Origin of the sequence: Streptomyces sp. NPDC018964, from assembly GCF_044390325.1 — a bacterium.
GTDB lineage: Bacteria > Actinomycetota > Actinomycetes > Streptomycetales > Streptomycetaceae > Streptomyces.
Genome location: NZ_JBIRYZ010000018.1, coordinates 1 through 112215, shown reverse-complemented (window position 1 = coordinate 112215; position 112215 = coordinate 1). Strand labels below are relative to the sequence as shown.

Below are 112215 nucleotides of genomic sequence, written 5' to 3'. Positions count from 1 at the left end.
TCCTTCGCCAGCCAGTTCAGGGCCCGCTCGTAGAGCGGCGTGAACAGCTCCGCCTCGGATTCGAGCAGGGGGGCCATCTCGGCCCAGTCGTGGCCGTGGTCGTGCCCCCCGTGCTTGTGCCCGTGGTCGTGCTGGTGGTCGTGATCGTGATCGTGATCGTGATCGTGCGCCATGGTGCTCAGCCTCTCCGCTCGGATGCCGCCAGGGTGCGACGACGCACCGGCGACGGGCAACCCACGTTGCCGGTCCGGCAAAAAGGGTGCGGCGGACGAGGCGCGGCGGTCCGCCGGGGCAGGACCCGGCAGGTCCTGCCCCGGCGGACCGGTGGTCAGCCCGTCACGACAGTGGCGGGTAGGCGTTCTTCATCAGCTCCTGGAACTGGGCGGAGAACCAGTGCCCGGAGATCGGGGCGTCGCCCAGCGCACCCGACATGTTGTTGTCGTTGCGCGGGTTGCCGGTGTACGTCGGGTCGCACATCCGGTCGAAGCCCTTGCCCTCGTCGTTCTCGATGTGCTCGCTCGCCCCGTCGGACTCACCCGGGGGCTTCATCCACACGTAGGCGTCGATCCCGGGCTCCGGGGAGGCCTGCGGCCGCTCGCCGAGGCCGGCTCCCGCCTGGTTGCACCAGTTGCCGGTGTTGAAGCGGCGGTCGTAGCGGCCGCCGTCGACGTAGGTGTCCACGCTGGTCGTGGCGCCGGGACCGGTGGGCCGGTTCGCGCCGCCCCAGCCGTTGCGGGAGGTGTCGATCAGCATGCCGATGCCGGAGTCGAAGCCGATCGAGACCAGCTTCTCGCGCAGCGCCTGGGCGTACGACAGCTCGTCGACGTAACGGTTCCAGCTGACCCACTTGGACTCGCGCACCGACTTGCCGGCCACGCTGTCGCTGATGGAGAAGTGGTCCTCCTTCAGCGCGCTGTAGTTGGCCGTGTTGGCGATGAAGCCGTGCACGTCGGCGACGGTCGCGCCCTCGGCGGTCGCGGCCTGCTTGAACATGTCGGCGGAGGCGCCGAAGTTGTCGTCCCAGCCCAGCCAGCCGTGGTGGCCGGCGTCCACGTAGTTGTAGACGTTGGGCACGTCGCCGAGCTTGTTCAGGGCGTAGCCGACGCCCTTGACGTAGTTGCCGTTGGCCTTCATCACGTCGCAGTTGGGCGTGACGGTGGGCCGCGGGGAGACGTTGGTGACCAGGTTCGGCAGGGAGTCGATCTCGACCGTGGTGACGATCCGCAGGTCGGCGTACTTCTCGTCGGCGAGGATGGCCTTGATCGGGTCGATGTACTGCGTCTTGTACTTGTCGATCTCCGTCGGGCCGAGTTCGCCGTTGGAGGCGAGGGCGGCGCAGTCACGGCCGGGCAGGTTGTAGATGACGAGCTGGACGACGAGCTCGCCGGAGCCCTTCTGCGTGAGCGCCTCGTCGAGGTGGTCGCGCAGGCCCATCTTGCCGTTGGCGCCCTCGATGGCGGCGATGCGGTCCAGCCAGACACCGGTCGGCTGGTTCGCGATGCGGCTGCCGCCCGGCTCGGCGGCCGCCTTCTCGGACCACTCGGGGTTCACGTACACCTTGGCGCCGTCGTAGGGGTTGTTCACCCGGCCGGTCGGGTCCGGCGGCGGGTCGGTGGGGCCGCCGCCGGAGTCGACGTTGCAGGTCACGCCGTCGAGGGTGAAGGTGGCGGGGACGGCGTTGCTGCCGCTGTAGGTGCCCTGGAAGCCGAAGGTGGCCGAACCCCCGGTGGCGAGGGTGCCGTTGTAGGACTCGTTGGCGGCGGTGACGTTCGCGCCGGACTGGCTCACCTTGGCGTTCCAGCCGCTGGTGACCTTCTGGTTGCCGGCGTAGGACCACTTCAGCGACCACGACGACTTGGCGGCGCTGTTGTTGGTGATCGTCACGGACGCGGTGAAGCCGGAGCCCCAGTCGTTCTGCACCTTGTAGTCCACGGTGCAGGGGACGGCGGCAGCCGCGCCGGCGGCGCCTGGGGCGGCGGCGATCGCCGTCCCGGTGGCGCCGGCGACCAACGCCATGGCGGCGAGAAGCGCGGTTCTGGTGCGACTCATCGTGCGGGTTTCCTATCCGTAGGGGGCTGTCCTTCTTGGGCGCGCGCGGACGATCGCACGGCCTGGTGCCTCACGGGTGGGGGTGCCGTTCAGACCTGATGGGGGCAGGCCCGCGGTGCCGGCCGGGGGGTTCCGGGCAGCACGGACGGCACATGGATCCCACGGAACGAGCGACCCCGCGTCAGGTGCTCCACACGTGCACGGGGGTGGCTAAAAGTACTGAACGCGGGGGGTGGCGCATCGAGCGACTCCTTGCAGCTCGGACGCGTCGTGACGGACGCGTCGACTGATGGAACCGCTCCCACTGGTGCACATGAAGCTAGCGCCAAGTGACGGTAAAGAACAGAGGGTGAACCGACTTTCACGCAAGTCGAACCGTCGAATGTTTTCGATTCGCCACAAGGCTTGACCACCCCCCACCCCGTCCCCACTATGGGAGCGCTCCCACTGGTTCAAGGCTTGACATGTACGAGTCGCAGGAGGAACCAGCATCATGCATCCCCCACCCAGGAGACGCGGAGGCTTACGGAGGTCGCTGACAGCCGTCGCCGCCGCTCTCGTGCTTCCGCTGACCATGCTCTCGACCGGCTCGACCCCCGCTCAGGCGGCCGCCGTCCAGTGCAGCGTCGACTACAAGACGAACGACTGGGGTTCCGGTTTCACCGTGGACCTCACCCTCACCAACCGCGGTACGGACGTCATCGACGGCTGGACCCTGACGTACGACTACACGGGCAACCAGAGACTCTCGAACGGCTGGAACGGCAGCTGGTCGCAGTCCGGCAGGACCATCACCGTGAAGGACGCCGGGTACAACGCCCGGATCGCCGCCGGCGCCGCCGTCACGACCGGCGGCCAGTTCACCTACAGCGGCAGCAACGCCGCTCCCACGTCGTTCGCCATCAACGGCACCCCCTGTGTCGGGGCCCACCAGCCGCCGGTCACCGTGCTGACCAGCCCCGAGGCCGGTGCCGTCTACACGCAGGGCGAGACGGTCCCGCTCGCCGCCACCGCGGCGGCGGCCGACCGGGCCACCGTCACCAAGGTGGAGTTCTACGACGACACCACGCTGCTGGGCACGGACACCAGCTCGCCCTTCACGCTCTCCGCCTCTGGTTTGACCGTGGGCAGTCATTCGCTGGTGGCGAAGGCGTACGACAGCATGGGCGCCTCCGCCTCCTCGACGCCGGTCGGCATCACGGTCGCCTCGGGTCCCGCCGTGGTGGCCACGCCGTCCCAACTCGGCGTCCAGCAGGGCGAGTCGGGCTCGTACGAGGTGAAGCTGTCCAAGCAGCCGGCCTCGAACGTGACCGTCACGACGGCCCGGGCGAGCGGCAACTCGGGACTGTCGGTCTCCGCCGGCGCCTCGCTCACCTTCACGCCGTCGAACTGGAACACCGCGCAGGAGGTGACGATCACCGCCGACTCCTCGGGCAGCGGCTCGGCGGTCTTCGAGTCCTCGGCACCGGGCCACGCCAAGGCGGCGGTCACGGTGACGCAGCTGGGCGCCGAGAAGACGTACGACGCGCGCTTCCTGGAGCTGTACGGGAAGATCACCGACCCGGCGAACGGCTACTTCTCGCCGGAGGGCATCCCGTACCACTCGGTGGAGACGCTGATCGTCGAGGCACCGGACCACGGCCACGAGACCACCTCGGAGGCGTACAGCTACCTGCTGTGGCTCCAGGCCATGTACGGCAAGGTGACCGGTGACTGGTCGAAGTTCAACGGGGCCTGGGAGATCATGGAGAAGTACATGATCCCGACCCACGCCGACCAGCCCACCAACTCCTTCTACAACGCCTCCAAGCCGGCGACGTACGCGCCCGAGCACGACACCCCGAACGAGTACCCGTCGCAGCTCGACTCCGGCGTCTCGGTCGGCCCCGACCCGATCGCGTCCGAGCTGAAGTCCGCCTACGGCACCGACGACGTCTACGGCATGCACTGGATCCAGGACGTCGACAACGTCTACGGCTACGGCAACTCGCCCGGCAAGTGCGAGGCGGGCCCCTCGGACACCGGACCGTCGTACATCAACACCTTCCAGCGCGGCCCGCAGGAGTCGGTGTGGGAGACCGTCACCCAGCCCACCTGCGACGCCTTCAAGTACGGCGGGAAGAACGGCTACCTGGACCTGTTCACCAAGGACGCCTCGTACGCCAAGCAGTGGAAGTTCACCAACGCCCCGGACGCCGACGCGCGCGCCGTGCAGGCCGCGTACTGGGCGGACCTGTGGGCCAAGGACCAGGGCAAGGGCTCCCAGGTCTCCGCGACCGTCGCCAAGGCCGCGAAGATGGGTGACTACCTGCGCTACGCCATGTACGACAAGTACTTCAAGAAGATCGGCAACTGCACCAGCCCGTCCTGCCCGGCCGGCACCGGCAAGGACGCCTCGCACTACCTGCTCTCCTGGTACTACGCCTGGGGCGGCGCCACCGACACCTCGGCCGGCTGGGCCTGGCGCATCGGCTCCAGCCACGCGCACGGCGGCTACCAGAACCCGCTGGCCGCGTACGCGCTGAGCCAGTACGCGCCGCTGAAGCCGAAGTCGGCGACGGGCGCGGACGACTGGGCCAAGTCGATGCAGCGCCAGCTGGAGTTCTACCGGTGGCTGCAGTCCGACGAGGGCGGCATCGCGGGCGGCGCGACCAACAGCTGGGCGGGCCGGTACACGGCCCCGCCGTCCGGCACGCCGACCTTCTACGGCATGCACTACGACGAGAAGCCGGTCTACCACGACCCGCCGTCCAACCAGTGGTTCGGCTTCCAGGCGTGGTCGATGGAGCGGGTCGCCGAGCTGTACCAGCAGACCGGCAACGCGCTCGCCAAGTCGGTCCTCGACAAGTGGGTCGACTGGGCGCTGTCGGAGACGACGGTCAACCCGGACGGTTCCTTCCGGATCCCGTCGACGCTGCAGTGGTCGGGCAAGCCCGACACCTGGAACGCGTCGTCGCCCGGCGCCAACAGCGGGCTGCACGTCACCGTCGCCGACTACACCAACGACGTCGGTGTGGCCGCGGCGTACGCCAAGACGCTGACGTACTACGCCGACCGCTCCGGTGACACCGAGGCGGCGGCCACCGCGAAGGCGCTCCTCGACGGCATGTGGGAGAACAACCAGGACGCGCTCGGCATCGCCGTCCCGGAGACCCGCGCCGACTACAACCGCTTCGACGACCCGGTCCACGTCCCGAGCGGCTGGACCGGCACCATGCCCAACGGTGACGTGATCAACTCGTCGTCGACGTTCGCGTCGATCCGTTCCTTCTACCAGGACGACCCGGCGTGGTCGAAGATCGAGTCCTATCTGGCGGGCGGCGCCGCGCCCACCTTCACGTACCACCGGTTCTGGGCCCAGGCCGACATCGCCCTGGCCATGGGCTCGTACGCGGAGCTTCTCGAATAGCCCCCGCCGACGCTCCGCGTACCGGCCCCGGCACCTGACGCCGGGGCCACACACGGCCGGGCGGTCCCACGCGCGCACGGTGGGGCCGCCCGGCCCTCGCACGCTCCCCACTCCCCCCTCCCCCCAAGAGGAAGGAACTCCCGTGCGAAGAACCCGTGTCCTCACGGCCGTGCTCGCGCTGGCGGCCGGTCTGCTCGCCGGCGGCCCGCCCGCCCTGGCCGCCGACACCCCACAACCGGCCGGCACGCTCGCCGCCGACACCTACACCTGGAAGAACGCGCGCATCGACGGCGGCGGCTTCGTGCCCGGCATCGTCTTCAACCGCGGTGAGAAGGACCTGGCCTACGCCCGCACCGACATCGGCGGCGCCTACCGCTGGCAGGAGTCCACGAAGACCTGGACCCCGCTGCTCGACTCGGTCGGCTGGGACGACTGGGGGCACACCGGTGTGGTGAGCCTCGCCTCCGACTCCGCCGACCCCGACCGGGTGTACGCGGCGGTCGGCACGTACACCAACGACTGGGACCCGACGAACGGCGCCGTCCTGCGCTCCACGGACCGGGGCGCGAGCTGGAAGAAGGCGGACCTGCCGTTCAAGCTCGGCGGGAACATGCCGGGGCGCGGCATGGGGGAACGGCTGGCGGTCGACCCCCACGACAACGACGTGCTGTACCTGGGCGCGCCCAGCGGCCACGGGCTGTGGCGGTCGACCGACGCGGGCGCCACCTGGTCGGAGGTGACGGCGTTCCCCAACCCCGGGGACTACGCGCAGGATCCGAGCGACACCTCCGGGTACGCGTCCGACAACCAGGGCATCACCTGGGTCACCTTCGACGAGTCGACGGGCGGCGACGGGTCGGCGACGGAGACGATCTACGTCGGGGTCGCCGACAAGGAGAACGCCGTCTACCGGTCGACGGACGCGGGCGCGACCTGGCAGCGGATCGCCGGGCAGCCGACGGGATACCTCGCGCACAAGGGCGTCCTCGACGCCGAGAACGGCTACCTGTACCTGGCGTACAGCGACACCGGCGGCCCGTACGACGGCGGCAAGGGGCGGCTGTACCGGTACGCGACGGCGACCGGCACCTGGACGGACATCAGTCCGGTGGCGGAGGCCGACACCTACTACGGCTTCAGCGGCCTCACCGTGGACCGGCAGAACCCGGGCACGGTGATGGCGACGGCGTACAGCTCCTGGTGGCCGGACACGCAGATCTTCCGCTCGACGGACAGCGGCGGCACCTGGACGCAGGCGTGGAGCTACACCTCGTACCCCAGCCGCGAGAACCGCTACACGATGGACGTCTCGTCCTCCCCCTGGCTGACCTGGGGCGCGAACCCGTCGCCGCCGGAGCAGACGCCGAAGCTGGGCTGGATGACGGAGGCACTGGAGATCGACCCGTTCGACTCCGACCGGATGATGTACGGGACGGGCGCGACGATCTACGGCACGGAGAACCTGGGGAACTGGGACTCCGGGTCGAAGTTCACCATCACCCCGATGGTGCGCGGCCTGGAGGAGACGGCCGTCAACGACCTGATCTCCCCGCCGTCGGGCGCCCCGCTGATCAGCGCGCTCGGTGACGTCGGCGGCTTCCGGCACACGGACCTGACCAAGGTCCCGCCGATGATGTTCACCCAGCCGAACTTCACCTCGACGACCAGCCTCGACTTCGCCGAGTCCGACCCGAACACGGTGGTCCGGGCCGGCAACCTGGACTCCGGGCCGCACATCGCGTTCTCGACCGACAACGGCGCCAACTGGTTCGCGGGCACCGACCCTTCGGGCGTGAGCGGCGGCGGGACGGTCGCGGCGGCGGCCGACGGCAGCCGGTTCGTGTGGAGCCCGCAGGGCGCGGGTGTGCACTACGCGACCGGGTTCGGCACGTCCTGGTCGGCGTCGAGCGGCATCCCGGCGGGGGCGGTCGTGGAATCCGACCGGGTGGACCCGAAGACGTTCTACGGCTTCAAGTCCGGGAAGTTCTACGTCAGTAAGGACGGCGGCGCGACGTTCACGGCCTCGTCCGCGACGGGGCTCCCGGCCGGTGACAGCGTGCGCTTCAAGGCACTCCCGGGTGCGAAGGGCGACGTGTGGCTGGCGGGCGGGGCGAGCGACGGGCCGTACGGCCTGTGGCACTCCACGGACTCGGGTGCGACGTTCACCAAGCTGTCGAACGTCGACGAGGCCGACACCGTGGGCTTCGGCAAGGCGGCGCCGGGCGCCTCGTACCAGACGCTCTTCACCAGCGCGGAGATCGACGGCGTACGCGGCATCTTCCGCTCCACGGACAAGGGCGCGACCTGGACCCGGGTCAACGACGACGCCCACCAGTGGGGCTGGACGGGCGCGGCCATCACCGGTGACCCGCGGGTCTACGGCCGGGTGTACGTGGCGACCAACGGCCGCGGTGTCGTCTACGGCGACACCTCGGACACCGGCACGGACCCGGAGGAACCGGAAGAGCCCGAGGAGCCGGAGGAGCCCGGTCCGTCGGGTGCCTGCGCGGTGACCTACAAGATCACCAACCAGTGGGGCGACGGCTTCCAGGCCGACGTCCAGCTCACCAACACGGGCTCGGCCACCTGGAACGGCTGGTCCCTGACCTGGTCCTTCGCGAACGGCCAGAAGATCTCCCAGCTCTGGAACGGGTCCCCCACCCAGTCCGGTCCGGCGGTGACGGTACGCAACACCGACTGGAACGGCACGGTGGCGGCGGGCTCGTCGGTCGCCTTCGGTTTCACGGCGACCCGCTCCGCGACGAACACGGCGCCGACCGCCTTCGAACTGGGCGGACGGGCCTGCGCGGTGCGCTGACCACGTGGAAAGCCCCCGGCCCGCCCGTACACCGGTACGGGCGGGCCGGGGTCGTGCTCTGCGGGTCCGCTCAGGGGGTGAAGACCGAGGGCCTGGGCGGGGTGGGCATGCCGGCGCCGATGAGGAAGCCGGTGTGCGGAGGCTGGTTGTAGGCGGTGTTCTGCCAGGCCAGGGACGTGCGGTAGAGGGTGTCGTGGAGGAGGGTGGTGATGCGGCGGTCCGTGTCGTGGGGGGTGGAGTAGATGCGCAGGTTCTTGTTGTCACTGGTGCGCCAGACGACCTCCTCGCGCCAGTCGCCCAGGATGTCACCGGACAGGACCGGGGTGGCCTTGGTGCCGTTGTTCGAGGAGACGCCCGAGCCGGTCAGCAGACGGGTGTCGGAGGACGTGCCGTACTTGTCGATGTGGGTGCCGTCGAGGAGTTCGCGGACCGGGTCGCCGTCCCACCAGGACAGGAAGTTGGTGGAGGAGGGCTTGCGGCCCTTGGTGGCGCCGCCCTCGTCTCGGATGCCGCCGTCGGAGGAGGACCACATCTCCGGGCCGGAGTTGCCCGACCAGATGTCCCCCGCGACTCCGCGGCCGTTGTCGCAGCAGGCGGAGAGCTTCCAGCGGACCGTGCCGTTCGCGGGATTGATGTACAGCGCGGCGGGCTGGCTCGTGGACTCGGAGACCTTGTAGTACTCCAGGCCGGACGTCGACGGGTCGAGGTCGCCGAGGTGCTGGGCGTCGCCGTGGCCGGTCTTCGTGGTCCACAGTCCGTTGCCGTTGTCGTCGACGGCCATCGAGCCGTAGACGATCTCGTCCCGGCCGTCGTTGTCGACGTCCCCGACGGAGAGGGCGTGGGAGCCCTGACCGTCGTAGCCCTTGCCGCTGTTGGTGGAGGAGTTGGTGTCGAAGGTCCAGCGGCGGGTGAACTGGCCGCCCCGCCAGTCCCAGGCCGCGATCACCGTGCGCGTGTAGTAGCCGCGCGCCATGATCAGGGAGGGGCGGGCGCCGTCCAGGTAGGCGGTGCCGGCGAGGAAGCGGTCGACGCGGTTTCCGTAGGAGTCGCCCCAGGAGGAGACGGTGCCGCGGGCCGGGACGTAGTCGACGGTGCCCATCGCCTTGCCGGTCTGCCCGTTGAACATGGTCAGGTACTCGGGGCCGGACAGGACGTATCCGCCGGAGTTGCGGTGGTCGGCGGAGGAGCTGCCGATGACCGCGCCGGTGCCGTCCTTGGTGCCGTCGGCGGTCTTCATGGCGACCTCGGCCCTGCCGTCGCCGTCGTAGTCGTACACCTGGAACTGCGTGTAGTGGGCGCCGGAGCGGATGTTGCGGCCCAGGTCGATGCGCCACAGCCGGGTGCCGTCCAGCTTGATGCCGTCGACGATCGTGTTGCCGGTGTAGCCGGACTGGGAGTTGTCCTTGGCGTTGGTGGGCTGCCACTTGAGCACGAGGTCGAGGGCGCCGTCGCCGTCGAGGTCGCCAACGGAGGCGTCGTTGGCCTCGTAGGTGTAGGAGACGCCGTCGGGGGTGGTGCCGCCGGACGGCGGGCTGATCGGCACGTCCTTGTAGCCGGCGCGGAACTGGATCGCGTGCACCGAGTCGCCCTGCTCGGTGCCGTTCACCACCGCGCGGACGGTGTAGTCGGCGTGGGAGGGCGCGCCGGAGTGGAAGAACGTCGTGGTGCCGGTGATCGGGCTGGAGTTGACCTTGGTGCCGGCCCGGTAGACGTTGAAGGCGACGCCGTCCGGGTCGGTGCCGAGCCAGCGCCAGCTGACCAGGTTCCCGCTGCCGGTGTACACGCTGACGACGCCGCGGTCCAGCTTCTCGACCTGCCGTGCGGTGGCGGCCTCGGCGGACGCCTGTGACAGCGCGGTCAGACCGGCGCCGGCCAGCGCCGCCGCGGCGAGTGCCGCGGGCAGGACGAGACGGCGTCCGCGGTGCCTGTGGGGGTGGGTCACGGGACGGACCTCCTGGGAGGACGGATGGGTTCCGCCCCTCAGTCGCCGCCGGGGCGCTCCGGGTTGCCGTCCTCCCGCTTCCGGTACGCCCGGAGGCGGAACACGGGGTCCGGGCGGGGCCGTTCCTGGTCCGGGAGTGCCGCCAGGCGGGCGGCGAACTCCTCGGCGATCGGCTCTCCGGGCGGCAGGGTGACGAACCAGCCGCGCCGCAGGTCCGCGATGGTGCGGCGAGGGCTGCGGCCCTGCCCGTGCCCCCGGAAGCGGGCCTCCCCCGCGGGCAGCAGACCGTGCGCGGCGGCGCAGGCGTCGACGGCGTCGGGGTCGTCGGGGACCGGGCTGCGCGGACGGGCCGCGAGGACCTCGTCGATGTCGCTGCCGACGTTGTGCGAGGCGCCCTTGTGGACGGTGGTGACGTACACCCCGCCGGGCCGCAGCACGCGGGCGCACTCGGCGACGGCCGCCCGTACGTCCCCGGGCCCCGACAACAGGTGCAGCAGCCACACGCTGACCACGGCGTCGAACCGGGCGTCCGCGAAGGGCAGCCGGCGGCTGTCCGCGCGGACCACCGCGCCCGGCAGACGGGTGACGGCCATCCGGGTCATCGCCGGGGAGAGGTCGGCGCCCGTCACCCGCAGACCGGCGCGGGCGGCGGCCAGCCGCCGGGTCACGATGCCGGTGCCGCACGCCACGTCCAGCAGTTCCCGCGCGCCGCCCGGTACGAGGCCCAGCACGGCGTCGGCGGCGGCCGCCGCCCGTGGTTCACCGCCGCGTGAGGCGTCGTACCGTTCCGCTTCCTCGTCGTAGTCCAGCACGCGCCTCAGTGTGCACCGTGTCCGGGGGCCAGGTCCTCCACCCTGCGGGCGAGCTCGAGGTCCTTCTCCGTGACGACGCCACCCGCGCTGTGGGTGTGCACGGACAGGGTCACCGTGTCGTAGCCGAGGGTGAGGTCGGAGTGGTGGTCGAGCTCCTCCTGCACCTGGGCGATGTGGACGACCATCGCGGTCGCCGCGACGTGCGAGCCGAGCCGGTAGGCGCGGGTGATCCGGTCACCCTCGAGCGACCAGCCCGGCAGCTCGGCCAGCCGCTCCTCGATCTCCTTCCGCGACAGCGGTCCGACGGGCATGGGCTGCGCTCCTTCACCGGTCCGGATCTCGCGATCCCGTGATGTCGTGCGGGACTCCCAGGCTGCCACAGAAGACCCCCCGGGACCCTGGCGGGAGCGGGCGCCTCCCCGGTACGGCTGTTCCTCGATTACCGTCCTGCCATGACCACTGTCACGTTCGGTACCGCTTCCCGCACCGGGGGCGTGGGCCCGCTGCTGCGCGCCTGGCGGGAGCAGCGGCGGGTCAGCCAGCTGGAGCTGGCCCTGCGCGCCGACTCCTCCGCCCGGCACATCAGCTTCATCGAGACCGGCCGCTCCCGGCCCAGCGAGGAGATGGTGCTGCGGCTGGCCGAGCACCTGGACGTCCCCGTGCGGGAGCGCAACGCGCTGCTGCTGGCGGCCGGTTACGCGCCGCACTACCCGCACACCCCGCTGGACGACCCCGCGCTGGACGTGGTGCGCGAGGGCGTCGAGCGGCTGATCACCGGCTTCGAGCCGTATCCGGCGCTGGTGGTGGACGCGGTGTACGACGTCGTGGCGGCCAACCGGGGGGTCGTGGCGCTGTTCGACGGCGTCCCGGAGTCCCTGCTGACGCCGCCGCTGAACGCGGTGCGGCTCACCCTGCACCCGCGGGGGCTGGCGCCGCGGATCCGGAACCTGCGGGAGTGGCGCGGGCACCTGCTGGAGCAGATGCGGCGGCAGATCGCCCTGCACCGCTCGGAGCGGCTGCGGGCGCTGTACGACGAGGTGGCGGCGTTCCCGGTGCCGGACACCGCCGGCCACCGGGAGGAACCGGCCGAGCCGGTGGCGTACTTCGCGCTGCCGATGCTGATCGAGCACGGGGGGCGGACGCTGTCGTTCGTGTCGTCGATCTCCACGTTCAACACGCCCATGGACGTGACCGTCGCCGAGCTGGCCGTGGAGACGCTGCTCCCGGCGGACCCGGCGACGGCCAAGTACCTTCAGTCCTGGCTGAGCTGACGCTCCTTCAGCGCCACGTGCTGGAGCAGGGCGAAGCCCGCCACGGTGAGCGCCTGGAGGACCGTCCACACGGCGCCCGCCGTGGTCGGGGTGAGCCACAGCGCGAGGGCGGCGATGCTCACCGCCGTCCAGGCGAGGTTGGCCTCGACGACGATCCGCACGCCGGGCGCCGGCGGGTGCGGCCGGGCGGCCAGCAGGCCCACGCCGGCCGCGTACACCGCGAGGAAGGCGCCGAGCCCGAGCAGCAGGCCCGGACCGGCCCCGAGGAACCGGCCGAGCGGTCCGGAAAGGGCGAGGTAGGCGACGGCGTTGGCACCGGTCACCACGGCGTCGAGGGCCAGGAAGCGGCGCAGCATCCGCTGCGGCTCCACGGTCCGGGCGAGCACGGCGAGCTGGGTCACGGACATGATGAATCACCCTCCGTCGGGATCGGTCGCCGGATCCCGGGCCGGAGTGCGCCGGCCCGGAACCCGGTGCGTCCACGATCCCGCGCGGGCGGAACCGGGTCGATTACCTCCCGGGTCATGCGGCGGGGACCGGAAGGCCGGTGAAACGGGGCGGTCGCCTGCGGCTCGTGAGAGGGCGTGAGAGGGTCGGGAGAACATGACAGACTGGCCCCGCAGGCCGGGGCTCGTCGGGGAGGCGTGGCGTGAGTGAGCGGCGGGCCGCACCCACCGTGGGCCAGGTGGTCCTGGGAAGGCGGCTGCAGGAACTGAGGGAGGCGGCGGGCCTCTCACGGGAGGAGGCAGCCCGCGTCCTGCGGGTGGCGCCCGCGACCGTCCGGCGGATGGAGACCGCCGAGGTCGCGTTGAAGATCCCGTACGTCCAGCTGCTGCTGAGCGCCTACGGGGTGCCCGAGGACGAGTCCGCCGCGTTCGTCGAGCTCGCCGAGGAGGCGAACCGGCCGGGCTGGTGGCAGCGGTACGGCGACGTGCTGCCCGAGTGGTTCAGCATGTACGTGAGCCTGGAGGGCGCCGCCCGCATCATCCGCTCCTACGAGCCGCACTTCGTGCCGGGGCTGCTGCAGACCGAGGGGTACGCGCGCGCCGTGCTGGAGGCCGGGACGGTCGGGAACATCGGGCCCGAGGCGGTCGAGCGGCACGTGGCGCTGCGCATGGAGCGCCAGCGGCTGCTGGAGCGCCCCGACCCGCCGCACCTGTGGGTGCTGATGGAGGAGACGGTGCTGCGGCGTCCGGTGAGCATCGACGGCCGGGTGATGCGCGACCAGCTCGACAAGCTCCTCGAGTACTCCGCGCGGGACCGGATCACGCTGCAGATCGCCGAGTTCGCGGACGGGCCGCACCCGGGGACGTACGCGCCGTTCTCGCTGTTCCGGTTCGCCGAGCCGGAGCTGCCGGACATGGTGTTCACCGAGTACCTGACCGGCGCCCTGTACCTGGACTCCCGCAAGGAGGTGTCGGCGCACCTGGAGGTCCTGGACCACATGACGGCGCGGGCGGCCTCGGCGCAGCGCACCGAGAAACTGCTGCGGGAGTGCCGCGAGCACTACTGAGCCGCGCGCCCGGGCAAGCCTTCGCATCCACGAAGTCCATGAAGTCCACGAAGTCCACGAGGAGAGCACGCCCATGACCGGATCCGGTACCGCGCCCGTCCACATCGACACCAGCCGGCCGCATCCGGCCCGGGTCTACGACTGGTGGCTCGGCGGCAAGGACAACTACCCGGTGGACGAGGATCTGGCGCGGAAGATCCTCGCGGCGGACGGCACGGTGTTACGCGGGGCGCGGGCCAACCGCCGGTTCATGCACCGGGCCGTGCGCACCGTCGCCGAGGCGGGGATACGCCAGTTCCTGGACATCGGCACGGGCATCCCCACGGAGCCCAATCTGCACCAGGTGGCGCAGGGCGTCGCCGCGGAGGCCCGGGTGGTGTACGCGGACAACGACCCGATCGTGCTGCGGCACGCCGAGGCGCTGCTGCACGGCACCGCCGAGGGCAGCACGCGGTACGTGCACGCCGACGTGCGGGACGCCGACACGCTGCTGCGCCGGGCCGCCGAGTCGCTGGACCTCGGCCGGCCGGTGGCGCTGTCGCTGGTGGCGCTGACCCACTACCTGGACGACGATCCGGACGGCGACGACGTGTACGGCCTGCTGGAGCGGTACACGGCCGCGCTGGCGCCGGGCAGTTACCTGATCCTCTCCCAGGTCACGCCCGATCTCAGCCCGGAGGCCGTGGAGCGGGCGGCAGCCCTGTTCGAGCGCGGCGGCACGCCCTTCCACCCGCGCTCGCTGGCCGCGTTCTCGCGCTTCTTCACCGGCCTCGAACTGCTGGGCCCGGGGGTGATCCCGGTGCACGGGTGGCGTCCGGAGGCGGAGGACGTGGCGGCGCAGGCGGAGGGCATCGTGCCGGTGTACGCGGGGGTCGCCCGCAAGCCCTGACCGGTGCGGCGTACGGCGGTCAGGCCGCGCCGTCCTCGCGCCGGCCGGTGTCCTTGTCGTCGTCGACGATCTCCGCGTCGACGACGCCGTCGTCGTCCTGTGGCGAGGTGTGCCGTGCGGTGCCCTCCGAGGGGGTCTGCTGGGCCTGCGCGTACATCGCCTGGCCCATCTTCTGGCTGACGGAGGCGAGTTTCTCGACGGCGGCGCGCAGTGCGGCCGTGTCGGAGGACTCCTGCTCCAGCAGCCGCTTCACCTCCGTGACGGCCGACTCGACCTCGGCCCTGGTCTCGCCGGGCACCTTGTCGCCGTTGTCCCGCAGGAACCGCTCGGTCTGGTAGACGAGTTGTTCGGCCTGGTTGCGGGTCTCGGCGGCCTCGCGGCGCCTGCGGTCCTCCTCGGCGTACTGCTCGGCGTCGCGCATCATGCGGTCGATGTCGTCCTTGGGGAGGGCCGAGCCGCCGGTGACGGTCATCTTCTGCTCGCGGCCGGTGGCGAGGTCCTTGGCGGAGACGTGCATGATCCCGTTGGCGTCGATGTCGAAGGCCACCTCGATCTGCGGGACGCCGCGCGGGGCCGGGGGCAGGCCGGTGAGGTCGAAGACGCCGAGCTTCTTGTTGTAGGCGGCGATCTCGCGTTCGCCCTGGTAGACCTGGATGCCGACCGAGGGCTGGTTGTCGGTGGCGGTGGTGAAGATCTCCGAACGCCGGGTGGGGATCGTGGTGTTGCGTTCGATCAGCCGGGTCATGATGCCGCCCTTGGTCTCGATGCCGAGGGACAGCGGGGTGACGTCGAGGAGGAGGACGTCCTTGACGTCGCCGCGCAGGACGCCCGCCTGGAGGGCGGCGCCGAGGGCCACGACCTCGTCGGGGTTGACGCCCTTGTGCGGCTCCTTGCCGGTGAGTTCGCGGACCAGGTCGGTGACGGCGGGCATCCGGGTGGAGCCGCCGACGAGGATGACGTGGTCGATGGCGGAGAGCCGCACGCCGGCGTCCTTGACGGCCTGGTGGAAGGGCTTCTTGCAGCGTTCCAGGAGGTCCTCGGTGAGTTCCTGGAACTGGGCGCGGGTGAGCTTCTCGTCGAGGTGCAGGGGGCCTTCGGCGGAGGCGGTGATGTAGGGCAGGTTGACGGTGGTCTCGGTCGACGAGGACAGCTCGATCTTCGCCTTCTCGGCGGCCTCCCGCAGCCGCTGCACGGCCATCTTGTCCTGCGTCAGGTCGACGCCGTACTGCCCCTTGAAGCGCTTGGCGAGGTACTCCACGACGCGCTGGTCCCAGTCGTCGCCGCCGAGGTGGGTGTCGCCGTTGGTGGCCTTCACCTCGATGACGCCCTCGCCCATGTCGAGCAGGGACACGTCGAAGGTGCCGCCGCCCAGGTCGAAGACGAGGACGGTCTGGTCGTTCTCCTTGTCCAGGCCGTACGCCAGGGCCGCCGCCGTCGGCTCGTTGATGATCCTGAGCACCTTCAGGCCGGCGATCTCCCCGGCCTCCTTGGTGGCCTGCCGCTGGGTGTCGTCGAAGTACGCCGGCACGGTGATGACCGCGTCGGTGACGTCCTCGCCGAGGTAGGACTCGGCGTCCCGGCGCAGCTTCTGCAGCACCCGGGCGGACAGTTCCTGCGCCGTGTAGCGGGTGCCGTCGACGGAGCCCTGCCCGGGGAAGCGCCAGTGCGCGTCGCCCATGTACCGCTTGACCGAGCGGGCGGTGCGTTCGACGTTCGTCACGGCCTGCCGTTTGGCGACCTCGCCGACCAGTACCTCGCTGTTCTTGGCGAAGGCCACCACCGAGGGGGTGGTCCGGGCGCCCTCCGCGTTGGCGATGACGGTGGGCTCACCGCCCTCCAGCACGGCCACCACCGAGTTCGTGGTTCCCAGGTCGATTCCGACCGCACGTCCCATCGCTGTCCCCTTCCGTCAGGGCACCTCTCCGGACTTCCAGCACAAAACTTGAGCGGCCTGTTGTCAATAGGTTGAGCGGGTGGTTGTCAATGAGCGGGGTCCGCGTCCCGCAGGGCCACGGCGCGGCGGGGCCGGTCGGTGATCAGCACGTCCACGCGCGGGTCGCCGAGGAAGCCGCGCAGCGCCGCGTCCTCGTTGACCGTCCACACCATGGTGAACAGTCCGCCCCGCGCCGCCTCGCGCAGTACACCGGCCCGGGCCAGACGCCAGTGCGCGGCGACGCCGTGGGCGCCGCAGGCGCGGACGCGGCGCAGGGGCAGCAGCTCGCCGATCCGGGTCCGCACCAGCCGGCCCCGGCGGATGTCCTTGCCGTCCCGGCCGAGGGACAGCACGGTGCGCACCCGTGGACGGGCGGCGGTGAGGGCGGCGACGGAACGGTCCTCGAGGGTGGTGGCGACGACTCCGTCCTCGCCCAGCAGGGCGACCGCGCGGTCGATCAGCTCCCGCTCGTGGCCGGTCTCCTTGAGGTCCAGATGGGCGACGAGTCTCCCGGCGACCAGCTCCATGACCTCGTCCACGACGGGCACGGGGTATCCGGCGCGCTCGTTCAGCTCGGCGTGGGTGAGCGCGGCCAGCGGCGGGCCGGTGTGCCCCGCCCGGGGATCGTGGTGGACGACGAAGACCCCGTCCGCGGTGCGCCGTACGTCGAGTTCGACGTACTCCGCGCCGGACGCGAGCGCGTCCTCGTACGCCTCCCAGGTCGCCGGGGCGGCGCGTTCGGATCCTCCCCGGTGGGCGGAGACGGCGGGACGTGGCGTCATGGTGGTCGGCTCCGGGAGGTGATGTGCCGCAGGCCGCCCCGGGAGGGGGCGGCCTGCGGTGGTGCGGTGCGGTGAGCGGGTCAGGCGAGCTTCGCCGTCAGGGTGATGTTCGTGCCCTTCAGGGCCTGGCTGACGGGGCAGTTCACCTTGGCGTCCTCGGCGGCGGCGACGAAACCGGCCTCGTCCAGGCCGGGGACGGTGCCCTCGACGGTGAGGTGGATGCCGGTGATGCCCTCACCGGGCACGAAGGTGACGTCGGCGGAGGTGGTCAGCTTGGTCGGCGGGGTGCCGGCCTTGTCGAGGCCGTTGGAGAGGGCCATCGAGAAGCAGCTGGAGTGGGCGGCGGCGATCAGCTCCTCCGGGCTGGTCTTCCCGTTCGCCTCCTCGGCCCGCGAGGCCCAGGTGACCGGCTGCTCGGCGATGCTGCCGGAGGAGTCGAAGGCGACGACCCCGCTGCCCTTGAAGAGACTGCCTTCCCAAACGGTGTGTGCGGAGCGCGTGGCTGCCATGACGCATCCTTTCGAAATGTCCGGCCGTGTGTCCGGCGGTGCTCGGTCCGGGCGCCCGGATCACCGGGTGCCCGCCCCCATCCGATCACATCACGGCTCAACTCACCCGGAAGACGGGCCCCCTCGCGGTGAACGGCAGCCGCGCGCCCCGCGGGATCAGAGTCGCCGATGCAGCGAGGCGTGGCGGTCAGGATCAGCGATTGAAGTGCTCTCCCGGCTGAGGCCGGGAGATTCCTGCTTGCCTCGCGGCAGCGGGCTTGACGCGCTTGGCGCGCCTGACGACTGCCCTCCCGGCAGCCGGGACGAGCGCGAGGCCCGTCCAGTACAGGTGCAAGACGTTGCGGGCCGCATTGTGGTCGGCGTTGCCCGACCAGCCGCAGTCCGGGTTCTTGCACACGAACACGGCCTGGGACTCCCGACTGCCGGGCATGGTGAGACCACAGGCGGAGCAGCGCCGGGAGGTGCCGGGAGCGGGGACCTTGACCAGGATACCGCCGAGCCGGGCGGTCTTGTACGTGAGCAGGGTGACCGTGCGGCCCCAGGCCTCACCGCTGATGGAGCGGTTCAGCCCGGACTTCTGGGCGACGTTCTTCCCCGGTGCCTCGATGGTTCCCCTGGCCGATGTGACCATGTTCGTGATGGTGAGTGCTTCGACCACGACGGTGCCGTAGGTGCGGGCGATGGTGGTGGTCGTGCGGTGCTGCCAGTCCAGGGCCCGGCGCTTGGCTTTCGCGCGCAGTCCTGCGATCCGATCGTAGGTGTGGTGCAGCCGGCGGCTGGTGTGTTCGCCGGGCTTGCGCTGCGCGGCGCGCTGCTCCAGGTGCAGGAGCTTGGCTTTTTCCCTCTGTGTCAGCCACTCACCGTGCTCGTAGGTTGTGCCGTCGGAGAGGGCGAGGGGCACGGTGACGCTCATGTCGATGCCGATGTCCGGGCCCTGGTGGGGTTCGGGCTTGTGCTGAAGGGTCTGGACGCGGAAGGCGATGTGCCAGCCGAGCGTGTCCTTGACCAGCCGGGCCCCTGTGATCCGGTTCTCCGCGCCCGCGCACTTGCCCACGGGCAGGTCCTTGGTCCACCGGAAACGGACCCGGCCCACCTTGGGAATGTTGACCATGCCCCAGCGGCGGTGCACGCGGGTGATGTGCAGGTCCCGGCCCTGCGGGATGTCCACGGACATCACCGTACGGAAGCGGCCCTTGAAGTTCGGGGCGTCGGCGCGATGCTCCCAGCAGTTCTTCCATGCCCGGAAGTACGTCTTGAGTACCGCTTGCGCGGCCTGGGCGGGCAGGGCGGCCAGGAAGTCGATCTCCTCGCGGGCCTGGCGGATCGCGGCGTCCGCGTTCGTGAGAGTCCGCTTCTCCTTCGGCATCATCTGCCACCATGTGTGGAGGAGATTCCACAGGGCTCGGCCGGCGTGCGCCTGGTCATCAATCTTCGACACCTCGGCAGACGACAGCGCGAGCCGGGCGCGGTGCCCGAACTGCCGCTTGGCCAACGCATCTTGACTCACAGCCCGGACCGTAGCATTGGTTTATGCCACCGCTCCGGGAACCGCATCCCGATGCCAGAACCGGTCGCCATGTTGTCCACACTCTGCACGTTCACTTGGTTTTCGTCACCAAGTACCGGCGAAATACGCTCACCGGCACCATGCTGACCCGCGCCGAGGAAGTCATATGGGAGGTCTGCCTCGGCTTCGAGACAGACCTCAAGCAGTTCGACGGTGAACAGGACCATGTCCACCTGCTCGTGCACTACCCGCCGAAAGTCCAACTCTCCGAATTGGTCAGCTCCCGCAGGCTCCGCCAGGAGTACGACAGTCATGTCCGCCGGCATCTGCGGGGCGGACACTTCTGGTCCGGCTCCTACTTCGCAGGATCATGCGGTAGAGCACCCCTGACCGTCGTCAAGCAATACATCGAGAACCTACAGCGCCCGGTCTGATCCTCACCACGGAGACGCAGAGTCCTCCAGCGCTCCGCGCCTTCGGCTCAAGGACAGCCTTCACCCGCCTTGAAGGGCGGACCACAGACAAGATTCAGAGTAGAAACACCTGCTGCGCGCGAAGTGACTGCGTTGAGCACACCCAGGAACGGCAGTGCAGCTCATCGCGCGATCGCGTCTGGCGGACAATGCACCGAGCAGCCGTCCCGGGTCTGCGGCACGCTGATCAAGTTCTCAGGGCAGGCTGGGTGCCCAGCAGACTCGCTCTGGTTACGGTGGCCACGCAAATTTCTGCCGACCACCCGCTTTTGAGAGTACGAACGTACAACGGCCCCGCGGCCCGGGTCAGGCCGCGCGTTCCCGGTCCGGCTCCGTCGGCAGGTCCGCCTCGTCCGACTCGGTCAGCCAGCGGCGCAGCACCCGGTGGACCTGTTCGGCGCCGGTGAGGTCCGCTCCGTCGGGGACGGGCGCGGACAGCGCGAGCGGGGAGAGCAGGAAGGGGCGGGACTGGGCGCCGCCGAGGCCGCCGTGGGAGCCGATCTGCTCCTCGAAGGCGAGGACCTCCCCGTCGGCGGGGTCGTGGAAGGAGTTGACCATGATGTCGGCGGTGTGCGGGAAGGTGTGGGTGCGGCGCACGGCGTCGGCGGCGCCGGGGCCGAACGCGGCCAGCGGGCCGGGGTTGTCGTCCAGCTCGTCCAGCGGTATCTCCGCGCCGTACGCGCCGAGGACGACCCCGCCGTGGCGTTCGCTGCGGACGAGGAGGAAGCCGATGCCGGGGTGGTTGGCGAGGGTCGCGAGGAGCGCGGGGTGGCGGGCGTCGATCTCCTCCTTGGTCATCCGGTGCGGCACGTCCGGGAAGGAGACCAGGCCCAGGTTGCCGGAGGCGAGCACGACCGGTTCGGAGCCGCGCGAGGGGCGGTACTGCCCGGTGCCCTCCTCGACGGGCCGACGCAGCGCCGCGCGGACGGCGGCGCGGGCCTCGGCACCGCTGTGGGTGCGCCCGGCGCGGCGCGGCACGGGCAAGCCGCAGCCGGCCCGCACCAGGTCGCCGAGGGTGAGGCCGTAGCGGGAGCGGAAGGTCTCGCCGGGGCTCTGTCCGTGGTCGGAGAGGACGACGATCCGGTAGGGGCGGGGGGCGTGCTCGGCGACGTTCTCGATCAGGGCGAGGGCGCGGTCGAGGCGCTGGAGGACCTTCTCGGTGTCCCGGCCGGTGGGACCGGAGTGGTGGGCGACCTCGTCGTAGGCGACCAGGTCGGCGTAGACGGCGGTGCGGCCGGCCAGCAGGTCGCCCGTCACGGCGGCCACCACGACGTCCCGTTCGACGACGGTCGCGAAGGCCCGGACGAACGGGTAGAGGCCGCCGCGCGAGACGCGCGGGCGCTGGTCCCGGAACCGGGCCCGGGTGGACTGGCCGATCTCCCGGCCCACCTCGGCGACGAAGGACAGCGCGGTGCGCACGGCGTTGGCGGGGTCGGAGAAGTAGGCGAAGTAGCCCGCGCGGGAGCGGGCCGCCGGGCCGCGGCGGCGGGTGGCGATGGAGAGCACCAGGGCCTGTTCGTCGGCGCCGCCGCTGAAGAGGTTGCCGCGGCTGGCTCCGTCGTGGGCCAGCAGTCCGGCGTGGCCGGAGTACTCGATGGCGCGGGCCTGGAGTTCGGCGGCGCTGGTGGGCCGGTTGCAGACCATGACCTCGCGGCGGGCCTTCTCGTACCAGCGGAAGGCGGGGACGTCGTGGTTGCTGCCGTGCAGGATGCCGAGCTGGCTGGCGCCGGTCTGGCTGGACCAGTCGGTGCGCCAGGGGGTGAGGCGGTGGGAGGGGCGGTCGCCGCCGCTGCCGGTGCCGAGCCAGCGGGCGACGGTGGGCATCAGTCCCTTGTCGACGGCGGCCAGCAGCACGTCGTGGCCGACGCCGTCGAGTTGCAGGAAGACGGTGCCGGGGGTGGTGGGGCAGGGCGGGGCGGAGCCCCGCCTGCGGTCGGCGAGGCGGTAGAGGCGGCGGCGGTAGGCGTCGTCGTCGCGCACGGCGAGGGCGGCGCCGGTGGCGGAGGCGACGGCGGACATCACCGCCGCGACCACCACGGCCGTCTCCGGGGCGGCGGCACCCCGCTCGACGGGGTTCAGGTGCAGGGCCAGCCAGAGCAGGGCGCCGTTGAGGAAGAACACCAGCAGGCCGAGGACGAGCGCCGGCACGAGCAGCAGCAGGCGCACCAGCAGCGGCCAGACCAGGGCGGAGAGCAGACCGAAGGCGCCGGCGCCGAGGGCGGCGGTGACCGCGATGTCCGTGGCGCTGTCGCCGTCGGCCGAGCGCAGCCGGAAGTCGGGCAGGAGACCGGCGAGCAGCAGCATGGTGAGCGTGGAGACCGCCCACACGGCGACACTCCGCCCGATCTGACTGGCGACCCGCCGCCACCGCTCGCCACCCACGCTCCGCACACCTCACGTCCCGGCCGACCTGGCCCGTCCTCACCCTGTCACAACGGCCGGACGAGGCGTTCCGTCCCCGTTCGCGCGGGCCGCCTGTGGCCCGGCGTCCGTCGTACCCGGCCGTCTCCCCGTGCGCCCCGTGCCGCGCGCACTCCTGAGCGTAGGCTTCGGGGAATCGTCGGGGAGTCGTACGAGGGAGGCGCAGAGGTGCCGGTGGAGGTCACGTGGTGGGGGCACGCCACCTGCACGGTCGAGGACTCGCACACGCGGGTGCTCACCGACCCCCTGTTCGCCCGCCGGCTCGCGCACCTGCGGCGCCGGCGCGGTGCGGTGCCGCCGGCCGAGGCGTGGCGCGCGGACCTGGCCCTGGTCTCCCACCTGCACGCCGACCATCTGCACGTGCCGTCGCTGGCCCGGCTCGCGCCGGGTACGCGCCTGCTGGTGCCCCGGGGCGCGCGACGTGCGGTGCCGGGGCTGCGCCGGCTCACGCACCTCGGCGTGAGCGAGGTGGCGCCCGGTGATGTGACGACGGTCGGCGGACTGGTCGTCCGGGCCGTGCCCGCGCGGCACGACGGGCGGCGGCTGCCGGTCGGGCCGCACCGCTCCCCCGCCCTCGGCTACGTCCTGGAGGGCGAGGCGCGGACGTACTTCGCCGGGGACACCGGCCTGTTCGACGAGATGGCCAAGGAGGTCGGGCCGGTCGACGTGGCGCTGCTCCCGGTGGGCGGCTGGGGGCCGTACCTGGGCGAGGGCCATCTGGACGCGGGGCGCGCGGCCGAGGCGCTGGCCCGGCTGGGGGCGTCCAGTGCGGTGCCGGTGCACTACGGAACGTACTGGCCGATCGGGATGGACGCCGTGCGCCCGCACGAGTTCCACGCGCCGGGGCACGAGTTCGAGCGGCAGGCCGCCCGGCACGCGCCCGGCGCGTCGGTGCACCGGCTGGGGCACGGGGAGCGCGTGCGCCTGGAGGTCGCGCGGTGATCCTTCCCGCCGCCCTGGGCCGGGCGGCCGGCGCGTCCCTGTCGTCGGTGGCCGCGTCCGCCTCCGTACCGTCCGTGGCGCCCGAGTTCACCCAGCAGGCCGTCGGCTACCCCTCGCTGTTCCTGCTGGTGCTGATCGGGGCGCTGGTGCCGGTGGTGCCGACGGGCGCGCTGGTCAGTTCGGCGGCCGTGGTCGCCTTCCACCGGGCTGCGCCGTTCTCGATGGCGCTGGTGTTCGTGACGGCGTCGCTGGCGGCGTTCCTCGGGGACGTGGCGCTGTACTGGCTGGGGCGGCGCGGGATGGCGTCGAGGAACGGCTCCCGCTGGCTGGAGGCGATCCGGGAACGCGCCCCGGAGGACCGGCTGGCGCAGGCGCAGCACAAGCTCGCCGACCACGGGGTGGCGGTGCTGGTGCTGTCCCGGCTGATCCCGGCCGGGCGGCTGCCGGTGATGCTGGCCTGCCTGGTCGCGAAGTGGCCGGTGCGGCGCTTCGTGCGGGGCAATCTGCCGGCCTGTCTGGCCTGGGCGGCGACGTACCAGCTGATCGGTGTCCTCGGCGGTTCGCTGTTCGACGAACCGTGGCAGGGCGTACTGGCGGCGATCGTACTGACGGTGCTGATCAGCGTGGCCCCGGGCCTGTGGCGGCGGGTACGGGGGACGGCGACGGGGTGAGACGCGGGGCGGCGGGCGGCCGGGAGACGTCGGCGAGACCGTCCAGGGTGGGCCCGGCCCTCGCGAGCGGAGGCAGCGGGGACGTCGGCCGGTCGTGGAAGGCGTTGGGCCACACCCGGTGTCCGGCGGGCGGGCGCGGCCAGGGGTGGGTACGGGGCGGCGGCGGCCGGATCGCCGGCCTCCCGGGGGGACGGACTCCTGGGTGGCCGTTCCCGTGGTCGGCTCGGGGCGCCGCGTCATCGGGGGGACTCCTGTCGCCGGGCCTCGTCACGGAGATCGCCGAAGACCGTCGTCAGCCGGGTCAGCGCGGTCCGTACCTGTGGCAGTTCCAGGGGCGCGGGTGAACTCAGGCCCTCCGCGCGCAGTTCGGCGGTGTCGCCCAGCAGGGGTGCGGTGGACAGCCGTACGCGCGGTGCCTCGAGATCGTCGCCGAAGCGGTGGCCGCCCGGTGCGGGCATGCCGAGCCGGGCGGTGAGGAAGTCTTCCAGTTCCTGGGCGTCACCGACGCCGTGCGCGCGGAGCGCGGGGGCCAGGGGGGTGAGGTCGACGTACAGGTGCCGGCCGCAGCCGGGGGGCCGGGCGAGGGCGCCCGCGGCGACGACGGCGTGGTGCGCGGCGGCGGCCACGCGCGCGTGCAGGCGTACGGCGCCGGCGACGCGCGCGGTGACCGGTCCGGGCTCGGACAGCGCGTACACCGCCGCGGCGGCGACGGGGGAGGCGACGCGCGCGTCGAGCGCGGTGAGCACGTCGAGCACGCGCGCGTGGAGCACGTTCCCGTCCTCTCCGGCCGGGAAGCGCGCCACCGCCGCCGGCCAGCCCGGCGGGAGCAGGGCCCCGGCCAGGTCGGTGACGACGGTGACCCGGTCGGGCAGCATCTCGGCGGGGCTGAGCAGCACGGTGCCGTGCGGGTCGTGCAGGGTGTCGCGCCAGGTCTCGTCGCTGACCAGCTGCAGTCCCTCGCCGACGGCGGCCTCCAGGGTCTCGTGCAGCAGTTCGGGCGGGGTGACGCCGGCGGTGGGGTCGTCGGCGACGGAGAGCACCAGCAGGCGCGGGTCGCCGCCCTCGGCCCGCAGCCGGCGCACGGTCTCCAGCAGGGCGTACGGGTCGGGGACGCCGCCGCTCTCGGCCGGGGTCGGCACGTGGAAGGCGGGGCGGCCGAGCAGGCGGGCGTAGGGGGCCCACCAGGCGGCGCAGGGCCGGGGCACCAGCACGTCGCCGCCGACGGCGGCGGTCAGCGCCACCAGCAGGGCGGGGGCGCCGGGGGCGACGGCCACCCGGTCGGGGGCGGCGGGCAGTCCGCGCCGGTCGCCGTAGCCGCAGGCCGCGTCCAGCAGGGCGGGGCCGCCGCCGACCGGTTCGGCCCCGGCGCGGGAGGCCGCGGCGGCGAGTACCGCGGACAGCTCGGGCAGGACGGGCAGCCCGTCCTCGGGGAGCGCCGGCCCGAACCGGACGGGGCCGTGACCTTCCGGATCCGTCCGCCGCATCCCTACCTCCGCGCAGTTCCCGGCGTCGTGACCGGCGCCGCCGACTCGTGCTCCAGGTCCTGTCGTCACCCTCCGCCGTCCGTCCGGAGGCGGGCCCTGCGGCGTGCGGGAACGTGACGACGGAACCTGAGCCAGTCAGTACCCAGCGTGCCGCCGGCCATGGGTGCCGAGGCGGGTGGCGCGCCGTTCACGGCGTGGGCGGCGGACGTCAGCCGTCCGCGTGGGTGGTCCGGTCCCGGTACACGCGGTGCGCGGCGGCGCCGAGGGCGCCCGCGATCAGCAGCCCGCCGACGGCCAGCGCGGGCACGGAGTCGGTGAAGGCGCCGCCCCCACCGGCGTGGACGCCCTGGCGCGCGGGGGTGTCGGCGCAGGGGGCGGCTTTCGACTCGGTGGGCCTGGGGCCCGGGGTCCTGGATGCGGTGGGCTCGGGCCCGTTGGACCTGGATTCGTCGGGCTCGGGCCTCGGGGCCTTCGGTTCGAAGGCTCCGGGCCCGGTGGGGACGCTTTCCCCGGGAGCGGGGATCTCCGCCTCGAGACCGGGTTCGGCGTCGAGGCCGGTGTCCGGGTCGGCGTCCGGGTCCGTGCCGAGTCCGGCGTCCGGGTCGGCCTCCAGATCCGCGTCGAATCCGGCCTCCGGGTCCGCGTCGAATCCGGTGTCCGGGTCGGCGTCCGGGTCGTCCAGGCCGTCCAGGGCCGTGCTCTTCGGTACGGCCGCCTGGGGCCCGGCGGGTCCGGGGGCATCCGGTTGCCACTCGTGTTCCCCGGGTTCCGGGCAGGGCGAGTGGGAGGCGGAGCCCCAGGAGGTCCCGTCGTCCGGAACGGTGCCCGCGAACGCGGCCGGTGCGAGCGCCGCGAGGGCGGCACCGGTGGCGGCGGCGAGGGACAGGGAACGGGCGGTGCGGCGCATGGTGCGGGCTCCTTCGAGCGACGGCGGGGGCACGGCGTGCGGTCACGCCCCACCGCCATCACAGCCCCGTCACCGCCGCGCCGCTCGCCGCCGGACACCATTGGCGGACCGGACTGGCCCGCACGGGTGAAGGGCCGCTACGTCTCGTCGGCGTCCCCCATGACCTGCTCCCGCACCCGGCCGCAGCAACGGCTGATCAGGCGGGAGACGTGCATCTGCGAGATGCCCAGCTCCTCGGCGATGCCGCGCTGCGTCATGTCGTCGAAGAACCGCATGTAGAGGATGGTCCGCTCCCGCTCGGGCAGCGCCGCCAGCCGTTCCTTGACGGCCTCGCGGTCGACCACGGTGTCCAGCGCCGGGTCGGGCGCCCCGAGCGCGTCGGCGAGCGAGTAGCCGTCGTCGCTGCCGGGCAGCTCGGCGTCCAGGGACAGTGCGGTGAAGCTCTCCAGCGCCTCCTGTCCGGTACGGACGTCCTCCTCGCTCAGACCGGCGTGTTCGGCGATCTCCGCCACGGTCGGCCGACGGCCCGGGACGGTCTGGGACAGGTCCTGGGAGGCGTACCGGACGCGGTTGCGCAGCTCCTGGACCCGGCGCGGTACGTGCAGGGTCCACAGGTGGTCGCGGAAGTGCCGTTTGATCTCGCCGGTGACGGTCGGCACCGCGTAGCTCTCGAACGCGTTGCCGAGTTCGGGGTCGTACCGGTCGACGGCCTTGACCAGGCCGAGTGCGGCGACCTGGCGCAGGTCGTCGAAGCTCTCGCCGCGGCTGCGGAAGCGTCCGGCGAGGCGGTCGGCCATGGGCAGCCAGGCCTCGACGATCCCGTCACGGAGTGCTTCGCGCTCCGGGCCGGGGGGCAGTGCGGCGAGCCTGCGGAAGGCGTCCGCGGTGTCGGGGGCGTCGTCGTGAGGGTGTTTCGCGGTCGCTCGGGTCGGCATGGTGCGTCGCAGCTCCCTCGGGGGGTGCTCGGGGACGGACGGTCACCGTGGCGAGCGCGCCGGTCGGGGAACGGGCGCGCCCGGAGCGGCGTGGCACCGCCTCCACGGACGTGCCTCCTGTCCGAAGCACTGGAGCTGCGCCTGCCCCCGCTTCACCGCCCCAAACCCTCCAGCCGGGCTTCGGCCGGGTCGGCCTCGGGCGGTGCGGGCGGCAGCAGGAACTCCTCGTAGCGGCCCAGCATCAGGATCACGCCGAGCATGAGGGGCGGGATGAGCACGGCGAGCACCGCCATGGCCTGTCCTTTCCGGGAGGCGCGTGGGGGGCGTGGGGGCGGGTCTCCCGCCCTCCGGCGGCCAAACCCCGGGCCGTGACGATCCGGAACCCGAACTCCCGTGTCGCCCTCCGCTCCTCGGGTACGCGGTGCGCACCCCGAAGGATCTGGAGGGAGACATGCAGCGAGGCAGCGACCGGCTCAGCGTCCACCGCGACGACGAGATGAAGCACGAACTGCAGGGTCTGCTGCGGTCCGGGCACCCCACCCGTACCGAGGAGTGGCACGACCCGGAGCCGTTCGCCGACGACGACCCCGAGGTCGCGCACGGCCCGGTGACGCCGGGCCGCGGCCCGACGTCACTGGAGTCGGTACGGCTGGAACTGGCCAGGATCCTGGGCCGCGGGGCGTTCCCCGCGGGCCCGCGCGAGCTGATGCGCGCCCTGGACCGGCGCTACGCGCCCGACACGCTCATCGAGGCGTTGGAGCGGCTGCCGCGCCAGGCCCGCTACAACAGCGTCCAGGAGCTGGCCGAGGCGCTGACCCGGTCCCGGGAGACGGAGACCGCGTGACCGGCCCGCCGGGGCACCGCGGACCGGCCGCGGTGCCCCGGCGGGCGGGATCGGCGGGGAGGGCCTCGGACATGGCCGAGTTCGTCAAGGACGTCATGACTCCGGGCGTGGTCGCCGTGCGCCCGGACGCCTCGATCGTCGAGGCGGCGCGGCTGATGCGCACCCGGCACATCGGCGACGTGGTGGTGGCCGACGGGCAGCGGGTCGTCGGCGTGCTCACCGACCGCGACATCACGGTCCGCGCGGTCGCCCGAGGCGCGGATCCGCTCGAGGTGAGCGTGGGGTCGGTGTGCACGCCGGACCCGTGGACGCTCGCCCCGGACGACCCGGTGTCCTCGGCCGTCGCCCTGATGCGGGAGCACGCGATACGCCGGATCCCGGTGGTCGAGGGCGGTCTGCCGGTGGGCCTCGTGAGTCTCGGCGATCCGGCCGAGGCGCGGGAGCCCGGCTCGGCGCCGGCCGGCATCAGGCGTGCGGAACCGGACGGAAAAAAGCTGAACGAACGGAACGAAGGGACGTAGTGCCATCATGCGAATCGCATTCCTGACCGCACCCGAGGGTGTCGAGCAGGTGGAGCTGACCGAGCCGTGGCAGGCGGCCGTGGACGCCGGTCACGAGGCGGTGCTCGTGTCGACGGGCCCCGGGAAGATCCAGGCGTTCAACCATCTCGACAAGGCGGACACCTTCCCCGTGCAGGAGGTCGTCGGCGAGACGTCGGCGGACTCCTTCGGCGGGCTGGTGCTGCCGGGCGGGGTGGCCAACCCGGACTTCCTGCGCATGGACGACAAGGCCGTCGCCTTCGTGCGGGACTTCTTCGAGCGGGGCCGGCCGGTCGCCGCGATCTGCCACGCCCCCTGGACCCTGATCGAGGCCGACGTCGTGCGGGGCCGGGTGCTGACCAGCTGGCCCAGCCTGCGGACCGACCTGCGCAACGCCGGCGCCACCTGGGTCGACGAGCAGGTGAAGGTCTGCGACCACGGGCCGAACAAACTGGTCACCAGCCGCAAGCCGGACGACCTCAAGGCGTTCTGCGAGACCTACCTCGAGGTGTTCGGGGCGGAGACGGCCCCGTAGGCCGCGGACGGGTCAGGTGCCCGGGGTGGTGGGTGTCGTGGTGTCCGCGGCGCCCCGCTCCCGGGCACCTTCGCGGGTGCGGCCCGCGGCCACCGGGCGGCGCGGGTTGCGGCGCAGGTACTCGCCCTCCAGCTGCGCCATCCGCTCGTTGTGGGCGCGCAGCGCGTCGTTGGAGCCGTACAGCAGTGTGTCGTGGCGCGTGCGGTGGATGGTCTCCAGCTCCTTCATGAGCTGCTGGTCGTCCAGGCGGTCCGGTTCGACTCCGGTCATCGTGGTGCCCCGCTCGTCGTGTGCGTTCATGCGGTCCGGGTACCCGCCCGACGGCACAAGCACTACCCCGAACGGCAACCGGGAGGGAGTCATGGAACTCGCTTTCCTGCATCCACTCTACGAACGTCCCGGCCCTTGGGCCTCCGTCTACGTCGACACCTCCCGGCACACGGAGCACACTCCTCAGGAACGGGAGCTGACGGCGCAGGCGATGGCCCGGGAGCTGGCCGGTCAGGGTGCGGACGAGGCGACCTGCCAGGCCGTGCGACGCGCGCTGGAGGAGCTGCGGCACTCCTCCGAACCGCACGGCCGCGCGCTGTTCGCCCGGGACGGCGAGGTGGTCCTCGACCCGCCGCTGGCCCGGTCCCCGGGGCGCGACTGGGCCCAGTGGGCGCCGCTGCCCCGGGTCGCGCCGCTGCTGGAGCTGGCCGGCGAGGACCCGGTGTGCGTCGTCGCCTACGTCGACCGCAGGGGCGCCGACTTCGAGTTGCGCAGCGCGCTCGGCCGGGACGACGCCGGCGGTGTCACCGGGCGGCAGTGGCCGCTGCACCGGACCGGTTCCGTGGACTGGTCGGAGCGCCACTTCCAGCTGCGGGTGGAGAACACTTGGGAGCACAACGCCGCGGAGATCGCCGACGCGCTCGCCGTCTGCCACGAGGAGACCGGCGCCGATCTGCTGGTCCTCGTCGGTGACGACCGGGAGCGGCACTCCGTGCGCGAGCGGCTGCCGCAGCGGCTGCACGGCCTGGTGGTCGAGGCCTCGCGCGGCGCCGGCAGCCGGCTGCTCGACGAGGACGTCGAGCGGCTCCGCACGGAGCACATCCATGACCGTGCCGCCGCCGAGCTGGAGCGGTTCCTCGCCGCCCGCAGCCCCGACGACGAGGGCCGCGCGGGTGCCGCGGAGGGTGTGCCGGCGCTGGTCGAGGCCGCGCGTGAGCACCGGATCGACGAGCTGCTGATCCGGCCTGACGGGCCGGACGCGCACCGTGAGGTGTGGATCGGTGAGGATCCGGACCAGTTGGCGGTGCGGCGTACGGACCTGAAGGTGCTCGGTGAGCAGAACTCCTGGTCGGCGCGGGCGGACGACGCGCTGATCCGCTCGGCGGTCGCGACGGACGCGCCCGCGCTGTCGGTGTCCCTGGCGCCGGACGCGCCGGACGACGCACCGGTGGGCGGACTGGGCGCGCTGCTGCGCTGGAAGTGATCCGCCGCTAGCGGACTCGTTCCACCCGGCGTTCGTCCCACACCGGTTCGGGGGTCTCCCTGACACGCCCGTCGCTGCCGAAGACCAGGAAGCGGTCGAAGGAGCGGGCGAACCAGCGGTCGTGGGTGACGGCGAGAACCGTGCCCTCGAAGCCCTCCAGGCCTTCCTGGAGGGCTTCGGCCGATTCCAGGTCGAGGTTGTCGGTCGGCTCGTCGAGGAGCAGGGCCGTGACGCCCTGGAGTTCCAGGAGCAGGATCTGGAAGCGGGCCTGCTGGCCGCCGGAGAGGCGGTCGAAGGTCTGCTCGGCCTGCTGGGTCAGCTCGTAGCGGCGCAGGCGCGACATGGCGGCGCCCCGGTCCTGGGAGTGTTCGGTCCACAGGATGTCCAGGAGGGTACGGCCCAGCAGTTCGGGGTGGGCGTGGGTCTGCGCGAAGTGTCCGGGCAGCACGCGCGCGCCGAGCTTCCAGTTCCCCGTGTGGGCCACGTCGTCGCCGGCGAGCAGCCGCAGGAAGTGGGACTTGCCGGAGCCGTTGGAGCCGAGCACGGCGACCCGCTCGCCGTAGAAGACCTCCAGGTCGAAGGGTTTCATCAGGCCGGTGAGTTCGAGCCCCTCGCAGGTGACGGCGCGTACTCCGGTACGGCCGCCCTTGAGGCGCATCCTGATGTCCTGCTCGCGCGGGGGCTCCGGCGGGGGTCCGGCCTCCTCGAACTTGCGCAGCCTGGTCTGGGCGGCGCGGTAGCGGGACGCCATGTCGGGGCTGTTCTCGGCGGCCTGGCGCAGCGTCAGGACCAGCTTCTTCAACTGGGCGTGCTTCTCGTCCCAGCGGCGGCGCAGTTCCTCGAAGCGGGCGAAGCGCTCCTGCCGGGCCTGGTGGAAGGTGGCGAAGCCGCCGCCGTGCACCCACGCGTCGGCGCCCGCGGGGCCCGGCTCCAGGGAGACGATCTTCTGGGCGGCGCGGGCGAGGAGTTCGCGGTCGTGGGAGACGAAGAGGACGGTCTTGCGGGTCTCGGCGAGCCGTTCCTCCAGCCAGCGCTTGCCGGGTACGTCGAGGTAGTTGTCCGGCTCGTCGAGCAGCAGCACCTCGTCGGTGCCGCGCAGCAGCGCCTCGAGGACCAGGCGCTTCTGTTCGCCTCCGGAGAGGGTGCGGACCTCGCGCCACTGCGCCTTCTCGTACGGCACGCCCAGCGCGGCGGTGGTGCAGATGTCCCACAGCGTCTCGGCCTCGTACCCGCGTGCCTCGGCCCAGTCGGAGAGGGCCTGCGCGTACGCCATCTGGGCGGCCTCGTCGTCCACCGTCATGATCGCGTGCTCGGCGGCGTCGACGGCGCGCGCGGCCTCGCGGATCCTGGGCTGTGCCACGGACACCAGCAGGTCGCGCACGGTCGTGTCGTCCCGTACGGAGCCGACGAACTGGCGCATGACGCCGAGGCCGCCGGTGACGGTGACGGATCCGCCGTGCGGCTTCAGCTCGCCGGCGAGGAGGCGCAGCAGGGTGGTCTTGCCCGCGCCGTTGGGTCCGACGAGGGCCACGACGGCCCCCTCCCCCACCCGGAAGGAGACGTCGCCCAGCAGCGCCCTCCCGTCGGGGAGGTAGTACTCGAGGTGCGCGGCTTCCAGATGACCCATGGTGGGGATTGTGCGGGGTCGTCGGCGCGGGGGGCAAACGGGTTTCGAGAGGAGCGATATCCATGATGTGAGACAGCTGTCTCATGATGCGGCTGGCGGGCGTAGCGTGAGGGTCCTCCTACGAGAGTGGAAGGGGTGGGTTCGTCATGCCGGAAGCGCGGGAGAGCACCGTCTACACGCACGGCCACCACGAGTCGGTGCTGCGGTCGCACACCTGGCGGACCGCCGAGAACTCGGCGGCGTACCTCCTCGGGGTGCTCGAGCCCCACATGCGGATCCTGGACATCGGGTGCGGGCCCGGCACCATCACCGCGGACCTGGCGGGGCTCGTCCCCGACGGGCACGTCACCGGTCTCGACCGGGAGCCGGGGATCCTGGAGCGGGCCCGGGCGGTGGCCGGCGAGCGGGGGCTGACGAACACCGACTTCACGGTGGGGGACGTGCACGCGCTGGACTTCCCGGACGACACGTTCTGCGTGGTCCACGCCCATCAGGTGCTCCAGCACGTGGGCGACCCGGTGGGGGCGCTGCGCGAGATGCGGCGGGTGACCCGGCCGGGCGGGTTCGTCGCCGTCCGGGACGCGGACTTCGCGGCGATGACCTGGTACCCCCTGTCGGCGGGCATGGACGACTGGCTGGACCTCTACCGGCGGGTGGCCCGGGCCAACGGGGGCGAGCCGGACGCCGGGCGGCGGCTGAAGTCCTGGGCGCTCGCCGCCGGCTTCACGGACGTCACCGCGACCTCCGGCACCTGGACCTTCTCGACCGCCGGGGAGCGGGCCTGGTGGAGCGGCCTGTGGGCGGACCGCACGGTGGCGTCGGCCTATGCCGAGCGGGCGGTCGACGGCGGCCACGCCACCCGGCAGCAGTTGCGGGACGCGGCCGGGGCGTGGCGGGAATGGGGCGAACGGGACGACGGCTGGTTCAGCGTGCTGCACGGCGAAATTCTCTGCCGCAAGGACGTCTGAACCGCGTTTTCCGGGACATCAGGATGTCAGGAGGTAGACATTATGGTTCCCATTCTTCTGGTTCTGCTGCTGGCGCTGATCCTTTTCGGTGCCGGATTCGCGGTAAAGGTTCTCTGGTGGATCGCCCTGGCGGTTCTGGTCGTGTGGCTCCTGGGGTTCTTCATGCGCGGCACGTCGGCGAGCGGGAGCAGGGGCCGCTGGTACCGGTGGTGAGGTGACGGGAAATCCCCGGGACACGGGTCCCGGGGACCAGCCCTCCGAAAATCAGCGAAAATCAGCACCGACTGTCGATGGAAATCACTACCGGTCGATGGAAATCGGTACCGGTCATTCCCGAAAATCGTTCCCGGGGCTGGTTCCCGGTCGCTCCCCGGAGTCGGTCCCGGGAGCGACCGGGAGTCAGTCCCGGGGAAGCAGCGGTCCGAGCGGCCCGAGGTCCAGGTTCAGGTCCTCGGGCCGCAGTCCGTAGCGGTCCCGCAGTTCCGCCATGCGGTCCTCGAGCAGCATGAGGGTGAGCCCGACCCGCTCCTCCTGCTCCTCGCTCAGGTCCCCCTCGTCGAACCGGCGCAGCGCCTGCCGCTCCATGAGCTGGCGCAGCAGCTCCACGACGGTGAGCACCAGCTTGATCAGGTCGCGTTCGACCGTGTCCGGCTCCAGGTCCAGGCTCCTGTGCCGGTCGTCGCGCGGTGCGACGTGCCGCTCGTCCGGGCCGGCCGTCACCGCCACTCCTCGAAGGGCGAGGGGACCCGCGCGTTCACGGAGCTGATGAGCGCGTTGAGGTCGATACGGACCAGGTCGACGTCCGCGATGCGCAGCGTGATGTCCCCCTTGATGACGACCCCGCCGGCCAGGAGCCGGTCGAGCAGGTCCACCAGGGCTATTTCGCGGCGTTCGACGACGGTCACAACCCCTCCTCGGTGATTTCCTCACCGGCGAACGAATAGGCCGCCCAGGGACCGGTGAGTTCGACCCGTATTCCGGGCTCACTGTCCTTCGTGCGGTCCACCTTTTCCACGAATTCCTCGGATTTCACACGGGGTACGAGATAGGCGGCATTGAGCACATTGCGCCCGGACGCTCCGGAGAGCGTGGGATTCTGCGGCGCGTGCAGCCGGGAGGCCTCGGCGGCCCCGGAAAGGGTCTCGTGCAGCCGGGTCGCGAACGTCTCGGCCCGCTGCCACAGATCGTCCTGCGACTTCGTCTGCATCCGCCGCTGTCGCAGATAGTCCCGGCCGGACGCCGGTTTCGGCGCGGGCGCGGCGGGGGTCTTCGGCGCCGGGTCCGACTCGACGTAGACCTTGACGCCCCACTCGACCCGGCCCTCCAGCCGGTCCAGGGTGCGCAGGAAGCTCTCCTCGCGCGCCTCCATCATGGTCCGTACGCCGCTGTCGTCGCGGAACACGGTACCGAGCCGCAGCGGCAGCGGGGTCGTGACGGTGGTGAGCGCGTCGATCACTCCCTGGTGGGCGCGGGCGACCGCGGTCAGCCAGTCGAGGTCCTCCAGGTGCGCGCGCAGCGGCTCCTCCGCGAAGTCCGCCTCGGGTACGTGGCTGACGACGGCCACCAGACCGTGGTGGGGCAGCAGCCGGGGCGGATCCCCTCCGACTCCGGTCAGCTGTGCCTGGAGCGGTGTGCCGTAGGGGCGGCAGACCGCGTAGACGTACCGCAGTCCGGTCACGGGCCCTCCTCCTGTGCGCGACGGGACTCCAGCCCCAGTTCCTCCAGCCGGGCCAGCCGCTCACGCAGTTCCGCGTTCTCCCTGGCCAGTTCGTCGCGCCGGGCGCGCGAGGACAGCGCCGGGTCGGACTCCCACCAGTCGATCCCCATCTCCTTCGCCTTGTCGACGGAGGCGACGACGAGCCGCAGCTTGATGGTGAGGAGCTCGATGTCCAACAGGTTGATGCGAATGTCACCCGCGATCACGACACCCTTGTCGAGCACCCTCTCCAGGATGTCGGCGAGATTGGCGCCGCTGCCCTGGCCGTACGGCTCGGGCAGCCGGCTGGGGGTCGTCATCGGCGGCTCCGGCTCGCGGGCCGCTCGTCCTCGTACTCGTCCTCGGACTCCGGCTCGTCCTCCTCCTCGGCCTCGTCCTCCGGGTACTCGTCCTCCTCATAGGCGCCGGCGGACTCCTCGGGCTCCTCGGCGGCCTCCGGTTCTTCTTCCTCCTCTTCCTCTTCGTCCTCGTACTCGCCCTCGGGTTCTTCCTCCTCCTCGGACTCCGGCTCGTACTCCTCCTCGGCCTCGTCCTCGTACTCGCCCTCGGGTTCTTCCTCCCGCTCGCCCTCGGGAGCCTCGTTCTCCTCCTCCTCGGCGAGGACGTCCTCGTGGCTGCGCACGACCTCTCCGTCGCGTATCTCGCCCCGCCAGCTGTCCTGGGCCTCGCCCTTGAGGGTGATGAAGCGGGCGAAGTGCTTCAGGTCGAGCCGGGCGCGGCGGCCCTGGGCGCGCCAGATGTTGCCCGTCTTCTCGAAGAGGCCCGAGGGGTAGTACTCGATGACCAGCAGGACCCGGGTGAGGTTGTCGGCGAGGCGGTGGAAGGAGACGACGCCCCTCGTCGTGCCCTTGGCGCCCTCCGAGGACCAGGCGATGCGGTCGTCGGGGACCTGCTCGGTGGTCTTCGCCTTCCAGCTGCGGTTGGACCACCAGATCTTGGCCTGCCAGTCCGACGTGGTGTCGTCGGACTTGTCGGCGCTCTTGACGCCCTTGGCGAAGGTGCTGAAGTCCTGGTACTGGGTCCACTGGTCGTACGCCGTGCGCAGCGGGACGCCGACGTCGATGTGTTCCATGATGACGGTGGGCTTCCGGCCGGCGGACTTCTTGCGCTTGCCCTTGCCGCCGCCGCCCAGGCCCTTGAGCGCGCCCATCACGTTGTCCTTGGCGCGTGAGGCACCGAGTTCGACGGCACTGCGCAGGGGGCTCTTGCCCTCGGCGAGCTTGCGGCCGCCGTCGAGGACGAGCTTGGCGAAGCCGGGGCTGTTGCCCTCGGCGATGTCGTTGAGCTTGTTCGTGGTCTCGCCGAGCTTGTGGCCGAGGCCGGTCAGCAGCCGGGTGGCCTGGGCCGCGAGGTAGTCCTGCAGTTCGGCCTTGAGCCGGTCGGCGGCCTCGCTGTGGGCCACGTCGGCGAGCGGGTTCTTCGTCGCCCCGGTCACACCGTCGCGTGCGGCGGAGCCGGCCCGTCCGAGGGTCTCGGTCATCACTCACCGCCTCCCTTCGACGTACGGGAGCGGACACCGCGGGACGCGGCCGCGGTCTTCTTGGCGGCCGCCTTCTTCGCGGGAGCCGTCTTCTTCGCCGCCGTCTTCTTGCCCGGTGCCTTCTTGGCAGCCGTCTTCCTGGCCGGCCGCTCGGGTGCCGGCTCGTCCCCCGACTCCCGGTCCTCCGCCTCCGCGTCCTCGGCGGGTTCCTCGTCGGCGTCGTCCTTCGGACCGCCGCCCGCCAGCCGGTCCCGCATGTCGGCGGTACGGCCGTGCAGCCGGTCGGCGAGGGAGTCGAGCCGCCGCTCGACCAGCGCGCCGGAGGCCGCCTTGCCGACGCCCCGCAGATCACCGCGCAGCTGGTCGCCGATCTCCTTGAACTGCGGGTTGTCCCGCAGTTGCCGCGACACCACGTCCGCGACCATGCGCGGGCTGAGGTTCAGCTTCTTGCCCGCCACCATGCCGCCGACGGCGAGTGCCATCTTCAGCTTCTTGGTCCGTCCGAGCAGATATCCGGCCCCGATCGCGAGGCCCAGTCCCGTTCGATTCACTGTCCTGCCGTCCCGTCCCCTGTACCCGCGCCGGTGCGCGTCGCCGTCTCCAACCGGTCGAGGAGTTCGTCCTCCTGCCGGTCGAACTCCTCCTCGGTGATCTCTCCGGCCTCCAGTTGCTCCTCCAGTCGCGCCAGTTCGGCCCGTATCGTGGCGGGGTCGTAGTAAATGCGCTCCGCTTCCCGGAGCACCTGCCTGATGGCCCAGCCGCTGCCGCGCACCGGGGCGAACGGCAGCAGCAGCACCTCGGAGATCAGGCCCATGTCGTCACCCCGCTCCGGTGTCCGTTCCGCCGGCCGCGGTGCCCGCCGGCTCGGCCGGGCCGGGCTCGACGAAGCTGTACGGCGGCAGCGGGCCGTTCAGACGCACCTCGAGGTGGGGCAGGTCCTTGCGGGCCTGTTCCACCGCTGCCAGGAACTCTTCCGCCGTCTCGCGCCGCACCAGGTACGACACGTTGGCGAGCCAGCCCGTGGACTCGGGGCCCACGCTCACCGCGTCGGCGACCGCCTCCAGGGCCCGCTCCAGCGCGACGGCGTCCTCGGCCTCCTTCTCCTTGACGGCGGCGGCGACCATCTCGCCGAGCTGGATCTTCTGCTCGTAGCTTCCGCCGCCGGACTTCCGGTTGGCCTCCGCGAGGGCACGGATCTCCGGGTTGCCGGCCATCACGTGGTGCAGGACGGCGTCCTCGACGTGGTTGGCCTTGACGTTGTACTCGACCCTGCCGTCCAGGGCCCGCAGCCGCTCCGCGTAGTGCTCGGCGCGCTCGGCGAGGACACCGGTGACGGCGTCGTCGTCCGGGGCGACGCTGCCGAAGCGCATGGGCAGCACACAGCCGGCCGCGCCGGCCTCGCTGAGCACGTTCTGGTGGGCGAGCAGTTCCCTGCGCTTGGGGCGCAGGCCTTCGGGGGCGTCACTGACCAGGGCCGCCAGTTCGCCCTCGCGCAGGACGCGCACCGGCAGCGACGGGTCGCCGACGCCGCCCATGCCCTCGGGGAGACCGGGGTGCGAGGCCGACGTGATGGCGTACACATACGTGCTCACTCCTGCTCCTCCTTACGGCGGGCCGCGGTGCTCTTGCGGGCACGCGGACGGGACTCCGTCTCGCGCTCGGTACCACCCTCACGCGCCTGCTTGAAGGCGTCGGAGATGGTCTCGGCGGCGCCGGACAGCGCCCCCTTGGACTTCCCACGGGCGCCGGACTCGGTGACCTCGCCCACGATCTCGGGCAGGCCCGGGCTCTTGCGGGGCCCGGCCTCCAGGTCGAGGCGGTTGCACGCCTCCGCGAAGCGGAGATAAGTGTCGACGCTGGCGACGACGACACGTACGTCGATCTTGAGGATCTCGATGCCGACCAGGGACACGCGCACGAACGCGTCGATGACCAGCCCCCTGTCCAGAACGAGTTCGAGCACGTCGTAGAGGCCGCTGCTGCCGCCTCCACCACCGGTCTGCTGTGCCGGTACAACTGTCATGCCGGCTGTCCCTCCTTGTCTGTGGGTGTGGGTCCGGCCGGGCGGCCTAGCGGCCGCCGGGCCTGTGTGAATCGGCCCGCCCTCGCTCGTAACGGCGGACGCGCCGGTACCCGGTGAGCTCTCCGTCGGGGTCCAGCTCGACTTGATAACTCGCCATCAGGCTCATCGTGTCGGGCACCCGCTCGAGTTCGAGGACCTCGACCTCGAGCGACCAGCCCTCCTCCGTCTGCTCGAAGGACGACACGGACTCGGCTTCCATCCCGGTGAGCTCCGCGAGCTGGCCGCGCGCCCGGCGCAGCAGTTCCATCGGGCTCGGCCGCTTGGTGGTCCTGTTGTCATCCGTTGATGTGCGGGATTCCTGTGAGTCCTGGGTTTCCTGTGAAACCTGCGACTCTTCGGTGTTCTTTGTGTTCGACATGGCCACCTCCCCCTCCGTATGGCCGCAAGTGTGTTCGCCAAACCTCCGTGCCTTCGGACGCTCCCCGTGGCCGGACGTCACGCCCGGCCGTGGGCGCGTCGGCGTCGTTCAGTCCCTCAGCGCGGCCAGCCGGCGGCGGGCGGGGCCCAGGGCGCGTCCCCGGCGCGGCAGGGCCGACCACGGATCGGTGCGGGCCTGCTCGAGGGCGTCGGCGATGGTCCAGCGGCGGGCGTGCAGCTCCGGATCGTCCAGCCGGTCCCGGGAGACGGGCACGGCGACGGGCGCGCCGGGCAGGGCGCGGACGGTGTACGGGGCGACCGCGGTCTGCGCGTAGGCGTTGCGCTGCACGTCGAGGTAGAGCCGGTCGCCGCGGTCCTTCTTTCGGGCGGCGGTGGTGAGCCGGTCGGGGTGGGCGGCGGCGAGGGTGTCGGCGACCTCGCGGGCGAAGGCGCGCACGTCGTCGAAGTGGTCGTCGCCGGTCAGCGGCACGATGACGTGCAGGCCCCGGGAGCCGGTGGTCATCAGCGCCGAGGGCAGCTCCAGCTCGTCCAGCAGCTCCCCCAGCAGCCGCGCGGCCTCCCGCACCGTCTCGAAGTCGTCGCCGGACGGGTCGAGGTCGAAGACCAGCCGGTCCGGACGGTCGATCCGGTCGGTCCGGGACAGCCAGCGGTGCAGGGTGATGCTCGCCTGGTCGACGAGGTAGAGGAGGGTGGCGGTGTCGTCGCACACGGTGTGCGTGACGGTGCCGTCCTCCTTGGCGACCTCGGCGCGGGTGATCCAGTCCGGGTAGCCGTCCGGGGTGTTCTTCTGCATGAACGCGGGGCCGTCGACGCCGTCCGGGCGCCGGTCCAGCATCAGCGGGCGGCCCCGCAGGTGCGGCAGCATGAACGGGGCGACGGCCCGGTGGTAGTCGACGAGGTCGCCCTTGGTGTACTCCTCGGCGTCCCCGCCGCCGGGGAAGAGCACCTTCCCCGGCCGGTGGACCTCCACCGTGCGGCGGCCGGCCCGTACGGTGCGCGCACCGTCGTCGCTCACGACACGATCGCCTCCCCCACCAGCAGCCGGCCGGCCGCCGCGATCGACTCGGCGTCGATGCCGGCGGCACGCAGCTGCTCCTCGGGGGAGGCCGATCCCGGCATGTCGCGCACGGCAAGGCGCACCAGGCGCGGTACGGGGCTCCCGTCGGCGAAGGCCTCCGCGACCGCGTCCCCGAGGCCGCCCTCCGGGTGGTGGTCCTCCACCGTCACCAGGCAGCCGGTCTCCTCGGCGGCCGTGCGCAGCGTCTCCCGGTCGACCGGCTTCACCGAGTACAGGTCGATCACCCGTACGGCGATGCCCTCCCCCTCCAGGGCCTCCGCGGCGGCCAGCGCCTCGGGCACGGTGACGCCCGCCGCGACGAGGGTGAGCCGGTCGCGGCCGGAGGAGCGCAGCACCTTGCTGCCGCCGACGGGGAACTCCTCGTCGGGGCCGTAGATCACCTCACTCGCGCCGCGCGAGGTGCGCAGGTAGCGAATACCGTCCAGGTCGGCCATCGCGGCGACCAGCCGCGCGGTCTGGTTGGCGTCGCACGGGTACAGCACGGTCGAGCCGTGCACCGCCCGCATCATCGCCAGGTCCTCCAGGCCCATCTGGCTGGGGCCGTCCTGGCCGATGGCGACGCCCGCGTGCGAGCCGACGAGGTTGATCCCGGAGCCGCTGACCGACGCCATGCGGATGAAGTCGTGGGCGCGGGTGAGGAAGGCCGCGAAGGTGGCGGCGTACGGCACCCGGCCGCGCGCGGCCATGCCGACCGCCGCGGCGACCATCTGCTGCTCGGCGATGTAGCACTCGAAGTAGCGCTCGGGGTGTTCCTTGGCGAAGGCCTCCGCGCGGGTGGAGTCGCCGACCTCCCCGTCGAGGGCGACGACGTCGTCGCGCGCGGTGCCGAGGGCGGTCAGGGCCTCGCCGAAGGCGTTGCGGGTGGCCACCTCCTCGCCCTCGTCCCAGCGGGGCAGGTCGGGCCGGCCGGTGTGCCCGGCGGGCGGGGCCCCGGCGGCGGGCGGGGCCTCCACCCGGATGCGCAGGTCGCGGGGGCCGCCGAGCTCGGCGATGGCCTCCTCGGCGTCGGGCAGCGGCTTGCCGTGCAGTCCCTCGCGGTCCTGGACCGCCTCGACGCCCTTGCCCTTGAGGGTGCGGGCGAGGATCGCGGTGGGCTGGCCCTGGGTGGACAGGGCCTCCCCGTAGGCGCGGTCGACGGCGTCCACGTCGTGGCCGTCCACTTCGACGGTGTGCCAGCCGAAGGCCTGGAAGCGGCGGGCGTAGGCGTCCAGGTCGTGGCCGTGCCGGGTGGGGCCGCGCTGCCCGAGCCGGTTGACGTCCACGATCAGCGTGAGGTTGTCCAGGTGTTCGTACGCGGCGTGCTCGGCGGCCTCCCAGACGGAGCCCTCGGCCAGTTCGCTGTCGCCGCACAGCACCCACACCCGGTAGTCGGCGTGGTCGAGCCGCTTCCCGGCCAGCGCGATGCCGACGCCGACGGGGAGCCCCTGGCCGAGCGAGCCGGTGGCCGTCTCGATCCAGGGCAGCCGCCGGGGGGTGGGGTGCCCTTCGAGGCGGCTGCCGTTCTTGCGGAAGGTGAGCAGTTCCTCGTCGTCGATGGCGCCGGCCGCCTTGTAGACGGCGTACATCAGGGGTGAGGCGTGGCCCTTGGAGAGGACGAAGCGGTCGTTGCCCGGGTGGTCGGGGTGCTCGAAGTCGTAGCGGAGGTGGCGGGCGAACAGCACGGCCGTCAGGTCCGCCGCGGACATCGAGGACGTGGGGTGCCCGGAGCCCGCGGCGGCCGCGGCGCGGACACTGTCCACCCGCAACTGCTGCCCGAGCTCGACGAGTTCACCGGTGTTCATGAGTCTCCTTCGTGGTGCGGTCGGTGCGCTTGACGGGGCCGGGCGCGACATCGGGGCCGGGCGGTGGCTGATCGGGGGGCGGGGTGACGGCAGGCCGGTCCTTCGCGGGCTCACCACCGGGCTGCTTCTTCGCCGGTTCACCACCGGGCTGGTCCTTCGCCGGTTCACCACCGGGCTGCTTCTTCGCGGGCTCGCCCCCGGACGGTTGTCCCCGTCCCGGCTCGCCCGGCATCCGCGCCAGTTCCGGTGACGCCGTGTCCAGCGGCACCGACCAGGACCGTACGAGCCCCAACTGGACGGCCTGGCGCGGCAGTACGGCGTCGAGGAGCCAGTCGGCGGCCACCCGGACCCGGTTGCCCGGCATCGCCGCGAGGTGGTAGCCGCGGGTGACCGCCCCCGCCGCCGGCCCGGACAGGTTCACGCCGAGCGGGTTGGCGGCGGCCTTGACGCCGCCCAGGTCCACCACGAACCCCATGTCCTTGTGCCGGTAGGCGCGCCGCTCGCCGTCGCCGAACGACGCGGCGACGTTGTGCGCGCACACCTTGCCCTGCCGCCAGGCGTGCTGCGCGGTCATCGGGGTGTACGAGCCGGGCTTCTCCAGGTCGGGCACCGCGGCGGCGTCGCCGCAGGCGAACACCTCGGGCCGGCCCGGCACCTGAAGGTGCGGGTCGACGAGCAGCCGGCCGCGTTCCATGGGCAGTCCGAGGGACTCGGCGAGCGGGTCGGGGCGTACGCCGACGCACCACACCAGGGTGCGGGTGTCGACGAACTCCCCGTCGGTCAGCAGCACTCCGTCGCGCGTGGCCTCCTTCACGGAGGTGCCCATCCGCACGTCCACGCCCCGTTCCCGCAGCACGGTGTCGGCGGTGCGGGAGAGGCGTTCGTCCAGTTCGGGCAGGACCCGGTCGGCGATGTCCAGGAGCATCCAGCGCGGCCGCATCCCGGTCCGCATCGGGTGCCTGGCGACCTGCGCGTCGGTGAACAGCTGCCCGTGCGCGGCGACTTCGGTGCCGGTGTAGCCGGCGCCCACCACGACGAAGGTGCAGCGGGCGGCGCACCGCCCGGGATCGTCGGTGGCGGCGGCGAGCTCCACCTGCCGGGTCACGTGGTCGCGCAGGTACAGCGCCTCGGGCAGGCCGCGGAAGCCGTGGGCGTGCTCGGCGACCCCGGGGATCGGCAGCAGCTTGTTGACGCTGCCGGCCGCGAGGACCAGCCGGTCGTAGTCGAGGGTGCCGCCCTCGCCCTCGGGGCCGGTGTAGTGGACCTGCCGCGCGTCGAGGTCGATGCGGTCGGACTCCCCCAGCACCAGCTTCACGTGCGGCAGCGTGCCGGAGAGGGAGACGGTGACCCGGCGGGGTTCCAGGATGCCGGCGGCGACCTGGGGCAGCAGGGGCAGGTACAGGAAGTAGTCGGTCGGGTTGAGCAGGACGATCTCGGCGCGGCCTCGGGCCAGCCGGGAGAGTGTCCGGGCCGTGCGGTATCCGGCGAAGCCGGCACCGACGATCACAATACGGGGTCGACTCACGGTTCGCCTCCGGCGCTGTCGCGGACGTCGGGAGACTTCCGCGTCCCCCTGACCGGGTCCGCCAAACGTCCGCCGGTTTCCGCCGGGCCCCCCGGGTACCCGGTCCGGGACCCGAACCGCGCACGTCACGGAGGTGCCCCCCATGCCCGAGTACGGCTACTTCCTCTCGTGCGAGCAGTACGGTCCCGCCGAGCTGATCGAGCAGGCGCGGATGGCCGAGCAGGCCGGGTTCCAGGCCCTGTGGATCTCGGACCACTACCACCCGTGGAACGACGAACAGGGGCAGAGCCCCTTCGTGTGGTCGGTGGTCGGCGCGCTGTCCGAGGCGGTGTCGCTGCCGGTGGGGACGGCGGTGACCTGCCCGACCGTGCGGACGCACCCGGCGGTGGTGGCGCAGGCGGCGGCCACGGCCGCGGTGATGTCGCCGGGGGAGTTCCGGCTGGGCGTGGGTACGGGCGAGGCCCTGAACGAGCACATCCTCGGAGACCACTGGCCGCCCGCGCACGTACGGCTGGAGATGCTGGAGGAGGCCGTCCAGGTGATGCGGCGGCTGTTCTCCGGCGAGGAGGTCAACCACCACGGCACGCACTACACGGTGGAGAACGCCCGCCTGTACACCGTGCCGGACGAGCCCGTCCCGATCGACATCTCGGGTTTCGGGCCGGCGGCGACCAAGCTCGCCGCCCGGGTCGGCGACGGCTACATCACGATGATGCCGGACACCTCGATGGTGGAGCAATATCGCAAGGGCGGGGGCGGCGGCAAACCGGTCAGCGGCGGCACCAAGGTCTGCTACGGCACCGACCGCGACGCGTGCGTGCGCACCGTGCACCGGCTGTGGGCGAACGAGTTGCTGCCCGGCGAACTGGGCCAGGTGCTGCCCTCGCCCAGGCACTTCGAGCAGGCGCAGACGCTGGTCACCGAGGACATGGTGCGGGAGAACCGGGTGTGCGGCGACGACGTGGACGAGCACGTCGCCGAGCTCCGCCGGTTCGCCGACGCGGGTTTCGACCGTGTCTACGTCAACCAGATCGGCCCCGACCTGCGCGGTTTCTTCGACTTCTACCGCACCGAGGTGCTGCCGCGGCTCCAGCAGGCCGACTGACCACGAAAGGACGCGCCGACGCCGGACCCGCACCGCCCCGGCGCCTGTGTCCCCACCGTGCCGGCCGACGCCCCCGAAGCCGGCTCCCCTTGTCGGCACGGCCCCAACTAGGCTCGTCCCCATGGAGATTCTGGGTGCCACACTGCGTGTCTGCGTCGACGACATCGAGACCGCCATCCCCTTCTACGAGCGGCTGGCGGGCGGCAGGGCCCTCCGGTTCGAGCGGGGCGGCGTCCAGGTCGCCGCGGTCGGCTGCTTCCTGCTGATGAGCGGTCCCGCGGCCGAACTGGACGTGCTGCGCAAGGTCGCCGCGACCCTCGCGGTCAAGGACGTCGAGGAGACCGGCCGGGTGCTCGCGGAGATGGGCGCCGACATCCTCGCGGGTCCGCTCCCCACCCCCGTGGGCCGCAACCTCATCGCCCGGCACCCGGACGGCGCGGTCTACGAGTACGCGGACCGCCACTCCTGACACGCCCGGCCCCGGCGCGGGCCTGCGCACCGGGAACCGGGCGCGGGCCGGGCGTCAACGGCCCGTTGTCATCTCGCTGGTGATCGCCCAGCGCTGGTGGTCGCGCCAGGCGCCGTCGATGAAGAGCATCTTCGGCGAGAAGCCCTCCAGGCGGAACCCGCAGGCGCGGGCGAGGGCGATGGAGGCGGCGTTGCCGGGCTGTACGTTGATCTCCAGACGGTGCAGCCGCATCGGGCCGAAGGCGTACCGCACCACGAGGTCCAGGCCCTCGCGCATCAGTCCGCGCCCGGCCGCGTGCGCGAAGGCGCCGTAGCCCAGCGCACCGCACAGGAAGCCGCCCTCGACGATGTTGTTGATGTTGATGAACCCGGCGAGGGCGCCGTCCGCCTCCTTCTCGCAGACCAGGAACCCCGCCTTGGTGGGATCCTTGATCAGCCGCCCCGCGTACGCGGCGTACGCGCCCTGGCTGTCCGGCGGGAACAGCCAGGGGTGGTGGAGGTCCTTGCTCTCCCGGGCGCGGGCGGTGAATTCGGCGCCGTCCGCGTGGGTGAAGTGACGGATCCCCACGCGGCGGCCCTCGGCGAGGTAGCGGGATGCGGTGTGCGGCACCCCGCCACCCTACGACGGGCCCGCGCGCGACGCGGGCCGGTCGGCTCGGCGCCGGTTCGTCAGCTCAGCGCCGGTTCGTCCAGGGTCAGGGTGCCCGCGTCGGCGTCGAGTTCGGCGGTGACGCCGAAGGGGACGGTGAGCGCGTCGGCGCAGTGCCCGAACCCGAACTGCTCGGCCACCGGCACCCCGAGGCCGCCGAGCCGGTCGGCGAGCAGCGTCCGCACCCCGTCGTACGGCTCGCACCGCGCCCAGGAGCCGAGCAGCAGCCCGGAGACCCCGTCGAGCCAGCCGGCCCGCAGGAGCTGGGTGAGGCAGCGGTCGAGCCGGTAGGTCTCCTCCCCCACGTCCTCCAGGCAGAGCAGTCCGCCGCGCGCGGAGGGTCTGGCGTGCGGGGTGCCGAGGTCGGCGGCGAGCAGGGAGAGACAGCCGCCGAGGGTGACGCCGCGTGCCCGGCCGGGGACGAGCGCGGTGCCGTCGGAGTGGATGGTGCGGACCGTGTCGGGGGCGAGGAGGGTCGCCCTGAGGTGGTCCTGCGCCCGCGCGCTCTTCACGAAGTCGATGCCCGCGGCCATCGGCCCGTGCAGGGTGACCAGGCCGAGCCGGACCGCGAACGCCTCGTGCAGCGCGGTGATGTCGCTGAACCCGACGAACACCTTCGGTCCGGCGGCCCGCATCGCCTCCCAGTCGAGCAGGTCGACCAGGCGCTGTGCGCCGTAGCCGCCGCGGGCGCAGATCACCGCGTCGACGGCCGGGTCGCACCAGGCGGACTGCAGATCGGCGGCCCGGTCGGCGTCGCCGCCCGCGAGGTAGCCGAACTCGCCGTGCCGGTCCAGGACATGGGGGCCCACCACGGGGTCGAGGTCCCAGCCGCGCAGCACGTCGAGCCCGGCCTGGAGCCGCTCCTCGGGCACCGGGCCGCTGGGAGCGACCACGGCCACCCGGGCGCCGGGGGCGAGGCGGGCGGGCCGACGCAGTGCCCCGGCCCGGCTCACGTGCCCAGCTCCAGGGCCGGCACGCCGGGCGGTCTCATCCCGAACACCTGGGCGTACAAGGACAGCTCCGCCTCCAGGGCGCGCACCATGGTCTCCGCCCTCCGGAAGCCGTGCCCCTCGCCCTCGAAGGTGAGGTAGGCGTGCGGCACGCCCCGGCCGGCCAGCCGGGCCAGGAACCGCTCGCACTGCACGGGCGGGCAGATCACGTCGTCCAGTCCCTGGAGCATCAGGAACGGCACGGAGAGCCGGTCGACGTGCGCGGCGGGCGAGCGTTCCACGTACCGCTCGGGCACCTCGGCGCGCGGGCCGATCAGGCTCTCCAGGTACTGGGACTCGAAGTCGTGGGTCTCCCCCGTGCCCCAGCCGGTGAGGTCGAGCACCGGGTAGCTGATGGTGCCGCAGGCGTAGACGTCGGTCGTGGTGAGCGAGGCGGCGGCGGTCCAGCCGCCGGCGCTGCCGCCCCGGACGGCGAGCCGGCCGCGGTCGGCGGTGCCCTCGTCGGCGAGGGCCAGCGCGACGGCGGCGCAGTCCTCGACGTCGACCACGCCCCACTGTCCGCGCAGCCGGTCGCGGTACTCCCGCCCGTATCCGGTGGAGCCGCCGTAGTCGACCTCGGCGACGCCGATGCCGCGCGAGGTGAAGTAGGCGATCTCCAGGTCGAGCACGAGCGGCGCCCGCCCGGTGGGGCCGCCGTGCGCCCAGATCACGTACGGGGGGCGCTCGTCCGCGGGACCGGCGCACCCGGGGTGGTGCGGGGGGTACACCCGGGCGTGGATCTCCCGGCCGTCCGGTCCGGTGAACGTGCGGACCCGCGGCTCGGGGTAGTACGCCGGGTCCACCGCGTCCTCGTGGCGGGCGCCGATCACCCGGGCGTGGCCCGTCCGGGTGTCCAGCTCCACCACCTCGGGGCCGCTGCGCGGTCCGGCGCCGACGGTGACGACCCGTTCGCCCCGTGCCGCGAGGGTGGGCGCGAACTCGCTCCACGGGCCGGCGGCGTCGACGAGCTCGCAGGTCTCGGGGTCGAGGACGCCGAGCACGGGTGCGCCCCGGCCGTGCAGGACGGCGATCAGGCCGCTGTCCAGCGGGGCGAACCAGCGCAGGCCCAGCTTCCACAGCGGTCCGCCGAACTCCTCCTCGCGCGGGCAGACCGGCTCCCCGTCCCGGTAGAGGTTCCACCAGCCGGTGCGGTCGCTCGCGTACAGCAGCCGGCCGTCGTGGGTCCAGTCGGCCTGGGCGACGGACTCCTCGGGTCCGCCGGCCACCGTGCGGGCCTCGCGCAGGGTGCCGTCGGCCAGGACGTCGGCGACGAGCAGTTCGGTGCCGTCCCACGGCATGCGCGGGTGGTCCCAGCCGAGCCAGCAGGCGCGCCGCCCGTCCGGCGCGAGGCGCGGCCCGGTGACGAACCGGTGCCGGCCGTCGCTCAGTTCCCGTACGGCGCCCCGGTCACCGGCGGCGGAGCCGTCCAGCGGTACGGCGGCCAGGACGCGGCGCACGTCGCTGGGGCCGTCACCGGTGAACTCCTCCAGGACGCACCACACCTCGTCGCGCTCCGGCGGCAGCACCGGATCGGCCCAGCGCAGTCCCTGCCCGACCGGGGACACGGGGGTGAGCGGGCGGGGCTCGCCGCCCGGCTCGTACCGGTAGAGGCGCTGGTCGGCGAAGTCCACGAACACCACGAGCGGAGCGCCGTCGCGCAGGGTGCCGGCCCAGGGCCGGCCGCCGTACTCGATGACGCGGCTCCGCACGTTCCACGGCGCGGGCAGGACCGGCTCCTCAGTGCCGTCGGCGTGCCGCCGCACCAGGGTGCGGCGGCCGCCCTCGGCGGGCCGGGGCTCGGTCCACCACACCTCGTCGCCGACGAAGCCCACGAACTCGGGGCCGCCGTCGTGGGCCGCGGCCGTGGCCGCGTCGACGGGCGAGGGCCACTCGCCGTACGCCAGGGTCCGCACTGTCTCCCCCATCCGCTCAGGCCGTCCGCAGGAACCGGTCGAGGACCCGGACGCCGAAGTGGAGCGCCTCGACCGGGACGCGCTCGTCGACGCCGTGGAAGAGGGCCTGGTAGTCGAAGCCCTCCGGCAGCTTCAGCGGCGCGAACCCGTAGCCGGTGATGCCCAGCCGGGAGAACTGCTTGGCGTCCGTGCCGCCGGACATGCAGTACGGCACCACGTGCCCCTCCGGCGCGAACGCCTCGACGGCGGCCCGCATCCGGGCGTACGTCGGGGAGTCCACCGGCGACTGGAGCGCCACCTCGTGGTGCTCGAACTCCCAGTCGACGTCCGGTCCGGTGAGCCGGTCCATGGTCGCGCGGAACTCGTCCTCGGCACCGGACAGATACCGTCCGTCGACGCGCGCCACGGCCTCCCCCGGAATCACGTTGACCTTGTATCCGGCGTCCAGCATGGTCGGGTTGGCGCTGTTGCGGACGGTGGCCTCGACGAGCTTGCCCGCCGTGCCGAGCTTGTCCAGCAGGAGGTCCACGTCGGACAGGTCCGTCTCGATGCCGTACACGGCGGCGAGCTCGGTGAGCGCGGCCCGCACGGTCGGGGTGAGCCGCAGCGGCCACTCGTACTCGCCGATGCGGGTGACGGCGGCGGCGAGACGGGTCACCGCGTTCTCCCGGTTGACCTTGGAGCCGTGCCCGGCCCGGCCGCGCGCGGTGAGCCTCATCCAGGCGGTGCCGCGCTCACCGGCCGCGATCGGGTAGATCTGCCGTCCGCCGCCGTCGTGGAAGGTGAACGCGCCCGACTCGCTGACGCCCTCGGTGCAGCCCTCGAAGAGGTGGGCGTGCCGGTCGGCGAGGAAACCGGAACCGTCCTCGGCGCTGGCCTCCTCGTCCGCGGTGAACGCGATGACGACGTCCCGCCGGGGCCGTACGCCCTCGCGCGCCCAGGCCCGCACCACGGCGAGGATCATCGCGTCCATGTTCTTCATGTCGACCGCGCCGCGCCCCCAGACGACCCCGTCGCGGACCTCCCCGGAGAACGGGTGCACGCTCCAGTCGGCGGCCTCCGCCGGGACGACGTCCAGATGCCCGTGGACGAGCAGCGCGTCGGCCGACGGGTCGGTGCCCTCCAGACGGGCGACGACGTTGGCGCGGCCCGGGGTGCGCTCCAGGAGCACCGGCTCGAGTCCCGCCTCGGCGAGCCGCGCGGCGGCGTACTCGGCGGCGGGCCGCTCCCGGCAGTCGCCCCCGCCCCTGTTGGTCGTGTCGATCCGGATCAGGTCGGACGTGAACGTCACGACCTCGTCCAGGGCCCGCTCGTCAGCCATACTGCTCCTCCACCGCGGCCGAGGCGATCGTGGTGACCGCCTTGAAGACGCGGATCCCGTCGTACATGGTCCCGCTGGTGTACGCCACCTTCCGCTCGCCGGTGCGGGTCACGCCCGGCACGACGGTGACGGCCATCGCCAGGTGCTCGGCGTCGAACTCCACCGCGACGGTGAACGGCCCGCCGTCGGCCGGTTCCCGGCGCACCGCCAGCGTGGCGGCCTCCTTGGCGGCCGCGCGGATGTCGGCGGCCGTCCGGGCCGGGGTGCGGCACACGGCCGCGTACCGGGACACGTGGTCCTTGACGGCGACCTTCAGCGCCTCGGGCGCGTAGCCGAGCGCGTCCTCGCAGGCGACGTCGTCACCGGTCACCAGGATCACCGGCACCCCGTACTCGGCGGCCACGTGCGCGTTGAGCAGTCCCTCGCTGGCCCGTACGTCATTGACCCAGACCCCGGTGATGGAGTTGGCGAGGAAGGTGTGCGCGAGGACGCCCTCCATGCCGGCACCGGCGTGGTAGCCGATGAACGCGATGCCGTCCACGTCGCCGTGCTGCACGCCCTCGACCATGGACAGGGCCTTGTGCCGTCCGGTGAGCATCTCGGCCCGGTCGTGCAGCTGCTCGAGGAGCAGGTTGCGCATGGTCCAGTGGGCCTCGTTGATCAGCACCTCGTCGGCGCCGCCGTCGAGGAAACCCTGCACGGCGGCGTTGACGTCCGAGGTGAACATGGACCGGCACCGCTCCCACTGGGAAGTCCCCGGCAGCACGTCGGCCGGCCAGGTGACACCGGTGGCGCCCTCCATGTCGGCGCTGATGAGGATTTTCACGAAACGCTGTCCATTCGTAGGCCGGAGACGCGCGGTCGGGTTCCCGACAGCGGTTCCCGACGGCGTGCGGCGCCGGGGGCGTGGATCTTCATGCTCCGAAACCGTACGCGCTGCCCGACCGCCTCGGCCAGGGCTGTGGACAACCATGGTGGTCCGGCCCGTCGAACTCACCTCGTACGGCCCACGACCGGCCCTTTCCGAGGAACTGCCCTCGGAACCGCCCCCTCCTCGTCGCCGCCGTCCTGACGGGCCCCTCACGTCCGCAGTTCACGGAGCGTCTCCTCCTGGACTTCGGGCGGGCACAGCAGCACGACCTGGAAAGTCACCTTCTCCTGCCCCGGCGGCTCGGGTTTCCCCGCCCAGAACTTCGTTGCGTCGTTCAGGGCACGGAAGAGAATTTCACGTTCCTCGGGACTCTCGGAGAGCACGGCGTGGACATCGTCGACGGTGACGAGGAAATGCTTGGCACTGAGCCAGTGGAGATCTCTCAGGCAGTCCCGCAGCGCCTCCCAGTTCCAGCCGAAATGGTCCGGGAGGCGCAGCGCCTCGTAGAACTGGGTGAACACCCCGTCGGAATCACGCATTTCTCGTCCTCGCATCCGGGCCGAGTGGATCAGCCCGGTGGGAGGCAGGGCGCACGCGGCGGGGATCGTGGAGTCGGCCGGGACGACGTGGACTCCCGTCTCGTTCCGCATCCACCAGGTGACGCCGCTCATCTACCGGTCTCCATGACGATGTAGGTCTGACAGTGGGGTCGATCGACTGCGCCGTGCCCCGTTCCCTGTACCGGATCGGGTTCCCCTGACTGTCGAACATGGAGTACCGCCGCGGACTCCGCCGGAACCTTGGAGGGGATCCGCCCGTTCGGCTTCGACGGGTCGCCCAGGGTCCGTCCTGCTTGACGGTTCGGCGAGGGGCCCAGGGGGTCGGCGCAGGCGACCGGGTGGGCAGGCGACCGCTACGGCCGGCCTGTCCGTCTTTCTTCGGTCATCAGCCTTCCAGTAGATCACTGACGTATTCGCGGAGCTGAGGAGCGAGTTCAGCAAGAGATATCTCTCGCAGCGAGGAGACGTCGTCAGGGCCGACATGACCGGTGGACATGAGTTCGAGGATGGCATGCAACTCGGCCTCCAGGGCATCTTCCTCCTCTTCGGCGGCGGCCGCCGCCGCCAGCAGTGCCGCCAGGGCCGACGCTTGAGCGGATGTGTACGCGCCCACACCGTCGGTCACTTCGTCAGCCGCGCGCTCCCGCGCTCGTGCATCGACGGACAAGACCATTCGCGCAATGTTGATGAATTCGCGGGACTTCAATTCGGAATAACCGTTCGTCACTAGTACGGAAGACGAAGTCGCCGATGCCCATGCTCAGTCGCCCCCGCCGTCGCCCTGCTGTTGCTGCCGGGCGCGTTCCTCGGGCGACGGGCCGAACGTCTCGTCCAGCGCCCGGTTCCACTCCTGCTCGTCGATGCCCAACCGCTCGTTGAGCAGCTCCGACTGCCGGCCGCCCTGCCCCTCCGTGAGCAGCGTCCGCCCGGTGTCCTTCCAGGTCTGCTCGATGTCCTGGCCGGCCCGGTCCCACGACTCGGCGCTCCAGTCCGGGTCCAGGGCGTCCGGCGTGAACACCTCGCCCCAGCCCTGCTGGGTGATCTCCTCCTCGGAGGCGTGCGGATTGCCGCCCGCCAGGGAGTTGACCCCCACCTTCAGTGCCCCCTCGACGTACTGGTCGTGCTCCCACTGCGTGCCGGCCGCCAGACCGAGACGGTTCGCGATCTCACTGGCGTCGTGCACCAGGGCGCGCACGCCCCACTCCCAGCGTTCGCAGAAGTCCTCGAAGTCGACCGACAGACCGTGGTGTCCGGCCTCCATCCCGGTCATCGACAGCTGGGAGAAGCCCTTGCCCATCACCGAGCCGGTCGCGCCGCCCAGCTCGCCCAGCCCGTCGATGGTGGCGCCCACCCCCTTGGTGAACTTCGCGACCGACGCCCTGTCGAAACTCAGGTCCACCCCGTCACCGCCCACGGCCTCGCTCCTCCCCCGCCGCCTCGGTGTCGACGGCGGCCTGGTCCGGAACGATCCCGGTGACCGGCGGGAAGAACATCGACCCGTCCTCGGTGGCGATGTCCACGGCGAGGCCGGCGGGCTCACCCAGGCCCGGCACGATCTCGTCCACGATGCGCGCGCCCAGCAGCGCGGCGTACTCCACCGGCCGCTCCCCCGGACCGTGGTGAAGCGCGAACCGGGCCAGCGCCGTCTCGTCCGTGAAGGCGCACACCCACCGCACACCGCCCGAACGCGCGCTCCACAGGCGCCCGTCGACGGACGGGACCAGCAGGATCGTCCTGCGCATCTCGCCGACCAGTTCCCGGGGGTCGCCGATGCCCGCCCGCCGCTCGGCGATCCGCTCGGCGAGTACCGTTCTTGCCTGCTCCACGACCCCTCCCTCGTCCCGGACGGTGACTGATGTGACCGTAGGGCATGACGCGCGGAGCGGGGGAGACGGTTCTCATGCGGACGCGGCGCGTCCCGCCACGAACCAGAGGGACGGCAGTGCGATGCGGGTGCCGTCGGGGCCGTACTCGGTGGTGGTCAGCGGCAGGGTGCCGCTCGCCAGCACGGCCAGTCCGGCCGCGGTCAGGAACTCGGGCACGGCCGCGTCGTCGACCTCGCCGGGGGCTATGCCGTGCCGCAGGACCGGCGCGAGTTTGGGCGGCGGACCGCCGGGGCCGGCCGCGAGGCCCCGCAGGACGGCCCCGGCGGCCTCGGAGGGCTCGACGAGGAAGGCGCGGCCGCGGTCGCCGACCACCGTGGCGATGCCGTCCACCAGCGCCTGCCGGTCGTCGGCCTCGCACTGGTGCAGCACCCCGCGCAGGTACACGTTGGCGTCGCCGAGTTCGGCGTGCAGGGCCTGCGCCTCGGTCTTCCCGACGGCGTCCAGCCGCCGGTACGCCGCCCGCCCGGCCGGGTCGGCGGCGCGGGCGCGGTCCAGGGCGGCGGCGGAGAGGTCCGCGCCGAGGACGTGCGGGAAGCGGTCGGCGAGGAAGCGGGTCTGGGTGCCGTTGCCGCACCCCAGGTCCACCAGCGGCAGACCGGGGTCGGTCAGATGCGGTTCGAACAGGGCGAGATGGCGGGCCGCGGTCAGAGCGGGCTCCGCGTCCCAGAACACGGCCCCCGGCCCGTCCGGTGCCTCGCGCCAGAAACCCTCCCAGGCCTCCCGGTACCGACTGGTCACGCTCATGCCCGACTCCCCAGGGTGCGACGCCGGCCCGCCCCGTGTGACGGGCCAGTACGGTGTATCGCGCCCCGGGCGCGCGGACAAGCGCGCGGCGCGTTTCTTCACGGTCCGTCGCCCCGGAGTGCGCCGTGTACCACCGGCGCTCAGTGTCGTCGTACCACCGGCGCTCAGCGTCGTCGCGGCAGCGTCAGTTCGAACCACACGCTCTTGCCGGCCGTCGTCCGGCTGGTGCCCCACTGGCGGGCGAGGGTGCTGACCACGCGCAGTCCGCGCCCGAACTCGTCCGTCGGCCGCGCGTCGAGCAGCGTCGGCAGTTCGTGGTCGTCGTCCTCCACCTCGCACAGCAGCGTGTCGCCGCGCACCAGCCGCAGGGCGACGGGGCGGGCGTGGGAGTGCAGTACGGCGTTGGTGACGAGTTCGCTCACCATCAGTTCGGTGCTGTCGGCGAGCTTCGGCAGCCCCCAGTCGTGGAGTTGCTCGCGGACCACCGCGCGGGCCCGGCCGACCTCGGACGGCTCGGGGACGAGCCGCCATTCGGCGACGTCGTCGGGGTCGATGCCGCCGAGGCGGGCCATCAGCAGGGCCACGTCGTCCTTGCGGCCGCCCTGGGTGTTGAGCGCGCGGATGATGGTGTCGCAGGCGTCGTCCATGGAGGCGGCCGGGTGGGCGGCGGACTCGCACAGCGTGGCGAGCCCGACGCCGATGTCCTCGCCGCGCACCTCGACCAGTCCGTCGGTGCACATCACCAGCCGGTCACCGGGCTCCACGGGCACGCGCACCGTCTCGAAGGGCACCCCGCCGACGCCGATGGGCGCCCCGGTGGGCAGGTCGAGCAGTTCGCTGCGCCCGTCGGCGGCGCGCACCAGCACGGGCGGGACGTGTCCGGCGTTGGCGAGGCGCAGCTCGCCCGCGATGGGGTCGTAGACGGCGTACAGGCAGGTCGCCAGGTAGGTGTCGCCGAGCCGCTGGGCGAGGTCGTCGAGGTTGCGCAGGAGTTGCGCGGGCGGCAGGTCGAGTGCGGCCATGGTCTGTACGGCGGTGCGCAACTGTCCCATCATCGCGGCCGAGTTCAGTCCGTGCCCCATGACGTCGCCGACGACGAGCGCGGTGCGGGAGCCGGGCAGCTTCACCGCGTCGAACCAGTCGCCGCCGATCCGTCCGAGCAGGGTGCCGGGCAGATAGCGGGTGGCGATGTCGCAGCCCGCCATGCGCGGCGGGATGTGCGGCAGCATGCTGTCCTGGAGCGTCTCGGCGACGTTCTCCTGGTACGTGTACATGCGCGCGTTGTCGAGCACGAGGCCCGCGCGGGCGGCGAGTTCGGCGCCGGTGACCCGGTCCATGTCGTTGAAGACCTGCCGCTCCGGATGGCGCAGCAGGATCATGAACCCGAGGACGACGTGGCGTGCCTTCAGCGGGACGACCAGCATGGAGCGGCCGGTGATCAGCGGCCGGATGTCGCGCTTCTCGAACTGCGAGGCGATGGCGTGGCCCATCTCCTCGCTGATGCGCGGCACCAGGACGGGTTCGCCGGTGGTCATGCACTGGAAGAAGGGGGTGTGCGCCGGGAAGGGCATGGCCTCGCCGACGGGGACGACGTCGTCCCAGCGGCCGGGTTCGTCGGTGTGTTCCAGGGCGACCCGGTGCCACAGGGTGGTGGTGTCCGGCACTCCCTCGTCGAACCCCTCACCGGCGACGACCTGTTCCCGCAGGTAGGTGCCGGCGACGTCGGTGAAGCGGGGCACGACGGCCTTGCTGACCTCGACGATGGTGCGCGCCAGGTCGAGGGAGGTGCCGATCCGGGAGCTGACCTCGTTGAGGAACTCCAGGCGTTCGCGGACGGCGGCGTGCTCGAGGTCCTCGACCTCGTCCCGCAGTTCCTCGGGCACCGGCTCGCCGGCCGCGAGGGCGCGGGCGGCCCGCTCCCGCCGCTCCCGGCGTTCGGCGCGCCGGGGCACGCCCCAGTCGGGCGTGACGGGCACCCGGTCGTTCTGGCTGAACTCCAGGACGGGGTAGCCCAGTTCGAGGATCTGGGCGACGATGTGGGCACTCTCCCCGACGCTCATGCTGGGGAGGATCTCGGGGAGCCGGCGGGCGAGGTCCTCGGAGCCGGGGAAGTCGGTGTGCAGGGCGAAGCCGGGTGCGATCCGCTCGAACGTCCCGGCCCCGTCCGCACGCAGCAGTCCGCCCGCGTCGGCGGCCAGCACCAGCAGCCGCTCGCGTCCGGGACCCACCAGCGGGTAGGCCCACCACAGCACGTCGGCCCGCCCGGGTCCGGCCGGCAGCCGGGCCCGGCCCGCGGCCGGGTAGGCCAGACCGCCGTCGAGGGTGGCGCCGAGGCCGGGTCCCGGATCGTCGTAGGCGGCGTACGCCCCGTACGGGGTGTCCTCTTCTTCCTCGAGGTCCCCGGGTTCCCCGAGGTCCTCGGGCAGGGCCCCGGTCACGGGCAGCAGGTCGACCGCGGGCCGGCCGAGCGCGTCCTCCTTGGCGAGGGAGAACAGGCGCCGCGCGCCCCTGCTCCAGTGGGAGACGAGTCCGTCGCGGTCGACCACGACCACGGCCAGCGGAATACGGCCGGCGTCGCCGTGCCCGGCCGCCGCGCCGTCTCCCGCGCGGCTGTCCGGAGGTGTGTTCCGCTCGGTGCCACGGTCCATGGCCCAGGCCCTCTCTCCCCCGGCTGCGCAAGATCTGTACCGCCGTCACCACCGTACGACCACGGTCGGCCGCGATGTGCGGCATCGCGGGAATTGCCCGCCTCGGCTCGCACCGGCGTGCGTTCCCGCGCGTGACCGACCGTTTCGGTCCTCGTGGCCCAGCCGGAGGCCGCGTTCCGTCCGGCCGCCGCCGACCACCTGGAGCACGGTGGCGACCAGTGGGTGACCGGCGGCGACGACGTCACCCGCGGCGTCCGGCGGGGTCACGCGCACCTCCTCGACGGGCCGTCCGCCGCCGGCCCGCGCCGTGCCGCGCAGCACGGCGCCGCCCGCCGGTCCGACGTCCTGACGGATCTCGCGGGCGGCCTGGACGGTGACGGGATCACTCGAACCGGTGAGACGCCCTCTCCGCACCGTTCACGAGGGGGTGCCGCCCCTCACTTCTCGACCTCCGCGGCCAGCTTGTCCAGCAGGGCGTCGTAGATGCGGGCGAGCCCCTTGGGCGCGAAGGTCCTCTCGAAGAAGCCGCCGATGCCGCCCGCACCGGTCCACACGGTGGTCACGACGACCCGGGACCGGCCCTCACCGGCCGGGGTGACCCGCCAGGTGGTGACCATGGAGGAGTTGCGGTCCTTCTCGACCAGTTCGCCGTCGGTGGGCTCGGTGACCTCCAGGAGGCAGTCGCGCACGCGCTTGCTGGTGGCCTGGAGCTTCCAGTGCACGAGGGTGCCCTCGCCGTCACCGCCCTCGCGGACCTCGTACTCGCTGTACTGCTCGGGCAGCACTTTCGCGCGGGTGCCGCTGTAGTCGGCGAGGGCGTCGAACACCGTTTCCGCGTCCGCCGCGACGATCCGCTCCGTAGTGGCCTCGACCTGCGCCATCGCTTACCTCCAGGGCATGGGTTCTCGGGGGTCGGGGCAAGCCAACCACCCCTGCGCCCGGCCGCCCAAATCGAGGGTCCGGATGTGATCGGGAGGGTGATCGAAGATGTCACTCGCACGATCACGGGAACACTTGTTCTATTCTGTGCCGCAGCAACATCGCGGAGGCGTCATGCGCGGGGAGAAGCTCTCACCGGGCTCCGGACACGGCCGGGGACCGACATCGCCCTGCCCGCCGCGGAGACGGCCCGCACCTCCGGCACGCCCGGCCCCCGCGGCGCGCACCCCCCTCGACGACCCCATTCACGTGGAGTGGCTTCTCATGGTCAGCGCACCGCAGGCCGACAGGGTCTGGAAGAACATGACCGCGTCGATCATAGACCGGGATGATCACGGGCAGCAGCCCGCCGTGCCCCGGGCGGGGGCGGCCGCGTACTACGCGCTGCTCCAGGGCGGCGGCGCGGGCCCGGCGGACGGCGCTCCCGCCAAGCAGTGGCTGCTCCTGCGCAAACGCACGACCGAGCGGCTGAAGGACCGGTGAGCCTTCGCGGCGAAGGTCCGCGAGCCCGGGCCGGCACGCCCTCCGGCGCGTCTCCGCGTTCCTCCGCGCACGCCGCCGGAACAGGTGTGCCGCACCAGCCGCGCCGCCGACCCGGGGCGAAGCGGCGGCCTGCCCGTCGGCGCACACCCCCTGAGCCGCTGACGGTGAACCGCGCGCCGACGTCGGCGCGCGGTTCACCCCCGCACGGCCTGCCCGGCTTTCAGGACTGAGCGCCTGACGCCCCGTCGGGGCGGGACTGTCGTACCCATGGGCCATGACGGGTCCATGAGCGGCCTGTCCGGAATCCCCGCCCCCGACGGCGTGGCCCCCGCGACCCAGTACACCCACGTGGTGACGGGCACGGGCCGTTTCGTCGCCGTCTCCGGCCAGCTCGCCCTGGACGAGGACGGCCGGCTCGTCGACGAGGGCGACACCGGGGCGCCGGCCTGGTCCGCCCGGAGTTCCCGATGGAGATCGAGGCGTTCGCGGTGGTGGCCGGATGAGCGGGTTCCCGCTGCGCGCGATGACCGTGGACGACTGCGACCGCATGGCCGCGATACGGGTACGGGGCCGGCGGCACGCCTACCGCGGCCGGGGGATCCGGGCCAGGGCGCGGACCGCCGCCTCGGCCAGCGCCGGATGGGCGAGGGCGTCCTCGAGCACGGGTTCGGCGCGCGGGTCGCCGAGTTCGCCCAGTCCCTCCACACAGGCCAGCGCGACCCGGCGGTACGGGTCGTGGGGGCGCAGCCGCCGCCGCAGCGTGGTGATCAGGGCCGGTACCGCCTCGGGGGCGCGCAGTGCGGTGAGCAGGCGGACCGGGTGCAGGGCGTAGGCGACGCGGAGTTCGTTGGTGGCGAGGGCGGCGGCGGCGCGTGCGGTGCGCGGGTCGCCGAGGCGGGCGAGGGCGTGGGCGGCGGAGGCGCAGCGCGGCGGGTCGCGGTGGTTGAGGAGGAGGACGAGTGCCTCGAAGGCCCTGCGGTCCCCCGCCAGTCCCAGCCGGAACGCGGCCAGTTCGCGGGCCCAGAGCGGTTGTCCGGGTGCGGTGAGGACGCCGGCCAGGGTGTCGGGGTCGTCCGTGGCCAGGATACGGTCGTACGCCGTCGATCCGCCCGACTCCGCCCGTAAGCGCTCGGTGAGCGATCGCAACTCTTCGTCCATGCCCCAGAGATTAGGGGTCGGGCGGGGTACTCGGGACCCGCATCACAAAGCCGGGGGCTGGCGCGCTCGTTACCCGCGGGTTAAGCTCAGACGAGCGAGTTACCCACTCGCGACCCTCCTCATGGCGGTCTGGTGACGCGGCCGCCCTGGGGGGCAGTCGGTTCGGTACCCCGTGTACCGCAGTACGGCTCGGCCCCGGGACAGGGCCGGTCGGATCGGCCGTCGTTCACCGGCGGTTCCGGGCGTGTGCGCTCGCAGCCCGGTCCACACCCGCATCCCGCACGCACCCGGTGCGCCCTTCGGCGCACCCGGGCGTGCTTCCCGTCGTCACCCTCATTCCTGGAGTCCCGCGATGGCCACTCCCCTCTCCGACACCCCTCTGTCCCCGCTCCGGACCGTCGCCGTGGTCGGCCTCGGCACGATGGGCACCGGCATCACCGAGGTCCTGGCCGGCGCCGGCCGCGACGTCATCGGCATCGACGTCAGCGAGGCGCAGGCCGCCCGGTGCGTCGCCGTCCTGGAGGCCTCGACCGCCCGCGCCGTGGAGCGCGGCAGGCTGACCGAGGAGCAGCGTGCGGACCTCCTCGCCCGTGTGACCACCTCCACCGACCTCGCGGCGGCGGCCGCCGCCGACCTGGTGATCGAGGTGGCGCCGGAGTCGTACGAGATCAAGCAGCAGATCCTCCGCGAACTCGACGGGATCGTGCGGCCGGACACCGTTCTGGCGACCGGCACCAACGCCCTGTCCGTCACGCGTCTGGCCGCCGACTCGGCCCGCCCCGAGCGGGTGCTGGGCATGCACTTCTTCAACCCGGCGCCGGCGATGAGGCTGGTCGAGGTCGTCTCCTGCGTGCTGACCGCCCCCGCGGCCGTCACCGCGGTCACCGACCTCGCGCTGGAGCTGGGCAAGGAGCCCGTGGCGGTCGGCGACCGGCCCGGATTCGTCGCCGACGGACTGCTGTTCGGCTACCTCAACCAGGCCGCCGCGATGTACGAGTCCCGTTACGCCTCCCGCGAGGACATCGACGCCGCGATGAAGCTGGGCTGCGGTCTGCCCATGGGCCCGCTGGCGCTGCTCGACCTGATCGGCGTCGACACGGCGCGCACGGTCCTGGAGGCCATGTACGCCGAGTCCCGTGACCGGCTGCACGCCCCGGCCCCGGTCCTCAAGCAGCTCAGCGAGGCGGGCCTGACGGGCCGCAAGGCGGGGCGCGGCTTCTACACGTACGAGGCGCCGGGCAGCGGGACGGTCGTGCGCGACGCCCTCACCCCGCTCGGGGACGTCTTCGCGGTCCCCGGCCGTACGGTGCGTTCGGTGGGTGTCGCGGGCTCCGGCACCATGGCCTCCGGCATCGCCGAGGTCTTCGCCGGGGCCGGCTACGAGGTGGTCCTGGCCGCCCGCGGCGAGGAGAAGGCGCGGGCGGCCAGGACCCGGATCGGGAAGTCCCTGGCGCGCTCCGTCGACAAGGGGCGGATGACCGCCGAGGCGGCCGCCCGGATCCTGGAGCGGGTGCGTCCGACGGGCGGCTACGACGACCTCGCCGACGTCGATCTCGTGGTGGAGGCGGTCGCCGAGGACCTGGAGGTCAAGCGGCAGCTGTTCGCGACGCTGGACAAGGTCTGCAAGCCGGGCGCGGTCCTCGCCACCACCACGTCCTCGCTCCCGGTGGTGGCCTGCGCCCGCGCCACCTCGCGCCCGCAGGACGTGATCGGCATGCACTTCTTCAACCCCGCGCCGGCGATGAAGCTGGTCGAGGTGGTGCGCACGGTGCTGACCGCCGACGACGTCCACGCCACCGTGCGCGGGGTCTGCGGCACGCTCCGCAAGCACGCCGTGGACTGCGGCGACCGGGCCGGTTTCATCGTGAACGCGCTGCTGTTCCCGTACCTCAACAACGCGATCAAGATGGTGCAGGAGCACTACGCCTCGCTCGACGACATCGACGCCGCGATGAGGCTGGGCGGCGGCTACCCGATGGGGCCGTTCGAACTCCTCGACGTCGTCGGCCTCGATGTCTCGCTCGCCATCGAGAGGGTGCTGCACCGCGAGTTCCGCGATCCGGGGCTCGCGCCGGCGCCGCTGCTGGAGCACCTGGTGGCCGCGGGCTGCCTCGGCCGCAAGACCGGCCGTGGCTTCCGCGAATATGCCAAGCGCTGAGCGGCGTCCCGACGACCGGTCCGAGGGCGGCGCGGAGTGGGGCGGGCTGCTCGGCCCCGACCGGTTCCCCCCGCCGGCCCCCGTCGCCCCTCCCCCGCCCGCCGAGGGCGGGGGAACCCCCGGTCACGCGCATCGAGCCGCGCGCATGCAGTACGTTCGGGGCATGTCCCAGCCCGCCAAGTCCGCACGTACACCAGCCACGACCGAGCCGCCGGAAAGCGCCGCAGGCTCCCGTGCCGCCGCCCAGCGGCTCAAAATGCGCCGGGAACTGGCGGCCGCCGCGATGGAGCTGTTCGCGACCAAGGGGTACGAGGCCACCACCGTCGACGAGATCGCGGCCGCCGCCGGGGTCGCCCGCCGCACCTTCTTCCGCCACTTCCGTTCCAAGGAAGAGGCGATCTTCCCCGACCACGACGACACCCTGGTCCGCGCCGAGGCGGTGCTCAACGCCGCCCCCGCGCACGAGCATCCGCTCGACACGGTGTGCCGTGGGATCAAGGAGGTCATGAAGATGTACGCGGCGCGGCCGGAGATCTCGGTCGCCCGCTACCGGCTGACGCGCGAGGTGCCCACCCTGCGCGAGGCCGAGATCGCGTCGGTGGCCCGCTACGAGCGCCTCTTCACCCGTTATCTGCTCGGCCACTTCGACGAGCACGCGCACGACGACGACGCCAACGACGACCCGCTGCTGGCGGAGGTCGCCGCGTCCGCCGTGGTCACCGCGCACAACCACGTGCTGCGGCGCTGGCTGCGGGCCGACGGCCAGGGCGACGTCGAGGCCCAGCTGGACCACGCCTTCGCGATCGTCCGCAAGACCTTCGGCAGCGGGATCATGGCGGGCCGGCGCACCGCGCCGCCGAAGCCGCCCGTGTCCTCGGCGTCCGCGCACGGCGAGGTCCTGGTGACGGTCGCGCACGTGGACGCCCCGCTGGACGAGGTGATGCGGACCATCGAGCGGGCGCTCAAGGAGCGTTGAGCAGCCCTGCCGGGGAATGCCGGCCGGCCCTGCCGGGGAATGCCGGCCAGACCCGCCGAGGAGCGTTGTACGACCCCGCCGAGGAGTACTGACCAGCCGCTCACCACTGTGATGACGGCCACCCCACCGGGTGGCCGTTTTGCCATGTCAGGGGCGTTTTTCGCACCCGTTTCCGGGCCGGTTCGATCGATCATCGCTCATCTGATGAGTAAAGATTTCACCTGAGCTCAAGTTCTGGCACCCAGTGCCTTGTCGGATGACACGGCGTGCCATACGTTGAAGAGGTCCGGGCGAGTCCCGGCGGGCCCCTCGCCCGCACGTCCGGACGCCTGCGTCACAGGCAACCTCCCGCGCACACCCAGCGCTGCCGAAGCACCACCGCCGGACCGACGGCACCCCTCCCCACCCTCAGCAGCACACCGACGTAACCCTCAAGCGCCCCTCCCTCAGGGCGCTCATCGCCGGAGGCAACACCGTGACCATGAAGGACATCCTGGCCGCGATCCAGTCGCCCGACTCCACGTCGGAGGACTTCGCCGCCCTGCCGCTCCCCGAGTCGTACCGCGCGATCACCGTGCACAAGGACGAGACGGAGATGTTCGCGGGCCTCGAGACCCGCGACAAGGACCCCCGCAAGTCGATCCACCTTGACGACGTGCCGCTGCCCGAACTGGGCCCGGGCGAGGCCCTGGTGGCCGTCATGGCCTCCTCGGTCAACTACAACTCGGTGTGGACCTCGATCTTCGAGCCGCTGTCGACGTTCGGCTTCCTGGAGCGCTACGGCCGCACCAGCGAACTGGCCAGGCGCCACGACCTGCCGTACCACGTCATCGGCTCCGACCTCGCGGGCGTCGTGCTGCGCACCGGCCCCGGCGTCAACGCCTGGAAGCCCGGCGACGAGGTCGTCGCGCACTGCCTCTCCGTCGAGCTGGAGTCGTCCGACGGCCACAACGACACGATGCTCGACCCCGAGCAGCGCATCTGGGGCTTCGAGACCAACTTCGGCGGCCTGGCGGAGCTCGCCCTCGTGAAGTCCAACCAGCTGATGCCGAAGCCGGATCACCTGAGTTGGGAGGAGGCCGCCGCCCCGGGCCTGGTCAACTCCACCGCGTACCGGCAGCTGGTGTCCCGCAACGGCGCCGGCATGAAGCAGGGCGACAACGTCCTCATCTGGGGCGCGAGCGGCGGACTCGGCTCCTACGCCACCCAGTTCGCGCTCGCCGGCGGCGCCAACCCGATCTGCGTCGTCTCCAGCGAGCAGAAGGCGGACATCTGCCGGTCGATGGGCGCGGAGGCGGTCATCGACCGCAGCGCCGAGGGCTACCGGTTCTGGAAGGACGAGAACACCCAGGACCCGAAGGAGTGGAAGCGCTTCGGCAAGCGCATCCGTGAACTCACCGGCGGCGAGGACATCGACATCGTCTTCGAGCACCCCGGCCGCGAGACCTTCGGCGCCTCGGTGTTCGTCACCCGCAAGGGCGGCACCATCACCACCTGCGCCTCGACCTCGGGCTACATGCACCAGTACGACAACCGCTACCTGTGGATGTCGCTGAAGCGCATCATCGGCTCGCACTTCGCCAACTACCGCGAGGCCTGGGAGGCCAACCGGCTGATCGCGAAGGGCAGGATCCACCCGACCCTGTCGAAGGTGTACTCGCTCGAGGACACCGGCCAGGCCGCCTACGACGTGCACCGCAACCTGCACCAGGGCAAGGTCGGCGTGCTGTGCATGGCGCCCGAGGAGGGCCTGGGCGTGCGCGACCACGAGAAGCGCGCGCGGCACATCGACGCCATCAACCGCTTCCGGAACATCTGAGGTCCGCATGAGTGAGCGTCAGAAGGACCGGCCGTGGCTCATGCGCACGTACGCCGGCCACTCCACGGCCGAGGCGTCCAACGAGCTGTACCGGCGCAACCTCGCCAAGGGCCAGACGGGTCTGTCGGTCGCCTTCGACCTGCCGACCCAGACCGGCTACGACTCCGACCACGTCCTCGCCCGCGGCGAGGTCGGCCGGGTCGGGGTGCCCGTCGCGCACCTCGGTGACATGCGCCGGCTGTTCCAGGACATCCCCCTGGAGCGGATGAACACCTCGATGACGATCAACGCCACCGCCATGTGGCTGCTGGCGCTCTACCAGGTCGTCGCCGAGGAGCAGGGCGCGGACATCACCGGGCTCCAGGGCACGACCCAGAACGACATCGTCAAGGAGTACCTGTCCCGCGGGACGCACGTCTTCCCGCCGGGCCCGTCGCTCCGCCTGACGACGGACATGATCGCGTACACGGTCTCCCACCTCCCGAAGTGGAACCCGATCAACATCTGCAGCTACCACCTGCAGGAGGCCGGGGCCACGCCGGTGCAGGAGATCGCGTACGCGATGTCCACCGCGATCGCCGTGCTCGACGCAGTGCGCGACTCCGGTCAGGTGCCGCAGGAACGCATGGGTGACGTGGTCGGCCGCATCTCCTTCTTCGTGAACGCGGGCGTCCGGTTCATCGAGGAGATGTGCAAGATGCGCGCCTTCGGCCGCATCTGGGACCGGGTCACCCGTGAGCGGTACGGCATCGAGAACCCCAAGCACCGCCGCTTCCGCTACGGCGTCCAGGTCAACTCGCTCGGGCTGACCGAGGCGCAGCCGGAGAACAACGTCCAGCGGATCGTCCTGGAGATGCTGGCCGTCACCCTCTCCAAGGACGCCCGCGCGCGTGCCGTGCAGCTGCCGGCCTGGAACGAGGCCCTGGGCCTGCCCCGCCCCTGGGACCAGCAGTGGTCGCTGCGCATCCAGCAGGTCCTGGCGTACGAGAGCGATCTGCTGGAGTACGACGACATCTTCGAGGGCTCGAAGGTGATCGAGGCGAAGGTGGAGGAGCTGGTCGCCGACTCGCTCGCGGAGATGGGGCGGATCGAGGAGATGGGCGGCGCGATGGCCGCCGTCGAGTCCGGTTACCTCAAGTCGCAGCTGGTCGCCTCGCACGCCGAGCGCCGGGCCCGGATCGAGTCGGGCGAGGAGAGGATCGTCGGTGTCAACGCCTTCGAGGGCACCGAGCCCAGCCCGCTGACCGCCGACCTGGACACCGCGATCCAGACGGTCGACCCGGCGGTGGAGGCACGCGTCATCGCCTCGCTCCAGCACTGGCGCGACACCCGCTACCAGCCCCCGTTCAACCACCCGCGCCCCTGCAAGGCGCTGGAGAAGCTCAAGGAGGCCGCGCGCGGCACCGACAACCTCATGGAGGCCACCCTGGAGTGTGCCCGCGCCGGTGTCACGACCGGCGAGTGGGCGGGGGCGCTGCGGGAGGTGTTCGGGGAGTTCCGGGCGCCGACCGGTGTCTCGTCCGCCCCGGTGGCGGTGGCCGCCGAGGAGGGCTCGGCCCTGTCGGAGGTGCGCCGCAAAGTGGAACGGACGGCCAAGGACCTCGGCGTCGGCAAGCTGCGCTTCCTGGTCGGCAAGCCGGGCCTGGACGGTCACTCCAACGGCGCCGAGCAGATCGCCGTGCGGGCCCGCGACGCCGGGTTCGAGGTGGTCTACCAGGGCATCCGGCTCACCCCGGAGCAGATCGTGGACGCCGCCCTCGCGGAGGACGTGCACGCGGTGGGCCTGTCCATCCTCTCCGGCTCGCACGCCCAGCTCGTGCCGGACGTGCTCGAACGGCTCCGTGTGGCCGGTGCCACAGACATCCCGGTGATCGCCGGTGGCATCATCCCGAACGGTGACGCCGAACAGCTGCGGGCCGCGGGAGTCGCCGCGGTCTTCACCCCGAAGGACTTCGACATCACCGGCATCATCGGCCGCATCGTCGACGAGATCCGCACCGCGAACAAGCTCGACCCCCTGGAGGTCCCCGCATGACCACGGTCAACCGCCTTCGCCCCCGGCGTTCCTGCCTGGCGGTACCCGGCTCGAACCCGCGCTTCCTGGAGAAGGCGCAGGGCCTCCCGGCGGACCAGGTCTTCCTCGACCTGGAGGACGCCTGCGCCCCGCTCGCCAAGCCCGAGGCGCGGCACACCATCGTGAAGTTCCTCAACGAGGGCGACTGGACCGGCAAGACCCGCGTCGTGCGCGTCAACGACTGGACGACGGAGTGGACGTACCGGGACGTCGTGACGGTCGTCGAGGGTGCCGGCCAGAACCTCGACTGCATCATGCTGCCGAAGGTCCAGGACGCCCAGCAGGTGGTGGCCCTCGACCTCCTCCTCACCCAGATCGAGAAGACGATGGGCTTCGAGGTCGGCCGGATCGGCATCGAGGCACAGATCGAGAACGCCCGCGGCCTGAACAACGTCAACGAGATCGCGCAGGCCTCCCCGCGCGTCGAGACCATCATCTTCGGCCCGGCCGACTTCATGGCGTCCATCAACATGAAGTCCCTCGTCGTGGGCGAGCAGCCGCCCGGCTACCCGGCGGACGCCTACCACTACATCCTGATGAAGATCCTGATGGCCGCCCGCGCCAACGACCTCCAGGCGATCGACGGCCCCTACCTCCAGATCCGCAACGTGGACGGCTACCGCGAGGTCGCCCGGCGCGCCGCCGCGCTCGGCTTCGACGGCAAGTGGGTGCTGCACCCCGGCCAGGTCGAGGCGTCCAACGAGATCTTCTCGCCGTCGCAGGAGGACTACGACCACGCCGAGCTGATCCTGGACGCGTACGACTACTACACGTCCGAGGCCGGCGGGAAGAAGGGCTCGGCGATGCTCGGCGACGAGATGATCGACGAGGCCAGCCGCAAGATGGCCCTGGTCATCTCCGGCAAGGGACGCGCCGCCGGTATGCGGCGCACGTCGAAGTTCGAGATCCCGGAGGCGTGACGGCCATGCAGTTCGGACGCACCTACGAGGAGTTCGAGGTCGGGGCGGTGTACAAGCACTGGCCGGGCAAGACGGTCACCGAGTACGACGACCACCTGTTCTGTCTCCTCACCATGAACCACCACCCGCTCCACATGGACAGCAATTACGCCGAGAGGACGACGGACTTCGGCAGGAACGTGGTGGTGGGCAACTACGTCTACTCCCTGCTGCTCGGCATGTCGGTGCCCGACGTCTCCGGCAAGGCGATCGCCAACCTGGAGATCGAGTCGCTGAGGCACGTGGCGCCGACCTTCCACGGCGACACGATCTACGGCCAGACGACCGTGCTCGACAAGTGGCCGTCGAAGTCGAAGGACGACCGCGGGATCGTCCACGTCGAGACCAAGGGCTACAAGCAGGACGGAACCCTGGTCTGCGTGTTCCGCCGCAAGGTGATGGTGCCGACCGAGACGTACATCAAGGAGCGCGGCGGCGAGCAGCCGGGCCGCCCCGAGCTCAAGGAGCAGGAGAAGTAAGCCATGGCCCGTCTCGCCCAGACCGCCGGTCTGACCGACGTCCAGCAGGAGATCCTCTCCACCGTCCGCGACTTCGTGGACAAGGAGATCATCCCGGTCGCCACCGAGCTGGAGCACCGCGACGAGTACCCGCAGCAGATCGTCGACGGGCTGAGGGAACTCGGCCTGTTCGGTCTGATGATCCCCGAGGAGTACGGGGGCCTGGGCGAGTCGCTCCTCACCTACGCGCTGTGCGTGGAGGAGATCGCCCGCGGCTGGATGTCGGTCTCCGGCATCATCAACACGCACTTCATCGTGGCGTACATGCTCAAGCAGCACGGCACGCGGGAGCAGAAGGACCACTTCCTGCCGAGGATGGCGGCCGGCGAGGTCCGCGGCGCCTTCTCGATGTCGGAGCCGGGTCTGGGCTCCGATGTGTCGGCGATCACGTCGAAGGCGGTGAGGGACGGTGACGCGTACGTCCTGAACGGCCAGAAGATGTGGCTGACGAACGGCGGGACGTCGTCGCTGGTCGCCGTTCTGGTGCGGAGTGACGAGGGTCACCCCGAGGGCACGGCGCCGCACAAGTCGATGACCACCTTCCTGGTGGAGAAGGAGCCCGGCTTCGGCGAGGTCCGCCCCGGCCTCACCATCCCCGGCAAGATCGACAAGATGGGCTACAAGGGCGTCGACACGACCGAGCTCATCATGGACGACCTGCGCGTTTCCGCTGATCGGGTGCTTGGCGGGACCACCGGCCGAGGTTTTTACCAAATGATGGACGGGGTCGAGGTGGGCCGTGTCAATGTGGCGGCGCGTGGCTGCGGCGTCGCTCAGCGTGCCTTCGAGCTCGGTGTCCGGTACGCCCAGCAGCGTCACACTTTCGGCAAACCGATCGCCCAGCACCAGGCCGTCCAGTTCAAGCTGGCGGAGATGGCTACCAAGGTGGAGGCCGCACATGCGATGATGGTGAACGCGGCACGCAAAAAGGACTCCGGGGAACGAAACGACCTTGAAGCAGGGATGGCGAAGTACCTCGCCTCCGAATACTGCAAGGAGGTCGTGGAGGACGCCTTCCGGATCCACGGCGGTTACGGCTTCTCCAAGGAGTACGAGATCGAGCGCCTCTACCGGGAGGCGCCGATGCTGCTGATCGGTGAAGGGACCGCCGAGATCCAGAAAATGATCATCGGTCGCCGACTGCTCGAAGAGTATCGATTCCAGGGTTAGATGTCCGGATACGGGGTGTTTTCTTGGAGAAGGTGATCACACCCCGTACGCACTCTTCGGCCTCCGACTCGGCTGCCTGGCTTACCCAGTTACGGCCCGGAGCCGCTACGATCGCCGGAAAGCCGCCGTCCCCCGCAAGTGCGCGGCATCATCCGCTACGAAGGTCATCCATGCCCCACAGCCAAACCTCTGCACACCGCGACAGCCTCGCCGGCGTACGCCTCGCGCGCGGAGCATCGCCGTGGCTTCTGCCGACCGTCGCCACCGCAGCCGTCAGCCTTCTGCGCGCCCGCCGCTCGGGTGCCGCCAAGGCCGTCGCCGTCCCCGCCACCGCGCTGGCGGCGGGGATGCTGTGGTTCTTCCGCGACCCCGAGCGCGAGATCGCCCAGGGCCGGGTCATCTCGCCCGCCGACGGCGTGGTGCAGAGCATCATGCCGTGGAAGGACGGACGCACCCGCGTCGCGATCTTCATGAGTCCGCTCAACGTCCACGTGAACCGGGCCCCGCTGGCCGGCACGGTGACGTCGGTCGAGCACATCCCCGGTGGCTTCGTTCCCGCCTTCAACAAGGAGAGCGAGAACAACGAGCGCGTCGTGTGGCACTTCGACACCGAGCTCGGCGACATCGAGATGATCCAGATCGCCGGCGCGGTGGCCCGCCGCATCGTCCCCTACGTGCCCCGGGGCACCAAGGTCGAGCAGGGCGAGCGCATCGGCCTGATCCGCTTCGGCTCCCGCGTCGACATCTACCTGCCCGAGGGCGTGGAGGTGGCCGTCGAGGTCGGTCAGAAGACCGTGGCTGGGGTGACTCGCATTGACCGTGGTTGATCCCGAGACACAGGCCGGCTGGGTGCCCGAGGCCGACGAGGCGGACGACGAGGAGGAGATGCCCCTCTCGCTCCGCCTGTCGATAGCGGACACCCTCACCCTGGGCAACGCCACCTGTGGCTTCATGGCGGTGTACTTCACCACCACCGGCATCCTGATCCCGCACCTCCAGGGCAGCCAGGAGACCGGCATGGCCCGCCACAGCGCGGCCACCGCCGTCATCCTGATGCTGTGCGCGGCGGTCTTCGACCTGTTCGACGGCCTGGTGGCGCGCAAGCTGCGCTCCTCACCGATGGGCGCGGAGCTGGACAACCTGTCCGACCTCATCAGCTTCGGCCTGGCGCCGGCGTACTTCGTCCTGGTCTACGGCATGGTCGCGGACGACGCGCACCAGAGAGTGGCCGCGGTCGGGGCGATCGTGGTGCTGCTGGCGGTGGTGCTGAGGCTGGCGAGATTCTCCTGCGTCACGGTGAAGGACGGCACCTTCCAGGGCATGCCGTCGCCGTTCGGCGCGCTGACCGTCGTCTCGATCGTGCTGCTCGAGCTGCCGTTCGTGGCGACGCTGCTGGCGATCATCGGTACGGCGTGGCTGATGGTGAGCCGGGTGGAGTACCCGAAGCCGCGGGGCCGCCTCGCGGTGGCCATGCTGTCGTGGATCGTGCTGTCGATGGGGCTGCTGGCGGCGTGGGCGTTCGACGCGCCGAGCGGGCAGCTGCTGCTCCAGACGGGGTGTGCGCTGCAGCTGGTGATGGGCGCGGTGATTCCGCTGTTCGCCACGGCGCGGCGGGTGAACAACTTCCGCGACAACCGTCGCGAGGCGCGGGCGGCGCAGCTGCCGTAACGCTGCCGCGGCTTGTGGGCCCTGGACCCGGATCGGGTTCGGGGCCCTTTTGTTTTCGCCCCCGCAGCCCCTTCCCGTCCCGACCCCGGGGCTCCGCCCCGGACCCCGCTCCTCAAACGCCGGACGGGGCTGAAATCAGCCCGTCCGGCGTTTGAGGACAAGGCCCGTTCAGGGCCGAAGGGGGGTCTGGGGGCGCAGCCCCCAGGGACGGGACGGGAAGGGGCGGCGGGGGCGAGAAAAGCTCAGCTCAGGAAGTCCCGCGCGATCCGCTCCGCCGTACGCTCCAGGATCGGCCCCGCATCCGCGACGCACACGGCCACGTCCGGCTCCAGATCCGTCAGCGCGTACGCCCGCCGGATCCCCGCCCGCCCCAGCACCTCCGGCGGCAGCGCCAGCCGCCCGCACACCGCGACGACCTCCTTGCCGGCGGCCCGCGCGGCCGCGGCGACACCCGCGGGGGCCTTCCCGTGCAGGGTCTGCTCGTCCAGCGACCCCTCCCCCGTGATCACCAGATCCGCCCGCTCCAGCGCCGGCGCGAACCCGAGCACGTCCAGCATGACCTCGATGCCCGGCCGGAAGGCGGCGCCCAGCAGCAGGGCCCCGTACCCGATCCCCCCGGCCGCCCCCGCACCGGGCGCCGCGGCGAACTCGGCGGCCTTCGGCCCCACCGCCCCCTCCAGCACCTTCGCGAAGTGCGCGAGCGCCGCGTCCAGCGTCTCCACGTCCTCCGGCGAGGCCCCCTTCTGCGGGCCGTAGACCGCCGGGGCGCCCTTCGGCCCGGTCAGCGGGTTGTCGACATCGCTCGCGAGGACCAGCTCGACCTCGCCGAGGCGGGGATCCAGCCCCGACAGGTCCGCCGACGCCAGCTCGGCCAGCCCCCCGCCGCCCGGCGCCACCGGCTCACCGTCCGCCGTCGCGAACCGCGCGCCCAGCGCCGACAGCATGCCCGCGCCGCCGTCGGTGGTGGCGCTGCCGCCCACCCCGAACACGATCGTGCGCGCCCCCGCGTCCAGCGCGGCCCGCAGCAGCTCCCCGGAGCCGTACGTCGACGCCGTGAGCGGCGCGAAGAAACCGGCCGGCAGCCGCTGCAGCCCGCTCGCCTCCGCCATCTCCACGACGGCCGTGTCACCGCGCAGCGCGTACGCCGCGGTCACCTCGTCCCCGAGGGGACCGGCGACCCGTACCTCCCGCCGCTCGAACCCGGCCGCGACCGCCGCGGCCACGGTGCCGTCGCCGCCGTCGGCCACCGGCAGCGCCTCGACCACCAGGTCCGGTACGACCCGGCGCAGTCCGGCGGTCACCCGCCCGGCGACCTCGACGGCCGTCAACGACCCCTTGAACTTGTCCGCGGCGACGAGCACCCGCCGTGCCGACCGCGTCGTACGAGTGCCGCTCTCTGCAGCGTCCGCCACTTGCATTCCCCTCGTTCTCCGGGCCTCGCGCGTGTCAAGGCCGAGTCGCGCCGCTGCGACCCTAAACCGGCGGGCACAGCGGCCGCCATGCCCTGCCCAGCCCGTGAAACGGCCGGGAACCGGGTACACCGGTCCCATGACCGCGATGAGCGCTGTGGACACGGAGCCGGGACTCGCCGACCGCATCCTCGGAGGCTGGCTGGGCCGGATCGCGGGCAACATGCTCGGCAAACCGGTGGAGCAGGGCGAGGTGTGGACGCGCGAGCGCATCGACCGCTACCTCCGCCGGACGGACGCCCTCCCCCTCACCGACTACCTCCCCGAGCCGCCGACCGAGAGCGAGGGCCTCGACCTGCGCCCCGAGTGGCGGGACTGCGTCCGCGGCCGCGTCCACGGGAGCTGCCGCGACGACGACGTCGACTACGCGATCCTCGGCCTGGACCTGCTGGAGACCCACGGCTTCGACTTCACCACCGAGCAGGTCGGCGACCTGTGGCTGCTGCGCCTGCCGTACCTGCAGACCTTCACGGCGGAACGGGCCGCCTACCGCAACCTCGCGAACGGCCTGAAACCCCCGGTCACGGCCACCTGTGACAACCCCTACCAGGAGTGGATCGGCGCCCTGATCCGCGCCGACATCCACGGCTGGACGTCCCCGGGCGCCCCGCACCGCGCCGCCTCGCTCGCCCGCCGGGACTCGGTGCTCTCCCACACCGGCAACGGCGTGTACGGCGCGATGTGGGCGGCGGCGCTGATCTCGGCGGCGTTCACGGCGCCCACCGTGCGGCACGCGGTGGACGAGGCGCTCACGGTGATCCCGGCGAGCAGCCGCCTCGCCCGCACCGTGCGCCGGGTGGCCTCCCTGCACGAGGCCGGGCTGGCCTGGGAGGACACGCTCACCACGCTCACGGAGGAGACGGCGGGCCTCGGCTGGATCCACACGGTCCCGAACGCGGCCGTCCTCACCGCAGGCCTGCTGTACGGCGGCGGCGACTTCACCCGGACCATCGCCCTGACCGTGCGCGGCGGCCTGGACACCGACTCCAACGGTGCGACGGCGGGCTCGGTGGCGGGCGTCCTGTGCGGCGCGGCCGCCGTCCCGGCCCAGTGGAAGGACCCGCTCCAGGACACGGTGCGCAGCGCCGTCTTCGGCTTCGACGGCGTACGGATCAGCGAGCTGGCGGAGCGCACGCTGCGGCTGGCCCGAGCCGAGTGACCGTGCGATGTGCCCCGGCGCACGCGCCTCCGGTGTCGATCATGGGACCGGCGTGTGCTGCCGTGCGCCCCGCGGGCCCGGCTCCGTGCCCGCGGCGGTGCCCGGCGCCACGATTACCCTTCCGGGCATGACCACCACTCAGCCCGTCCAGGACTACGCCTCCTACATCGCCTCCCTCCCCCGTGTCCTCGCCGGCGCCGCCGTTCTCCTCCGGGACGAGGAGGGGCGGGTGCTGCTCGTCGAGCCGAACTACCGGGAGGGGTGGGCGCTGCCCGGCGGGACGGTCGAGTCGGACGACGGGGAGAGCCCGCGCGAGGGGGCGCGCCGGGAGACGGCCGAGGAGATCGGGCTGGACCGGGAGCCGGGCCGGCTGCTGGCGGTGGACTGGGTGCGCGGGCCGGGGCGGCCGCCGGTGGTGGCGTACCTGTACGACGGCGGCGTGCTCGGCGCGGACGACTTCGCGGCGATCCGGCTGCAGGAGTCGGAACTGCTGTCCTGGCGGCTGGTGCCGCGCGGGGAACTGACCGAGTACCTCCAGGGCTCCCTGGGGCGCCGGGTGCTGGCCGCGCTGGACGCCCTCGCCGACGGTTCGGGCACCGTGGAGCTGGAGGACGGGCACCGGGTGCGCTGGGCCGGCGCGGGGCGATATCCGCTCGCCGCACCGGCGCCCCGCGGCCTACCCTCGGCCCCATGAGCAAGCCCCTCGTCGCCCTCCTCACCGGTGCCGGTGTCAGCACGGACTCCGGCATCCCGGACTACCGCGGACCCAATGGCCTGTGGCGCCGCGATCCCGAGGCCGAGAAGCTGGTGACGTACGCGTACTACATGGGCGATCCGGAGATCCGCCGCCGTTCCTGGCGGATGCGGCGGGAGAACTTCACGTCCGCCGTGGAGCCGAACGGCGCGCACCGCGCCGTGGCCGAGCTGGAGCGCTCCGGGGTGCCGGTGCGGGTGATCACGCAGAACGTGGACGGGCTGCACCAGCTCGCCGGCCTGCCGGCCCGCAAGGTGCTCGAACTCCACGGCACCGTACGGAGCGTGGTGTGCACCAGGTGCCACGCGCGCGGCGCGATGGAGGACGCCCTGGCCCGGGTCGACGCCGGTGAGGACGATCCGCCGTGCCCGGAGTGCGGCGGCGTCCTCAAGCCGGCGACGGTGATGTTCGGCGAGCACCTCGATCCCGTGGTGCTGGGCGAGGCGGCGGCGATCAGCAAGGCGTGCACCGTCTTCGTCGCCGCGGGCACCAGCCTCCAGGTCCACCCCGCCGCCGGGCTCGCGGAGGTGGCCGCCGGCCACGGGGCCCGCCTGATCATCGTCAACGCGGAGCCGACCCCGTACGACGACCTCGCCGACGAGGTGATCCGCGAGCCGATCGGCACCTCGCTGCCGGCGCTGCTGCGCCGGATCGCCGCCTAGAACAGGGCAGTTCCGCGTTCGAAGTCCAGCAGGCGCTGCTTGCGCTCCAGGCCGCCGCCGTAGCCGGTGAGGCCGCCGCTCGCGCCGATGACGCGGTGGCAGGGGACGATGATGCCGACCGGGTTGCGGCCGTTGGCGAGGCCGACCGCGCGGGAGGCCTTGGAGTTGCCGAGGGTGTCGGCGAGTTGGCCGTAGGTGCGGGTCTCGCCGTACGGGATGCGGGTCAGCCGGTCCCAGACGCGGCGCTGGAACGGGGTGCCGTGCAGGCGCAGTTCGAGGGTGAACTCCTTCAACTCGCCCGTGAAGTACGCCGCGAGCTGCTCCAGCGCCTCGGCGAAGGGGGTGTCGTCGGGGGCGCCGAAGGTCTCCTCGGGTGGGCGGTGGCGCTGGTCGGTCATGTAGAGGCCGCACAGGACGCCGTCGTCGGCGACGAGCGTCAGCGGGCCGTAGGGGCTGTCGGTCACGGTGTGCTGCTTCATCGGCTGGGGTTCCTGGTCTCTCTACACCGGCAGGAAGTTGATGGGGTGGCTGTCCGTCGCCCACAGGTACTGGACCGCGTACGCCCGCCAGGGCCGCCAGGCCGCCGCGCGGGCGGTGAGGGCGGCCGGGGTGGAGGGCAGGCCCAGTTCGCGGGCGGCGCGGCGGATGCCGAGGTCGGTGGGGAGGAAGGCGTCGGGGTCGCCGAGGGCGCGCATGGCGATGACGTCGGCCGTCCAGGGGCCGAAGCCGGGGAGGGCGAGGAGTTTCGCGCGGGTCTCGGGCCAGTCGCTGTCGGCGCCCAGGTGGAGGTCGCCGTCGGCGAGCCGGCGTACGAGGGTGGTGAAGGTGGTGCGGCGGGTGCGGGGCATGGCGAGGGTCTCGGGGTCGAGCCCGGCCAGCGCCTCGGGGGACGGGAAGAGGTGGGTGAGGCCGCCCTCGGGGTCGTCCACGGGGGTGCCGTACGCGGTGACCAGGCGGGCCGCGTGGGTGCGGGCGGCGGCCGTGGAGACCTGCTGGCCGAGGACGGCCCGGACGGCGAACTCGTCCGCGTCGACCGTGCGCGGCACACGGCGGCCGGGTGCCTTGTCGACGAGGGGCGCGAGGACCGGGTCCGCGCGCAGCTGCTCGTCGACGGCGACCGGGTCGGCGTCGAGGTCGAGCAGACGGCGGCAGCGGCTGATGGCGACGGTGAGGTCGCGGGGGTCTCCGAGAGTGAGGCGGCAGGCGATGTGGTCGGGGTGCGGGGTGAGCGCCACGACGCCGTGGCCGTACGGCAGGCGCAGGGTGCGCCGGTAGGCGCCGATGGGGGTACCTCCCACGCCCTTGGGGCTGTGGGGGAGCCACTCCTCCACGCCGGGTACGGCGGTGGCGGCGAGGTGGCCGAAGAGGTTGTCGGGGTTGAGCGGGGCGCGGAACGGCAGGCGGAGGGAGAGCACTCCGGGGGTGGTGCGGGAGGTGTCCTTCGGTGCCCGGGCGCGCAGTCCGCCCGGGGTGAGTGCGTAGACCTCGCGGACGGTGTCGTTGAAGGTGCGGACGGAGGAGAAGCCGGCCGCGAAGGCGATCTCCGCCATCGGCAGGTCCGTGGTCTCGATGAGGAGCCGCGCGGTCTGGGCGCGCTGGGCGCGGGCGAGCGCGAGGGGGCCCGCGCCCAGCTCGGCGAGGAGCTGGCGCTCGACCTGCCGGGTGCTGTAGCCGAGCCGGGCGGCGAGACCGGTGACGCCTTCGCGGTCGACGACGCCGTCGGCGATCAGCCGCATGGCGCGGGCCACCGCGTCGGCCCGCTGGTTCCACTCCGGTGAGCCGGGGCTGGTGTCGGGCCGGCAGCGTTTGCAGGCCCGGAACCCGGCCTGCTGGCAGGCCGCCGCGCTCGGGTGGAAGACCATGTTCTCGGCCTTGGGCGGGACCACCGGGCAGCTCGGCCGGCAGTAGATGCCGGTGGTGAGGACGGCGGTGAAGAACCAGCCGTCGAACCGCGCGTCCTTCGACCGCACGGCGCGCACGCAGCGCTCGGTGTCGGTGTGCATCCCCTTCTGCATGCCTCAAGGATCGGACACGTCCGGTGCCCCGGTCTGGCGGGAATCCGACGTCGACGTCATGTGTCCTGGGGTTGCCCGGATCGCCATGCCGACTCGCGGAGCAGTCGCAGCCCGTTCAGGCCGACCAGCACGGTGGAGCCCTCGTGTCCTGCGACGCCGAGCGGGAGGGGGAGGTGGCCGATGAGGTCCCACAGGACGAGGCCGGTGATGGCCGTGCCCGCGATGACGAGGTTCTGCGCCACGAGCCGGCGGGCGGTGCGGGAGAGCCGTACGACCGCGGGGACGGCGGCGAGTTCGTCGCGTACGACGACCGCGTCCGCCGTCTCCAGGGCGAGGTCGGAGCCCGCGCGGCCCATGGCGATGCCGGCGTGGGCGGCGGCGAGGGCGGGTGCGTCGTTGACGCCGTCACCGACGAACAGCACCTTGCGGCCGGCCGTCTGGAGGTCCCGTACGGCGTTCACCTTGTCCTCGGGGAGGAGGCCGGCGCGGATGTCCGTGAGGCCGGTCGCGGTGGCGACGCGGGCGGCGGCGTGCTCGTTGTCGCCGGTGAGGAGGGTGGGGGCGGTGCCGGTGAGGGCTGTCAGGGCGGAGGTGGCGGCCGGGGCGTCGGAACGGATCCGGTCGGTGAGGGCGAGGGTGCCGACGGGGGTGCCGTCGCGGGTGACGCGGACGACGGTCTCGCCGTGTTCCGCGTCCGCCGGGTCGGCGCGTCCGACGGTCACCACGGCCCCGTTCACGGTGGCGGTGATGCCGTGGCCGGGGGCGGCGGTGAAGTCGGTGACGGGGGCGAGGGGCAGGCCGCGGGTGCGGGCGGCGGTGACCACGGCGCGGGCCAGCGGGTGCTCGCTGGGGTGCTCGGCCGAGGCGGCCAGGGCGAGCAGGGCGTCCTCGTCGAGGCCGGAGCCGGGCAGCGGACGTACGGCGGTGACCTCGGGGGTGCCCTCGGTGAGGGTGCCGGTCTTGTCGAGGGCGGCGGTGTCGATCTCACCGAGGCGTTCCATGGCGACCGCCGACTTGACGAGGACGCCGTGGCGGCCTGCGTTGGCGATGGCGGAGAGCAGGGGCGGCATGGTGGCGAGGACGATCGCGCACGGCGAGGCGACGATCATGAAGGTCATCGCCCTCAGCAGGGCATCGGTGAGGTTCTCGCCGAAGGCGAGCGGAATGCCGAACACGGCGAGGGTGGCGGCGACCACGCCGACCGCGTACCGCTGCTCGATCTTCTCGATGAAGAGCTGGGTCGGCGCCTTGGTGCGGGAGGCCTCCTCGACCAGGGTCACGATGCGGGCGATGACCGAGTCGGCGGGGTCGCGGCCGACCCGGACGCGCAGGGCGCCGGTGCCGTTGAGGGTGCCGGCGAAGACGTCGTCGCCGGGGCGCTTGACGACCGGCAGCGACTCGCCGGTGATGGTGGCCTGGTCGGCCTCGCTGACGCCGTCGAGGACGGTGCCGTCGGCACCGATGCGCTCTCCGGGGCGGACGAGCAGGACGTCGCCGACGGCGAGTTCGGCGGTGGGCACGGTCTCCTCGCCGCTCCCGGTCACCCGGGTCGCCGTGGTGGGCGCGAGGTCGAGCAGGCCGCGCACGGAGTCGGCGGTGCGGGCGGTGGCCAGGGCCTCCAGGGCGCCGGAGGTGGCGAAGATGACGATGAGCAGGGCGCCGTCGAGGACCTGTCCGATCGCGGCGGCGCCCAGCGCGGCGACGATCATCAGCAGGTCGACGTCGAGGGTCTTCTCGCGCAGTGCGCGCAGCCCTTCGAGGGCCGGTTCCCAGCCGCCGCACGCGTAGGCGACGGCGTACAGGATCCCGCCGGCCCAGCCGGGCGCACCGCCGAGGTCGGCGGCGATCCCGGCCAGGAAGGCGACGAGCGAGGCGAGCGCCCACCGGGCTTCCGGAAGGGCGAGGACACGGGTACGGCGGCGCGGCGCCGGGGTACCGACGGACGACCGGGGGGCGGGGGCGAGAGTCACGGACACCCGGCCACCATACAGGAACGCATGAAGAGTCATTCATGCGTTCATATGTGATGAGTAGGATGTCCACATGGGTCATGGAGCCGCCGTTTCCGCACAGGACGACGCCGCGCGGGTGCGCCTGGACGCGGACAACGTCGCGAAGGTCGCCACCACGCTCCAAGCCCTCTCCACGCCCTCCCGGCTGCTGATCCTCGCCCGCCTGCGCGAGGGCCCGCTCCCGGCCACGGAGCTGGCGGCGGAGGTGGGCATGGAGCAGTCGGCCTGCTCGCACCAGCTGCGGCTGCTGCGCAATCTGGGCCTGGTGGTCGGCGAGCGCCGGGGACGTTCCGTGGTGTACGCGCTGCACGACGACCATGTCGCCGGGCTGCTCGACCAGGCCGTCTACCACGTGGAGCACCTGCGGCTGGGGATCAGCGACACCGCGGGGTGAGCAGCCCCCGCATGGTCTCGGCGGCGCGTACGGCGGCGTCCGCGCAGCAGTTGTTGAACAGTACGTGCAGTTCGTCCGTCCGTTCCGCCGCACGCCGCAGCCGGGGCACCCAGGCGGCGAGTTCGGTCACGTCGTAGTCGTGGCGGAAGCGGTCCTCCTTGCTCCCCCTCCCCCAGTCCCTGCTGCGGCCGTGGAACCGTACGACGGCGAGGGCGGGGCGGCTGACGGGTGCGACGGGCGGCAGGGAGCCGGAAAGGCCCTGGGCCATGTCCACGCCGACGGCCGTCGCGCCCAGCCCGGACAGCAGCGCGAGGGTGTCCTCGGCCCGGTCCGCCGCCCACCACCCCGGGTGCCGGAACTCGACGGCGAGCGGCCAGTCGGCCGTGCGCTCCGCGCACTCCTCCAGGGTCCGTTCGGCCGGGGCGCCGGGCGCGAAGCGGGGCGGGAACTGGAACAGTACGGCGCCCAGCCGCCCTGCCTCGCGCAGTGGCCCGACCGCCTCCGCGAACCTCCTCCACACCTCGTCGAGGAGGGCGCCGTCCACCGGCCGGTCCCGCAGGTCGGCGGGGAGCGCCTGCGGCCGGGTGGGGTGGCCGGTCAGCAGCGAGAACGCCTTGACGTCGAAGCGGAATCCGTCCGGTGTGCGCTCCACCCACAGTTCGCTGTTGCGGCGGCTGGGCAGCGCGTAGTAGGCGGAGTCCACCTCGACGACGGGCAGCCTGGAGGCGTAGTGCCGCAGCCGTCCCTCGGCGTCCCGCCCCCCGCTCGGATACCAGCCGCTCGTCACGAGCATGCGGTCCGTCCACGAACAGGCCCCGACCAGGATGTCACCCATGGGAGCCCGGGTACCCGGGCTCCCGCGCATCTGTCCTCCTACTCGGTCGCCGTGGGCCGGCGCGAGACCGCCGTCGCCCCGGCCACGTCGGTGAGCGGGCGCAGCCGGTAGGTGTAGGTGTGGTCGCGGTCGGCGAAGAGCTTGAACTCGTCGTGGGTGTGCGCGCCCCAGCTGTTGTCGCCGCCGACGCCCATCTGCCGGTGGTTGACCCGCAGCACGACCGCGTCCCGCGGGGTGAGCTGGTAGTCGTGCCGGACGCCGGCCGACAGGTCCTCCGGGGTGAAGTGCGAGGCGTTGATCTCCAGGAGGGGTTCGCCCGACACCAGCAGGCCGCGTCCGCTGCCGTCGGTCAGGGCGGCCCAGCGGACGTCGGTCTTGTTGCCGTTCTCCTGCGGGCGGATGTAGGGGATCCACTGCTCGGCCACGGTCGACGTGTAGAGGCCCACGTCGGTACCGGTGTTGCGGTCCCAGTGGTTCTCCTCGGGGCCGCGTCCGTAGTAGTGCAGGCGGTCCAGGCGGCGCGGCAGGAACAGCAGCGTGCCGACCTCCGGGATGTACGGCAGGTCCGGCGCACCCGGGTGGAGGGTGTTGTCGACCTTGATCTCGCCGTTGCCGAACACCGTGTGGACGGTGGTGTACGTCGATTCCGTGGTGGTGGGCAGGGTGCCGCTGACCTTGATCTCGACGGCCCGGTCGGCCAGGGCGCGTACGGTGACGTCGGTGACCTTCCGGCGGGCGCCGGCGTCGCGCCAGGTCTGGTTGCGGGTGTGCTGGCCGTTGCCGTGGTCGTTGTCGGTGGGGGCCCGCCAGAAGTTGGGCACCGGCCCGGAGGTGATCAGGCGGGTGCCCTTCACCTCGTAGGAGGTGAGGGTGCCGGTGTTCTTGTCGACGGTGACCGAGAAGTCCCTGCCGGTGACCCTGATGTCGTCGTCGCGCTCCTCGTGGCGCAGGACCGGGACGCGTGACAGCGGTACGGGGGTCACGGCCGGGCTTGTGGCGTCGAGCGGGAGCTGCTGCCGGGCCACCTCGAAGCCGGCCTTCGCCCACGGCGTGGATTCCCTTGTAATGAAAGACAGTTGGAGGAAGTACTCGGTGCCCGGTGCGGGGTTCTTCGGCAGGCGTACGGGCAGGGTGATGGCCTTCTCGGACCGCGGCGGCACGTCGAGCTGGTCCCGGGTCAGCCTTCCGCGCCGTACGACCTCGCCGTCGGCGACGAGTTCCCAACGGCCGTCGAATTCACGGAGGTTGGTGAACAGGTACTCGTTGGTGAGGGTGACGGCACCGGGGTCGCCGGCGCCGGAGGTGCGGGCGGCGTTGATCGCCTGGTAGACGCGTTTGACCTCGGCGGCCTTGCCGGTGTGGCCGCGGTCGGCGGTGACGATGCCGTCCGCGACGAAGGCGCCGTCGTTGGGGTTGTCGCCCCAGTCGCCGCCGTAGGCGAGGAACCGCTTCTCCTCGGGCCGCTTCCGCTCCACCTCGACGGTGGCGGCGTCGAACCAGAACCGTACGCCGTCGTCGCCGGGTCCCCGGTCGTCGGAGGCCAGTTCGGCGGCGGTGAGGGCGCGGGCGTAGACGCGGGCGCGGCGGACGGTGCCGCTGAACTCGCGGGTCTGGTTGTCGGCGTCGGAGGCGAGCGCGAGCGGCGCGGTGTTGCTGTCGGGGCGCCGGTCGGTGGTGCGGGTGGCCTTCACCGCGCCGTCGACGTGCAGGGTCAGTGTGCCGGCGTCCGCGTCGAAGACGCCCGCTACGTGGTGTTCGCGGCCGGTCCAGTCGTCGGGCACGGTCCAGTTGACGGCGATCCACTGCCCGCCGCCGTAGAGGAAGAACTCCAGGGTGCGGCCGCTCTGTTTGAGCGCGTACTGGGTGTCGCCCTTGGCGATGATCGGCTGGTGGTAACCCGTCACGCCGGGGGTGATCCAGGCCTCCAGGGTCAGTGAACCCGTGAGGTCGAGGCTGTCGTGGCGTTCGAAGACCGTGATGCCGGACAGGCCCTTGTCGCGGTCGAGGCTCCCGCGGGTGGCGAGGATCTCGCCGCGCAGTCCGGCCGGTCCCGACTCGGTGAGCAGGGTGCGGGCAGGGACGGGCGTGTAGAGGGACTGGTCGACGAAGTCCCAGATCCAGCCGCCCTGGAGGACGTCGTGGCGGCGGACGACGTCCCAGTACTTCTTGAAGTTGCCGGTGGAGTTCCCCATCGCGTGGGCGTACTCGATCATGACGTACGGCCGGGTGTCGGCGGTGTCCGCGGCGCGCTGCTCGATGCGGGACGGGCTCTCGTACATCCGGGAGCGGATATCGCTGATGCCCGGCCGGTCGTCGCCCTCGTACTGGATGACGCGGGTGGGGTCGTAGGAGCGGATCCAGTCGTGCATGGCGGTGAAGGTGGAGCCGCCGCCGGCCTCGTTGCCGAGCGACCAGATGACCACCGAGGGGTGGTTCTTGTCGCGGTGGACCATGTTCTGGGCGCGGGCGACGCAGGCCGCCGTCCACTCCGGGTGGTCGCCCGGGTACTCGTCACGGATGCCGTGGGTCTCCAGGTTGGTCTCGTCGACGAGGTAGAGGCCGTACTCGTCGGCGAGTTCGTACCACAGCGGGTTGTTGGGGTAGTGCGAGGTGCGGACGGAGTTGATGTTCATCCGCTTGATGAGGGTGATGTCCTCGACCAGGTTCTCGCGGGTGAGGGCGGTGCCGCGGGAGGGGTGCATCTCGTGGCGGTTGGTGCCGCGGAAGGAGACGGGTTCGCCGTTGATCCGCATCAGCCCGTCCTTGAGGGCGAACTCGCGGAACCCGACGCGGTGGGACAGGGTTTCGATCACCTTGCCCGCCGGGTCGCGGAGCCTGAGGACGGCCGTGTAGAGGTCCGGGTGTTCGGCCGACCAGAGCCGGGGCCGGGTCACGGCCTTCGAGGCCCGTACGGTGACGTCCTCGCCGGCGCCGGCCGTGCCGAGGTCGGCGGTCCGCTCCAGCGGACGGGACCAGACGGCGTGGCCGCGGGCGTCGTACAGCTGGGTCTCGACGGTGTAGCGGCCCGACTCGCCGCCGCCGTACGCCCGTACGCTCGCGGTGACCGCCAACTCGCCCTGCATGTACGTGTCGTCGAGCGGGGTGTCCAGCTTGAAGTCACGCAGGTGCACGGCCGGGGTGGAGTACAGGTAGACCGAGCGGAAGATGCCGCTCAGCCGGATCATGTCCTGGTCCTCCAGCCAGTCGCCGTCGGCGTAGCGGTACACCTCCACGGCGATCTGGTTGGTGCCGGGCTTCAGGTGGTCGGTGATGTCGTACTCGGAGGGCGTGTAGGAGTCCTCGTCGTAGCCGACGAGTTCGCCGTTGATCCACACGTAGTGGGCGGACTTGACGCCCTCGAAGTGGAGGAAGGTGCGGCGGCCTCTCCAGTCGCGCGGGACGGTGAAGGTGCGCCGGTACTGGCCGACCGGGTTGTAGCGGGTCGGGGCGGCGGGCGGCTGCGGTTCCTCGCCGCGGCCGTTGGGGCCCCAGTACGGGTAGGTGATGTTCAGGTAGATCGGGAAGTCGTGGCCGTGCAGTTGCCACACGGACGGGACCGGGATGGTGTCCCAGCCGGTGTCGTCGGTGTCGGTGCGGTGGAAGTCGGCGTCCCGGTCCTCGGGGCGGTCGGCGTAGGCGAACTTCCAGGTGCCGTCGAGGCTCAGCCGGTAGGGCGAGCGGGTGCGGTCGGCGGCGAGGGCCTGTCTCACGTCGGCGTACGGCATGAGCGTGGTGTGCGGGGGCTGGGTGCCGAGCCGGAAGACACCGAAGTCGTTCCACTCCGGAGGCGTGTCGGCCGCCGCCCGCCGGCCGGCCGCGTGCGCCGCGACGGGCGACGCGGACAGGGCGAGGGCGCCGAGCACGGCGGCGCCGGACTCCAGGAGCCGGCGGCGGCTGACGACCGGCGGCCCGGAGCGGGGGGACCGGTCGGCGGGAGACGTGTACGGGTGCGGGTGCGGGTACGGCATGACCGTGGCCTTCCTCGGTACGACAGAGCACTGCACGGACTGAGGGCACGTCGAAACTCCCCCTGCAACGCACCGCCGGGCGGGGGACGTCACGGCAGGGGACATCGCGACGGATGGTGACGGAGCAGCTACTGAGCCAGCCACACCCTAGGACTCGAACACAATCGAAGCAATGATCCCGTCGGGATCTGTGCGGTCCTGATGGTTCGACCGGAGCCTCCGGGCTCCCCCTCTGGAATGATCAGGCCATGTCACGAACGTGTCCCCGCCTTCTCGCCGCCCTGCCGTTCGTCCTGCTCGTCGCCGTGACGGCCGGATGCGCCGACCCGGCGGCCGGTCCCCGCGCGGGCGGCACCGAGCCGCAGGGCTACTGCCCCCTTCCCGAGGAACGGGGACCGACGCCCTCCCCTTGCGTCACCTTCGACTGGAACCAGCGGCTGGCGGAGAACCACGGCTACCGCGAGCGGATCACGATCACGGCGGAGCAGAAGGAGGCGGCCGCACCGCGGGCGAAGGCACTGGCCACCGTGTTGAGGAAGCTGACGGACGCCGCGACCGCCGAGGAGGAACTCCGCACGGCGGCCGCGGACGCCGTCGGGGTACGACCGGAGAGCATCGAGATACGGACGAACGGCTTCGGCACCCCAGACCACGGTGTGCTGGTCGGGGGCGGCGAGGGCCGCGTGTGCGTCAACGGCACGGTCGACGCCGCCGGCCACGCCGACGTGGAGGTCGTCGGCCGCACCCTCGAGGGCACGTGCCTGCCGGGGGAAGGGGGACACTGACATCCGGAGCGATGCCGTACCGAGGAGTCGACGTGTTGCGTTGCCAGGCCGTCCGCAAGCGCTACGGCAGGGACCGGTGGGTCCTGACCGGCGTGGACATGGAGGTCGCGGCCGGAGAGGTCCTCGCGGTGGTGGGCGGCAACGGCTCGGGCAAATCGACGCTGTTGAGGATCCTGGCGGGACTGTCGCGGCCCACGTCCGGGACGGTGTCGGGCCGGCCCCGGCACATCGGTTACGTACCGGACCGCTTCACCGCCCATGACCGTGTCCCGGCGCTCTCCTACCTCACGCACATGGGACGCATACGCGGCATGCCGACTTCCGCCGCCCGGGCCCGGGGACGCCACCTGCTGGACCGGCTGTCCCTGGTGGGCGGCCGGGACGCACCGCTGCGCACCCTGTCCAAGGGCAACGCCCAGAAGGTGGCGCTCGCCCAGGCACTGCTCGTCGAACCCGACCTGCTGGTCCTGGACGAACCCTGGTCGGGTCTGGACGCCTCGGCTCACGGGGTCCTGGCCGAGCTCATCGGCGAGGTCGCCGCGCGGGGCGGGGCGGTGGTCTTCACGGACCACCGGGAGGCGATCACCGGGACGCACGCCGACGGCGCCTACGCCCTCCACGACGGCCGGGTGACCCTGCTGGACGGGCAGCACACCCCGGTGGTCGAACTGGTCCTCACCGTACCGACCACCGGCGTCCCGCCGGCCGAGGTGGACTGGTGGGCCCTGCCGGGCGTGCTGGACGCCGCCGGCCGGGACGAGACGACCGTCCTGCGGGTGACCCGGGAGCACTCGGACGCCGTTCTGCTGACGGCGCTGCGGCACCACTGGTCGGTGGACGGTCTCACCAGGACCGAGGCCGGCCGTGACGGCCACCGGGTGAACTCCGGGAGGACGGCCCTGTGATCGCCCTGATCCGCTACTTGTTCACGGTGATGCTGCTCTCCCAGCGCTATCTCGCGCCCCTACTGCTGTTCGTCGGCCTGCTGGCCGTGCTGACGAGCAGTGACTCCGGTCCGCTCGCCGCCACCTACGGATCGGTGGCCGGGGCCGTTCTGGTGTGCTCCGTCTGGCTGACCATGGCACTGGTCGGCCTGGAGGACCGGCAGCACCGGCCGGTCCTCGTCGTCAGCGTCGGCAGCCGCCTTCGGACGCTGCTCGGATCGGTCGCGGCGGCCGTCCTCTGGTGCCTGCCGCTGACCGTGGCCGGTCTGGGGCTGCCCCTGGTGTTCGGAACCCACTCGCCCGTCCCCGCCGACCTGGTGCTGGGGACCGAAGCCCAGCTCACCTGCTCCTTCACCGGCATCGCCATCGGACTGGTCTGTTCACGTCCGGTCGTCCGGCGGCAGGGCTACGCCCTGGTCCTCGCCCTGGCACTGCTGCTGACCGCGCTGCTGGCGAGAGGCGTCTCCCCGGTCAACGTCCTGCTCACCGACCTGCAGAACGCATCGGACTCGACCGGTCTCCTCGGATCCACGGCCGTGTTGCTCGTCGTGGCCGCGGGTGTTCTGGCGGTCGCGGTGGCGATCACGCACGCGGTCACCCTGAGGAAGGACTGAGCGCACCCACCGGGGAAGGTCACACGGTGGACGGCAGTACGGCGGGCCCTCCGGGATGTCACGCCCCCGGCCCTGCGCGTACCCTCCCGGCCACCTTTCCCCGGTCCCGCGGCGCACGGCCGTTCCGCCACGGGTGGATCCCCGCGGGCTCGCCGTGGTGTGCGTCAGCCGAGTTGCCGGGCGAACGCCTCGTACGCCCGGTCGTCGAAGAGGACGAACCTCACCTCCTCGACGGCGGTCGGCGTGTTCCGCACCGTCTCCACCGCGATGCGGGCCGCGTCGTCCATCGGCCACCGGTACACGCCGGTGGAGATCGCCGGGAACGCGACCGTCCGGGCGCCCAGTTCGTCGGCCACGCGGAGCGACTCCCGGTAGCAGGAGGCGAGCGGCGCGGGATCGCTGCCCGGGCCCTGGTGCACCGGGCCGACGGTGTGGATCACCCAGCGGGCGTCGAGGCGGCCCGCGGTGGTGGCGACCGCCTGGCCGGTGGGCAGGCCCCTGCCGTACCGGGAGGCGCGCAGGGCGCGGCACTCCGCCAGGATCTCCGGGCCGCCCCGGCGGTGGATCGCGCCGTCCACGCCTCCCCCGCCGAGCAGCGAGGAGTTGGCCGCGTTGACGATCGCGTCGGCGCTCTGGTGGGTGATGTCGCCCTGGACGAGGGTGAGGGTGGGGGTGGGAGTGGGGGTCATGTCTGTCGCAGCCTCCTCCAGACGGCCTTCGCCGCGTTGTGGCCCGACATGCCGTGCACGCCGGGGCCGGGCGGGGTGGCCGACGAGCAGATGAAGACGGCGGGGTGCGGGGTCGCGTAGGGGAACAGGGAGGGTTTGGGACGCAGCAGCATCTGGATTCCGGAGACCGCGCCGGTGGCGATGTCTCCGCCGACGTAGTTGGCGTTGCGGGCGGCGAGTTCGGGCGGTCCCGCGGTGGCGCGGGCCAGGACGCGGTCGCGGAAACCGGGGGCGTAGCGCTCCAGTTGGCGTTCGACGGCGTCGGTGAGGTCGCCGGTCCAGCCGTTGGGCACATGGCCGTACGCCCAGAAGACGTGCTTGCCGGCCGGGGCGCGGGTGGGGTCGGCGACGCCGGGCTGCACGGTGATGAGGAACGGCGCGTCGGGGGCGCGGCCCTCGCGGGAGGCGGCGCGCAGGGCGGCGGCGATCTCGGTGCTGTCCGCGCCGATCTGCACGGTGCCGGCGGTGCGGGCCTGGGGCGCGGTCCACGGGACGGGGCCGTCCAACGCGTAGTCGATCTTGAAGACGCCGGGGCCGTAACGGTAGTTCGCGTAGTGGCCGCCGAAGCCGGCGATGCGGGCCAGTGCGGTGGGCGAGGTGTCGAAGACGTACGCCCTGGCCGGCGGCAGGTCGTCGAGGCGCTTGACCTCGTAGTCGGTGTGGACGCTGCCGCCGAGGTCCTTCAGGTACGCGGCGAGGGCGTCGGAGATGGCCTGGGAGCCGCCGCGGGCGACGGGCCAGCCGCGGGCGTGCGCGGCGAGGGCGAAGACCAGGCCGACGGCGCCGGTGGCGAAGCCGCCGAGCGGGGCCATGACGTGGGCGACGAGGCCGGCGAACAGGGTGCGGGCCCGCTCGTCGCGGAAGCGGCGGGTGAGCCAGGTGGACGGGGGCAGGCCGAGCAGGCCGAAGCGGGCGAGGGTGACCGGGTCGCGGGGCAGCGCGGTCAGCGGCAGCGACATGAAGTCGCGGGCCAGGGTGTCCCACTTGGGCAGGAAGGGCTCGACGAGCCGGCGGTACGCGCCGGCGTCGCGCGGTCCGAAGGAGGCGGCCGTCTCACCGACCGACCGGGACAGCACGGCCGCCGTGCCGTCGGGGAAGGGGTGCGCCATGGGGAGTTCCGGGTGCAGCCATTCCAGTCCGTAGCGCTCCAGGGGCAGCGCGCGGAACGCGGGTGAGTTGACGGCGAGGGGGTGGGCGGCGGAGCAGGGGTCGTGACGGAAGCCGGGGAGGGTGAGTTCCTCGGTGCGGGCGCCGCCGCCGACGGTGCCCATCGCCTCGAACAGGGCCACCGAGAAGCCGCGCCGGGCCAGCTCCACGGCAGCGGTCAGCCCGTTCGGCCCCGCACCCACCACGACCGCATCGAGCATCGACGGCACCTTCGGACTCCTTCGTCAGCCGACGGCCACTGGGGGATCAGGATATGCCGGGCCGCCGACGCCCGGCCGGGGCCCCGGGCCCGGGTACGGCATCAGGCTCCGTCCGCCAGCAGTTCCACCACCCGGCGGGCCGTGGCCTCGTCGCGGGCCGCGGTGAAGGGCAGGGTGTTGCCGCCCCTGATGCGGAAGGGCTCGCCCGCGCGCGTGAGGTGGGTGCCGCCCGCCTCCTCCACGAGGAGCAGACCGGCCGCGTGGTCCCACGCGGCCTCCCAGTTGAACGCCGTCGCGTCGGACTCGCCGCGGGCGATGGCCAGGTACTCCAGGCCGGCCGAACCGCAGGCGCGGGGGGCCACGCCGTCCGTCCACAGGCCGAGCAGGGCGCGCTTCTGTTCGTCCGTGGTGTAGTCCGGGTGGGAGGTGGCCACGCGCAGGTCGCGGCCGGGTTCCGGGGAGCCCGCGCGCAGCCGCTCGCCGTCGAGGTGCGCGCCCTGTCCCCGTACCGCCGTGGCGAACTGGTCGCGGGCGGGGGCGTAGGTCCAGGAGGCGTGCACCACGCCGCCCCGCGCGAGGGCGACCAGGGTGCAGAAGCCGGTGTCGCCGTGCACGAACTGGCGGGTGCCGTCGACGGGGTCGACGATCCACACAGGTGTGTCGCCCTGTATCGCCTGGTACGACGCCGGGTCGGCGTGCACCGCCTCCTCGCCGACCACGACCGAGCCGGGCAGCAGGGCGGCGAGGGCGTCCGTGAGATACAGCTCGGCGTTGCGGTCGGCGTCCGTCACCAGGTCGTGCGGGCCGGTCTTGAGGTCCACCTCGTGGTCGGCGAGCCGCCGCCAGCGCGGCATGATCTCCTGGGCCGCGGCCTTGCGGACCAGTTCCTCCACGTCGATGGTGTGCCGGGCGAGAAACTCGTCGATGGTTTCGTGGGTCTCGGTCATGGCTCCATGAGAGCACGCGCCACTGACAATCCCCGCCCGTCCGGTGTACTCCAGGTGGAATCGGGATGAAAACGGGGTGCCGGCCCGCGGTGTCGTGGGCTCAGCGGCCCACCGCGTAGCCCTGCATGCCGCGCGGGTTCGCGGCGGCGGAGAGGACGCCGGTGTCCGGGTCCCGGGCGACCGCGCAGAGCCGGCCCTCCGACCAGGCGTCGCCGACGATCACCTCGTGGCCGCGGCGGCGGAGCGCCTCCACCACCGCCGGGTCCGTGCGGGACTCGACGGTGACGCTGCCGGGGCGCATGCCGCGTGGGTAGAAGGAGCCGGGGAAGCTGTCGTTGTGCCAGTTGGGGGCGTCGATGGCGCCCTGGAGGTCGAGTCCGCCGCGCACCCGCTCGCGCAGGGCGACCGCGAGGAAGAAGTGCAGCTGCCACTGGTCCTGCTGGTCCCCGCCGGGCGTGCCGAACGCCATGACGGGCACCCCGTCGCGCAGGGCCATGGACGGGGTGAGGGTGGTGCGGGGGCGGCGGCCGGGGGTGAGGGTGCCCGGCAGTCCCTCCTCCAGCCAGGTCATCTGCAGCCGGGTGCCGAGCGGGAAGCCGAGTTCGGGGACGACGGGGTTGGACTGGAGCCAGCCGCCGCTGGGGGTGGCCGCGACCATGTTGCCCCAGCGGTCGACGACGTCGATGTGGCAGGTGTCGCCGCGGGTGCCGCCGTCGGCGAAGACGTCGGGTTCGCCGGGCACGGGGGACGTCGGGCTCTTGGCGACGGTGGGCTCGCCGACGCCCATCGGGCTGAAGCCGGGCTCCTCGGTGGCCGCCCCGCGCGCGTGGGCGCTCAGCCGGGGGGTACGTCCGCCGGGGCTGCCGGGCCGCAGGTCGTGGGAGGCGCGGGGGCCGATCCTGGTCCGCCGCTCGGCGTTGTACCCGTCCGACAGCAGGTCGTCGAGCGGCACCTCGGCCGCGTCCCCGTACCAGGCCTCGCGGTCGGCCATGGCGAGCTTGCAGCCCTCGATCAGCAGGTGCACGTACTCGGCGGAGCCGTAGCGGGGCAGTTCCGGCGGGAGCAGGGCGAGTTGCTGGAGCAGGACGGGTCCCTGGCTCCAGGGTCCGGCCTTGCACACGGTCCAGCCGTTCCAGTCGTACGTCACCGGGGTCTCGTAGGTCGCGGACCAGCCGGCGAGGTCGGCGGCGGTCAGGGTGCCGGTGTGGCGCTTCCCGCTGGTGTCCACGGTGGGGCGTCCGGCCTGCCGGACCAGGGCCTCGGCGATGAACCCGGTCCGCCACACCTCCCGCGCGGCGTCGATCCGCGCCTCCCGGTCCCCGGCTCCGGCGGTCTCGGACAGCAGGCGCTTCCAGGTGGTGGCGAGGGCGGGGTTGCGCAGCAGCTCACCGGCGCGCGGGGACCGGCCGCCGGGCAGGTACACCTCGGCCGAGGAGGTCCACTCCGTCTCGAACAGCTCGCGCACGGTCTCGACGGTCTGGCCGACGCGCTCCACGGGCGGGTGCCCGTCCTCGGCGTACCCGATGGCGTACTTCAGGACGTCGGCGAGGCTCTTGGTGCCGTGGTCGCGCAGCAGGAGCATCCAGGCGTCGAAGGCGCCGGGCACGGCCGCGGCGAGCGGTCCGGTGCCGGGGACGAGGTCCAGGCCGAGCCCCCGGTAGTGGGCGACGGTCGCCCCGGCCGGGGCGACGCCCTGCCCGCACAGCACCCGCACCTCGCCGCCGGCCGGGGCGAGCAGGATCGGCACCTCACCGGCCGGGCCGTTGAGGTGCGGTTCGACGACGTGCAGCACGAAGGCTCCGGCCACGGCGGCGTCGTAGGCGTTGCCGCCGTCCTCCAGCACGGCCATCGCCGACTGCGAGGCCAGCCAGTGGGTGGAGGACACCATGCCGAAGGTGCCTTGGAGGGTGGGTCGAGTCGTGAACCGCATCTCTCACCTCGGTGTCGGCGTGCGTCGGTCGACCCATCCGACATCAAGCGTCCCGTGGGGAGAATCCGGGCCTCACGGAGAAGGGATCCGAACCGCTCGGCTCCCTGACCGGCCCGGCCGGCTCCTCGTTCGCGTCCGCTCACGTCGGGGACCGGTCGGCGCCGATGTCCTCACGGTCCGGTGCGGTCGCGGTGCCCTCGGCGGCGCGGCGGCGGGCGTCCTCGTCGGTGCGGGCGTCGTAGCTGATGAGCTTCGGCAGCGCGGCGGCGAGCAGGCTCACCGCCGCGACGCACGCGAGTCCGCCCGTCCAGATCGCCGGGCGGGCGCCGGTCCAGCCGGCCATCACCCCGGCGCGGACCTGGCCGAGCTGCGGGCCGACGCTGTAGGAGAGGACCTCGATGCCGGCGAGCCGGCCGCGCAGCCGGTCGGGGATGGTCTGGTTCCAGATGGTGGAGCGGCCGAGACCGCTCAGCATGTCCCCGGCTCCCGCCAGGCCGAGGAAGACCAGCACCAGCCAGACGTTCGACGTCCAGCCGGCCGCCGCCATGGCCAGGCCCCAGCCGGTGGCGCCGAACACCACGAACAGACCGTGCCGCTGCGTCCGGGAGACCCAGCCGCTGGTCAGGCTGAGCAGCAGCGATCCGACGGCGCCCGCCGAGTACATCAGGCCCAGCGCCCAGTCGGCGTCGAGCTCGTCGGCGAGGAAGGGGAAGATGGTGTTGGGGAAGGCGAAGATCATCGCCGCGAGGTCCACCGCGTAGGTGCCCAGCAGCACCGGCCGCGACCAGGCGTACCGGGCCCCTTCGACGATGCCGCGCAGCGACGGCTTGGCGGCGTGCTCGACGGGCGGTACGGGTGAGAGCCGGCGGCACATCAGGACCGACGCGCAGAAGCAGACCACGGTGGTGGCGTACGCGGGGACGTTGCCGGCGTACGCGACCACGAGGCCGGCCAGCGCGGGTCCGCCGATGGCGCCCGCCTGCCAGCGCAGGGCGTTGAGCGCGGCCGCGGCGGCGAGCTGGTCGTGGGGGACGATCCGGGCCAGCAGCGAGTCCAGGGCGGGGCGTTGGAGTCCCGCGAGTGCCGCCACACCGGCCGCGACCACGTACAGCGGCCACAGCATGGGGTGCGGCAGCAGCGCGTTCAGCAGCAGGACGACGGCCAGCAGTCCCAGTCCCGCCTCGGTGAGCACGATGACCTTGCGCCGGTCGACCGCGTCCGCGAGTGCGCCGCCGTAGAGGCCGAAGACCACGAGCGGCACCAGTTCGACGGCGCCCATCGCGCCCACCGCGAGGGGTGAGCCGGTCAGTTCCTTGATCTGGAGCGGCAGCGCGATCAGCGCCATCACGCTGCCGAGGTAGGTGACCAGGCCCTGCACCCAGAGCAGGCGGAAGTCGCGGGAGGAGCGCCAGGGGGTGAGGTCGGGCAGTACCGCGCCGAGCTTCTTGATCATGTTTCCGCGGCTCCCGGCGCATGCTGTGCAAGTTAGGCAATGCTTACTTGCACAGGTTAGGAGGCGGAAGCGCGCCGATCAAACCGGTTTTCGACCGCCCTCGCGGCGACCAGGAGGCGGCGGGAGTACGGGCCCTCGGTACGACGGCGTTCCCGCGCGCCCGGGACCGGCCGGGGGCGTGCCGGCCGTCCACCGGAAAGCACTCGCCGGGCGATGGACGGCCGCGGGCGGGAACAGGGCGGCCCTCGCCGGTGTTGGGGCGGGTGTCAGCAGTGAAAGGCGGAGCCGTGCACGGTGAGTACAAGGTTCCCGGCGGCAAGCTCGTCGTCGTGGATGTGGACGTGGAGGACGGCGTGCTGCGCCGCGCGCGGGTGGCGGGGGACTTCTTCCTGGAACCCGACGAGGCGCTGGACGCCGTCAACCGCGCCCTGGACGGTGCTCCCGCCGACACCGACGCCGCCGGTCTGGCCGCCCGGATCGACGCGGCCCTCCCCGAGGGGACCGTGATGTACGGGCTCACCTCGGAGGGCGTCGGCATCGCGGTGCGCCGCGCGCTCGCGCACGCCACCGACTGGACCGACTACGACTGGCAGGTGGTCCACGAGGGCCCGCAGTCCCCCGCCCTGCACATGGCGCTGGACGAGGTCCTGACCGCCGAGGTCGCCGCGGGCCGGCGTCCTCCGACGCTGCGGGTGTGGGAGTGGGGCGCCCCGGCGGTGATCATCGGCAGTTTCCAGTCGCTGCGCAACGAGGTCGACCCCGAGGGCGCCCGGCGGCACGGCGTCGAGGTGGTGCGCCGGATCTCCGGCGGCGGCGCGATGTTCGTGGAACCCGGCAACACCATCACGTACTCGCTGTCGGTGCCGGAGGCGCTGGTTCAGGGGCTGTCGTTCCAGGACAGCTACGCCTACCTCGACGACTGGGTGCTGGGCGCGCTCGGTGAGATGGGGATCCGGGCCTGGTACCAGCCGTTGAACGACATCGCCACCGACCAGGGCAAGATCGCGGGTGCCGCGCAGAAGCGGATCGTGGGCCCGGACGGTGGTCCCGGCGCGGTGCTCCACCACGTGACGATGGCGTACGACATCGACGCCGACAAGATGCTCGACGTGCTGCGCATCGGCCGGGAGAAGATGTCCGACAAGGGCACCAAGAGCGCGAAGAAGCGGGTGGACCCGCTGCGCCGGCAGACCGGTCTGCCGCGCGAGGCCGTCATCGAGCGGATGATGGACTCGTTCCGCGCCCGGTACGGGGCGGCGGACGGCAAGGTGACGGACCGGGAGCTGGCCCTCGCGGAGGATCTGGCGCGGACGAAGTTCACCGCGCCGGACTGGACCGCCCGCGTGCCCTGAGGAGAGCAAATCGCCTCTTGACGGGGGGAATTGAGGCAAGTCGCCGCCTCCGGTGGTACGTACCCGTCACCGTCCCCCTACGGAGCGAGTTGGCCCTTCCCGCACCATGGGAACGCGTGTGACACTGGCGTCCCGTCCGCTGTGCGGACCCCCCTCCGCACCGTCCCCCACGAAGAGTGCGCCGTGCGTTCCTTTTCCCTGCCGGTCACCCTGACCGCGCGCCTGTCCCCGGTCATCGTCCTCGCCGCGGCCGGCTGGGCACTGTCCTCCGCCCCGACGGACGCGCCGCAGGAGGCCGCGGACCGGCCGGCCGGGAAGACGAAGACCCAGTCCGCCACCGCCCCTTCGCAGACGCGGGCGGTGAAGACGTACGCCGCCGCGCCGGCGCCGTGCGACAGCGTTGCCGAGAAGACCGTCAAGTCCCTTGTGCCGGGCGCCAAGACGGCCGGCAAGGAGATCCCGTCCACGGACTCGGACCTGCGCCGCACCTGTTCCTGGAACGCGCTCAAGGGGTACGAGTACCGCTGGCTCGACGTCTCCTTCGAGGTGCTGGAGTCGGACGAGGCGGCGGAGCGGTCGTACCAGGGGCGGCTGGAGGACAAGAGCGGCGGGGGTGCGGTCCCCGGGCTCGGGGACGCGGGGTACTCCGTCGTGGACCTCACCACCGAGGACAAGCAGCAGACGCGTGAGGGCGTGGTGGTGGCCCGCGCCTCCAACGCGCTGGTGATCGTGACGTACAACGGCAGCGACTTCGAGTCGAAGAAGGCACCGGGCACGGACGAGATCAACAAGGGCGCCATCAAGGCCGCCAAGGAGGCGGTGGCGGCACTGGAGAAGAACCGGAATTGATGGTTCCGTGACATCTGTCACAGCCGTCGGCGATCTGCGCGGTGCGCTTAGTAGCGATCATTCAGGCGACATGGGGGACTTGTCCGTCTTGCCGTGAATGCGGACGGGGGCGGGGCAAGGGGTGACCGGAGGTAAAGCCGGTGTCCCCCGCTCCTTCGCCCCATACGGCTTTCTGACGGGGCGGCAGGCGCCCCGCGGGGCCCGCCGGGGGCAGGTCGGCACGCTCCCCCGCCCGCCGCAAGCCCCTCGCGGACCTACGAGGCCCGGTAGTACGAAGGCCCTTTGCGCCCGGTGCCGGGGCGTCCCAAGAATGACCAGCCTCCGGACAGCAGGGGTGAGGTCACTCATGGGAAAGCATCGTCATCAGAAGCAGTACCGGCGGACGGTCGTCGCGGCGGTCGCCATGGGGGTCATAGGCATACCCTCGGTCGCCATGGCCTGTACGGACTGGTCCGGCGACGACGGCCGGCAGGGCCAGGGCGCGGCGGCCGGCGCCGAGGCCGGGTGGGGCGGCCCCGACTGGTACAGCCAGTGGAGCAGCCGGCAGCCCGGTGAGCCCACGGGCACGCCATCGGGCACGCCGTCGGGCACGCCGACCGCCACCGCGAGCGCCTCGGAGTCCGGCGCGCCGAAGCACAGCAGCGCGAAGCCGTCGCACAAGCCGAAGACGAAGGCCCCCGCGGCAGCCGCCTCCAGGCCCACGACCGCGGCTCCGAAGCCCACGGCCACGGCCCCGAAACCCACCACTGCGGCTCCGAAGCCCACGACTGCGGCCCCGAAGCCCACCACCGCGGCTCCCAAGCCCACCACCGCGGCTCCCAAGCCCACCACCGCGGCCCCCAAGCCCACCAGCGCGGCCCCCAAGCCCACGGCCACGGCCCCGAAACCCACCACGCCCGCTCCCAAGCCCACCGCCACCGCGCCGAGCCCGGTCGCACCGGGCGGTGCCAGTGCCTCCGGAGCCGTCGCCAAGGTCGTGGAACTCGTCAACGCCGAGCGCGCCAAGGCCGGCTGCTCCCCCGTGAAGGCGAACGCCACCCTGGCCAAGGCCGCGCAGGACCACAGCGAGGACATGGCGGCGAGCGGCACCATGTCGCACACCGGATCGGACGGCTCCTCCCCCGGCGACCGCATCACCCGCGCCGGCTACGGCTGGAGCACCTACGGCGAGAACGTCGCCTACGGCTACTCCACCCCCGAGCAGGTGATGACCGGCTGGATGAACAGCCCCGGTCACAAGGAGAACATCCTCAACTGCGCGTTCAAGGAGATCGGCGTCGGTCTCGCCCAGCCCGGCTCCTACTGGACCCAGGACTTCGGCACGGCCCGGTAGCCCTCGGTACGCTCACGCCGGGCCGGGTACGGGTGGCTCGGACGGCGCGGGCGGGAGGGTCGCGGTCATGGGCGTGCCCCCTCGGCGAGGGTCACGGGTGGAGTGCCGGGATGATCTCCGCGCCGTACGCGTCGATCGTCGTCTCCTGCGCGTCGTGCATGTCGTACACGGCGAACTGGTCCACGCCCAGCTCCCGCAGCGCCCACAGCTTCTCGATGTGCGCCTCGGGCGGGCCGAGCAGACAGAACCGGTCGACGATCTCGTCGGGGACGAAGTCCGTGGACGGGTTGCCGGCCCGCCCGTGGTGGCTGTAGTCGTAGCCGTGCCGCCCCTTGATGTACGACGTCAGCGCCTCGGGGACCAGACCGGAGTGCTCGCCGTAGCGGGCGACGAGGTCGGCGACGTGGTTGCCGACCATGCCGCCGAACCAGCGGCACTGCTCCCGGGCGTGCGCCAGGTCGTCGCCGACGTACGCGGGGGCGGCGACGCAGACGGTGACGGAGGCGGGGTCGCGCCCCGCCTCCACGGCGGCGGCGCGCACGGCCTTCACCATCCACTCGGTCAGGTACGGGTCGGCGAGCTGGAGGATGAAGCCGTCGGCCTTGCGCCCGGCGAGGGCGAGCGCCTTCGGCCCGTACGCGGCCATCCAGACGGGCAGCTTCCCGTCCCGTACCCACGGGATCCGCAGCGGCTGCCCGTCGACCTCGGCCTCGCGTCCCTCGGCGAGGTCGCGGATCGCGTCGATCGCCTCGCCGAGGCGGGCCAGCGTGTTGGGCTTGCGTCCGGCGACGCGCATCGCGGAGTCGCCGCGGCCGATGCCGCAGACGGTGCGGTTGCCGAACATGTCGTTGAGGGTGGCGAAGGTGGAGGCGGTGACCTCCCAGGTGCGGGTGCCCGGGTTGGTGACCATCGGGCCGACCTTCAGTTTCGTGGTGGCGGCCAGGATCTGGCTGTAGATCACGAAGGGTTCCTGCCACAGCACGGCGGAGTCGAAGGTCCAGCCGTGGGTGAAGCCGCACCGCTCGGCGCGCTGCATCAGGCTGACGACCCGTGCGGCCGGCGGGTCGGTCTGCAGGACGAGTCCGAAGTCCATGCGCGGCTCTCCTAAGTGAGGTACTGACAGGTGGAGCGCGGGGTGTAGACGCCGTGTCCGGCGCGTCCGGTGTACTCCCGGTCGGTGATGACGGGGACGCCGCGCGAGAGGACGGTCTCGACGCGGCCGGTGACCCGCCTGCCCTCGTAGGCCGAGTAGTCGACGTTCATGTGGTGGGTGCCGGCGGACATGACCTGCTCGGCGGCCGGGTCGTAGATGACGACGTCGGCGTCGGCGCCGGGCGCGAGGGTGCCCTTCTTCGGGTACAGGCCGAACATCCGGGCCGGGGTGGCGCAGGCGATCTCGATCCAGCGGCGGCGGGAGATGTGCCCGTCGAGGACGGCCTGGTGGAGCAGGTCCATGCGGTTCTCCACGCCCGGGAGGCCGTTGGGGATCTTGGAGAAGTCGCCGCGGCCGAGCTCCTTCTGGCCGGTGAAGCAGAAGGGGCAGTGGTCGGTGGAGACCACCTGGAGGTCGTCGGTGCGCAGACCCCGCCACAGCGCGGCCTGGTGCTCCTTGGGCCTGAGCGGGGTGCTGCACACGTACTTGGCGCCCTCGAAGTCCGGCTCGGCGAGGTTGTCGGTGGACAGGAACAGGTACTGCGGACAGGTCTCGCCGAAGACGTTCAGCCCCTCGTCGCGGGCGCGGGCCAGCTCGGCGACCGCCTCCGTCGCGGAGACGTGGACGACGTACAGCGGGGCACCGGCGACCTGGGCGAGCCGGATGGCGCGGTGGGTGGCCTCGGCCTCCAGGAGGGCCTTGCGGACCTCGCCGTGGAAGCGGGGGTCGGTCTCGCCACGGGCGAGGGCCTGTTCGACGAGCACGTCGATGGCGATGCCGTTCTCGGCGTGCATCATGATCAGCCCGCCGTTCTCGGCGGAGCGCTGCATGGCGCGCAGGATCTGACCGTCATCGGAGTAGAAAACACCTGGATACGCCATAAATTGTTTAAATGACGTAATTCCTTCTTCTATCAGAAGGTCCATTTCCTTCAGTGTCTCGTCGTTGACGTCCGAGACGATCATGTGGAAGCCGTAGTCGATGGCGCAGGTGCCCTCGGCCTTGGCGTGCCAGGCGTCCAGGCCCTGGCGCAGGGACTGGCCGACGCTCTGTACGGCGAAGTCGACGATGGTGGTCGTACCGCCCCAGGCGGCGGCCCGGGTGCCGGTCTCGAAGGTGTCGGAGGCGAAGGTGCCGCCGAACGGCAGCTCCATGTGGGTGTGGGCGTCGACCCCGCCCGGGATGACGTACTTGCCGGTGGCGTCGATGGTGCGGTCGGCGGTGAAGGCGTCGGCGGCCGGGGTGGCGGAGGCGGCCAGGGCGGCGATGCGGCCGTCCTCGATCAGGACGTCGGCGTGGATCTCGTCGGAGGCGGTGATGACGAGGCCACCGCGGATGACGGTGCGGCTGCTCATGCTGCTCCCTCTCTACGAGCTATACGAGCGATACGAGCTCTGCTGCGAGCGCTACGAGCTCTGCGAGCCGGTGCTACAGCGTGCTCCGCAGGGCGCGTTCGAGGATCTCGGCGCCCTCCTCGGCCTCCGCGACGTTGAGGGACAGCGGCGGGGCGATGCGCAGGGCGCTGGTGTCGTGGCCACCGCCCTTGCCGATGAGCAGGCCGCCCGCGCGGGCCGCCTCCAGGACGGCGGACGCGGCCGCCGGATCGGCCTCGTCGGTGCCGGGTTTCGCCAGCTCGATGCCGATCATCAGTCCGCGCCCGCGGACCTCCCGTACGGCGGGGACGTGGGCGGCGGCGGCCCGCAGCCGCTCGATGAGCAGGCCGCCGACCCGGCGGGCGTTGCCCTGGAGGTCGTGCTCCAGCAGGTAGGTGAGGTTGGCGAGGCCGGCCGCCATGGTGATCTGGGTGCCGCCGAAGGTCGAGATGCTGTTGGCGTCCAGGCAGTTCATGATCTCGGCGCGGGCGACGACCCCGCCGATGGACATGCCGTTGCCGATGCCCTTGGCGAAGGTCAGCATGTCGGGCGGGCCGCCGCGGCCGTGGGCCTGCCAGCCCCAGAAGTGCTCGCCGGTGCGGCCCCAGCCGGTCTGCACCTCGTCGGCGATCCACAGGATGCCCCGCTCGTGCAGCACCTCACGGAAGGCCGCGTACAGGCCGTCGGGCGGCGAGGTGAAGCCGCCGACGCCCTGGATCGGCTCGGCGATCAGCGCGGCGGGCGGGCGGGTGTGGCCGAGGAGGTCCTTCAGGTCGTCGACGCAGGCCGCGACGAAGTCGTAGTCGTCGAGCGCGGCGAACGGGCCCCGGGTGCGCACGCCGCCGTGGACGTAGAGCGTCTGGAGCGGGGAGAGGGAGGTCGGGGACCAGCCGCGGTTGCCGGTGATGCCGACCGAGCTGAAGGAGCGGCCGTGGTAGCTGTTGCGCATCGCCAGGATCGTGTTGCTGTTCCGGTAGGCGGTGGCGAGCAGCAGGGCGGTGTCGTTGGCCTCGGTGCCGGAGGTGGTGAAGAAGACCCGTGCGTCCGGGATGGCGCTCAACTTCGCGATGCGCTCGGCGAGTTCCACCATCGGTCGGTTGAGGTAGAGGGTGGAGGAGTGGACGATCCGCCCGGCCTGCTCGCTCACCGCCTTGGTGACCTCGGGCAGGGCGTGAGCGGTCATGGTGGTGAGGATGCCGCCGAAGAAGTCGAGGTAGCGGTTGCCGTCGGAGTCCCAGACGTGGCGTCCCTCGCCGTGGGTGATCTCGATGGGGTGCTCGTAGTAGAGGGCCAGCCAGTCGGGCAGCACGGAGCGGTGGCGGCCCAGCAGGTCGTCGGTCACGGCCGCACCAGCCCCTCGTAGGCGTCGGGGCGGCGGTCGCGGTAGAAGGCCCACTGCCGCCGCACCTCCTCGATGAGGCCGAAGTCCAGGTCGCGGACCACGAGTTCCTCCTTGCTGTCGCTGGCGACGTCGCCGACGAACTGTCCGCGCGGGTCGACGAAGTACGAGGTGCCGTAGAAGTCGTTGTCTCCGTACTCCTCCTGGCCCACGCGGTTGATCGCGGCGATGAAGTACTCGTTGGCGACGGCCGCCGCCGGCTGCTCCAGCCGCCACAGGTGGGCCGAGAGGCCGCGGTGCGTGGCGGACGGGTTGTACACCAACTGGGCGCCGTTGATGCCGAGTTGCCGCCAGCCCTCGGGGAAGTGGCGGTCGTAGCAGATGTAGACGCCGATCTTGCCGACGGCGGTGTCGAAGACGGGCCAGCCGAGGTTGCCGGGCCGGAAGTAGAACTTCTCCCAGAAGCCCTCGACCTGCGGGATGTGGTGCTTGCGGTACTTGCCGAGGACGGTGCCGTCGGCGTCGATCACGGCGGCGGTGTTGTAGTAGTAGCCCGACTGCTCGATCTCGAACACCGGCACGACGATCACCATGCCGGTCTCGCGGGCCAGCTCCCGCATCCGGCGGACGGTCGGCCCGTCGGGCACGGGCTCGGCCCAGCGGTAGTGCCCGGGGTCCTGGACCTGGCAGAAGTAGGGGGCGTTGAACACCTCCTGGAACCCGATGACCCGCGCGCCCCGCCGGGCCGCCTCACGGGCGTGCTCCTCGTGCTTCACCAGCATGGACTCGGTGTCACCGGTCCAGGTGGCCTGGACCAGAGCGGCACGTACGACGTTGGCCATGAGCTGCTCCTTCGACACGACGTCAGAGCCTCTACGCCTGTAGAAACGGTCGTAGGGGGACGAACGTAAGCCTCTCGGGCGGTCTTGCCAAGACCATCGTCGCCGCGGCCGTGGAGTCGACGCCGTTTCACACCCCTGTGGGTGAGCCGCCCGCCGCACCGCCGCCCGCCGCCCGGCCGGGCGGCGGGCGGCGGGCGGGACGCGGGCCGTGTGCCGGACCGGGGCCGGGGACGGGCTCAGGCAGCGATCGACGTGCTCGGCTCGGCGGGGGCGCAGCGCCCCACGAGCTCGTCCATCGACAGGCCCAGCGCGCCGGCCAGCGCGGCCACCGTGAAGAAGGCCGGGGTCGGGGCACGCCCCGTCTCGATCTTGCGGAGGGTCTCCGCGGAGATACCGGCGTCCGCCGCGATCTCGGCCATGCTGCGGCCGCCGCGCGCTTCGCGCAGCAGCCTGCCGAGCCGCTCGCCGCGTTCACGCTCTTCCGGGGTCAAGGGGGTGCGCACCATGGCACCCATTCTAATACCGGTATAGTAATTGGCATGGTGGAACTGAAGACCGACACATCGATCGATGCCATGTACGAGGCGGGCCAGGTCGTCGCGAACGCGCTGACGGCCGTACGGAACGCCGCCGACGTGGGCGTTTCCCTGCTGGAGCTGGACGAGGTGGCACGGGACGTGCTGCGCGCGGCGGGTGCGACCTCGCCCTTCCTCGGCTACCGGCCTTCCTTCGCGCCGACCCCGTTCCCGGCCGTGATCTGCGCGTCCGTCAACGACGCGATCGTGCACGGCGTCCCGGACGGCTACCGGCTGCGCGACGGGGACCTCGTCTCGATCGACTGCGGCGCCCAGCTGGGCGGCTGGGCCGGGGACTCGGCGGTCAGCTTCATCGTGGGCACTCCGCGCCCGGCCGACGTGACGCTGATCGAGACCGCCGAGCGGGCGCTCGCGGCGGGCATCGAGGCGGCCGTCGTCGGCAACCGCATCGGCGACATCGCGCACGCGATCGGCACGGTGTGCCGCGCCGGGGGGTACGGCATCATGGAGGACTTCGGCGGCCACGGCATCGGCCGCCGCATGCACGAGGACCCGGGCGTGCCGAACGAGGGCCGGCCGGGCAGGGGCATGCCCCTGCGCCACGGCATGGTGTTCGCGATCGAACCCATGCTGATCGCGGGCGGCACGGACACCTACCACACCGCCCCGGACGGCTGGACCCTCCGCACCAACGACGGCACCCGCGCGGCCCATGTGGAACACACGGTAGCGATCACGAAAGCAGGCCCCCGCATCCTGACAGCCCGCCACTGACCCCAGGCAGCCGCGACAGCCCCCGCCCTCCGCGGGCAGTCGTGCCGCTGGGGCGGCACGGGTGGGCGCGACGGCACCCCGCAAGCGCCGGGCAGCGCGACCCACCCCCGCCGAACCCCAGCGCCGGGGCACCCCGCAAACACCGGGCCGCGCAGCCCACCCCCACCCCCGCCCCGCCCGCGCCCGCACCGCGCGAAGAAGCTGGACATGCCCACCCAAACAGATCGTGTCATCGTGGGCATGAGCGAGCCCCGACCGGGTTACCCGGCCCCGGCACGTCGACCCAGCGAAGGAACGGATGACGATGACGAGTGGTTTCGTCGGCCCGGAGGGCGACCCCTTCGCGGAATTCCTCGCCCGCTTCTTCGGCGGACAACGCCCCCGCCAGATCGACATCGGCCGGCTCCTCAGCCAGCCCGCCCGCGAACTGGTCCGCGGCGCCGCCCAGTACGCCGCCGAACACGGCAGCCGTGACCTGGACACCCAGCACCTGCTGCGCGCCGCCCTCTCCGCCGAGCCCACCCGGAGCCTGCTCAGCCGGTCCGGCGCGGACCCCGACTCCCTGGCGTCCCAGATCGACGACAGGTCGGGCCCCGTCCAGCACGGCCCCGGCGAAGCCCCGCCCCCGACCTCCCTGTCCCTCACCCCCGCCGTCAAACGCGCCCTGCTGGACGCGCACGAGATGGCCAGGGCGTCCGGCGCCGGCTACATCGGCCCGGAGCACGTGCTCACCGCCCTCGCCGCCAACCCCGACTCGGCCGCCGGCCACATCCTCAACGCGGCCCGGTTCTCCCCCTCCGGCCCCCCGGAGGCACCGGAGGCCCCGCCCGCCCGCGCCGAACGGCCCCGCCCCGCGACGGGCACCCCGACCCTCGACAAGTACGGCCGTGACCTCACCGAGTTCGCCCGCGAGGGCCGTGTCGACCCGGTGATCGGACGCGACGACGAGATCGAGCAGACCGTCGAGGTGCTCTCCCGGCGCGGCAAGAACAACCCGGTGCTGATCGGCGACGCGGGCGTCGGCAAGACCGCCGTCGTGGAGGGGCTGGCCCAGCGGATCGCCGAGGGGGACGTGCCCGACGTGCTCCTCGGACGGCGCGTGGTCGCCCTGGACCTGACGGCGGTCGTCGCCGGGACCCGCTACCGGGGTGACTTCGAGGAGCGGATGAACAACATCGTCGAGGAGATCCGGTCCCACTCCGACCGGCTGATCATCTTCATCGACGAGCTGCACACCGTCGTCGGCGCCGGGGGCGGAGGCGAGGGCGGCTCGATGGATGCCGGAAACATCCTCAAGCCGGCCCTCGCCCGCGGCGAACTGCACATCGTGGGCGCGACCACCCTGGAGGAGTACCGCCGGATCGAGAAGGACGCGGCGCTGGCCCGCCGCTTCCAGCCGATCATGGTGCCCGAGCCGACGCCCGCCGACGCGGTCGAGATCCTGCGCGGTCTGCGGGACCGGTACGAGGCCCACCACCAGGTCCGCTACACCGACGAGGCGCTGCTGGCGGCCGTGGAGCTGTCCGACCGCTACCTGAGCGACCGTCGGCTCCCCGACAAGGCCATCGACCTGATCGACCAGGCCGGTGCGCGGGTGCGGCTGCGGGCCCGGACCAAGGGCACGGACGTACGGGCCATGGAGCGCGAGGTCGAACAGCTGACCTGCGACAAGGACCAGGCGGTCGCCGACGAGCAGTACGAGCGGGCCACGCAGCTGCGGGACCGCATCGGGGAACTGAGGCAGCGGATCACGGACGCCGGCGGCGACGGCGAGGTCGACGAGGGACAGAGCCTGTGGGTGGACGCCGAGGCGATCGCCGAGGTGGTGGCCCGGCAGACGGGCATCCCGGTCAGCCGCCTCACCGAGGAGGAGAAGGACCGGCTGCTGGGCCTGGAGCAGCACCTGCACCAGCGGGTCGTCGGCCAGGAGGAGGCGGTGCGGGTCGTCTCGGACGCGGTACTGCGCTCCCGCGCGGGGCTCGCCAGCCCCGACCGGCCGATCGGCAGCTTCCTGTTCCTCGGCCCGACGGGCGTCGGCAAGACGGAGCTGGCGCGGGCGCTCGCCGAGGCGCTGTTCGGCAGCGAGGACCGGATGGTGCGCCTCGACATGAGCGAGTACCAGGAGCGGCACACGGTGAGCCGGCTGGTGGGCGCCCCGCCCGGCTACGTGGGGCACGAGGAGGCCGGTCAGCTCACCGAGGTGGTGCGTCGGCACCCGTACTCGCTGCTGCTGCTCGACGAGGTGGAGAAGGCCCATCCGGACGTCTTCAACATCCTGCTCCAGGTCCTCGACGACGGCCGGTTGACCGACTCGCAGGGTCGGACGGTGGACTTCACCAACACCGTGATCGTGATGACCAGCAACCTCGGCTCCGAGGTGATCACGCGGCGCGGCGCGACCCTGGGTTTCGCGTCCGGCGGCGCGGACGCCGACGAGGAGGCGCGGCGCGAGCAGATCCTGCGGCCGCTGCGGGAGCACTTCCGGCCCGAGTTCCTCAACCGGATCGACGAGATCGTGGTGTTCCGCCAGCTGACCGCGGAGGAGCTGCGGCGGATCACCGACCTGCTCCTCGAGAGCACCCGGCGCGGGCTCAAGGGGCAGAACATCTCGGTCGACTTCACCGACGCGGCCGTGGACTGGCTGGCCGAGCGCGGCTACCAGCCCGAGTACGGCGCCCGGCCGCTGCGCCGCACCATCCAGCGGGAGGTCGACAACCAGCTCTCCCGGCTGCTGCTGGACGGCCAGGTGCGGGAGGGCGGCCGGGTGACGGTGGACACGGAGGACGGGCGCCTGGCGTTCCGTACGCAGGAGACACCGGCGCCCGAGCTGTGAGCGCGCTGGTGTCCCCCGCGTATGTCTAGTGTCTAGCGCGCCGGTGTCCCCCGCGTGTGTCTAGCGCGCCGGACGGACCACCATCGCCGATCCGCCGCCCCTGCGGACCTTCTCCGCCGCCGCGAGCCACCGGCCGTCCGGCAGCCGCTGGACGGCCGTGGCAGCACCGATCTCCGGGTTCTCCCGGAAGGAGTGCCCGATGTCCTCCAGGCGCTGCCTGACCTCACTGTCGTACAGGCCGGGTTCGAGGTCCGTCAGCGCCGTGTTGCGCTGGCTGGCGCGCGGCGCGGCGATGGCGTCGACCAGGGGCAGTCCGCGGTCGAGGAAGCCGGTGAGGGTCTGCAGCACGGTGGTGATGATGGTGGAGCCGCCGGGCGAGCCGAGCGCCACCACCGGCCGGTCGTGCCGGTCGAGCACGATCGTCGGCGCGATGGACGACCGGGGCCGCTTGCCGGGGCCCGGCAGGTTCGGGTCGTGGACGGCCGGGTCCGCCGGGGCGAAGGAGAAGTCGGTCAGCTCGTTGTTGAGCAGGAATCCGCGGCCGGGCACGGTGATGCCGCTGCCGCCGGTCTGCTCGATGGTGAGGGTGTAGGCGACGACGTTGCCCCACCGGTCGGCGGTGGTGAGGTGCGTGGTGTTCTCGCCCTCGTACGTCGTCGGGGCAGCCTCGCCGCCGCTCGCGCAGGGCTCAGGGTCGCGGGGGTCGCCGGGGGCGAGGGGGCTGGTGAGGACGGCGTCGTCCCTGATGAGGCACGCGCGGGAGTCGGCGAACCGCTGGGAGAGCAGTTCCCTGGTCGGTACGTCCTCGAAGACGGGGTCGCCGACCCAGCGCCCCCGGTCGGCGAACGCGATGCGGCTGGCCTCGATGAAGCGGTGCAGGTACCGGACGTCGCTCGCGTCGGAGAGGTCGGTGCGCTCCAGGATGTTGAGCGCCTCGCCGACGGTGGTGCCGCCGGAGGAGGAGGGCGCGATGGAGTAGACGTCCAGGCCGCGGTACGAGGTCTTCGTGGGCGGCTGGGACTTCGCGCGGTAGGCGGCGAGGTCGCGTTCGGACAGTTCGCCGGGTCGGGCGTTCCAGCCGGAGTCCGGGTCCACGGGCGGCTTGTCGACGGTCCGTACGATGTCCCGGCCGATGTCGCCCCGGTACAGGGCGTCGACGCCCTCGCGGCGCAACTCCTTGTACGTGCGGGCCAGATCAGGGTTCTTGAAGGTGGAGCCGACGACCGGGAGTTCGCCGCCCGGCAGGAACAGCTCGGCCGTGTCGGGGAAGTGGCGGAAGCGGGTCTCGTTGGCGGCGGTCTGCGCGCGGAAGGTCTCGTCGACGGTGAAGCCGTCGCGGGCGAGGCGTTCGGCGGGCTTCAGGACCGTGCTCAGGCCGCGCTCGCCCCACTTGTCGAGCGCCCGCTGCCAGGTTGCGGGCGTGCCGGGGGTGCCGACCGCGAGTCCGCTGCTGACCGCTTCGGCGAACGGGATCGGCTCGCCGTCCTCCAGGAACAGCCCGGAGTCGGCGGTGAGCGGGGCCGTCTCGCGGCCGTCGATGGTGTGCACGGTGCGCGAGCGGGCGTCGTAGTAGACGAAGTAGCCGCCTCCGCCGACACCGGCCGAGTAGGGCTCGGTGACGCCGAGCGCGGCGGCCGTGGCGACGGCCGCGTCGACGGCGTTGCCGCCCTTCCTCAGGATCTCGATACCGGCGGCGGAGGCGTCGGCGTCGACGCTGGAGACCGCTCCGCCGTGGCCGACGGCCACCGGGACCTTGTCGGGGCTGTGCCGGGAGGGCGCCTCGTGCTGAGGGGGCGGCGGGGCCGCCCCCACCGACAGCACGGCGGCACCGACCGCCAGGACTGCGAGATTCCGTGCCACAGGACGACGCATCCGTACCTCCGTAAACGGCTGTCCGCGCAGCCTAGTTCGTCACCGGGCTCCCGTCAGGGATACCGGAGGGGTGCGCCGTCCCGTCGCCCGGCGGGCCCCGCGGCCCGCGTCTCGAACACGGGTTTGCGCGGGACCGCTAGCATGCGCGCCCATGAGTGACGACGTGCGCAACATCGTTCTGGGCGTGGTGGCCGCCGGCATCAGTGCCGCGCTGGGCTGGATCGCCCGTACCTATCTGTGGAGGCGGAAGCTCCGGCGCAAGCAGGCGTTCTTCGGCCTGCCGGAGAACTCCGAGTCCCTGCTCGTCGTCAACCGCGATCCGGCGGCGGCGGAACCGGCGGTGCACCGCTTCGACGTGTTCGCGCTCCTAGAGCTCTCCGCGCTGATCAAGGACTGCGGGGCGCACGTCCAGGTGGTCACCCAGGACGCGGCCCACCAGGGCTTCGGCGAGCGGACCGAGTTCTGCGTGGGCGGGCCGGGGTCGAACCGGCGGATGGTGGCCCACATGGCGGCCATGCTGCCGGGGGTGCGGGTCAACATAGATCCGGAGCCGGGCCCGGACCGGGGCGCCTTCCAGATCGGTTCCGAGCGCTATCGCATGGACCCGGGCGTCACCGAGTACGTCCTGCTGGCGCGGCTGACCGCCGGTGAGCGGCGCGAGACGCGGCCGGTGTTCCTGTTCTGCGGTCAGCGGGCGATCACCAACCAGGCCGCGACCCGCTACCTCGCCCGCAACCACGAGCGGCTGGCCCGCAAGTACGGCTCGAACTCGTTCGTCCTGCTGCTGAAGGTGATCAACTCGCAGGCGTACGGACCCGACGTGGTCGAACTGGTCGCGGATGTGACCAGGGCCGCGCGGAGCGCGCTTCCGGCTGCCGCGCCGCGTACGAGTCACCGGGCGGAGTGACCTCGTCCGGCACCACCCGTCCGGCGCGCAGCTGACCTTCTCCTCACCGGCGGGCGACCCGTCGGGGTCGCGCCCGCCGCGCGAGCAGTGATCTCCGGCTGCCGCCGGACGGGACTGGCCGATGTGCTCCGCCGCCCCGTGGACGTGGGGCGGTGGGCCCCTCCCGGTGACGGTGTCCCCGCTCCTGACGCGGAGTCCCCTCCTCCACCGGGATGAAGGGACCATCCTAGTCGAGGTCCGGGCGAACGGATCCAGGGGCCTCATCCGTCAGTGTTCGAGGATCGTGGAGAGGAGGTCCTCGGCCCGGTCACTCCTCGGACCGCCGAAGAACTCGTCGGGCGGGCGGTCCTCCACGATCCGGCCGTCGGCCATGAGGACCACGCGGCGGGCGGCCGAGCCGGCGAATTCCCTCTCGTACGTGACCACGATCACAGTCATGCCCTCACCGGCCGGTTGCCGCATGACCTCCGGGACCTCGTCGATCATCTCCGGGTCCGGGGCGGAGGCCGGCTCGTCGAACGGGACATGGAGGTCCCCGAAGTACTTGTCGACGTCACGCAGCTCGATCAGCGGATCAACGGTCATACCCGCCCTTCCTCGTCTCAGCCGGGTGGCGGCCGCCGCAACACGTCCGGACAAGGTCACCGGGATGGTGCGACGGGCACTCCTCGGACATTAGCCGCATTCACACCGGTGTGCAGCGAGTGGTGGACCGGGGCCTCACGCCTCCGCGACCTCCGCGTACAGCTGGGACAGCTCGGGCACGCCGTCGGCCGCCCATTCGTGTCCGGCGTCCACGACGTCGATCTCCCGGCCGGAGGTGAGCCGTACGACCGGCTGGCCGTCGGCGCGGATCTCCCAGCCGGCCCCCGGCACGGTGCGCACGATGACGGTGCCGAGGTACAGGCCGGCGTCGTTGCCCAGCCAGGTCGCGGTCTCCTCGTCGTCCCGCCAGCGCGGCACCAGTTGGTCCAGCGCCTCCAGCGAGGCCGGGGAGTCGTCGAGCCGGACCCCCGCCCGGTCGGCCTGGGAGCGCAGCAGTTCGCACTCGGCGAGGAGTTCCCCGATGCCCTCGGGATCGGGAACCCCCGTCTTCCGGCGTCGGCTGCCCAGGAAAGGGAGGTTCATCCCGCCAGCCTGTCATCCGTACCGTGTCGCGCACCACAGGCGCGCGGGGCCGGACGACGGCCGACGTTCCGCTACACGTCGAGGTCCACCACGACCGGTGCGTGGTCCGAGGCGCCCTTGCCCTTGCGCTCCTCGCGGTCGACGTAGGAGTCCGTGACCGCCTTCGCGAAGGGCTCGTTGCCGTACACCAGGTCGATGCGCATGCCGCGGTTCTTGGGGAAGGCGAGCTGGCGGTAGTCCCAGTACGTGAACGGGTGGTCGTACTTGAGGGGGCGCGGGACGACGTCGGAGAGGCCGGCTTCGCGCAGGGAGGCGAGGGCGGCGCGCTCGGCGGGGGTGACGTGGGTGGAGCCCTCGAAGACGGCCCGGTCGAAGACGTCGTCGTCGGTCGGTGCCACGTTGTAGTCGCCCAGTACCGCGAATGGCCGGCCGCCCGCCGCGTCGCCGGCCACGGCGGCCTTGAGCGCCTCGAACCACTGGAGCTTGTACGCGTAGTGGGGGTGGTCCACCTCGCGCCCGTTGGGCACGTACACCGACCAGACGCGGACCGGGCCGCAGGTCGCGGAGACGGCGCGGGGTTCGACGGAGCCGTCGTAACCGGGGTCGCCCGGCAGGCCCTTGACGACGTCCGTCAGGCCGACGCGGGAGAGCACCGCCACGCCGTTCCACCGGCCGGTGGCGTTCACCGCGGACTCGTAGCCCAGCTCGCGCAGCTCCTCCACCGGGAACCTCTCCTCGGCGACCTTGGCCTCCTGGAGGCACAGCACGTCCGTGCCGCTGCTCTCCAGCCAGGCCAGGAGCCTCGGCAGGCGGGCGGTGATCGAGTTCACGTTCCAGGTCGCGATGCGCATGCTCCCCAACCTACCCGGCACCTGTGACACCGCTCGCCCGCCGCCCGCCGCCTCACAGCTCGGCGGAGCCCCCCGGCGCGAGCCGCAGGTGTTCCGCGCCGCCGAGGGCGCCGATCTGACGGTCGTAGACCGGCCGGGCGAGGTCGGTGAGGAGGGCGTCGTGGATGTCGTAGGCGCGCCGCGGCCTCACCTCGCGGACGTAGTCGATGACCTCGGAGATCTTGTTCCAGGGGGCCATGACCGGCAGCATCAGCGTCTCGACCGGCCGGTCGGGGACGGTGAGCGCGTCACCCGGGTGGAAGAGCTTCCCGTCGTCGACGAGGTAGCCGACGTTGGTGACGCGCGGGATGTCGGGGTGGATCACCGCGTGGAGTTCGCCGTGGACCTGGACGTCGAATCCGGCGGCGGTGAAGGTGTCGCCGTGGCCGACGGTGTGTACGCGGCCCGGGAAGGCCGCCGAGAGCTGTTCCGCGACCGACCTCAGGGTCCAGACCTCGAGGGCCGGGTCGGCCTCCAGCGCGGTCCGCAGCCGGCCCTCGTCGAAGTGGTCGAAGTGCTCGTGCGTGACCAGGACGGCGTCCGCGCCGAAGGCCGCGTCCTCCTCGCTGAACACTCCGGGGTCGAGGACGAGGACGCGTCCGTCCTTCTCCAGGCGGACGCAGGAGTGCGACTTCTTCGTGAGCTTCATGATCCCATTCTGCTCCCGTCCCGTTCACGGCCGCGCGGAGCGCCCCGGGGTGGGCTCACTCCTGGGGCGTGGTCTCCTCGCGGACCACCTGCTGGGCCACCCGGAAGGCGCTGTTCGCCGCCGGGACGCCGCAGTAGACGGCCGTCTGGAGCAGCACCTCCTTGATCTCGTCCGGGGTGAGCCCGTTGCGCAGGGCGGCCCGGACGTGGAGGGCGAGCTCCTCCAGGTGGCCGCCGGCGACGAGGGCGGTGAGGGTGACGCAGCTGCGGGTGCGCCGGTCGAGTCCGGGCCGGTCCCAGACCTCGCCCCAGGCGTAGCGGGTGACGAGCTCCTGGAAGTCGCCCGAGAAGTCGTCGGCCCCGGCCAGCACTCCGTCGACGTGCGCGTCGCCCAGTACTTCCCGGCGGACCTTGAGCCCGGCGTCGTAGGCGTCCGGTCCGCCCCGCGGCCGCCGCGGTGCGGCGGGCGGGGCGATCTCGGCGACGGGGGCCTGCTGCTGCGGGACGACGGCCTGCGCCGGCTTCACCGCCGCCGCCGGCAGGGCGACGTGGCCGGTGGCGGTGTCGAAGCCGGGCTGCCAGGCGGTGGAGAAGTGCCGCACCAGCAGATCGGTGACGGCGGCCGGCTGCTCCACCGGCACCAGGTGGGAGGCGCCGGGTACGACGGCGAGCCGGGCGTCCGGGATCCCGGCGACCAGCGTACGGGCCTCGGCGGGCCCGGTGACCTGGTCCTCGGAGCCGACCAGCACCAGGGTCGGCACGCCGACGCTGCCGAGTCCGGCCCGTACGTCGAACGAGGCGAGCGCCTCGCAGGCGGCGATGTAGCAGCCGGGGTCGGTGGTGCGCACCATCTGCACGGCCCACTCGGTGATCGCGGGCTGGGCGGCGGCGAAGCCGCCGGTGAACCAGCGCTCCGGCGCGGAACGGGCGATGGGGTCGAGCCCGTTGGTCCGTACGACCACCCCGCGCCGGCGGAACTCGTCCGCCGTGCCGAAGCGGGGCGATGCGGCGATCAGCGCGAGGGACGCCAGGCGCTCGGGGTGGCGCAGGGCCAACTCGATCCCCACGGCGCCGCCGAGCGCGCAGCCGGCGTAGCCGAAGCGCTGTACGCCGAGGCTCTCGAGGGTGGCGAGCAGCCGCGTGGTGAGATCGGCGACCGAGCCCGCCGGGTGGGCGGGGGCGCCTCCGTGTCCCGGCAGATCGAACCGGAACACACGCCACTGCTTCGTCAACTCGGGGACCTGCCGGTCCCACATGTGCCATGTGGTACCCAGTGAGGGACCCAGGATCAGAACCGGAGCGTCTTCCGGCCCGTCAAAGCGGTATTGCAGGGTGGTGGGTGGTGTCTCGCTCACGCCCCAGACCCTCTCACGTCTCGGACGCCCCTATGACGCGGGGACGCTTGGTACCGGTCTGACCGGGTTGAATACCGCGCGGACTGCGTATCGCTCGAGGCATCGGATGATCTCACGCCGGGTCCTGCCCTCCTGGGTGCGGCGTTCGTAGTACGCCTGGGCGCGGGGATCGTGGCGTAGGCGGGTGAAGACGATGCGGTGCAGGGCGGCGTCGGCCTGGCGGTCGCCGCCGTGGTTGAGCCGGCGCGTGCGCCGCCGGCCGGAGGAGTACTCGATGGGGCTGACTCCGCAAAGGGCGGCAAAGGACGCCTCGTCCCGGCCACGGAGTCGTCGTGCGGGGCGTCCTCGTCGGCCGCAGTCGCCGGATCAGCCTCATCGCGCCCATGACCTGCATGAAGGCGGCGGAGACGGGGCAGACGGTGGTCCTGCGACGGGGAGAATGCCATGACGATGACGGAACAGTCGGCCGAGCAGGCGGCGGAGGAGACCGCTCGCTGCGCACACCACGACGGCCACGGCCCGGGGCCGGGTGCCGAGGCGCCGGAGTCCCCGCGTGAGCGGGTCAACCGCCGCTGGAACGAGGTCCTGCAGGAGACGCGGGTCACCCAGACCGGCGTGCAGAT

At 72.3% G+C, this 112215-nt stretch carries 105 protein-coding genes and 3 pseudogenes (1 of these 108 only partly in view); 41 read left to right on the top strand and 67 right to left on the bottom strand.

The window, feature by feature from the left end; translation table 11 throughout:
- Positions 1-173, bottom strand: the beginning of a protein-coding gene (locus ACH5AO_RS26470; protein WP_398928784.1) for a class I SAM-dependent methyltransferase. The gene continues 745 nt to the left of window position 1, outside the view; 173 of the gene's 918 nt are visible here — the first part of the coding sequence; it begins with the start codon at positions 171-173; the stop codon falls past the left edge of the window.
- Positions 174-336: 163 nt separating this feature from the next.
- On the bottom strand, positions 337-2049 hold the full coding sequence (locus ACH5AO_RS26465; RefSeq protein WP_398928781.1) for a glycoside hydrolase family 6 protein: 1713 nt from the start codon (positions 2047-2049) through the stop codon (positions 337-339).
- A 493-nt stretch (positions 2050-2542) separates the two neighbouring features.
- Between ACH5AO_RS26465 and ACH5AO_RS26460 the strand changes: the two genes are divergently transcribed.
- Positions 2543-5458, top strand: a complete 2916-nt coding sequence (locus tag ACH5AO_RS26460) for a glycoside hydrolase family 48 protein (RefSeq protein ID WP_398928778.1) — start codon at positions 2543-2545, stop codon at positions 5456-5458.
- Between the two features lie 142 nt (positions 5459-5600).
- Entirely contained in the window at positions 5601-8276 is a 2676-nt protein-coding gene (locus ACH5AO_RS26455) for a cellulose binding domain-containing protein (RefSeq protein WP_398928776.1), read from the top strand.
- 70 nt (positions 8277-8346) lie between these two features.
- On the opposite strand, the gene ACH5AO_RS26450 is transcribed toward ACH5AO_RS26455, so the two are convergent.
- From ACH5AO_RS26450 to ACH5AO_RS26440, 3 genes are read right to left on the bottom strand one after another with little or no spacing between them, the layout of a single operon-like run.
- Positions 8347-10218 (bottom strand): rhamnogalacturonan lyase, encoded by a 1872-nt coding sequence (locus ACH5AO_RS26450; RefSeq protein WP_398928774.1) that lies wholly within the window; start codon positions 10216-10218, stop codon positions 8347-8349.
- A gap of 38 nt (positions 10219-10256) precedes the next feature.
- Positions 10257-11030 (bottom strand): class I SAM-dependent methyltransferase, encoded by a 774-nt coding sequence (locus ACH5AO_RS26445; protein WP_398928771.1) that lies wholly within the window; start codon positions 11028-11030, stop codon positions 10257-10259.
- 5 nt (positions 11031-11035) lie between these two features.
- A complete protein-coding gene (locus tag ACH5AO_RS26440; protein WP_398928769.1) occupies positions 11036-11341 on the bottom strand; it encodes a 4a-hydroxytetrahydrobiopterin dehydratase in 306 nt (101 codons plus the stop codon).
- Positions 11342-11482: 141 nt separating this feature from the next.
- Between ACH5AO_RS26440 and ACH5AO_RS26435 the strand changes: the two genes are divergently transcribed.
- Positions 11483-12301: a helix-turn-helix domain-containing protein gene (locus ACH5AO_RS26435; protein WP_398928767.1), complete on the top strand. Its 819-nt coding sequence runs from the start codon at positions 11483-11485 to the stop codon at positions 12299-12301.
- Here ACH5AO_RS26435 and ACH5AO_RS26430 read toward each other — a convergent pair.
- Positions 12283-12708, bottom strand: a complete 426-nt coding sequence (locus ACH5AO_RS26430; RefSeq protein ID WP_398928764.1) for a hypothetical protein — start codon at positions 12706-12708, stop codon at positions 12283-12285. The genes ACH5AO_RS26435 and ACH5AO_RS26430 overlap by 19 nt on opposite strands.
- 242 nt (positions 12709-12950) lie before the next feature.
- On the opposite strand from ACH5AO_RS26430, the gene ACH5AO_RS26425 reads away from it, so the two are divergent.
- Positions 12951-13814 carry a helix-turn-helix domain-containing protein gene (locus ACH5AO_RS26425; protein ID WP_398928763.1) on the top strand — a complete coding sequence of 288 codons (864 nt, stop codon included), beginning with the start codon at positions 12951-12953 and terminating at the stop codon, positions 13812-13814.
- 73 nt (positions 13815-13887) lie between these two features.
- Positions 13888-14703 carry an SAM-dependent methyltransferase gene (locus ACH5AO_RS26420; protein WP_398928761.1) on the top strand — a complete coding sequence of 272 codons (816 nt, stop codon included), beginning with the start codon at positions 13888-13890 and terminating at the stop codon, positions 14701-14703.
- A gap of 19 nt (positions 14704-14722) precedes the next feature.
- Here the strand turns inward: ACH5AO_RS26420 and dnaK are convergent, their stop codons facing one another.
- The 4 genes from dnaK to ACH5AO_RS26400 form a co-directional block, all read right to left on the bottom strand.
- On the bottom strand, positions 14723-16597 hold the full coding sequence (dnaK, locus tag ACH5AO_RS26415) for a molecular chaperone DnaK (RefSeq protein ID WP_398928759.1): 1875 nt from the start codon (positions 16595-16597) through the stop codon (positions 14723-14725).
- Between the two features lie 86 nt (positions 16598-16683).
- A complete protein-coding gene (locus tag ACH5AO_RS26410) occupies positions 16684-17418 on the bottom strand; it encodes a glycerophosphodiester phosphodiesterase family protein (protein WP_398928757.1) in 735 nt (244 codons plus the stop codon).
- A gap of 80 nt (positions 17419-17498) precedes the next feature.
- Positions 17499-17927 (bottom strand): OsmC family protein, encoded by a 429-nt coding sequence (locus tag ACH5AO_RS26405; RefSeq protein WP_030856337.1) that lies wholly within the window; start codon positions 17925-17927, stop codon positions 17499-17501.
- Between the two features lie 193 nt (positions 17928-18120).
- Complete coding sequence (locus tag ACH5AO_RS26400) at positions 18121-19434, bottom strand: RNA-guided endonuclease InsQ/TnpB family protein (protein ID WP_398928754.1); 1314 nt, start codon at positions 19432-19434, stop codon at positions 18121-18123.
- A 23-nt stretch (positions 19435-19457) separates the two neighbouring features.
- Here ACH5AO_RS26400 and tnpA point away from each other — a divergent pair, with 23 nt between their 5' ends.
- Positions 19458-19868, top strand: a complete 411-nt coding sequence (gene tnpA / locus ACH5AO_RS26395) for an IS200/IS605 family transposase (protein ID WP_398928752.1) — start codon at positions 19458-19460, stop codon at positions 19866-19868.
- Positions 19869-20213: 345 nt separating this feature from the next.
- Here tnpA and ACH5AO_RS26390 read toward each other — a convergent pair whose 3' ends face one another.
- Entirely contained in the window at positions 20214-22298 is a 2085-nt protein-coding gene (locus ACH5AO_RS26390; protein WP_398928750.1) for a phage holin family protein, read from the bottom strand.
- A gap of 198 nt (positions 22299-22496) precedes the next feature.
- On the opposite strand from ACH5AO_RS26390, the gene ACH5AO_RS26385 reads away from it, so the two are divergent.
- Positions 22497-23270, top strand: a complete 774-nt coding sequence (locus ACH5AO_RS26385; protein WP_398928748.1) for an MBL fold metallo-hydrolase — start codon at positions 22497-22499, stop codon at positions 23268-23270.
- 47 nt (positions 23271-23317) lie between these two features.
- On the top strand, positions 23318-23941 hold the full coding sequence (locus ACH5AO_RS26380; protein WP_398928840.1) for a DedA family protein: 624 nt from the start codon (positions 23318-23320) through the stop codon (positions 23939-23941).
- Positions 23942-24177: 236 nt separating this feature from the next.
- Here the strand turns inward: ACH5AO_RS26380 and ACH5AO_RS26375 are convergent, their stop codons facing one another.
- The 4 genes from ACH5AO_RS26375 to ACH5AO_RS26360 form a co-directional block, all read right to left on the bottom strand.
- Positions 24178-25425, bottom strand: coding sequence for an aminotransferase class I/II-fold pyridoxal phosphate-dependent enzyme (locus ACH5AO_RS26375; protein ID WP_398928746.1), 1248 nt, complete (start codon positions 25423-25425; stop codon positions 24178-24180).
- Between the two features lie 208 nt (positions 25426-25633).
- On the bottom strand, positions 25634-26332 hold the full coding sequence (locus tag ACH5AO_RS26370; protein WP_398928744.1) for a hypothetical protein: 699 nt from the start codon (positions 26330-26332) through the stop codon (positions 25634-25636).
- A 137-nt stretch (positions 26333-26469) separates the two neighbouring features.
- A complete protein-coding gene (locus tag ACH5AO_RS26365) occupies positions 26470-27267 on the bottom strand; it encodes an RNA polymerase sigma factor SigF (protein WP_398928741.1) in 798 nt (265 codons plus the stop codon).
- A 152-nt stretch (positions 27268-27419) separates the two neighbouring features.
- The gene (locus ACH5AO_RS26360) at positions 27420-27560 is read right to left on the bottom strand and encodes a hypothetical protein (protein WP_398928739.1); all 141 of its coding nucleotides are present in this window, start codon (positions 27558-27560) and stop codon (positions 27420-27422) included.
- Positions 27561-27718: 158 nt separating this feature from the next.
- Between ACH5AO_RS26360 and ACH5AO_RS26355 the strand changes: the two genes are divergently transcribed.
- The 3 genes from ACH5AO_RS26355 (at position 27719) to ACH5AO_RS26345 (ending at position 29185) form a co-directional block, all read left to right on the top strand.
- Positions 27719-28111, top strand: coding sequence for a DUF2795 domain-containing protein (locus ACH5AO_RS26355; protein ID WP_398928737.1), 393 nt, complete (start codon positions 27719-27721; stop codon positions 28109-28111).
- A gap of 71 nt (positions 28112-28182) precedes the next feature.
- Positions 28183-28632, top strand: a complete 450-nt coding sequence (locus ACH5AO_RS26350; protein ID WP_398928735.1) for a CBS domain-containing protein — start codon at positions 28183-28185, stop codon at positions 28630-28632.
- A 7-nt stretch (positions 28633-28639) separates the two neighbouring features.
- On the top strand, positions 28640-29185 hold the full coding sequence (locus ACH5AO_RS26345) for a type 1 glutamine amidotransferase domain-containing protein (protein WP_398928733.1): 546 nt from the start codon (positions 28640-28642) through the stop codon (positions 29183-29185).
- A 12-nt stretch (positions 29186-29197) separates the two neighbouring features.
- Here ACH5AO_RS26345 and ACH5AO_RS26340 read toward each other — a convergent pair whose 3' ends face one another.
- Positions 29198-29485 carry a DUF6158 family protein gene (locus ACH5AO_RS26340; protein WP_217135930.1) on the bottom strand — a complete coding sequence of 96 codons (288 nt, stop codon included), beginning with the start codon at positions 29483-29485 and terminating at the stop codon, positions 29198-29200.
- Positions 29486-29546: 61 nt separating this feature from the next.
- Between ACH5AO_RS26340 and ACH5AO_RS26335 the strand changes: the two genes are divergently transcribed.
- Positions 29547-30659, top strand: coding sequence for a Vms1/Ankzf1 family peptidyl-tRNA hydrolase (locus ACH5AO_RS26335; RefSeq protein WP_398928731.1), 1113 nt, complete (start codon positions 29547-29549; stop codon positions 30657-30659).
- Between the two features lie 7 nt (positions 30660-30666).
- Here the strand turns inward: ACH5AO_RS26335 and ACH5AO_RS26330 are convergent, their stop codons facing one another.
- The gene (locus ACH5AO_RS26330) at positions 30667-32286 is read right to left on the bottom strand and encodes an ABC-F family ATP-binding cassette domain-containing protein (protein ID WP_398928729.1); all 1620 of its coding nucleotides are present in this window, start codon (positions 32284-32286) and stop codon (positions 30667-30669) included.
- A 146-nt stretch (positions 32287-32432) separates the two neighbouring features.
- Between ACH5AO_RS26330 and ACH5AO_RS26325 the strand changes: the two genes are divergently transcribed.
- Both ACH5AO_RS26325 and ACH5AO_RS26320 read left to right on the top strand, forming a co-directional pair.
- Positions 32433-33254: a class I SAM-dependent methyltransferase gene (locus ACH5AO_RS26325; protein WP_398928727.1), complete on the top strand. Its 822-nt coding sequence runs from the start codon at positions 32433-32435 to the stop codon at positions 33252-33254.
- Between the two features lie 42 nt (positions 33255-33296).
- Entirely contained in the window at positions 33297-33467 is a 171-nt protein-coding gene (locus tag ACH5AO_RS26320; RefSeq protein WP_398928725.1) for a hydrophobic protein, read from the top strand.
- Between the two features lie 186 nt (positions 33468-33653).
- On the opposite strand, the gene ACH5AO_RS26315 is transcribed toward ACH5AO_RS26320, so the two are convergent.
- The 13 genes from ACH5AO_RS26315 to ACH5AO_RS26255 form a co-directional block, all read right to left on the bottom strand.
- Positions 33654-33974, bottom strand: coding sequence for a gas vesicle protein K (locus tag ACH5AO_RS26315; protein WP_398928722.1), 321 nt, complete (start codon positions 33972-33974; stop codon positions 33654-33656).
- On the bottom strand, positions 33971-34159 hold the full coding sequence (locus tag ACH5AO_RS26310; RefSeq protein ID WP_398928720.1) for a gas vesicle protein: 189 nt from the start codon (positions 34157-34159) through the stop codon (positions 33971-33973). The genes ACH5AO_RS26315 and ACH5AO_RS26310 overlap by 4 nt, the downstream gene beginning before the upstream one ends.
- Positions 34156-34932 carry a GvpL/GvpF family gas vesicle protein gene (locus ACH5AO_RS26305; protein ID WP_398928718.1) on the bottom strand — a complete coding sequence of 259 codons (777 nt, stop codon included), beginning with the start codon at positions 34930-34932 and terminating at the stop codon, positions 34156-34158. The genes ACH5AO_RS26310 and ACH5AO_RS26305 overlap by 4 nt, the downstream gene beginning before the upstream one ends.
- On the bottom strand, positions 34929-35270 hold the full coding sequence (locus ACH5AO_RS26300) for a gas vesicle protein (RefSeq protein ID WP_398928716.1): 342 nt from the start codon (positions 35268-35270) through the stop codon (positions 34929-34931). Before ACH5AO_RS26300 ends, ACH5AO_RS26305 begins: the two co-directional genes overlap by 4 nt.
- Positions 35267-36451: an SRPBCC family protein gene (locus ACH5AO_RS26295; RefSeq protein ID WP_398928714.1), complete on the bottom strand. Its 1185-nt coding sequence runs from the start codon at positions 36449-36451 to the stop codon at positions 35267-35269. The genes ACH5AO_RS26300 and ACH5AO_RS26295 overlap by 4 nt, the downstream gene beginning before the upstream one ends.
- Entirely contained in the window at positions 36451-37002 is a 552-nt protein-coding gene (locus tag ACH5AO_RS26290; protein WP_398928712.1) for a DNA primase, read from the bottom strand. Before ACH5AO_RS26290 ends, ACH5AO_RS26295 begins: the two co-directional genes overlap by 1 nt.
- The gene (locus tag ACH5AO_RS26285; protein ID WP_384707983.1) at positions 36999-37265 is read right to left on the bottom strand and encodes a gas vesicle protein GvpG; all 267 of its coding nucleotides are present in this window, start codon (positions 37263-37265) and stop codon (positions 36999-37001) included. Before ACH5AO_RS26285 ends, ACH5AO_RS26290 begins: the two co-directional genes overlap by 4 nt.
- Positions 37266-37269: 4 nt before the next feature.
- Positions 37270-38043: a GvpL/GvpF family gas vesicle protein gene (locus ACH5AO_RS26280; protein WP_398928710.1), complete on the bottom strand. Its 774-nt coding sequence runs from the start codon at positions 38041-38043 to the stop codon at positions 37270-37272.
- Positions 38040-38474 carry a gas vesicle structural protein GvpA gene (locus tag ACH5AO_RS26275; protein ID WP_398928708.1) on the bottom strand — a complete coding sequence of 145 codons (435 nt, stop codon included), beginning with the start codon at positions 38472-38474 and terminating at the stop codon, positions 38040-38042. The genes ACH5AO_RS26280 and ACH5AO_RS26275 overlap by 4 nt, the downstream gene beginning before the upstream one ends.
- Before the next feature lie 46 nt (positions 38475-38520).
- Positions 38521-38892 (bottom strand): gas vesicle protein, encoded by a 372-nt coding sequence (locus ACH5AO_RS26270; protein ID WP_398928705.1) that lies wholly within the window; start codon positions 38890-38892, stop codon positions 38521-38523.
- 108 nt (positions 38893-39000) lie between these two features.
- Positions 39001-39927 carry a non-homologous end-joining DNA ligase gene (gene ligD, locus ACH5AO_RS26265; protein ID WP_398928702.1) on the bottom strand — a complete coding sequence of 309 codons (927 nt, stop codon included), beginning with the start codon at positions 39925-39927 and terminating at the stop codon, positions 39001-39003.
- Entirely contained in the window at positions 39924-41771 is a 1848-nt protein-coding gene (locus ACH5AO_RS26260; RefSeq protein WP_398928700.1) for a transketolase, read from the bottom strand. Before ACH5AO_RS26260 ends, ligD begins: the two co-directional genes overlap by 4 nt.
- A complete protein-coding gene (locus ACH5AO_RS26255) occupies positions 41758-43296 on the bottom strand; it encodes an NAD(P)/FAD-dependent oxidoreductase (protein ID WP_398928698.1) in 1539 nt (512 codons plus the stop codon). Before ACH5AO_RS26255 ends, ACH5AO_RS26260 begins: the two co-directional genes overlap by 14 nt.
- A gap of 142 nt (positions 43297-43438) precedes the next feature.
- Between ACH5AO_RS26255 and ACH5AO_RS26250 the strand changes: the two genes are divergently transcribed.
- Complete coding sequence (locus ACH5AO_RS26250) at positions 43439-44401, top strand: LLM class F420-dependent oxidoreductase (protein WP_398928696.1); 963 nt, start codon at positions 43439-43441, stop codon at positions 44399-44401.
- 121 nt (positions 44402-44522) lie between these two features.
- Positions 44523-44870: a VOC family protein gene (locus ACH5AO_RS26245; RefSeq protein WP_398928694.1), complete on the top strand. Its 348-nt coding sequence runs from the start codon at positions 44523-44525 to the stop codon at positions 44868-44870.
- Positions 44871-44924: 54 nt separating this feature from the next.
- Here ACH5AO_RS26245 and ACH5AO_RS26240 read toward each other — a convergent pair whose 3' ends face one another.
- The 13 genes and pseudogenes from ACH5AO_RS26240 to ACH5AO_RS26180 all read right to left on the bottom strand — a co-directional run bounded on the left by ACH5AO_RS26240 (position 44925) and on the right by ACH5AO_RS26180 (position 57331).
- Positions 44925-45479, bottom strand: coding sequence for a GNAT family N-acetyltransferase (locus tag ACH5AO_RS26240; RefSeq protein WP_398928691.1), 555 nt, complete (start codon positions 45477-45479; stop codon positions 44925-44927).
- Positions 45480-45538: 59 nt separating this feature from the next.
- On the bottom strand, positions 45539-46471 hold the full coding sequence (locus ACH5AO_RS26235; protein WP_398928690.1) for an LD-carboxypeptidase: 933 nt from the start codon (positions 46469-46471) through the stop codon (positions 45539-45541).
- Positions 46468-48432: a S9 family peptidase gene (locus ACH5AO_RS26230; protein ID WP_398928687.1), complete on the bottom strand. Its 1965-nt coding sequence runs from the start codon at positions 48430-48432 to the stop codon at positions 46468-46470. Before ACH5AO_RS26230 ends, ACH5AO_RS26235 begins: the two co-directional genes overlap by 4 nt.
- Before the next feature lie 4 nt (positions 48433-48436).
- The gene (locus ACH5AO_RS26225; RefSeq protein ID WP_398928684.1) at positions 48437-49741 is read right to left on the bottom strand and encodes a M20/M25/M40 family metallo-hydrolase; all 1305 of its coding nucleotides are present in this window, start codon (positions 49739-49741) and stop codon (positions 48437-48439) included.
- A complete protein-coding gene (locus ACH5AO_RS26220) occupies positions 49734-50567 on the bottom strand; it encodes a M55 family metallopeptidase (protein WP_398928682.1) in 834 nt (277 codons plus the stop codon). The genes ACH5AO_RS26225 and ACH5AO_RS26220 overlap by 8 nt, the downstream gene beginning before the upstream one ends.
- 254 nt (positions 50568-50821) lie before the next feature.
- Positions 50822-51283, bottom strand: a complete 462-nt coding sequence (locus ACH5AO_RS26215; RefSeq protein ID WP_398928679.1) for a barstar family protein — start codon at positions 51281-51283, stop codon at positions 50822-50824.
- 274 nt (positions 51284-51557) lie between these two features.
- Positions 51558-51899: a hypothetical protein gene (locus tag ACH5AO_RS26210; RefSeq protein ID WP_398928677.1), complete on the bottom strand. Its 342-nt coding sequence runs from the start codon at positions 51897-51899 to the stop codon at positions 51558-51560.
- A gap of 33 nt (positions 51900-51932) precedes the next feature.
- Positions 51933-52586, bottom strand: coding sequence for a hypothetical protein (locus ACH5AO_RS26205; protein ID WP_398928674.1), 654 nt, complete (start codon positions 52584-52586; stop codon positions 51933-51935).
- Positions 52576-52998 carry a hypothetical protein gene (locus tag ACH5AO_RS26200; protein WP_398928672.1) on the bottom strand — a complete coding sequence of 141 codons (423 nt, stop codon included), beginning with the start codon at positions 52996-52998 and terminating at the stop codon, positions 52576-52578. The genes ACH5AO_RS26205 and ACH5AO_RS26200 overlap by 11 nt, the downstream gene beginning before the upstream one ends.
- 72 nt (positions 52999-53070) lie before the next feature.
- A complete protein-coding gene (locus ACH5AO_RS26195; protein ID WP_398928669.1) occupies positions 53071-53802 on the bottom strand; it encodes a methyltransferase domain-containing protein in 732 nt (243 codons plus the stop codon).
- Between the two features lie 164 nt (positions 53803-53966).
- Complete coding sequence (locus ACH5AO_RS26190) at positions 53967-56450, bottom strand: SpoIIE family protein phosphatase (RefSeq protein WP_398928667.1); 2484 nt, start codon at positions 56448-56450, stop codon at positions 53967-53969.
- Positions 56451-56597: 147 nt separating this feature from the next.
- Positions 56598-56831: pseudogene (locus ACH5AO_RS26185) on the bottom strand (hypothetical protein); the annotation flags it as partial.
- A 56-nt stretch (positions 56832-56887) separates the two neighbouring features.
- Entirely contained in the window at positions 56888-57331 is a 444-nt protein-coding gene (locus ACH5AO_RS26180; RefSeq protein WP_398928665.1) for an SRPBCC family protein, read from the bottom strand.
- A 322-nt stretch (positions 57332-57653) separates the two neighbouring features.
- Here ACH5AO_RS26180 and ACH5AO_RS26175 point away from each other — a divergent pair, with 322 nt between their 5' ends.
- Positions 57654-57872 (top strand): hypothetical protein, encoded by a 219-nt coding sequence (locus ACH5AO_RS26175; protein ID WP_398928663.1) that lies wholly within the window; start codon positions 57654-57656, stop codon positions 57870-57872.
- A gap of 285 nt (positions 57873-58157) precedes the next feature.
- Positions 58158-58319 (top strand): annotated as a pseudogene (locus ACH5AO_RS26170) (RidA family protein); the annotation flags it as partial.
- A 135-nt stretch (positions 58320-58454) separates the two neighbouring features.
- Here the strand turns inward: ACH5AO_RS26170 and ACH5AO_RS26165 are convergent.
- Entirely contained in the window at positions 58455-59030 is a 576-nt protein-coding gene (locus ACH5AO_RS26165) for an adenylosuccinate lyase (RefSeq protein WP_398928661.1), read from the bottom strand.
- Between the two features lie 352 nt (positions 59031-59382).
- Here ACH5AO_RS26165 and ACH5AO_RS26160 point away from each other — a divergent pair, with 352 nt between their 5' ends.
- From ACH5AO_RS26160 to pssA, 9 genes are all read left to right on the top strand, one after another.
- Positions 59383-61188 carry a 3-hydroxyacyl-CoA dehydrogenase family protein gene (locus tag ACH5AO_RS26160; protein WP_398928659.1) on the top strand — a complete coding sequence of 602 codons (1806 nt, stop codon included), beginning with the start codon at positions 59383-59385 and terminating at the stop codon, positions 61186-61188.
- Positions 61189-61351: 163 nt separating this feature from the next.
- Entirely contained in the window at positions 61352-62164 is an 813-nt protein-coding gene (locus tag ACH5AO_RS26155; protein WP_398928656.1) for a TetR family transcriptional regulator, read from the top strand.
- A gap of 481 nt (positions 62165-62645) precedes the next feature.
- Complete coding sequence (ccrA, locus tag ACH5AO_RS26150) at positions 62646-63983, top strand: crotonyl-CoA carboxylase/reductase (RefSeq protein ID WP_398928838.1); 1338 nt, start codon at positions 62646-62648, stop codon at positions 63981-63983.
- A gap of 7 nt (positions 63984-63990) precedes the next feature.
- Positions 63991-66018 (top strand): protein meaA, encoded by a 2028-nt coding sequence (locus ACH5AO_RS26145; protein ID WP_398928654.1) that lies wholly within the window; start codon positions 63991-63993, stop codon positions 66016-66018.
- On the top strand, positions 66015-66977 hold the full coding sequence (locus ACH5AO_RS26140; protein WP_398928652.1) for an HpcH/HpaI aldolase/citrate lyase family protein: 963 nt from the start codon (positions 66015-66017) through the stop codon (positions 66975-66977). The genes ACH5AO_RS26145 and ACH5AO_RS26140 overlap by 4 nt, the downstream gene beginning before the upstream one ends.
- Positions 66978-66982: 5 nt before the next feature.
- A complete protein-coding gene (locus tag ACH5AO_RS26135) occupies positions 66983-67495 on the top strand; it encodes a MaoC family dehydratase (RefSeq protein ID WP_398928650.1) in 513 nt (170 codons plus the stop codon).
- A gap of 3 nt (positions 67496-67498) precedes the next feature.
- The gene (locus ACH5AO_RS26130; RefSeq protein ID WP_398928647.1) at positions 67499-68704 is read left to right on the top strand and encodes an acyl-CoA dehydrogenase family protein; all 1206 of its coding nucleotides are present in this window, start codon (positions 67499-67501) and stop codon (positions 68702-68704) included.
- Positions 68705-68874: 170 nt separating this feature from the next.
- Positions 68875-69531, top strand: coding sequence for a phosphatidylserine decarboxylase (locus tag ACH5AO_RS26125; RefSeq protein ID WP_217135827.1), 657 nt, complete (start codon positions 68875-68877; stop codon positions 69529-69531).
- A 22-nt stretch (positions 69532-69553) separates the two neighbouring features.
- Positions 69554-70372, top strand: coding sequence for a CDP-diacylglycerol--serine O-phosphatidyltransferase (pssA, locus tag ACH5AO_RS26120; RefSeq protein WP_030211852.1), 819 nt, complete (start codon positions 69554-69556; stop codon positions 70370-70372).
- Between the two features lie 242 nt (positions 70373-70614).
- Here pssA and ACH5AO_RS26115 read toward each other — a convergent pair whose 3' ends face one another.
- Entirely contained in the window at positions 70615-71790 is a 1176-nt protein-coding gene (locus ACH5AO_RS26115) for a glycerate kinase (protein ID WP_398928644.1), read from the bottom strand.
- A gap of 139 nt (positions 71791-71929) precedes the next feature.
- On the opposite strand from ACH5AO_RS26115, the gene ACH5AO_RS26110 reads away from it, so the two are divergent.
- The 3 genes from ACH5AO_RS26110 to ACH5AO_RS26100 all read left to right on the top strand — a co-directional run bounded on the left by ACH5AO_RS26110 (position 71930) and on the right by ACH5AO_RS26100 (position 74416).
- A complete protein-coding gene (locus tag ACH5AO_RS26110) occupies positions 71930-73000 on the top strand; it encodes an ADP-ribosylglycohydrolase family protein (RefSeq protein ID WP_398928642.1) in 1071 nt (356 codons plus the stop codon).
- Between the two features lie 127 nt (positions 73001-73127).
- Positions 73128-73694, top strand: coding sequence for an NUDIX domain-containing protein (locus tag ACH5AO_RS26105; RefSeq protein WP_398928640.1), 567 nt, complete (start codon positions 73128-73130; stop codon positions 73692-73694).
- Positions 73691-74416 carry an SIR2 family NAD-dependent protein deacylase gene (locus tag ACH5AO_RS26100; protein WP_398928638.1) on the top strand — a complete coding sequence of 242 codons (726 nt, stop codon included), beginning with the start codon at positions 73691-73693 and terminating at the stop codon, positions 74414-74416. Before ACH5AO_RS26105 ends, ACH5AO_RS26100 begins: the two co-directional genes overlap by 4 nt.
- Here ACH5AO_RS26100 and ACH5AO_RS26095 read toward each other — a convergent pair.
- From ACH5AO_RS26095 to ACH5AO_RS26085, 3 genes are read right to left on the bottom strand one after another with little or no spacing between them, the layout of a single operon-like run.
- Positions 74413-74895: a methylated-DNA--[protein]-cysteine S-methyltransferase gene (locus tag ACH5AO_RS26095; RefSeq protein WP_398928635.1), complete on the bottom strand. Its 483-nt coding sequence runs from the start codon at positions 74893-74895 to the stop codon at positions 74413-74415. The genes ACH5AO_RS26100 and ACH5AO_RS26095 overlap by 4 nt on opposite strands.
- 21 nt (positions 74896-74916) lie before the next feature.
- Entirely contained in the window at positions 74917-76431 is a 1515-nt protein-coding gene (locus ACH5AO_RS26090) for an AlkA N-terminal domain-containing protein (protein WP_398928632.1), read from the bottom strand.
- Positions 76432-76487: 56 nt separating this feature from the next.
- Positions 76488-78440, bottom strand: a complete 1953-nt coding sequence (locus tag ACH5AO_RS26085; RefSeq protein ID WP_398928630.1) for a heavy metal translocating P-type ATPase — start codon at positions 78438-78440, stop codon at positions 76488-76490.
- Positions 78441-78474: 34 nt separating this feature from the next.
- Here ACH5AO_RS26085 and ACH5AO_RS26080 point away from each other — a divergent pair, with 34 nt between their 5' ends.
- Positions 78475-78837 (top strand): metalloregulator ArsR/SmtB family transcription factor, encoded by a 363-nt coding sequence (locus tag ACH5AO_RS26080; RefSeq protein WP_030856433.1) that lies wholly within the window; start codon positions 78475-78477, stop codon positions 78835-78837.
- Here ACH5AO_RS26080 and ACH5AO_RS26075 read toward each other — a convergent pair.
- On the bottom strand, positions 78818-79672 hold the full coding sequence (locus tag ACH5AO_RS26075) for a DUF72 domain-containing protein (protein WP_398928628.1): 855 nt from the start codon (positions 79670-79672) through the stop codon (positions 78818-78820). The genes ACH5AO_RS26080 and ACH5AO_RS26075 overlap by 20 nt on opposite strands.
- A 38-nt stretch (positions 79673-79710) precedes the next feature.
- Positions 79711-83640: a glycoside hydrolase family 2 TIM barrel-domain containing protein gene (locus tag ACH5AO_RS26070; protein ID WP_398928626.1), complete on the bottom strand. Its 3930-nt coding sequence runs from the start codon at positions 83638-83640 to the stop codon at positions 79711-79713.
- 248 nt (positions 83641-83888) lie between these two features.
- On the opposite strand from ACH5AO_RS26070, the gene ACH5AO_RS26065 reads away from it, so the two are divergent.
- The 3 genes from ACH5AO_RS26065 to ACH5AO_RS26055 are packed head-to-tail and all read left to right on the top strand — an operon-like array spanning position 83889 to position 85983.
- Positions 83889-84425, top strand: a complete 537-nt coding sequence (locus ACH5AO_RS26065; RefSeq protein ID WP_398928624.1) for a precorrin-3B C(17)-methyltransferase — start codon at positions 83889-83891, stop codon at positions 84423-84425.
- 35 nt (positions 84426-84460) lie between these two features.
- On the top strand, positions 84461-85330 hold the full coding sequence (locus ACH5AO_RS26060; protein ID WP_398928835.1) for an ABC transporter ATP-binding protein: 870 nt from the start codon (positions 84461-84463) through the stop codon (positions 85328-85330).
- Entirely contained in the window at positions 85327-85983 is a 657-nt protein-coding gene (locus ACH5AO_RS26055; RefSeq protein ID WP_398928622.1) for a hypothetical protein, read from the top strand. Before ACH5AO_RS26060 ends, ACH5AO_RS26055 begins: the two co-directional genes overlap by 4 nt.
- 164 nt (positions 85984-86147) lie before the next feature.
- Here the strand turns inward: ACH5AO_RS26055 and ACH5AO_RS26050 are convergent, their stop codons facing one another.
- From ACH5AO_RS26050 to ACH5AO_RS26030, 5 genes are all read right to left on the bottom strand, one after another.
- Positions 86148-86672, bottom strand: a complete 525-nt coding sequence (locus ACH5AO_RS26050; protein ID WP_398928620.1) for an O-acetyl-ADP-ribose deacetylase — start codon at positions 86670-86672, stop codon at positions 86148-86150.
- A complete protein-coding gene (locus tag ACH5AO_RS26045; protein ID WP_398928618.1) occupies positions 86669-88078 on the bottom strand; it encodes a phytoene desaturase family protein in 1410 nt (469 codons plus the stop codon). Before ACH5AO_RS26045 ends, ACH5AO_RS26050 begins: the two co-directional genes overlap by 4 nt.
- A gap of 101 nt (positions 88079-88179) precedes the next feature.
- Positions 88180-89025 carry an inositol monophosphatase family protein gene (locus tag ACH5AO_RS26040; RefSeq protein ID WP_398928616.1) on the bottom strand — a complete coding sequence of 282 codons (846 nt, stop codon included), beginning with the start codon at positions 89023-89025 and terminating at the stop codon, positions 88180-88182.
- Between the two features lie 100 nt (positions 89026-89125).
- On the bottom strand, positions 89126-90955 hold the full coding sequence (locus ACH5AO_RS26035) for a gamma-glutamyltransferase family protein (protein ID WP_398928614.1): 1830 nt from the start codon (positions 90953-90955) through the stop codon (positions 89126-89128).
- Positions 90956-91094: 139 nt separating this feature from the next.
- A complete protein-coding gene (locus ACH5AO_RS26030) occupies positions 91095-92408 on the bottom strand; it encodes an MFS transporter (RefSeq protein WP_398928612.1) in 1314 nt (437 codons plus the stop codon).
- 287 nt (positions 92409-92695) lie between these two features.
- On the opposite strand from ACH5AO_RS26030, the gene ACH5AO_RS26025 reads away from it, so the two are divergent.
- The 3 genes from ACH5AO_RS26025 (at position 92696) to ACH5AO_RS26015 (ending at position 95942) form a co-directional block, all read left to right on the top strand.
- Positions 92696-93760 carry a biotin/lipoate A/B protein ligase family protein gene (locus ACH5AO_RS26025; RefSeq protein ID WP_398928610.1) on the top strand — a complete coding sequence of 355 codons (1065 nt, stop codon included), beginning with the start codon at positions 92696-92698 and terminating at the stop codon, positions 93758-93760.
- Positions 93761-93943: 183 nt separating this feature from the next.
- A complete protein-coding gene (locus ACH5AO_RS26020; protein ID WP_398928608.1) occupies positions 93944-94609 on the top strand; it encodes a hypothetical protein in 666 nt (221 codons plus the stop codon).
- Between the two features lie 346 nt (positions 94610-94955).
- Positions 94956-95942: a CAP domain-containing protein gene (locus ACH5AO_RS26015; protein ID WP_398928605.1), complete on the top strand. Its 987-nt coding sequence runs from the start codon at positions 94956-94958 to the stop codon at positions 95940-95942.
- A gap of 91 nt (positions 95943-96033) precedes the next feature.
- On the opposite strand, the gene ACH5AO_RS26010 is transcribed toward ACH5AO_RS26015, so the two are convergent.
- The 5 genes from ACH5AO_RS26010 to ACH5AO_RS25990 all read right to left on the bottom strand — a co-directional run bounded on the left by ACH5AO_RS26010 (position 96034) and on the right by ACH5AO_RS25990 (position 101155).
- The gene (locus tag ACH5AO_RS26010) at positions 96034-97035 is read right to left on the bottom strand and encodes a TIGR03842 family LLM class F420-dependent oxidoreductase (protein ID WP_398928603.1); all 1002 of its coding nucleotides are present in this window, start codon (positions 97033-97035) and stop codon (positions 96034-96036) included.
- Positions 97036-97046: 11 nt separating this feature from the next.
- Positions 97047-98450: a dihydropyrimidinase gene (hydA, locus tag ACH5AO_RS26005; RefSeq protein ID WP_398928601.1), complete on the bottom strand. Its 1404-nt coding sequence runs from the start codon at positions 98448-98450 to the stop codon at positions 97047-97049.
- A gap of 73 nt (positions 98451-98523) precedes the next feature.
- Positions 98524-99810 (bottom strand): aspartate aminotransferase family protein, encoded by a 1287-nt coding sequence (locus tag ACH5AO_RS26000; protein WP_398928599.1) that lies wholly within the window; start codon positions 99808-99810, stop codon positions 98524-98526.
- Positions 99807-100649 carry a nitrilase-related carbon-nitrogen hydrolase gene (locus ACH5AO_RS25995; RefSeq protein WP_398928596.1) on the bottom strand — a complete coding sequence of 281 codons (843 nt, stop codon included), beginning with the start codon at positions 100647-100649 and terminating at the stop codon, positions 99807-99809. Before ACH5AO_RS25995 ends, ACH5AO_RS26000 begins: the two co-directional genes overlap by 4 nt.
- Positions 100650-100885: 236 nt before the next feature.
- Complete coding sequence (locus ACH5AO_RS25990) at positions 100886-101155, bottom strand: helix-turn-helix domain-containing protein (RefSeq protein ID WP_398928594.1); 270 nt, start codon at positions 101153-101155, stop codon at positions 100886-100888.
- A gap of 33 nt (positions 101156-101188) precedes the next feature.
- Between ACH5AO_RS25990 and map the strand changes: the two genes are divergently transcribed.
- Both map and ACH5AO_RS25980 read left to right on the top strand, forming a co-directional pair.
- Positions 101189-101959 (top strand): type I methionyl aminopeptidase, encoded by a 771-nt coding sequence (gene map, locus ACH5AO_RS25985; RefSeq protein WP_398928592.1) that lies wholly within the window; start codon positions 101189-101191, stop codon positions 101957-101959.
- Positions 101960-102263: 304 nt separating this feature from the next.
- The gene (locus ACH5AO_RS25980) at positions 102264-104792 is read left to right on the top strand and encodes an ATP-dependent Clp protease ATP-binding subunit (RefSeq protein ID WP_398928590.1); all 2529 of its coding nucleotides are present in this window, start codon (positions 102264-102266) and stop codon (positions 104790-104792) included.
- A gap of 60 nt (positions 104793-104852) precedes the next feature.
- On the opposite strand, the gene ggt is transcribed toward ACH5AO_RS25980, so the two are convergent.
- The gene (gene ggt / locus ACH5AO_RS25975; protein ID WP_398928588.1) at positions 104853-106664 is read right to left on the bottom strand and encodes a gamma-glutamyltransferase; all 1812 of its coding nucleotides are present in this window, start codon (positions 106662-106664) and stop codon (positions 104853-104855) included.
- A gap of 151 nt (positions 106665-106815) precedes the next feature.
- On the opposite strand from ggt, the gene ACH5AO_RS25970 reads away from it, so the two are divergent.
- Entirely contained in the window at positions 106816-107571 is a 756-nt protein-coding gene (locus ACH5AO_RS25970; protein WP_398928586.1) for a hypothetical protein, read from the top strand.
- 267 nt (positions 107572-107838) lie between these two features.
- Here ACH5AO_RS25970 and ACH5AO_RS25965 read toward each other — a convergent pair.
- The 6 genes and pseudogenes from ACH5AO_RS25965 to ACH5AO_RS25940 all read right to left on the bottom strand — a co-directional run.
- Positions 107839-108090, bottom strand: a pseudogene (locus tag ACH5AO_RS25965) (amino acid ABC transporter ATP-binding protein); the annotation flags it as partial.
- A gap of 201 nt (positions 108091-108291) precedes the next feature.
- Complete coding sequence (locus ACH5AO_RS25960; protein WP_398928584.1) at positions 108292-108699, bottom strand: DUF6278 family protein; 408 nt, start codon at positions 108697-108699, stop codon at positions 108292-108294.
- Positions 108700-108770: 71 nt separating this feature from the next.
- On the bottom strand, positions 108771-109550 hold the full coding sequence (locus tag ACH5AO_RS25955; RefSeq protein ID WP_398928581.1) for an exodeoxyribonuclease III: 780 nt from the start codon (positions 109548-109550) through the stop codon (positions 108771-108773).
- A 52-nt stretch (positions 109551-109602) separates the two neighbouring features.
- A complete protein-coding gene (locus tag ACH5AO_RS25950; protein WP_398928579.1) occupies positions 109603-110238 on the bottom strand; it encodes an MBL fold metallo-hydrolase in 636 nt (211 codons plus the stop codon).
- 55 nt (positions 110239-110293) lie between these two features.
- Positions 110294-111592 carry a 4-carboxymuconolactone decarboxylase gene (gene pcaC, locus ACH5AO_RS25945; RefSeq protein WP_398928577.1) on the bottom strand — a complete coding sequence of 433 codons (1299 nt, stop codon included), beginning with the start codon at positions 111590-111592 and terminating at the stop codon, positions 110294-110296.
- Between the two features lie 30 nt (positions 111593-111622).
- Positions 111623-111868 (bottom strand): transposase, encoded by a 246-nt coding sequence (locus ACH5AO_RS25940; RefSeq protein ID WP_398928833.1) that lies wholly within the window; start codon positions 111866-111868, stop codon positions 111623-111625.
- A gap of 168 nt (positions 111869-112036) precedes the next feature.
- On the opposite strand from ACH5AO_RS25940, the gene ACH5AO_RS25935 reads away from it, so the two are divergent.
- A partial coding sequence (locus ACH5AO_RS25935) for a DUF6328 family protein (protein WP_398928831.1) occupies positions 112037-112215 on the top strand: 179 nt, incomplete at its 3' end.

Bases quoted from the DNA above. Each gene is read 5' to 3' on its own strand.
- ACH5AO_RS26075 (WP_398928628.1), bottom strand. From the start codon at position 79,672: ATGGGTGACATCCTGGTCGGGGCCTGTTCGTGGACGGACCGCATGCTC.
- ACH5AO_RS25980 (WP_398928590.1), top strand. From the start codon at position 102,264: ATGACGAGTGGTTTCGTCGGCCCGGAGGGCGACCCCTTCGCGGAATTC.
- ACH5AO_RS26175 (WP_398928663.1), top strand. From the start codon at position 57,654: ATGGTCAGCGCACCGCAGGCCGACAGGGTCTGGAAGAACATGACCGCG.
- ACH5AO_RS26215 (WP_398928679.1), bottom strand. From the start codon at position 51,283: ATGAGCGGCGTCACCTGGTGGATGCGGAACGAGACGGGAGTCCACGTC.
- ACH5AO_RS26300 (WP_398928716.1), bottom strand. From the start codon at position 35,270: ATGACGACCCCCAGCCGGCTGCCCGAGCCGTACGGCCAGGGCAGCGGC.
- ACH5AO_RS26330 (WP_398928729.1), bottom strand. From the start codon at position 32,286: ATGGGTCATCTGGAAGCCGCGCACCTCGAGTACTACCTCCCCGACGGG.
- dnaK (WP_398928759.1), bottom strand. From the start codon at position 16,597: ATGGGACGTGCGGTCGGAATCGACCTGGGAACCACGAACTCGGTGGTG.
- ACH5AO_RS26370 (WP_398928744.1), bottom strand. From the start codon at position 26,332: ATGCGCCGCACCGCCCGTTCCCTGTCCCTCGCCGCCGCCACCGGTGCC.
- ACH5AO_RS26345 (WP_398928733.1), top strand. From the start codon at position 28,640: ATGCGAATCGCATTCCTGACCGCACCCGAGGGTGTCGAGCAGGTGGAG.
- ACH5AO_RS26260 (WP_398928700.1), bottom strand. From the start codon at position 41,771: ATGAACACCGGTGAACTCGTCGAGCTCGGGCAGCAGTTGCGGGTGGAC.
- map (WP_398928592.1), top strand. From the start codon at position 101,189: ATGGTGGAACTGAAGACCGACACATCGATCGATGCCATGTACGAGGCG.
- ACH5AO_RS26145 (WP_398928654.1), top strand. From the start codon at position 63,991: ATGAGTGAGCGTCAGAAGGACCGGCCGTGGCTCATGCGCACGTACGCC.
- ACH5AO_RS26050 (WP_398928620.1), bottom strand. From the start codon at position 86,672: ATGACCCCCACTCCCACCCCCACCCTCACCCTCGTCCAGGGCGACATC.
- ACH5AO_RS26245 (WP_398928694.1), top strand. From the start codon at position 44,523: ATGGAGATTCTGGGTGCCACACTGCGTGTCTGCGTCGACGACATCGAG.
- ACH5AO_RS26045 (WP_398928618.1), bottom strand. From the start codon at position 88,078: ATGCTCGATGCGGTCGTGGTGGGTGCGGGGCCGAACGGGCTGACCGCT.
- ACH5AO_RS26270 (WP_398928705.1), bottom strand. From the start codon at position 38,892: ATGTCGAACACAAAGAACACCGAAGAGTCGCAGGTTTCACAGGAAACC.
- ACH5AO_RS26115 (WP_398928644.1), bottom strand. From the start codon at position 71,790: ATGCAAGTGGCGGACGCTGCAGAGAGCGGCACTCGTACGACGCGGTCG.
- ACH5AO_RS25960 (WP_398928584.1), bottom strand. From the start codon at position 108,699: ATGAACCTCCCTTTCCTGGGCAGCCGACGCCGGAAGACGGGGGTTCCC.
- ACH5AO_RS26350 (WP_398928735.1), top strand. From the start codon at position 28,183: ATGGCCGAGTTCGTCAAGGACGTCATGACTCCGGGCGTGGTCGCCGTG.
- hydA (WP_398928601.1), bottom strand. From the start codon at position 98,450: ATGAGCAGCCGCACCGTCATCCGCGGTGGCCTCGTCATCACCGCCTCC.
- ACH5AO_RS26225 (WP_398928684.1), bottom strand. From the start codon at position 49,741: ATGGCTGACGAGCGGGCCCTGGACGAGGTCGTGACGTTCACGTCCGAC.
- ACH5AO_RS26180 (WP_398928665.1), bottom strand. From the start codon at position 57,331: ATGGCGCAGGTCGAGGCCACTACGGAGCGGATCGTCGCGGCGGACGCG.
- ACH5AO_RS26195 (WP_398928669.1), bottom strand. From the start codon at position 53,802: ATGAGCGTGACCAGTCGGTACCGGGAGGCCTGGGAGGGTTTCTGGCGC.
- ACH5AO_RS26015 (WP_398928605.1), top strand. From the start codon at position 94,956: ATGGGAAAGCATCGTCATCAGAAGCAGTACCGGCGGACGGTCGTCGCG.
- ACH5AO_RS26035 (WP_398928614.1), bottom strand. From the start codon at position 90,955: ATGCGGTTCACGACTCGACCCACCCTCCAAGGCACCTTCGGCATGGTG.
- ACH5AO_RS26095 (WP_398928635.1), bottom strand. From the start codon at position 74,895: ATGAAGCAGCACACCGTGACCGACAGCCCCTACGGCCCGCTGACGCTC.
- ACH5AO_RS26030 (WP_398928612.1), bottom strand. From the start codon at position 92,408: ATGATCAAGAAGCTCGGCGCGGTACTGCCCGACCTCACCCCCTGGCGC.
- ACH5AO_RS26320 (WP_398928725.1), top strand. From the start codon at position 33,297: ATGGTTCCCATTCTTCTGGTTCTGCTGCTGGCGCTGATCCTTTTCGGT.
- ACH5AO_RS26065 (WP_398928624.1), top strand. From the start codon at position 83,889: ATGTCACGAACGTGTCCCCGCCTTCTCGCCGCCCTGCCGTTCGTCCTG.
- ACH5AO_RS26355 (WP_398928737.1), top strand. From the start codon at position 27,719: ATGCAGCGAGGCAGCGACCGGCTCAGCGTCCACCGCGACGACGAGATG.
- ACH5AO_RS26405 (WP_030856337.1), bottom strand. From the start codon at position 17,927: ATGGCAGCCACGCGCTCCGCACACACCGTTTGGGAAGGCAGTCTCTTC.
- ACH5AO_RS26440 (WP_398928769.1), bottom strand. From the start codon at position 11,341: ATGCCCGTCGGACCGCTGTCGCGGAAGGAGATCGAGGAGCGGCTGGCC.
- ACH5AO_RS26365 (WP_398928741.1), bottom strand. From the start codon at position 27,267: ATGCCGACCCGAGCGACCGCGAAACACCCTCACGACGACGCCCCCGAC.
- ACH5AO_RS26340 (WP_217135930.1), bottom strand. From the start codon at position 29,485: ATGAACGCACACGACGAGCGGGGCACCACGATGACCGGAGTCGAACCG.
- ACH5AO_RS26140 (WP_398928652.1), top strand. From the start codon at position 66,015: ATGACCACGGTCAACCGCCTTCGCCCCCGGCGTTCCTGCCTGGCGGTA.
- ACH5AO_RS26375 (WP_398928746.1), bottom strand. From the start codon at position 25,425: ATGCGGCGGACGGATCCGGAAGGTCACGGCCCCGTCCGGTTCGGGCCG.
- tnpA (WP_398928752.1), top strand. From the start codon at position 19,458: ATGCCACCGCTCCGGGAACCGCATCCCGATGCCAGAACCGGTCGCCAT.
- ACH5AO_RS26275 (WP_398928708.1), bottom strand. From the start codon at position 38,474: ATGACAGTTGTACCGGCACAGCAGACCGGTGGTGGAGGCGGCAGCAGC.
- ACH5AO_RS25990 (WP_398928594.1), bottom strand. From the start codon at position 101,155: ATGGTGCGCACCCCCTTGACCCCGGAAGAGCGTGAACGCGGCGAGCGG.
- ACH5AO_RS26430 (WP_398928764.1), bottom strand. From the start codon at position 12,708: ATGTCCGTGACCCAGCTCGCCGTGCTCGCCCGGACCGTGGAGCCGCAG.
- ggt (WP_398928588.1), bottom strand. From the start codon at position 106,664: ATGCGTCGTCCTGTGGCACGGAATCTCGCAGTCCTGGCGGTCGGTGCC.
- ACH5AO_RS26160 (WP_398928659.1), top strand. From the start codon at position 59,383: ATGGCCACTCCCCTCTCCGACACCCCTCTGTCCCCGCTCCGGACCGTC.
- ACH5AO_RS26110 (WP_398928642.1), top strand. From the start codon at position 71,930: ATGAGCGCTGTGGACACGGAGCCGGGACTCGCCGACCGCATCCTCGGA.
- ACH5AO_RS26165 (WP_398928661.1), bottom strand. From the start codon at position 59,030: ATGGACGAAGAGTTGCGATCGCTCACCGAGCGCTTACGGGCGGAGTCG.
- ACH5AO_RS26040 (WP_398928616.1), bottom strand. From the start codon at position 89,025: ATGACCGAGACCCACGAAACCATCGACGAGTTTCTCGCCCGGCACACC.
- ACH5AO_RS26465 (WP_398928781.1), bottom strand. From the start codon at position 2,049: ATGAGTCGCACCAGAACCGCGCTTCTCGCCGCCATGGCGTTGGTCGCC.
- ACH5AO_RS26105 (WP_398928640.1), top strand. From the start codon at position 73,128: ATGACCACCACTCAGCCCGTCCAGGACTACGCCTCCTACATCGCCTCC.
- ACH5AO_RS26335 (WP_398928731.1), top strand. From the start codon at position 29,547: ATGGAACTCGCTTTCCTGCATCCACTCTACGAACGTCCCGGCCCTTGG.
- ACH5AO_RS26085 (WP_398928630.1), bottom strand. From the start codon at position 78,440: ATGACTCTTCATGCGTTCCTGTATGGTGGCCGGGTGTCCGTGACTCTC.
- ACH5AO_RS26080 (WP_030856433.1), top strand. From the start codon at position 78,475: ATGGGTCATGGAGCCGCCGTTTCCGCACAGGACGACGCCGCGCGGGTG.
- ACH5AO_RS26250 (WP_398928696.1), top strand. From the start codon at position 43,439: ATGCCCGAGTACGGCTACTTCCTCTCGTGCGAGCAGTACGGTCCCGCC.
- ACH5AO_RS26125 (WP_217135827.1), top strand. From the start codon at position 68,875: ATGCCCCACAGCCAAACCTCTGCACACCGCGACAGCCTCGCCGGCGTA.
- ACH5AO_RS26420 (WP_398928761.1), top strand. From the start codon at position 13,888: ATGACCGGATCCGGTACCGCGCCCGTCCACATCGACACCAGCCGGCCG.
- ACH5AO_RS25955 (WP_398928581.1), bottom strand. From the start codon at position 109,550: ATGCGCATCGCGACCTGGAACGTGAACTCGATCACCGCCCGCCTGCCG.
- ACH5AO_RS26010 (WP_398928603.1), bottom strand. From the start codon at position 97,035: ATGGACTTCGGACTCGTCCTGCAGACCGACCCGCCGGCCGCACGGGTC.
- ccrA (WP_398928838.1), top strand. From the start codon at position 62,646: ATGAAGGACATCCTGGCCGCGATCCAGTCGCCCGACTCCACGTCGGAG.
- ACH5AO_RS26295 (WP_398928714.1), bottom strand. From the start codon at position 36,451: ATGACCGAGACCCTCGGACGGGCCGGCTCCGCCGCACGCGACGGTGTG.
- ACH5AO_RS26410 (WP_398928757.1), bottom strand. From the start codon at position 17,418: ATGACGCCACGTCCCGCCGTCTCCGCCCACCGGGGAGGATCCGAACGC.
- ACH5AO_RS26070 (WP_398928626.1), bottom strand. From the start codon at position 83,640: ATGCCGTACCCGCACCCGCACCCGTACACGTCTCCCGCCGACCGGTCC.
- ACH5AO_RS26230 (WP_398928687.1), bottom strand. From the start codon at position 48,432: ATGGGGGAGACAGTGCGGACCCTGGCGTACGGCGAGTGGCCCTCGCCC.
- ACH5AO_RS26090 (WP_398928632.1), bottom strand. From the start codon at position 76,431: ATGCAGAAGGGGATGCACACCGACACCGAGCGCTGCGTGCGCGCCGTG.
- ACH5AO_RS26285 (WP_384707983.1), bottom strand. From the start codon at position 37,265: ATGGGCCTGATCTCCGAGGTGCTGCTGCTGCCGTTCGCCCCGGTGCGC.
- ACH5AO_RS25995 (WP_398928596.1), bottom strand. From the start codon at position 100,649: ATGGCCAACGTCGTACGTGCCGCTCTGGTCCAGGCCACCTGGACCGGT.
- ACH5AO_RS26325 (WP_398928727.1), top strand. From the start codon at position 32,433: ATGCCGGAAGCGCGGGAGAGCACCGTCTACACGCACGGCCACCACGAG.
- ACH5AO_RS26135 (WP_398928650.1), top strand. From the start codon at position 66,983: ATGCAGTTCGGACGCACCTACGAGGAGTTCGAGGTCGGGGCGGTGTAC.
- ACH5AO_RS26155 (WP_398928656.1), top strand. From the start codon at position 61,352: ATGTCCCAGCCCGCCAAGTCCGCACGTACACCAGCCACGACCGAGCCG.
- ACH5AO_RS26100 (WP_398928638.1), top strand. From the start codon at position 73,691: ATGAGCAAGCCCCTCGTCGCCCTCCTCACCGGTGCCGGTGTCAGCACG.
- ACH5AO_RS26360 (WP_398928739.1), bottom strand. From the start codon at position 27,560: ATGGCGGTGCTCGCCGTGCTCATCCCGCCCCTCATGCTCGGCGTGATC.
- ACH5AO_RS25950 (WP_398928579.1), bottom strand. From the start codon at position 110,238: ATGAAGCTCACGAAGAAGTCGCACTCCTGCGTCCGCCTGGAGAAGGAC.
- ACH5AO_RS25970 (WP_398928586.1), top strand. From the start codon at position 106,816: ATGAGTGACGACGTGCGCAACATCGTTCTGGGCGTGGTGGCCGCCGGC.
- ACH5AO_RS26460 (WP_398928778.1), top strand. From the start codon at position 2,543: ATGCATCCCCCACCCAGGAGACGCGGAGGCTTACGGAGGTCGCTGACA.
- ACH5AO_RS26130 (WP_398928647.1), top strand. From the start codon at position 67,499: ATGGCCCGTCTCGCCCAGACCGCCGGTCTGACCGACGTCCAGCAGGAG.
- ACH5AO_RS26190 (WP_398928667.1), bottom strand. From the start codon at position 56,450: ATGGACCGTGGCACCGAGCGGAACACACCTCCGGACAGCCGCGCGGGA.
- ACH5AO_RS26435 (WP_398928767.1), top strand. From the start codon at position 11,483: ATGACCACTGTCACGTTCGGTACCGCTTCCCGCACCGGGGGCGTGGGC.